Source organism: Pantoea sp. SGAir0418 (genome assembly GCF_043529865.1).
In genome coordinates this window covers 1-112,116 of sequence record NZ_CP027913.1, presented here as the reverse complement: position 1 = coordinate 112,116, position 112,116 = coordinate 1, and the positions used below count along the sequence as shown (strand labels likewise).

At 54.1% G+C, this 112,116-nt stretch carries 115 protein-coding genes and 9 pseudogenes (1 of these 124 only partly in view); 63 read left to right on the top strand and 61 right to left on the bottom strand.

All coding sequences use genetic code 11. The annotated features are described in order from the left end of the window. From C1N84_RS22930 to C1N84_RS22920, 3 genes are all read right to left on the bottom strand, one after another. Positions 1-366, bottom strand: partial view of a uracil-DNA glycosylase family protein gene (locus tag C1N84_RS22930; protein WP_145891995.1) — the 5' portion only. 234 nt of this gene lie to the left of the window's left edge; only the first 366 of its 600 coding nucleotides appear in the window; the start codon lies at positions 364-366; its stop codon lies off the left edge, out of view. Continuing rightward, complete coding sequence (locus C1N84_RS22925) at positions 363-1,523, bottom strand: TDT family transporter (protein WP_145891997.1); 1,161 nt, start codon at positions 1,521-1,523, stop codon at positions 363-365. The genes C1N84_RS22930 and C1N84_RS22925 overlap by 4 nt, the downstream gene beginning before the upstream one ends. Positions 1,524-1,675: 152 nt before the next feature. After that, a complete protein-coding gene (locus tag C1N84_RS22920; RefSeq protein WP_141497004.1) occupies positions 1,676-2,674 on the bottom strand; it encodes a YncE family protein in 999 nt (332 codons plus the stop codon). 289 nt (positions 2,675-2,963) lie between these two features. Here C1N84_RS22920 and C1N84_RS22915 point away from each other — a divergent pair, with 289 nt between their 5' ends. After that, entirely contained in the window at positions 2,964-4,508 is a 1,545-nt protein-coding gene (locus tag C1N84_RS22915) for a methyl-accepting chemotaxis protein (RefSeq protein WP_394541946.1), read from the top strand. A gap of 358 nt (positions 4,509-4,866) precedes the next feature. On the opposite strand, the pseudogene C1N84_RS22910 reads toward C1N84_RS22915, so the two are convergent. The 3 genes and pseudogenes from C1N84_RS22910 to C1N84_RS22900 all read right to left on the bottom strand — a co-directional run. Then, a pseudogene (locus C1N84_RS22910) lies at positions 4,867-5,118 on the bottom strand (DNA polymerase V subunit UmuC); the annotation flags it as partial. Positions 5,119-5,126: 8 nt separating this feature from the next. After that, positions 5,127-5,576: a translesion error-prone DNA polymerase V autoproteolytic subunit gene (umuD, locus tag C1N84_RS22905; RefSeq protein ID WP_021507970.1), complete on the bottom strand. Its 450-nt coding sequence runs from the start codon at positions 5,574-5,576 to the stop codon at positions 5,127-5,129. 397 nt (positions 5,577-5,973) lie between these two features. Then, positions 5,974-6,648: an SOS response-associated peptidase family protein gene (locus C1N84_RS22900; RefSeq protein WP_394541945.1), complete on the bottom strand. Its 675-nt coding sequence runs from the start codon at positions 6,646-6,648 to the stop codon at positions 5,974-5,976. Positions 6,649-6,702: 54 nt separating this feature from the next. On the opposite strand from C1N84_RS22900, the gene C1N84_RS22895 reads away from it, so the two are divergent. Further along, a complete protein-coding gene (locus C1N84_RS22895; RefSeq protein WP_394541944.1) occupies positions 6,703-6,942 on the top strand; it encodes a DNA polymerase III subunit theta in 240 nt (79 codons plus the stop codon). Between the two features lie 130 nt (positions 6,943-7,072). Here C1N84_RS22895 and C1N84_RS22890 read toward each other — a convergent pair whose 3' ends face one another. After that, positions 7,073-7,831: a hypothetical protein gene (locus C1N84_RS22890; protein ID WP_394541943.1), complete on the bottom strand. Its 759-nt coding sequence runs from the start codon at positions 7,829-7,831 to the stop codon at positions 7,073-7,075. Positions 7,832-8,290: 459 nt separating this feature from the next. Between C1N84_RS22890 and C1N84_RS22885 the strand changes: the two genes are divergently transcribed. The 7 genes and pseudogenes from C1N84_RS22885 to C1N84_RS22855 all read left to right on the top strand — a co-directional run bounded on the left by C1N84_RS22885 (position 8,291) and on the right by C1N84_RS22855 (position 13,909). After that, positions 8,291-8,914 (top strand): DNA methyltransferase, encoded by a 624-nt coding sequence (locus tag C1N84_RS22885; RefSeq protein WP_394542043.1) that lies wholly within the window; start codon positions 8,291-8,293, stop codon positions 8,912-8,914. Positions 8,915-10,377: 1,463 nt separating this feature from the next. Further along, positions 10,378-10,908: a JAB domain-containing protein gene (locus C1N84_RS22880; protein WP_394542041.1), complete on the top strand. Its 531-nt coding sequence runs from the start codon at positions 10,378-10,380 to the stop codon at positions 10,906-10,908. 128 nt (positions 10,909-11,036) lie between these two features. Then, positions 11,037-11,135, top strand: a pseudogene (locus tag C1N84_RS22875) (conjugation system SOS inhibitor PsiB family protein); the annotation flags it as partial. Positions 11,136-11,802: 667 nt separating this feature from the next. Further along, complete coding sequence (locus tag C1N84_RS22870) at positions 11,803-11,973, top strand: hypothetical protein (protein WP_394541942.1); 171 nt, start codon at positions 11,803-11,805, stop codon at positions 11,971-11,973. Beyond that, positions 11,973-12,338 (top strand): type II toxin-antitoxin system PemK/MazF family toxin, encoded by a 366-nt coding sequence (locus C1N84_RS22865; protein WP_278708925.1) that lies wholly within the window; start codon positions 11,973-11,975, stop codon positions 12,336-12,338. The genes C1N84_RS22870 and C1N84_RS22865 overlap by 1 nt, the downstream gene beginning before the upstream one ends. Before the next feature lie 978 nt (positions 12,339-13,316). After that, positions 13,317-13,567, top strand: a pseudogene (locus tag C1N84_RS22860) (DUF905 family protein); the annotation flags it as partial. Beyond that, positions 13,562-13,909 carry a hypothetical protein gene (locus C1N84_RS22855; protein ID WP_394542047.1) on the top strand — a complete coding sequence of 116 codons (348 nt, stop codon included), beginning with the start codon at positions 13,562-13,564 and terminating at the stop codon, positions 13,907-13,909. The pseudogene C1N84_RS22860 and the gene C1N84_RS22855, both read left to right, overlap by 6 nt. Positions 13,910-14,303: 394 nt before the next feature. Here the strand turns inward: C1N84_RS22855 and C1N84_RS22850 are convergent, their stop codons facing one another. Beyond that, positions 14,304-14,789, bottom strand: coding sequence for a GNAT family N-acetyltransferase (locus C1N84_RS22850; RefSeq protein ID WP_394541941.1), 486 nt, complete (start codon positions 14,787-14,789; stop codon positions 14,304-14,306). A gap of 144 nt (positions 14,790-14,933) precedes the next feature. On the opposite strand from C1N84_RS22850, the gene C1N84_RS22845 reads away from it, so the two are divergent. Beyond that, on the top strand, positions 14,934-15,536 hold the full coding sequence (locus tag C1N84_RS22845; RefSeq protein ID WP_394541940.1) for a site-specific integrase: 603 nt from the start codon (positions 14,934-14,936) through the stop codon (positions 15,534-15,536). Positions 15,537-15,653: 117 nt separating this feature from the next. Here the strand turns inward: C1N84_RS22845 and C1N84_RS22840 are convergent, their stop codons facing one another. From C1N84_RS22840 to C1N84_RS22830, 3 genes are all read right to left on the bottom strand, one after another. Then, complete coding sequence (locus tag C1N84_RS22840) at positions 15,654-16,403, bottom strand: alpha/beta fold hydrolase (protein WP_394541939.1); 750 nt, start codon at positions 16,401-16,403, stop codon at positions 15,654-15,656. Between the two features lie 288 nt (positions 16,404-16,691). Further along, positions 16,692-17,429 carry a metallophosphoesterase gene (locus C1N84_RS22835; RefSeq protein ID WP_394541938.1) on the bottom strand — a complete coding sequence of 246 codons (738 nt, stop codon included), beginning with the start codon at positions 17,427-17,429 and terminating at the stop codon, positions 16,692-16,694. 7 nt (positions 17,430-17,436) lie between these two features. Then, a complete protein-coding gene (locus C1N84_RS22830; protein WP_280173492.1) occupies positions 17,437-18,438 on the bottom strand; it encodes a transposase in 1,002 nt (333 codons plus the stop codon). Positions 18,439-18,978: 540 nt separating this feature from the next. Here C1N84_RS22830 and C1N84_RS22825 point away from each other — a divergent pair. Continuing rightward, positions 18,979-19,935 (top strand): hypothetical protein, encoded by a 957-nt coding sequence (locus tag C1N84_RS22825; RefSeq protein WP_394541937.1) that lies wholly within the window; start codon positions 18,979-18,981, stop codon positions 19,933-19,935. Positions 19,936-20,056: 121 nt separating this feature from the next. Here C1N84_RS22825 and C1N84_RS22820 read toward each other — a convergent pair whose 3' ends face one another. Then, on the bottom strand, positions 20,057-20,215 hold the full coding sequence (locus C1N84_RS22820) for a hypothetical protein (protein WP_394541936.1): 159 nt from the start codon (positions 20,213-20,215) through the stop codon (positions 20,057-20,059). Between the two features lie 20 nt (positions 20,216-20,235). Further along, positions 20,236-20,607: pseudogene (locus tag C1N84_RS22815) on the bottom strand (Rpn family recombination-promoting nuclease/putative transposase); the annotation flags it as partial. Positions 20,608-20,631: 24 nt separating this feature from the next. On the opposite strand from C1N84_RS22815, the gene C1N84_RS22810 reads away from it, so the two are divergent. The 8 genes from C1N84_RS22810 to C1N84_RS22775 all read left to right on the top strand — a co-directional run bounded on the left by C1N84_RS22810 (position 20,632) and on the right by C1N84_RS22775 (position 26,614). Next, positions 20,632-20,853, top strand: a complete 222-nt coding sequence (locus C1N84_RS22810; protein WP_394541935.1) for a hypothetical protein — start codon at positions 20,632-20,634, stop codon at positions 20,851-20,853. Positions 20,854-21,288: 435 nt separating this feature from the next. Further along, on the top strand, positions 21,289-21,777 hold the full coding sequence (locus tag C1N84_RS22805) for an antirestriction protein (protein ID WP_394541934.1): 489 nt from the start codon (positions 21,289-21,291) through the stop codon (positions 21,775-21,777). 195 nt (positions 21,778-21,972) lie between these two features. Then, positions 21,973-22,173, top strand: coding sequence for a hypothetical protein (locus C1N84_RS22800; RefSeq protein ID WP_394541933.1), 201 nt, complete (start codon positions 21,973-21,975; stop codon positions 22,171-22,173). 653 nt (positions 22,174-22,826) lie between these two features. After that, on the top strand, positions 22,827-24,662 hold the full coding sequence (locus C1N84_RS22795) for a DUF4942 domain-containing protein (RefSeq protein WP_394541932.1): 1,836 nt from the start codon (positions 22,827-22,829) through the stop codon (positions 24,660-24,662). Between the two features lie 89 nt (positions 24,663-24,751). Next, on the top strand, positions 24,752-25,198 hold the full coding sequence (locus C1N84_RS22790; RefSeq protein ID WP_394541931.1) for a conjugation system SOS inhibitor PsiB family protein: 447 nt from the start codon (positions 24,752-24,754) through the stop codon (positions 25,196-25,198). Then, entirely contained in the window at positions 25,195-26,019 is an 825-nt protein-coding gene (locus C1N84_RS22785; RefSeq protein ID WP_394541930.1) for a plasmid SOS inhibition protein A, read from the top strand. Before C1N84_RS22790 ends, C1N84_RS22785 begins: the two co-directional genes overlap by 4 nt. Further along, on the top strand, positions 26,016-26,297 hold the full coding sequence (locus C1N84_RS22780; RefSeq protein WP_021507956.1) for a type II toxin-antitoxin system RelE/ParE family toxin: 282 nt from the start codon (positions 26,016-26,018) through the stop codon (positions 26,295-26,297). The genes C1N84_RS22785 and C1N84_RS22780 overlap by 4 nt, the downstream gene beginning before the upstream one ends. Then, complete coding sequence (locus C1N84_RS22775) at positions 26,297-26,614, top strand: HigA family addiction module antitoxin (RefSeq protein WP_394541929.1); 318 nt, start codon at positions 26,297-26,299, stop codon at positions 26,612-26,614. Before C1N84_RS22780 ends, C1N84_RS22775 begins: the two co-directional genes overlap by 1 nt. A gap of 184 nt (positions 26,615-26,798) precedes the next feature. Here C1N84_RS22775 and C1N84_RS22770 read toward each other — a convergent pair whose 3' ends face one another. Further along, complete coding sequence (locus C1N84_RS22770) at positions 26,799-27,848, bottom strand: SDR family oxidoreductase (RefSeq protein WP_394541928.1); 1,050 nt, start codon at positions 27,846-27,848, stop codon at positions 26,799-26,801. Positions 27,849-27,944: 96 nt separating this feature from the next. Here C1N84_RS22770 and C1N84_RS22765 point away from each other — a divergent pair, with 96 nt between their 5' ends. The 8 genes and pseudogenes from C1N84_RS22765 to C1N84_RS22730 all read left to right on the top strand — a co-directional run bounded on the left by C1N84_RS22765 (position 27,945) and on the right by C1N84_RS22730 (position 32,432). Next, on the top strand, positions 27,945-28,826 hold the full coding sequence (locus tag C1N84_RS22765; protein WP_394541927.1) for a LysR family transcriptional regulator: 882 nt from the start codon (positions 27,945-27,947) through the stop codon (positions 28,824-28,826). 875 nt (positions 28,827-29,701) lie between these two features. Then, on the top strand, positions 29,702-30,343 hold the full coding sequence (locus tag C1N84_RS22760; RefSeq protein WP_394541926.1) for a JAB domain-containing protein: 642 nt from the start codon (positions 29,702-29,704) through the stop codon (positions 30,341-30,343). A gap of 128 nt (positions 30,344-30,471) precedes the next feature. Further along, positions 30,472-30,612: pseudogene (locus C1N84_RS22755) on the top strand (conjugation system SOS inhibitor PsiB family protein); the annotation flags it as partial. Next, positions 30,596-31,003: a conjugation system SOS inhibitor PsiB family protein gene (locus tag C1N84_RS22750; RefSeq protein WP_394541925.1), complete on the top strand. Its 408-nt coding sequence runs from the start codon at positions 30,596-30,598 to the stop codon at positions 31,001-31,003. The pseudogene C1N84_RS22755 and the gene C1N84_RS22750, both read left to right, overlap by 17 nt. A gap of 128 nt (positions 31,004-31,131) precedes the next feature. Further along, positions 31,132-31,404, top strand: a complete 273-nt coding sequence (locus C1N84_RS22745; protein WP_282955472.1) for an AbrB/MazE/SpoVT family DNA-binding domain-containing protein — start codon at positions 31,132-31,134, stop codon at positions 31,402-31,404. Continuing rightward, positions 31,404-31,769 carry a type II toxin-antitoxin system PemK/MazF family toxin gene (locus C1N84_RS22740; RefSeq protein WP_278708925.1) on the top strand — a complete coding sequence of 122 codons (366 nt, stop codon included), beginning with the start codon at positions 31,404-31,406 and terminating at the stop codon, positions 31,767-31,769. Before C1N84_RS22745 ends, C1N84_RS22740 begins: the two co-directional genes overlap by 1 nt. A gap of 43 nt (positions 31,770-31,812) precedes the next feature. Then, a pseudogene (locus C1N84_RS22735) lies at positions 31,813-31,917 on the top strand (IS3 family transposase); the annotation flags it as partial. A gap of 197 nt (positions 31,918-32,114) precedes the next feature. Continuing rightward, complete coding sequence (locus tag C1N84_RS22730) at positions 32,115-32,432, top strand: putative quinol monooxygenase (protein WP_282955473.1); 318 nt, start codon at positions 32,115-32,117, stop codon at positions 32,430-32,432. Positions 32,433-32,508: 76 nt separating this feature from the next. Here the strand turns inward: C1N84_RS22730 and C1N84_RS22725 are convergent. Both C1N84_RS22725 and C1N84_RS22720 read right to left on the bottom strand, forming a co-directional pair. Further along, a pseudogene (locus C1N84_RS22725) lies at positions 32,509-33,206 on the bottom strand (IS3 family transposase); the annotation flags it as partial. A gap of 193 nt (positions 33,207-33,399) precedes the next feature. Then, complete coding sequence (locus C1N84_RS22720; protein ID WP_394541924.1) at positions 33,400-33,939, bottom strand: VOC family protein; 540 nt, start codon at positions 33,937-33,939, stop codon at positions 33,400-33,402. 190 nt (positions 33,940-34,129) lie between these two features. Here C1N84_RS22720 and C1N84_RS22715 point away from each other — a divergent pair, with 190 nt between their 5' ends. From C1N84_RS22715 to C1N84_RS22695, 5 genes are all read left to right on the top strand, one after another. Further along, positions 34,130-34,435 (top strand): hypothetical protein, encoded by a 306-nt coding sequence (locus tag C1N84_RS22715; protein WP_394541923.1) that lies wholly within the window; start codon positions 34,130-34,132, stop codon positions 34,433-34,435. 835 nt (positions 34,436-35,270) lie between these two features. Then, on the top strand, positions 35,271-35,591 hold the full coding sequence (locus C1N84_RS22710) for a hypothetical protein (RefSeq protein WP_394541922.1): 321 nt from the start codon (positions 35,271-35,273) through the stop codon (positions 35,589-35,591). 80 nt (positions 35,592-35,671) lie between these two features. Further along, a complete protein-coding gene (locus C1N84_RS22705) occupies positions 35,672-36,205 on the top strand; it encodes a phospholipase D family nuclease (protein ID WP_394541921.1) in 534 nt (177 codons plus the stop codon). A gap of 80 nt (positions 36,206-36,285) precedes the next feature. Beyond that, a complete protein-coding gene (gene repA, locus C1N84_RS22700; protein ID WP_394541920.1) occupies positions 36,286-37,152 on the top strand; it encodes a plasmid replication initiator RepA in 867 nt (288 codons plus the stop codon). A 1,042-nt stretch (positions 37,153-38,194) separates the two neighbouring features. Further along, positions 38,195-38,488 carry a hypothetical protein gene (locus C1N84_RS22695; RefSeq protein ID WP_394542033.1) on the top strand — a complete coding sequence of 98 codons (294 nt, stop codon included), beginning with the start codon at positions 38,195-38,197 and terminating at the stop codon, positions 38,486-38,488. Between the two features lie 42 nt (positions 38,489-38,530). Here the strand turns inward: C1N84_RS22695 and C1N84_RS22690 are convergent, their stop codons facing one another. Next, positions 38,531-38,767 carry a DUF2171 domain-containing protein gene (locus C1N84_RS22690; RefSeq protein WP_282955182.1) on the bottom strand — a complete coding sequence of 79 codons (237 nt, stop codon included), beginning with the start codon at positions 38,765-38,767 and terminating at the stop codon, positions 38,531-38,533. A gap of 743 nt (positions 38,768-39,510) precedes the next feature. On the opposite strand from C1N84_RS22690, the gene C1N84_RS22685 reads away from it, so the two are divergent. Then, positions 39,511-39,774, top strand: coding sequence for a hypothetical protein (locus tag C1N84_RS22685; RefSeq protein ID WP_394542032.1), 264 nt, complete (start codon positions 39,511-39,513; stop codon positions 39,772-39,774). A 35-nt stretch (positions 39,775-39,809) separates the two neighbouring features. Here the strand turns inward: C1N84_RS22685 and C1N84_RS22680 are convergent, their stop codons facing one another. After that, the gene (locus tag C1N84_RS22680) at positions 39,810-40,049 is read right to left on the bottom strand and encodes a biofilm development regulator YmgB/AriR family protein (RefSeq protein WP_222952497.1); all 240 of its coding nucleotides are present in this window, start codon (positions 40,047-40,049) and stop codon (positions 39,810-39,812) included. 161 nt (positions 40,050-40,210) lie between these two features. On the opposite strand from C1N84_RS22680, the gene C1N84_RS22675 reads away from it, so the two are divergent. From C1N84_RS22675 to C1N84_RS22650, 6 genes are all read left to right on the top strand, one after another. Then, entirely contained in the window at positions 40,211-40,858 is a 648-nt protein-coding gene (locus C1N84_RS22675; RefSeq protein ID WP_346303671.1) for a hypothetical protein, read from the top strand. A 265-nt stretch (positions 40,859-41,123) separates the two neighbouring features. Beyond that, a complete protein-coding gene (locus C1N84_RS22670) occupies positions 41,124-41,306 on the top strand; it encodes a con-10 family general stress protein (protein WP_039337529.1) in 183 nt (60 codons plus the stop codon). Positions 41,307-41,782: 476 nt separating this feature from the next. Continuing rightward, positions 41,783-42,037, top strand: a complete 255-nt coding sequence (locus C1N84_RS22665) for a hypothetical protein (RefSeq protein WP_394542030.1) — start codon at positions 41,783-41,785, stop codon at positions 42,035-42,037. A gap of 280 nt (positions 42,038-42,317) precedes the next feature. Continuing rightward, positions 42,318-42,560, top strand: a complete 243-nt coding sequence (gene ycgZ / locus C1N84_RS22660) for a regulatory protein YcgZ (RefSeq protein ID WP_039337534.1) — start codon at positions 42,318-42,320, stop codon at positions 42,558-42,560. A gap of 105 nt (positions 42,561-42,665) precedes the next feature. Further along, a complete protein-coding gene (locus C1N84_RS22655; RefSeq protein ID WP_282955175.1) occupies positions 42,666-42,944 on the top strand; it encodes a hypothetical protein in 279 nt (92 codons plus the stop codon). A gap of 145 nt (positions 42,945-43,089) precedes the next feature. Continuing rightward, a complete protein-coding gene (locus C1N84_RS22650) occupies positions 43,090-43,356 on the top strand; it encodes a biofilm development regulator YmgB/AriR family protein (RefSeq protein ID WP_222952492.1) in 267 nt (88 codons plus the stop codon). A 218-nt stretch (positions 43,357-43,574) separates the two neighbouring features. On the opposite strand, the gene C1N84_RS22645 is transcribed toward C1N84_RS22650, so the two are convergent. From C1N84_RS22645 to C1N84_RS22635, 3 genes are all read right to left on the bottom strand, one after another. Further along, positions 43,575-43,772 carry a hypothetical protein gene (locus C1N84_RS22645; RefSeq protein ID WP_039337089.1) on the bottom strand — a complete coding sequence of 66 codons (198 nt, stop codon included), beginning with the start codon at positions 43,770-43,772 and terminating at the stop codon, positions 43,575-43,577. 80 nt (positions 43,773-43,852) lie between these two features. After that, on the bottom strand, positions 43,853-44,113 hold the full coding sequence (locus tag C1N84_RS22640) for a hypothetical protein (RefSeq protein WP_222952491.1): 261 nt from the start codon (positions 44,111-44,113) through the stop codon (positions 43,853-43,855). A 140-nt stretch (positions 44,114-44,253) separates the two neighbouring features. Continuing rightward, positions 44,254-44,559, bottom strand: coding sequence for a hypothetical protein (locus C1N84_RS22635; protein WP_222952490.1), 306 nt, complete (start codon positions 44,557-44,559; stop codon positions 44,254-44,256). 243 nt (positions 44,560-44,802) lie between these two features. On the opposite strand from C1N84_RS22635, the gene C1N84_RS22630 reads away from it, so the two are divergent. After that, the gene (locus C1N84_RS22630) at positions 44,803-45,087 is read left to right on the top strand and encodes a hypothetical protein (protein WP_058973853.1); all 285 of its coding nucleotides are present in this window, start codon (positions 44,803-44,805) and stop codon (positions 45,085-45,087) included. A 39-nt stretch (positions 45,088-45,126) separates the two neighbouring features. Here the strand turns inward: C1N84_RS22630 and C1N84_RS22625 are convergent, their stop codons facing one another. After that, positions 45,127-46,287 carry a diguanylate phosphodiesterase gene (locus C1N84_RS22625; protein ID WP_394542027.1) on the bottom strand — a complete coding sequence of 387 codons (1,161 nt, stop codon included), beginning with the start codon at positions 46,285-46,287 and terminating at the stop codon, positions 45,127-45,129. A gap of 273 nt (positions 46,288-46,560) precedes the next feature. Between C1N84_RS22625 and C1N84_RS22620 the strand changes: the two genes are divergently transcribed. Next, positions 46,561-46,821 carry a hypothetical protein gene (locus C1N84_RS22620; RefSeq protein WP_045816976.1) on the top strand — a complete coding sequence of 87 codons (261 nt, stop codon included), beginning with the start codon at positions 46,561-46,563 and terminating at the stop codon, positions 46,819-46,821. A 155-nt stretch (positions 46,822-46,976) separates the two neighbouring features. On the opposite strand, the gene C1N84_RS22615 is transcribed toward C1N84_RS22620, so the two are convergent. Continuing rightward, positions 46,977-47,267 (bottom strand): biofilm development regulator YmgB/AriR family protein, encoded by a 291-nt coding sequence (locus tag C1N84_RS22615; protein WP_394542039.1) that lies wholly within the window; start codon positions 47,265-47,267, stop codon positions 46,977-46,979. Between the two features lie 671 nt (positions 47,268-47,938). Here C1N84_RS22615 and C1N84_RS22610 point away from each other — a divergent pair. Together C1N84_RS22610 and C1N84_RS22605 are read left to right on the top strand one after the other, a co-directional pair. Then, positions 47,939-48,061, top strand: a complete 123-nt coding sequence (locus tag C1N84_RS22610; protein WP_254919502.1) for a hypothetical protein — start codon at positions 47,939-47,941, stop codon at positions 48,059-48,061. Positions 48,062-48,327: 266 nt separating this feature from the next. Further along, the gene (locus C1N84_RS22605) at positions 48,328-48,498 is read left to right on the top strand and encodes a hypothetical protein (protein ID WP_394542026.1); all 171 of its coding nucleotides are present in this window, start codon (positions 48,328-48,330) and stop codon (positions 48,496-48,498) included. A gap of 26 nt (positions 48,499-48,524) precedes the next feature. On the opposite strand, the gene C1N84_RS22600 is transcribed toward C1N84_RS22605, so the two are convergent. Both C1N84_RS22600 and C1N84_RS22595 read right to left on the bottom strand, forming a co-directional pair. Then, positions 48,525-48,848: a biofilm development regulator YmgB/AriR family protein gene (locus C1N84_RS22600; protein ID WP_394542025.1), complete on the bottom strand. Its 324-nt coding sequence runs from the start codon at positions 48,846-48,848 to the stop codon at positions 48,525-48,527. Between the two features lie 178 nt (positions 48,849-49,026). Beyond that, complete coding sequence (locus tag C1N84_RS22595) at positions 49,027-49,335, bottom strand: hypothetical protein (protein ID WP_394542024.1); 309 nt, start codon at positions 49,333-49,335, stop codon at positions 49,027-49,029. A gap of 1,184 nt (positions 49,336-50,519) precedes the next feature. Between C1N84_RS22595 and C1N84_RS22590 the strand changes: the two are divergent. Then, positions 50,520-50,810 (top strand): annotated as a pseudogene (locus tag C1N84_RS22590) (transposase domain-containing protein); the annotation flags it as partial. A 480-nt stretch (positions 50,811-51,290) separates the two neighbouring features. Here the strand turns inward: C1N84_RS22590 and C1N84_RS22585 are convergent. After that, positions 51,291-51,662, bottom strand: coding sequence for a winged helix-turn-helix transcriptional regulator (locus tag C1N84_RS22585; RefSeq protein ID WP_282955166.1), 372 nt, complete (start codon positions 51,660-51,662; stop codon positions 51,291-51,293). Between the two features lie 111 nt (positions 51,663-51,773). Here C1N84_RS22585 and C1N84_RS22580 point away from each other — a divergent pair, with 111 nt between their 5' ends. Continuing rightward, positions 51,774-52,361 carry a glutathione binding-like protein gene (locus C1N84_RS22580; RefSeq protein ID WP_282955165.1) on the top strand — a complete coding sequence of 196 codons (588 nt, stop codon included), beginning with the start codon at positions 51,774-51,776 and terminating at the stop codon, positions 52,359-52,361. Between the two features lie 644 nt (positions 52,362-53,005). On the opposite strand, the gene bla is transcribed toward C1N84_RS22580, so the two are convergent. Then, entirely contained in the window at positions 53,006-53,884 is an 879-nt protein-coding gene (gene bla / locus C1N84_RS22575) for a class A beta-lactamase (protein WP_394542023.1), read from the bottom strand. A gap of 165 nt (positions 53,885-54,049) precedes the next feature. Here bla and C1N84_RS22570 point away from each other — a divergent pair, with 165 nt between their 5' ends. Both C1N84_RS22570 and C1N84_RS22565 read left to right on the top strand, forming a co-directional pair. After that, complete coding sequence (locus C1N84_RS22570; RefSeq protein ID WP_282955163.1) at positions 54,050-54,919, top strand: LysR substrate-binding domain-containing protein; 870 nt, start codon at positions 54,050-54,052, stop codon at positions 54,917-54,919. A 586-nt stretch (positions 54,920-55,505) separates the two neighbouring features. Continuing rightward, complete coding sequence (locus C1N84_RS22565) at positions 55,506-55,646, top strand: hypothetical protein (protein WP_394542022.1); 141 nt, start codon at positions 55,506-55,508, stop codon at positions 55,644-55,646. 172 nt (positions 55,647-55,818) lie between these two features. Here the strand turns inward: C1N84_RS22565 and C1N84_RS22560 are convergent, their stop codons facing one another. From C1N84_RS22560 to C1N84_RS22550, 3 genes are all read right to left on the bottom strand, one after another. After that, positions 55,819-56,841, bottom strand: coding sequence for a tyrosine-type recombinase/integrase (locus C1N84_RS22560; protein WP_394542021.1), 1,023 nt, complete (start codon positions 56,839-56,841; stop codon positions 55,819-55,821). A 339-nt stretch (positions 56,842-57,180) separates the two neighbouring features. Then, entirely contained in the window at positions 57,181-58,056 is an 876-nt protein-coding gene (locus C1N84_RS22555) for a RelA/SpoT protein (protein WP_394542020.1), read from the bottom strand. A gap of 1 nt (position 58,057) precedes the next feature. Then, a complete protein-coding gene (locus tag C1N84_RS22550) occupies positions 58,058-60,187 on the bottom strand; it encodes an NACHT domain-containing protein (RefSeq protein WP_394542019.1) in 2,130 nt (709 codons plus the stop codon). Between the two features lie 434 nt (positions 60,188-60,621). Between C1N84_RS22550 and C1N84_RS22545 the strand changes: the two genes are divergently transcribed. The 4 genes from C1N84_RS22545 (at position 60,622) to C1N84_RS22530 (ending at position 66,778) form a co-directional block, all read left to right on the top strand. After that, positions 60,622-62,022 carry an ISNCY family transposase gene (locus C1N84_RS22545; RefSeq protein WP_394542018.1) on the top strand — a complete coding sequence of 467 codons (1,401 nt, stop codon included), beginning with the start codon at positions 60,622-60,624 and terminating at the stop codon, positions 62,020-62,022. A gap of 323 nt (positions 62,023-62,345) precedes the next feature. After that, positions 62,346-64,775, top strand: a complete 2,430-nt coding sequence (gene bamA, locus C1N84_RS22540) for an outer membrane protein assembly factor BamA (protein WP_394542017.1) — start codon at positions 62,346-62,348, stop codon at positions 64,773-64,775. A 296-nt stretch (positions 64,776-65,071) separates the two neighbouring features. Beyond that, the gene (locus C1N84_RS22535; RefSeq protein WP_394542015.1) at positions 65,072-65,311 is read left to right on the top strand and encodes a hypothetical protein; all 240 of its coding nucleotides are present in this window, start codon (positions 65,072-65,074) and stop codon (positions 65,309-65,311) included. 126 nt (positions 65,312-65,437) lie between these two features. After that, positions 65,438-66,778 (top strand): ISNCY family transposase, encoded by a 1,341-nt coding sequence (locus C1N84_RS22530; protein ID WP_394542038.1) that lies wholly within the window; start codon positions 65,438-65,440, stop codon positions 66,776-66,778. Between the two features lie 390 nt (positions 66,779-67,168). On the opposite strand, the gene C1N84_RS22525 is transcribed toward C1N84_RS22530, so the two are convergent. The 6 genes from C1N84_RS22525 to galB all read right to left on the bottom strand — a co-directional run bounded on the left by C1N84_RS22525 (position 67,169) and on the right by galB (position 73,407). Next, a complete protein-coding gene (locus C1N84_RS22525; protein WP_394542014.1) occupies positions 67,169-68,401 on the bottom strand; it encodes an MFS transporter in 1,233 nt (410 codons plus the stop codon). A gap of 126 nt (positions 68,402-68,527) precedes the next feature. Continuing rightward, a complete protein-coding gene (locus C1N84_RS22520) occupies positions 68,528-69,508 on the bottom strand; it encodes a VOC family protein (protein ID WP_394542013.1) in 981 nt (326 codons plus the stop codon). Positions 69,509-69,973: 465 nt separating this feature from the next. Then, positions 69,974-70,858, bottom strand: a complete 885-nt coding sequence (locus C1N84_RS22515; RefSeq protein WP_394542012.1) for an NAD(P)-dependent oxidoreductase — start codon at positions 70,856-70,858, stop codon at positions 69,974-69,976. A gap of 13 nt (positions 70,859-70,871) precedes the next feature. Continuing rightward, positions 70,872-71,954: a 4-oxalomesaconate tautomerase gene (locus tag C1N84_RS22510; protein WP_394542011.1), complete on the bottom strand. Its 1,083-nt coding sequence runs from the start codon at positions 71,952-71,954 to the stop codon at positions 70,872-70,874. A gap of 2 nt (positions 71,955-71,956) precedes the next feature. Next, complete coding sequence (locus C1N84_RS22505; protein ID WP_394542009.1) at positions 71,957-72,673, bottom strand: 4-carboxy-4-hydroxy-2-oxoadipate aldolase/oxaloacetate decarboxylase; 717 nt, start codon at positions 72,671-72,673, stop codon at positions 71,957-71,959. Beyond that, positions 72,670-73,407, bottom strand: coding sequence for a 4-oxalmesaconate hydratase (gene galB, locus C1N84_RS22500; protein WP_394542008.1), 738 nt, complete (start codon positions 73,405-73,407; stop codon positions 72,670-72,672). The genes C1N84_RS22505 and galB overlap by 4 nt, the downstream gene beginning before the upstream one ends. A 129-nt stretch (positions 73,408-73,536) precedes the next feature. Here galB and C1N84_RS22495 point away from each other — a divergent pair, with 129 nt between their 5' ends. From C1N84_RS22495 to C1N84_RS22485, 3 genes are all read left to right on the top strand, one after another. Further along, a complete protein-coding gene (locus C1N84_RS22495; protein WP_394542036.1) occupies positions 73,537-74,763 on the top strand; it encodes a LysR substrate-binding domain-containing protein in 1,227 nt (408 codons plus the stop codon). 240 nt (positions 74,764-75,003) lie between these two features. After that, a complete protein-coding gene (locus C1N84_RS22490; protein ID WP_394542006.1) occupies positions 75,004-76,383 on the top strand; it encodes an MFS transporter in 1,380 nt (459 codons plus the stop codon). A gap of 661 nt (positions 76,384-77,044) precedes the next feature. Then, positions 77,045-77,938 (top strand): GntR family transcriptional regulator, encoded by an 894-nt coding sequence (locus C1N84_RS22485; protein WP_394542004.1) that lies wholly within the window; start codon positions 77,045-77,047, stop codon positions 77,936-77,938. A gap of 34 nt (positions 77,939-77,972) precedes the next feature. On the opposite strand, the gene C1N84_RS22480 is transcribed toward C1N84_RS22485, so the two are convergent. Both C1N84_RS22480 and phbB read right to left on the bottom strand, forming a co-directional pair. Next, complete coding sequence (locus tag C1N84_RS22480; protein WP_394542003.1) at positions 77,973-79,310, bottom strand: CitMHS family transporter; 1,338 nt, start codon at positions 79,308-79,310, stop codon at positions 77,973-77,975. 76 nt (positions 79,311-79,386) lie between these two features. Then, positions 79,387-80,130: an acetoacetyl-CoA reductase gene (gene phbB / locus C1N84_RS22475; RefSeq protein ID WP_394542002.1), complete on the bottom strand. Its 744-nt coding sequence runs from the start codon at positions 80,128-80,130 to the stop codon at positions 79,387-79,389. 313 nt (positions 80,131-80,443) lie between these two features. On the opposite strand from phbB, the gene C1N84_RS22470 reads away from it, so the two are divergent. After that, a complete protein-coding gene (locus C1N84_RS22470; protein ID WP_394542001.1) occupies positions 80,444-81,550 on the top strand; it encodes a lactonase family protein in 1,107 nt (368 codons plus the stop codon). Here C1N84_RS22470 and C1N84_RS22465 read toward each other — a convergent pair. The 7 genes from C1N84_RS22465 to C1N84_RS22435 all read right to left on the bottom strand — a co-directional run bounded on the left by C1N84_RS22465 (position 81,537) and on the right by C1N84_RS22435 (position 90,013). Continuing rightward, the gene (locus C1N84_RS22465; RefSeq protein WP_394541999.1) at positions 81,537-82,472 is read right to left on the bottom strand and encodes a LysR family transcriptional regulator; all 936 of its coding nucleotides are present in this window, start codon (positions 82,470-82,472) and stop codon (positions 81,537-81,539) included. The genes C1N84_RS22470 and C1N84_RS22465 overlap by 14 nt on opposite strands. A 2-nt stretch (positions 82,473-82,474) precedes the next feature. Then, on the bottom strand, positions 82,475-85,123 hold the full coding sequence (locus tag C1N84_RS22460; protein ID WP_394541997.1) for an aconitate hydratase: 2,649 nt from the start codon (positions 85,121-85,123) through the stop codon (positions 82,475-82,477). 125 nt (positions 85,124-85,248) lie between these two features. Continuing rightward, positions 85,249-85,932 (bottom strand): transporter substrate-binding domain-containing protein, encoded by a 684-nt coding sequence (locus C1N84_RS22455; RefSeq protein WP_394541996.1) that lies wholly within the window; start codon positions 85,930-85,932, stop codon positions 85,249-85,251. Beyond that, positions 85,916-87,322 (bottom strand): MFS transporter, encoded by a 1,407-nt coding sequence (locus C1N84_RS22450; RefSeq protein WP_394541995.1) that lies wholly within the window; start codon positions 87,320-87,322, stop codon positions 85,916-85,918. The genes C1N84_RS22455 and C1N84_RS22450 overlap by 17 nt, the downstream gene beginning before the upstream one ends. A 4-nt stretch (positions 87,323-87,326) precedes the next feature. Beyond that, a complete protein-coding gene (locus tag C1N84_RS22445) occupies positions 87,327-88,175 on the bottom strand; it encodes an amidohydrolase family protein (protein ID WP_394541994.1) in 849 nt (282 codons plus the stop codon). A 60-nt stretch (positions 88,176-88,235) separates the two neighbouring features. Continuing rightward, complete coding sequence (locus C1N84_RS22440) at positions 88,236-88,889, bottom strand: arylsulfatase (RefSeq protein ID WP_394541993.1); 654 nt, start codon at positions 88,887-88,889, stop codon at positions 88,236-88,238. Between the two features lie 53 nt (positions 88,890-88,942). Continuing rightward, positions 88,943-90,013, bottom strand: coding sequence for an isocitrate/isopropylmalate dehydrogenase family protein (locus C1N84_RS22435; RefSeq protein ID WP_394541992.1), 1,071 nt, complete (start codon positions 90,011-90,013; stop codon positions 88,943-88,945). Positions 90,014-90,335: 322 nt separating this feature from the next. Between C1N84_RS22435 and otnK the strand changes: the two genes are divergently transcribed. From otnK to C1N84_RS22405, 6 genes are all read left to right on the top strand, one after another. Continuing rightward, positions 90,336-91,595 carry a 3-oxo-tetronate kinase gene (otnK, locus tag C1N84_RS22430; protein ID WP_394541991.1) on the top strand — a complete coding sequence of 420 codons (1,260 nt, stop codon included), beginning with the start codon at positions 90,336-90,338 and terminating at the stop codon, positions 91,593-91,595. Next, a complete protein-coding gene (locus C1N84_RS22425) occupies positions 91,588-92,226 on the top strand; it encodes a 3-oxo-tetronate 4-phosphate decarboxylase (protein WP_394541990.1) in 639 nt (212 codons plus the stop codon). Before otnK ends, C1N84_RS22425 begins: the two co-directional genes overlap by 8 nt. Positions 92,227-92,304: 78 nt before the next feature. Beyond that, entirely contained in the window at positions 92,305-93,606 is a 1,302-nt protein-coding gene (locus C1N84_RS22420) for an SLC13 family permease (protein WP_394541989.1), read from the top strand. Positions 93,607-93,610: 4 nt separating this feature from the next. Beyond that, positions 93,611-94,351, top strand: coding sequence for a DeoR/GlpR family DNA-binding transcription regulator (locus C1N84_RS22415; protein WP_394541988.1), 741 nt, complete (start codon positions 93,611-93,613; stop codon positions 94,349-94,351). Between the two features lie 29 nt (positions 94,352-94,380). After that, positions 94,381-94,776: a cupin domain-containing protein gene (locus C1N84_RS22410; protein ID WP_394541987.1), complete on the top strand. Its 396-nt coding sequence runs from the start codon at positions 94,381-94,383 to the stop codon at positions 94,774-94,776. Continuing rightward, a complete protein-coding gene (locus C1N84_RS22405; protein WP_394541986.1) occupies positions 94,769-94,960 on the top strand; it encodes a tautomerase family protein in 192 nt (63 codons plus the stop codon). Before C1N84_RS22410 ends, C1N84_RS22405 begins: the two co-directional genes overlap by 8 nt. Before the next feature lie 297 nt (positions 94,961-95,257). On the opposite strand, the pseudogene C1N84_RS22400 reads toward C1N84_RS22405, so the two are convergent. The 11 genes and pseudogenes from C1N84_RS22400 to C1N84_RS22350 all read right to left on the bottom strand — a co-directional run. Continuing rightward, positions 95,258-96,093: pseudogene (locus C1N84_RS22400) on the bottom strand (substrate-binding domain-containing protein); the annotation flags it as partial. An 840-nt stretch (positions 96,094-96,933) separates the two neighbouring features. Beyond that, positions 96,934-97,671: an amino acid ABC transporter ATP-binding protein gene (locus C1N84_RS22395; protein ID WP_394541985.1), complete on the bottom strand. Its 738-nt coding sequence runs from the start codon at positions 97,669-97,671 to the stop codon at positions 96,934-96,936. A 9-nt stretch (positions 97,672-97,680) separates the two neighbouring features. Then, positions 97,681-98,436: an amino acid ABC transporter permease gene (locus tag C1N84_RS22390; RefSeq protein ID WP_394541984.1), complete on the bottom strand. Its 756-nt coding sequence runs from the start codon at positions 98,434-98,436 to the stop codon at positions 97,681-97,683. 5 nt (positions 98,437-98,441) lie between these two features. Further along, positions 98,442-99,137 carry an amino acid ABC transporter permease gene (locus C1N84_RS22385; protein WP_394541983.1) on the bottom strand — a complete coding sequence of 232 codons (696 nt, stop codon included), beginning with the start codon at positions 99,135-99,137 and terminating at the stop codon, positions 98,442-98,444. A 15-nt stretch (positions 99,138-99,152) separates the two neighbouring features. Next, positions 99,153-99,905 carry an SDR family oxidoreductase gene (locus tag C1N84_RS22380; RefSeq protein ID WP_394541982.1) on the bottom strand — a complete coding sequence of 251 codons (753 nt, stop codon included), beginning with the start codon at positions 99,903-99,905 and terminating at the stop codon, positions 99,153-99,155. A gap of 120 nt (positions 99,906-100,025) precedes the next feature. Continuing rightward, complete coding sequence (locus C1N84_RS22375; protein WP_394541981.1) at positions 100,026-100,454, bottom strand: acetyl-CoA carboxylase biotin carboxyl carrier protein; 429 nt, start codon at positions 100,452-100,454, stop codon at positions 100,026-100,028. A 125-nt stretch (positions 100,455-100,579) separates the two neighbouring features. Next, positions 100,580-101,503: a nitrogen assimilation transcriptional regulator NAC gene (gene nac, locus C1N84_RS22370; RefSeq protein WP_394541980.1), complete on the bottom strand. Its 924-nt coding sequence runs from the start codon at positions 101,501-101,503 to the stop codon at positions 100,580-100,582. A gap of 178 nt (positions 101,504-101,681) precedes the next feature. After that, positions 101,682-102,779 carry an ABC transporter ATP-binding protein gene (locus C1N84_RS22365; RefSeq protein ID WP_394541978.1) on the bottom strand — a complete coding sequence of 366 codons (1,098 nt, stop codon included), beginning with the start codon at positions 102,777-102,779 and terminating at the stop codon, positions 101,682-101,684. A gap of 7 nt (positions 102,780-102,786) precedes the next feature. Further along, entirely contained in the window at positions 102,787-103,851 is a 1,065-nt protein-coding gene (locus C1N84_RS22360; protein ID WP_394541977.1) for an extracellular solute-binding protein, read from the bottom strand. A gap of 22 nt (positions 103,852-103,873) precedes the next feature. Continuing rightward, positions 103,874-104,677, bottom strand: a complete 804-nt coding sequence (locus C1N84_RS22355; protein ID WP_394541976.1) for an ABC transporter permease — start codon at positions 104,675-104,677, stop codon at positions 103,874-103,876. Then, complete coding sequence (locus C1N84_RS22350; protein ID WP_394541975.1) at positions 104,674-105,576, bottom strand: ABC transporter permease; 903 nt, start codon at positions 105,574-105,576, stop codon at positions 104,674-104,676. The genes C1N84_RS22355 and C1N84_RS22350 overlap by 4 nt, the downstream gene beginning before the upstream one ends. Positions 105,577-105,945: 369 nt before the next feature. Here C1N84_RS22350 and C1N84_RS22345 point away from each other — a divergent pair, with 369 nt between their 5' ends. Together C1N84_RS22345 and C1N84_RS22340 are read left to right on the top strand one after the other, a co-directional pair. Continuing rightward, complete coding sequence (locus tag C1N84_RS22345; protein ID WP_394541974.1) at positions 105,946-107,148, top strand: pyridoxal phosphate-dependent aminotransferase; 1,203 nt, start codon at positions 105,946-105,948, stop codon at positions 107,146-107,148. 9 nt (positions 107,149-107,157) lie between these two features. After that, the gene (locus C1N84_RS22340) at positions 107,158-107,850 is read left to right on the top strand and encodes an SDR family NAD(P)-dependent oxidoreductase (RefSeq protein ID WP_394541973.1); all 693 of its coding nucleotides are present in this window, start codon (positions 107,158-107,160) and stop codon (positions 107,848-107,850) included. 23 nt (positions 107,851-107,873) lie between these two features. Here C1N84_RS22340 and nac (C1N84_RS22335) read toward each other — a convergent pair whose 3' ends face one another. The 5 genes from nac (C1N84_RS22335) to C1N84_RS22315 form a co-directional block, all read right to left on the bottom strand. Further along, the gene (nac, locus tag C1N84_RS22335; protein ID WP_394541972.1) at positions 107,874-108,776 is read right to left on the bottom strand and encodes a nitrogen assimilation transcriptional regulator NAC; all 903 of its coding nucleotides are present in this window, start codon (positions 108,774-108,776) and stop codon (positions 107,874-107,876) included. Between the two features lie 16 nt (positions 108,777-108,792). Next, the gene (locus C1N84_RS22330) at positions 108,793-109,563 is read right to left on the bottom strand and encodes a 5-oxoprolinase subunit PxpA (protein ID WP_394541971.1); all 771 of its coding nucleotides are present in this window, start codon (positions 109,561-109,563) and stop codon (positions 108,793-108,795) included. Between the two features lie 14 nt (positions 109,564-109,577). Continuing rightward, positions 109,578-110,567, bottom strand: coding sequence for a 5-oxoprolinase subunit C family protein (locus C1N84_RS22325; RefSeq protein ID WP_394541969.1), 990 nt, complete (start codon positions 110,565-110,567; stop codon positions 109,578-109,580). Then, complete coding sequence (pxpB, locus tag C1N84_RS22320) at positions 110,564-111,193, bottom strand: 5-oxoprolinase subunit PxpB (RefSeq protein ID WP_394542034.1); 630 nt, start codon at positions 111,191-111,193, stop codon at positions 110,564-110,566. The genes C1N84_RS22325 and pxpB overlap by 4 nt, the downstream gene beginning before the upstream one ends. 83 nt (positions 111,194-111,276) lie before the next feature. Further along, a complete protein-coding gene (locus tag C1N84_RS22315) occupies positions 111,277-112,116 on the bottom strand; it encodes a transporter substrate-binding domain-containing protein (RefSeq protein ID WP_394541968.1) in 840 nt (279 codons plus the stop codon).

Here is a 112,116-nt window from a genome sequence, read left to right as displayed (position 1 = left end):
GATATCCACCGCTGAGGGCCGTTTCTGCGGCCCGTCGCTGACCCAGGGCACCGTATTCCACAGCACGCTGTCCTGACGCGCAATGCCCGCTTCCGCCAGAAACCGCCCCAGATTCTGCTGGGCCGGCCCCGGGTTATCACGCGACACGAACCGGGGTGACGGGCTGCTGCGCGCCGGTGACTGCAGCAGCACGAGCAGCCCGGCCCCGGCCCCACCGTCGGCCGGATCAAACCACGGCACCTCCACACCGGCCTGATTCTGCCCGCTGACCCAGCGATTCAGCGCGGCCACGTGCGGCGCGGTGACCGCCGCGAGGCGTTCCTCGCGTAAAAACGGGTCCAGCAGCGACGTGCAGGTTTCACTCACGGCTTCCGGTCCAGGCCTGCCAGGCAGGGGGAAACAAAGAGTTTACCGCTCCATGCACCGCGCACCGTCTTCACTGCGACCAGCAGCCACATGGCGGCCAACATGACAACAAGAAGCGCCCCGAAGCCTTTAAAGAACGCCAGTTCAACGAGTGTAGACAGCTTCAGCGTGGCCACGGTGTACACGCCCAGCGGGAAGGTAAATCCCCACCATCCCAGGTTGAACGGAATGCCTTCACGGAAGTATCGCACGGTTATCAGCGTGGCCAGCAGCATCCACCACAGGCCGCAGCCCCAGAAGAGAATGCCGGCAACGAACCCCACGCCCTGCGCGATGTGACCGATTTCCGGCATACCCGCCGCGGCAAACACCCCGGGCGCATCGCCACCGATGACCAGCATGCCGAGCGAGCCGGTGCCAATCGGCCCCAGCGCCAGCCAGCTTGAGGCCGCCATACTCTCGTGTGGCAGCTTGTGCAGCGCCATACGCAGCAGAAGGATGGCAAGGATGCTCAGCGCCACCGGCACAGAGTACGCCCACAACACGTAGCTGGTAATAATGATGCCGAGCTGCGCGTGGGTGTCGGCAATGTGCGGCGCCAGCAGGCCGCCGCTGACCGCCGCGACCTCGGCAGCCACAACCGGCAGTAACCAGACGGCCGTCATCTGGTCAATGCTGTGCTGCTGCCGGGTAAACATCATGTAGGGAATACACACGCCGCACAGCAGCGACATCGCCACGTCCAGCCACCACAGGGCGTGTGCCACCGGAATAACGTCTGCGCCCCAGCGGGGAAGACCGAACGCCAGCAGCCCGTTGATGATGGTCGCCATGCCCATCGGGATGGTGCCAAAGAACATGGACACCGTTGAATGGCCAAAGATGCGCTTTGCCTCACCGAAGTACATCACCCAGCGCGCCAGATACATCACGGCAAAGACGCTGAACAGCAGGATGTTAAACATCCAGAGCCCCTCGGCGACGAGGCGTAATCCCGGAACCGGCCAGGGGAACTGCGCCAGAGACAGCGACAGGATACCGGTCCCCATGGTCGCGGCGAACCAGTTAGGCGTGAACTGACGTATAGCCTCTTTCGGGCTGCTCAGCGCGCTCAGCGGGCGCGCTCCGTTATGCAGGGTAAATATTTTATCGTTCATGCCGGGATCTCCTGTGTAAACAGAGACAGTATAGGCATGCAGACGTAAATCTTTAAAACAGGTTATTCAGCTAAAATAAATCTGTAAAAGTGGTTTACCATCCCCCACTCTGCAAAGGACTATTACAGCACCGGAGTGAGGGAGGGACTGAATCAGGCCTTCGGCGGGCTTTTAATCGTGGCCGTGACGCGGTTCTGTTTCAGGTCAACCACCGAAATACTGAGGTCTTTATTCAGCACCCACGCGCGGGCACCGTCTTTACTGAAAACGATGGCCTGACGGGGCGCATCCAGTCCGGTAACGGTGGCGACCACCTTACCGGCCGCGGTATCAATAACGGAGAGGCTGTTGTCACCCAGGTTGCCGCTGTAAACATAGCGGTTATCCGGTGTCAGCGCGGCACCGTAAGGGTCCTGCCCCACGGGAATGGTTGACGTAATGGCGCGCTTCTGCGTGTCAACCACGGCGATGGTGTTGCTCCCGCTGTTAGCCGCGTAAAGCGTGCGGCCGTCGGCGCTGACAGAAATGGCGCGCAGCTTGCTGAAGCCGGTTATCTCGCCGCGAATCTCGCCCGTTACGGCGTCAACGAGGGTGATTTTATCGCCCTTAAAGTTGGTGACGTAGACGGTTTTGCCGTCCGGGCTGATTTTGATGCCCTGACGGGGCTGAGCAAAACCCGTCACGACCGAAACGGGCCGGTTGTGGGTCAGGTCATACACCGAAAGTGTGCTGGCGGCTTCGTTATTCACATACAGGCGCTGACCGTCACGGCTGATAGCTGTGCCGAATGCCCCGGGACCCAGCGGCAGCGAGGTCTCCACGTCAAGCGTCCCGGTACTGATTTTTCTGACCACGCCCAGACTGCTGTCAGAAAGAAATATGGCCTTACCGTCCGGAGTAAAAAGCGCATTACGGGGGGTGACGTATCCCTTCAGCACCTTCCTGACCTTACCGGTGGCAAGGTCGTAGACCACCACGTCAGGGCGCTCACTGTAGGACGCCACCGCCGTTTTTTCATCGGGACTGACAGCAAGAGAATTGTTGTGGATATCGCCATCAAACGTCCAGCGCGCCTCTGCGGCACCGGCGAGGGTGCTGATGAGAAGAAGCGCCACCGCGGTCAGTCCCGGGATCCTGTATTTTTTTATCATCATTTTTCCTGCATAGGGGTGGTAAGGGATAAGACTCATTGCCCGCTTAAGGGCTTCAGAAGAAGCGTGGCAGATAAACCCCGCTCAGGGAAATCGATTTTCCGGCTATGCCTTACCAGCCACCATAACCGTAAGAACGGCATAGTTTTTAATGAACATAAAAAGCCTGATGATTCAGAAGTATGGTGCATAACTATCTGCTCCCTCCCCCCGACCCGCTTCATCAGACCTGTCCTGACGCCCACTTCTGCCGATACTTCCCCTGTCACTTAACACTCAGGGCTACCCAATGAAAATATCAACCCGTCTGGCCGCAGGTTTTGGCCTGCTTATTCTGCTGTTCATCTTCTGCACCGGACTTTCGTTAAAGGCGCTTTCCGGCGCCCGCGAAGGAATGGATGACGTGATTAATGTCAAAATGAAAAAATATCAGATCGTTCTGGACATGCGGGGCGCATTACGCGACATGGCCATTGCGGCCCGAAATCTGGCCCTGCTGTCCGATCCGAAAGCCATGCAGCCCGAGTGGGAGCGCCTTGAGGCACAGAAAACCTTATATATACGCAGCCGGGAAGCACTGGAGTCCATGCTGGCAGATGACGCCTCATCCGCAGGACGCGCTGCCTTCACCATAGTCCGTGAAAATGAAGCCGCCGTTCTGTCAGGTCTGGAACAGGCCGGTCAGTTCGGACTGCAGAACCGTCCACAGGAAGCCACAGCGTATCTGATGAATACGGTCAGGCCGGTGCAACGTACTCTTCTGGATAATCTGAATGAAATGACGAATATCCAGATGCACAGCAGCCAGGACGCCGTTCGTGATAACAGTCGTAACGTGAGCCGGGCCTCTCTTACGCTGATCATTCTGGCCGTAATCTCGGTTATCGTTTCCATTTTTACGGGTGTCATTATCGTCCGCGTGCTGATGCGGCAGCTGGGTGGTGAACCTCAGCAGGCACAGGTACTGGCGGCCGCCATTGCAGCAGGTGACCTGACATCACCGGTGCCACTTCGCCGCAATGATAAAACAAGTCTGCTGGCATCGCTCGCCCGCATGCAGAGTCAGCTGCGCGGTTTGGTATCAAAGATCAAAGAAACCGCATCCGGTGTGGCGCTGGCGGCAGACGAGATCGCTCAGGGAAATACAGAGCTTTCATCACGCACTGAGCAACAGGCGGCTGCATTGCAGGAAACGGCCGCCAGCATGGAACAACTCACGGCAACAGTGAAAAGTAATACGGCCGGCGCACAGCAGACGGCAGCTTCAGCGCGAGAAACGGCGGTGCTCGCGCGATCAGGAGAGACAGATGTCCGCCGCATGTCAGAAACCATGAATGACATATCCCTGAGTGCTAAAAAGATCCGCGACATTACCGGTGTCATCGAGGGCATTGCCTTTCAGACCAACATTCTTGCACTGAATGCAGCTGTTGAAGCCGCCCGGGCAGGCGAGGATGGCAGAGGATTTGCTGTTGTTGCCGGTGAGGTTCGTACACTTGCACAGCGAAGTGCAACTGCAGCAAAAGAAATAAAGTCGCTTATTGAGCAGGCTGTAGAACAGGTTGAAAGTGGTGTGAGCGTGGCATCAGGTACCGGACAGAGCATACTCAATATTGTGGGTATGGTCGGGGAACTGGCGGAATCAATGGACATTATTTCGCTGGCATCCTCTGAGCAGATGCAGGGTATCTCGCAGGTCAGCATTGCGGTCAGTCAGATGGACGGTGTCACGCAGAATAACGCTGCTCTCGTCGAGGAGTCGTCATCGGCCTCCCGATCGCTTTCTGAACAGGCGCACTCCCTTCGTGGCATGGTCGAGACGTTTCGGGTCTGACGTAAGAATCAACTGAACTGACTCTCCACTTACAAGCCCTTCAACTACAAAATGAAGGGCTTGCTCCGGTCACGAGGACTATAGTGCAATGATGAAATTCCAGGTTCTCTTCAGAGCGCCTGACGGGCGCGCTCAAAGTGGTCTTCCCACTTCCAGATGTATGCTGGACGGAAAACACAGTCTGTCATTCATTTAATCCATGAGCACATTTCCATACCTTTCGACACTCCCCATCAGAAAAAACGCGAAACTCCAACGATAAGCGCCCCGCCATTAAACAGCCTTTCGTGCCACTTATCCGATTGATTGTCTCGTCCCGATATCAACTTTCGAGAATAATTTGCTAATTATTTGTACAAATTGCATTCCACATAATATGGTACAGCGCATAGTTTGAGCTGAACACATGCACGCGCTCGGCAAAATCCTGCCCCTTTATCTGAAACCACGGGACGCCCATTTTTATGCCGAGTTTTTTGGCGCCGGCGCTGCGTGCGATGACGCAGCCGTCGTTGTTACTCAGCACGACCACCGGCCTGCCGCGCAGGTCAGGGCGGAACAGCGCCTCACAGCTGGCGTAAAAGGAGTTGACGTCGGCCAGACCAAACATGGGCATGATCACCTCCGGCGGGCACGGGTGCTGTTAAAGAACCAGGTCACGACGCCGAGCAGTTGCAGCTCCTCCGGGTAGATCACCGGGTAGGCCGGATTCATGGGCAGCAGCGCGAGCCTGGGCTGCAGCTGCAGGCGCTTGACCGTAAACTCGCCGTTGACCTCGGCAATCACGATATCGCCGTGAGCGGCTTCCTCGGCCCGGTCAACCACCATGACATCGCCGTCACAAAGGCCCAGATCACGCATGCTGTTGCCGCTGGCGCGCACGAAGAAAGTCGAGGCGCGCCGGCGGATGCAGAGCTCGTTCAGATCGAGTTCTTTCTCGACGTAATCCTGCGCGGGGGAGGGGAAGCCGGCGGCACACGGATCGGCATAAAGGGGTACCCTGACCCTCGGCGTAAAAATGGGTGGCCAGAGCAGCGTCAGGCCGGCGGTATAGCTGCCCGGGTTCATGATCTGATGCCCCGGCCATGCTGCAGTGTGACTGCGAAAGTGCTGAGTAAATCGCGCATATAATTCCTCCTGTTATTTTACTGTTTATATATACAGTATTATTGAGGAGGAATTATCTGGCAAGAGGGAGCGAAACGGGTTGGCGCCGAAGCAAAGCCATCTGACTGACCCGCCGGGAAATTTTTATAAGGGTCAGCCTGGCTGATGCTGAGCGACGCCACTATGCTCAGGTCAGGGCCGGCAGACGTGGAGAGGCGTTTCCGGTTATACCTTTGCAGCCCGTCACTCAGTGGACGGGCTGCTTTTATGGCACTGCAGTATCTGTTTCTGATCAGGTTCCGTCAGTTCTCAGCATATGCCGGCAGCGGCGAAGCTGAATCTTCGCGATGACCGGCGATCAGCCTGCATCAGATTCACGAATAAGCTCCGCCCCCTGGTTATGAATGTTGCCCACCTTTGTGGCCACCGGATGCCAGGCAAAGGCGGACTCAGGTAGCGCGCTGTCCCGCGCAATATCCGCGGCGCGCTCCGGCGAGGTATCTTGACTCAGCCACTCCCGTACCGCGTCTGCAGTCAGCACCAGTGGACGGCGGTCGTGTATATCAACCATGCCCTGATTGCTGGCTGCGGTGACGATAACGAAGCCTTCGCGCCCGTGCTCACGGTCGAAGGGCGGCTTCCCGATAGCTGCAAAAAACAGCGGCTGCCTGTCACGGTGGTAAATGAAATAGGGCTGTTTTCCGGCACCGCTTTTTTGCCACTCAAACCAGCCATCTGCCGGCACGACGGCCCGTCCGTGTTCCCATAGCGGTTTAAACATGCGCCCTGACGCAGCGGTTTCACCGCGGGCGTTAATGAGCGGCGCCTTATCCCACCACTCCGGACCATAGCCCCAGTAGACAGGCTCGAACGCCAGACCCCCGTCGCGTTCACTGAGCAACAGGACCTTTGTGCCCGGCGCCACGTTGTACCGCCCGATAGGCTCCGGGTCGCGGGTTAATTCTTCCGGGCCAATGCCAAGCACTTCAAAATAATCATCCCTGCTGCTGTATTGCGCAAATCGGCCACACATAATCACCTCCTGCTAATGAGCATAGGCGGTATACTGCTGTCCGGAAGGAACAACATGTCTTATAACCTTGCAGCACGGTCGCGGGAAGAACGCGACAGAGTTAACGTGGATTTAGCCGCGTCTGGCGTGGCCTGGAAAGAACGAATGAACCTGCCGGTGATCCCCGGCGAAGAGGAGCGGCAGCAGCCTGAAGAAATGCGTGGATACTTCCGGAAGCGCCTGGCGTTTTACCGGAATGAAGCGCTGAAATTGTCGTGCGGCACTGACCCTACCTATCAGAAGGCAACAGAGTGATAGTGTATCATTTAAGCGATCTGTGTGCTTGCAATCAGCGCTCTGTGAAAATCAAAGGGGAGCAGGTCTGTAGCTGGTCTCATCAACCTTTGCAGTATCATTCTTGATGATTAGCGAACCGGTAAAGTGGCTAGGTACAATCATCTTTTTTCGGAGTCGGGACTTTCAAATTTGGGCCCAGCCACTTAGCGATTAGCCAGTCATGCTGAAGGTGCCCATCTTTGGAAAAAAAATCTTCACCCTTTGACAGTTCGAATTTGAAGGAATGTTTATCACTGTCTTGGCCAGTAAAAAAGTTGGCAACAACTTCAGTATGGGCACCATAATAGTTTTCAAAAATCGTATTTAGATAGTCAACATAAAATGTTTCATGGATTCCAACGAGATCGCCTGGGAATACATGTATCTGATCTGCAGGAAGGAGATCCATGAGGTTGTGCAAATTTTCAAGTCGGATTGCACCGCCTATTTCGATTTCTACGGTGTCGCCGGCTCTAATAGTCAGTGGAGTGTTTGCGTTAGGATCTGCACCAAATACGCATTTTCCTTGTGAGCCAGCTTGGCCTTTCCCTGAATACCTACCGCCCACTATGTCTGCATCGGCGCTAACTAACATAAGCGGCTCTTTGCCATAGTTCCTGACAGTGAGAATAAGAAAAACATCATCGACGGAATATCTCACTAATGGAGATATTCTGAATGGTTGAAGGCGAGCATTGATTACTCTGAGCGGTTCAGGATGGAAGAGATTAGCTATCGTGCCCCAGCTATCATGGATGGCGTTAATGCCAGTTGCTATCGCAACGGTAACTACTGCGCTTGGAACAACATATTTGATCCACTTTGTCTTAAAAAAAGAAAGTAGCTTAGTAGCAAAAGTATTACACAAAGATATTTTCCTTAACGCTCATGCATAAATATCATCTCTACATTGTCTCATACCCGCTAAAAAACCAAAAATTGTAATCACCCTGATTTCTGACGAACCAAAATCAGGAATCAGAACCTTTAAGGCAAACCTGATAACAGCCTCTGATTTACTCCCCGTTGATCCACTCAGATTGATGACGTCGCTTCGCTCCATGCTTATGCCGTCTCCCGTTTCCCGTCCTGCGGCTGGCAAACGGCGGGCGCAAAGCGCCGTGCCCTCACGGTAGCAGGGCGGCCTGGCAAACAAGAGAAGCTGTCGCCGGCCCGCTTACCCGTTCCCCGCCGTGGGCGGGACATTCAGTACGCTCTGGCGGCGCGTGCCGCTTGCGTGTCTGCCCCTGTTTGCTCAGCTGGTCGCCCGGCTTTGTGGAGGGCACGGCACCAGAGGGGAGCCCCTTTCATCTACAGGAGCACAGCAATTTCACGATTCATGCACGGCGACAGCGTACAGGTTATGGGCGGCTTTCCGAACCTAAGCATTGATTTCATTCTCACCGATCCGCCGTACCTGGTCGGCTTTAAAGACCGGCCCGGGCGCACCATTGCTAATGAAGTAAACAGCTACTGGGTGCTATCGGCGAGACGGGAAATGTACCGGGTGCTGAAAGATAACAGCCTGGCGGTCAGTTTCTACGGCTGGAACCGCGTGGACATGTTCATGCAGGCCTGGAAGGAAGCGGGTTTCCTCGTTGTCGGTCACCTGGTTTTCACGAAGCCCCAAGCCTCAAAGTCGGCGTTTGTCGGCTATCAGTATGAAAGTCCCCACCTGCTGGCGAAGGCGCGCCCGCTGCTGCCGGCAAAACCGCTGCCGGACGTGATGCCATGGGAATACACCGGCAACCGCCACCACCTGACCGAGAAGCCGCTCAGCATCCTGCAGCCGCTGATTGAAACCTTTACCCAGCCGGACGCCATTGTGCTGGATCCGTTCACCGGCAGCGGTTCGACCTGTGTGGCCGCCCAGGAATGCGGGCGCCGCTGTCGCAGTACCACGCCGCCGCCCTGCGCCGCCTTTACGCCCAGCGCAGCGCGCGCCGGCTGATCACTACTGAGAAGAAAAACGTGAATACGCATACCCCTGATAACGAGTTAGCCGACGAGGTGGCAGGCTCTAAGAATCGCTGTATGAGTTTCATTTGCGGCTGCGCGACATGACAGCGCGCCACCTCTGGCACCGTGCCAGTCTGGAGCAGAGAATGACCGGCTTACTTATTGAGTGAATCGACAACGACTTAGTGGAACTTTACCGGCGCGCGGCGCAAATCCGGAAACACTATCGCCAGGTTGGTTAATAAATAACCACACAGCAAAAGCCCTGCCGGCACGTGACGGGGCTTCATTTATCCACAGGGTTACGGCGCTAATATGCACGCTGGCTGTGGATAGGTCTGAGAGGAAAAGGACGTTGCTGCGCGCCGCTTTCATGCCGCCTGCGGCGGGGGGAGGAAACCGTGCGGTCTGCGGCCGGTGCCGTGACTTCGCTTTAGCACGGACGCTGCGTGTTCAAGAGATCGCCTCGCTCACCGTCCTCGCCCGTTCACACTCGCCTCTGCGGACTTACTTCCCGTCGCGCCTCCGCTCATGCTTCGCGTCATCGCCGTCTGTTACCCTGCGTCCCGCTCGCTCGCTTGCGCTGCGAACTGCGGCGTCGCTCCTGAAAACTCTGCTTTTCGCCGGGCTGTAATTCAGTCACGGCACAGGTCGGGACGGCTATACATTCTGACTGTGGTGGTTTCTGATAAACACAGCACTGCACGCGCCCCGGGCGGCGCAAATTCTTGACGGTTAGGTGAAAAGCGCTTTCTGCCGATGCTTTTTGCCGGCGATTTCATGCGCGCCGAACTTCGAAAGTGGTTAGTAAAGATATAAGACTAACAAAAATTAAATTAATTACTCATGGGCCTCCTTCGGCGCCCCGGCAAGCCGGGTCGTCGAGCCCTATGTCGCTAAGCGGCAAAGCCGCCAAGCGCCACCGAACCCCTGCGGGTTTCGGCCGCGAGCGGTTTCGGGCTGATGTCCAGGGTCAACGGCTGCAGACGGCTGCGCCGTCGCGTTCACCGTCCCGGCCTGTCGCCGGGACTTTAAGGTCAGTCCGCGGTGCGGCCTGAAACTTCCCTTCTGACGCTTCCCTGCATTCCGGCCAGCCCTTGCGCGGAGGGCTGGTCGTAGCACCGCCGGTTCAGGCAGAAAGGGGTGAAATGTACGCCGCCAAAAACTTTTTGCCGGGGCGTCAAAAACTTTTTGTCGTCGCCCCTTTATGCCTTCACTTCGTCGTTGCTCCTTTGCCCCTGCCGCGAAAGGCCAGACCGGAAAGAGAAAACCCGCGTCAGAGAAGGCCTTTGCCGGTCCCGCAGCACGCGCTGCACTACTCAGGCGGATTTAAGGAGCTATGCCATGCAGAACACCACCGTAAACCTCACCCCGGATACGATTACCGATTGCGCGCTGACCGAAATAATGACTAGCCATGATGATCAAAACATCATCGATACCGCCTCTGAATCTATGGCTACTCGTATAGAAACCCTGAGTGATAACGTTAGTTTTTTCACTCGTCTGCAGATTCGTGATGCGCAGGGGAATTACGTTATGGCCACTGAGAGTCAGATCCTGGAAGAAGCCGTGCGAGCAATCGATTATCGTTACCCCACCGGGACCTTTTTTGCCTCAGCGGCGGTTTCTGAAGAATTTTTCAGAGCAAAACTTGCCGGCCGCGACCGGGAAATTTTTGCAGTTGCCTTTCTGAATAACCAGCATCAGTTGCTTGCTTACGAGGAGATGTTTCAGGGGTCTGTTTCAAGCGTCGAAGTGCACCCCCGGGTTTTGGTATACAGGTCGCTGCAGCTGAACGCGGCGGCTATAATCGTGAGCCATAATCACCCCTCATTTTTGAAAGAGCCTTCACGGGCTGACATTGCTATCACAGGACGTTTGAAAAAGGCACTTGAGCTGGTCGCTGTGAGGCTGATTGACCATATCATTGTTGCAGGCAACGAAACTGTTTCACTGGCACAAATGGGGCATATCGACGGTTAAACCGTTGCAATGACCTGGCTGGCAGGGCTGCCCCTGCAGAATGCCGCACCGGCCCGATAGACGGGCCGGATCTGTGACCAGAGACAGAGCTGAACACTATGACCTGAGAAGAAAAATTTACACTCAGTACCCTGCACGCGTTAACCGGCTGCGATTTTGAAGCCTACCGTGACCGTGGCGAAATATACCGTCAGCGTAATAGCGCAGCCGTACTTAATGCGCTGTAATTGCCTGACAGCTGGCGCATGGACTGTGAAATACGGGCTGAGTGAGGCGGGGCATATGCGGTATAACTGCGGCAGCCCCGCGCGAAGGCGGGCTGGCTAGCCCGTCATGCTGCTCGCTTATATGGTGTGCAATCGTCGCAGACACACGCATCCGCTGCCTCTTGCGCCTGTACGTCAGCGATCGCCTCGAACTAGCGGCGCTGAAGGTGATACTTGCAAAAATCGCAGAGTACACGCGGGCGGGCTTTACAGGCGCCGGTGAGCTTGCCGCCGCGATTCGGACGGGGAGCACACGGTATGATCCGGACCTCACAGGCACTGGTGCTACTGCTGCCGGAGTGACAAAACTCTCTATGGGGATAAGAACTGACGCAGCATTAGAGATACATCGCATGCATGGCTTCTTAAACCGGAAGATCGTATGCAGCAGACCGTCAGCTATGAACGTTCCATGGGAATTATTCGTTGATAAAACAAACAATGTAGTGTGACTTAGTGTTACCCTGTGATAGTCTATGTGTTACTAAGTCACACACTGGAGGGCATATGGCATCAACAAGACTTCGTCAGCAGGGCGGGGCCGTCGTGCTGACCATCCCGAGCGACATTGCAGCAAGAGCGGGCTGGACGGTAGGCATCGAGCTGGACGGTAGGCATCGAGCTGGACGTGACCGCTGAGGGCGAGACCGTAAATATTGTGCCGGTAGCGCGTGTACCGCGTGGTCGCCGCACACTGGCACAGCTGCTGGCCGGTATTGATCAGCAGGAAATTCATGGCTATAACGAAGAAACATCTGACGGCCTGAATGACGCGCCGCAGGGCAGGGAGCATATCTGATGGTTTCAAGGAGGGTGCCACAGAAGGGTGAAATCTGGCACGTCAACGGCGATCCGGTGGAAGGGCGTGAATTTAAGGGACCGCACTACTACCTGGTAATCTCGCAGCGAGAGCTGGTGGCGGCACTGGGAACAGCGGTTTGCGTGCCTGTAACAAGCGGCGGCGGCGCGTCACGCTCGCAGGGTGTGACCGTATATCTGGATGGCAACAGCACGGACACCGGTAAAGTGACCGGCGTAGCGCTGTGCTATCAGCTGCGCTCGCTTGACCTTACGGCGCGCAGAGCAAGCTATGCCGCTACGGTTGAGCCATACGTTATGGATGAGATATTGTCGCTGGTGGTTGATCTTATCGATCCGCGCTAAACAACGTAGAACTTACACGTGGCCTGCTGTTGAAGAATAAGATTATCGATTCTGGATATATCCTGAAGGGCGACAGGAAAAACATTTTTCCATCACGGTCAGGGCTAACTTGCGCATCACCTTCGAATTCACGGACGGTGATGTTTATATTCTCAACCTGGAAGATTATCACTGATTGGCATGTTTAATCCCCCGCATCCGGGCGGCCTGATTACCGAGTATATTGAAGACAATAAAATTGGCCTGCGAGTGCTAGCTATAGAGCTGGGCGTGTCCGCTTCGGCGCTGAGCAAGGACGCCAGCGGTGCGGCTGGAGGCGGGGCTGGGTATTGCGGCGCGTCTCTGGTTATCCATGCAGGCCGCCTGCGATCTGCACAAGGCGCGTGCCAATACAGACGTTTCAGGCGTACACCTGCACCCGGGCGTGCTTGCTGCTCCTCCAGAGGAACGGCCGGGCAAATAATCCCGGCAACTGATGCCCGCAGACCGCGCCACCTGGCGCGGTTTTTTTATGGGATTTTCTGCCAGCATCTGAACAGCAACACCGACGCCCTGCGGGCGGGGATCCCCTTCACGCGTTCAATGGATTCAGCGTAGTCAGTTCTCTGATCAGCTGTTTCAGCCTGCCGCCGGTAAAGTCGTATTAACAGCAAAAGCAAAAGCCACCTTCGGCTCCCCGGCAAGCCGGATCGTCGAGCCCAATGTCGCTAAGCGGCAAAGACGCCAAGCGCCACCGAACCCCTGCGGGTTTCGGCCGCGAGCGGTTTCGGGCTGATGTCCAGGGTCAACGGCTGCAGGCGGCTGCGCCGTCGCGTTCACCGTCCCGGCCTGCAGCCGGGACTCTGAGGTCAGTCCGCGGGGCGGCCTGAAACTTCCCTTCTGACGCTTCCCTGCATTCCGGCCAGCCCTTGCGCGGATGGCTGGTCGTAGCACCGCGCGGCGGTAAGCAGGATCACTCATTTCTGACAGGAGCACAACATGCCCTCAATCCCGGGCAGCACCCTACCTGAACTGCACAGCGTGGCCGCGCTGGGCGACGGACCGTTTACGCGCGCGCAGGCGATATCCTTAACGGCCGCTTTCAGCAACGTTTTTATTGAAGACGATCAGGGCAGTCATTTTCGCCTGGTTGTCCGGGAGCTGGCGGGTGGGCTGATCTGGCCCGCGTTTAATTTTGACACGATGCGGGCTACTCGCTGCGTCGTTACATCAACAGCCGGGGCGTGCGTCAGGCTTCGCTGGATACGTACTTTTCAGCGCTGACCGCGCTGAACACCATCACCATGACCCTTGCAGAGCGTCAGGAGTCAATGGCGATCATTCTGCGCGATGCCGCCCGGACGGCTGTGGCAGCGGTGCCGGACAACTCTGTGCTGATGCCAGCGGCGGTGTTCGGGGCCTGGCAGCGGGCAGGGCAAATCGCGCTGGCGCACTTCGGGCTTCCGGGGGAAAGGGCCTGGTTTAAGGCGGGCCAGTGGCTGACCAGTGGGCTGGAACAGCGCGGCAACGTAAGGCCGCTGCTTAAATGGTGTCTAACAGCTACCGTGTTAAGTTCCGTGCTTATCGCTTAAAGTCGCGTTTAACACCCCCCTAAGCGTCAGCAGCAAGCTGCCGCCGCCAAGGCCCCGGAAATCACGCCCTTTACGTCGCAAGCGCCGTAAAGCCCGCTCACCGGGGTTGAAAGGGGTTACATAAACTTCTTCATTGCTGAAAGCGGGGTTAGGCTAATCAGGGAAGGGGATGGACTTGCAGTCTTTATGGGTCATCAACCGGCTACGCCGGGCGTACGGCGCCGTTTACCATCGGAGTTATATCTCACATCATCTGGCGCCTCCATGACGCCAGGGCGTCATTCAGAAGGCCGGCTGCGCACTGCTCGCCCGCCGTAATTGCTTTAAATCGGATTACGATGAAACATTGCGTCCGCTGTGTGCCAGGAGCGGATGTTAGAGTCGATTAATACAATCAGCGCAATGCCTTTGAAAAACAGACAGCTTCGGTCCTACCAATATATGGACCATAATTTTCAATACGGACATAGCCATTTTTTTTGTAGAAATTTACGGCCCGATAGTTGATGTGCCGTGTTTCCAGCCTAAGCTCGATATATCCCATCTCTTTTGCAGATTCTTCAAGGAAAATAAGTAAAGCACCACCAACCCCTGGCACACTTCGGTCTGAAAACATTCTTTTTAGCTCGGCTATATTTTGCGTTAATGGCCGTATAGCTCCGCATCCTATCGCTTTGCCTTGAGGGTTCTTTGCTAATGCCCATAAGGCTTTGTCATCACTCATTGCTTCAGCGGTGAAATGGCTTTTGCCGTTATCACCAGTAATAGCGGCAAGTTCTGCTGACAGCAATTCGATTAGGTGATGGGATTCTGAAGAAAATGGATCTGATTTCTCTACTGTTATCATGGTTATACCCTGCAGGATGAGTGTGACCAACATAAAGCATCCTGCTAAGGAAAGCATCAGACCAAAACGGGTGATGGTACAATACTGTGTTTCCAAGCTATTTCGAGGGTGTAATGTCTGTTCCTCGCTCATGAGGGACAATCATACTTAAATCTCCTACATTGCAGGAGATTGAGTATGAACACGTCACCGTGGAACAAAAATCGTATAATCGGACAAAAAAGACCGCTTCAGATATCTCATCTCTGGGGGATACGAATCAGACTTGAACTGGAAGGCAAAACGCGCGATCTAGCCATGTTCAACATGGCTTTGGACAGTAAACTTCGTGGCTGTGATTTGGTAAAACTCAAAGTATCTGATGTTGCATATGGTAGCTCAGTTTCAAGCAGAGCAACGGTGTTGCAACAGAAAACCGGTAGCCCTGTACAATTTGAGATAACCAAAGGTACAAGAGAAGCTGTTGCTGCATTAATAAAGCTTGCCAATCTACACAGTAAAGACTACTTGTTCCAATCTCGGGTCGGTTCTTGCCAACACATTTCAACCCGCCAATACAACCGTATTTTTCATGGATGGGTAGAAAAGCTTGGTCTCGAAAATTCGCTGTACAGCACACATTCCATGAGAAGAACAAAACCTTACCTGATCTACAAGAAAACCAAGAATCTCCGGGTGATCCAGCTTCTGTTGGGTCATAAGAAACTGGAAAGCACAGTCCGTTATCTGGGCATTGAAGTCGATGATGCGTTAGAGATCTCTGAATCGATTGAAGTATAAGGTTGCCAGGGCTGCAACAGCAGCCCTGTGCCACGAACAGCCCTCCGTTATCGCCCGGCTCTGAGTATGGTGCTGGGCACCAAGCTGCGAAACTCAATTGAGTGCTGAATTTTACTGCTACTCACCGACAAAATTTGACAGTGCAAGAGAAAGATAACCCGGTTGTTCCCATGACATGCAATGCCCACAATTATCAAGGATTACCGTTGAAATTCCTGACTTGACTAAATAATCGACATCGTCGTCTGGTAACGACCATTCACCAAAGATCAGCTGTTTACGCACTGGCAATTTAATAAATCGCTCAAGCCAGTCACCGCCTGCTATCAGACTTGAAGCACCTCGCCAGACCGCCCAAGGAGCATCAACAGCGAGGCTTCCCGCCCAGGGGCCTGATTCGTTTTCAATCATTTGTTTCCAGTGTTTGTTTATGAACTCTTCTTCACTGTGACTGCATATCTGCCGACTGAAAAAACCGCCCCCGGGCCTAAAATTAGGTTCAGATACCACAAGTCCCTCCATGCGATTTGTGATTAAGCCTGCCGCTTCAATACTGATACTCCCCCCCATACTGTGCCCGTAAATAAAACATTTATTCAGCCCTAAATACCTTACTAACTCTGCCACCACACTGGCCTGGTCAGTGATTGAATAGCTGTAATCACGAGGTTTTTCACTGTAGCCACACCCTGGCAAATCTATAAGAATCGCACGTCTTTTATTTAAACGAGGGTCTGTGGCGATAAGTGGATATTCGTACGAAGAAGCACACCCTAGTCCGTGCACAAATATCAGGGGTGTTCCGCTGCCGGGCAGATCCTGCCAGCGGACGAGACAATTTGCAGTGGATGAAAAGAAAGATTCCATAGAGTCGTCAATACTGGCTGAGTTTAAAGACGTCAGTATCTTTGCATTGAAGCCCGCAGACAAGGCTCAGATGTATAGGTTTCTGTTATTTACTGACCATTGATGGTCGTGTTTAGACCTGATCCCTTTTAATGAATACACGACTAAGCAAGCAAATTCTTTACGAGTAATGACAGCTACGGATGTCCGCTTTTCGCTCATAGCGGACATTAATGTCAACCCGGACAGCTTTAAGATGGTGGTTATGGCAAATGCCGCAGATCCCATTTTACGGATAACTATAAATTCTCAGACACAGACATGATGGCTGCTAAGTTTCCCCCGCTCATAACGGTGAATCATCAGCATGGGGCTTTCACGCACGGGCGGAACACTTACCGACCCAAACCATAATGGATTGGCAGGGCAGACCGAACCACAGATGTTTACCGGGATTCCCGCAAAGGTGCCACCAACAGGGCGGTGAACGTGTCCTGAAGAAACAGCCAGCAGCCTGTCCGGGTATCTTCTTATCAGCTCTTCAAACTCACTCAGTCCCCTGCATATCGTTTCATCCAGAGTAGGTATCCCGGAAGGAAAAATGTGATGGTGAAGAAACAGCAGAATTGGAGCATCATCAGTCTCGCCAAGTTGATTTTCCAGCCATCCCATGCGTCCCGAAAGTGACCCATAATTCTGTTCGCTCACGGTTGAGTCCATGCCCGCCAGGCAAATTCCGCCTGCATTGTGACTGAAGTGCAGAAACTCTCCCGTAGAGTCAGGTAACCAGCGTTCGTTACCCCACGTCTTTCGCATACAGCCTCTATCGTCTGAATTACCGGGTAGTATCAGGGTGGGGTAAGCCTGTTCTTCCAGTTGCGCAGCTATCCGGACGTATCCCTCATCCCAGCCCCCGTCCGTCAGGTCACCACTCAGAACCATTATGTCCGGCCCCACCTGTTCAAGCCACGACAGGACCTGCTCCAGGCGCTGAAGGTGATCATTATCGGGAGCGGCGTGAATATCTGTTATCTGCGCTATCAGCATGAATACCTCACGATGAGCTGATACCGGCAGTGAATTCAGCATCAGAACCGAAAATTTTTCCGGAGTTAAGTACGCCATAGCACCAGTGAATCAGCTTTCGCATCACTGCCCCGATTGCCACCATTCTGGGCTTACCCCTCAGTAAAAGCTCTTCATAGAAGCTGCGCATCCTCTTATTACAGCGTCTGGCACAGAGTGCCGCCATATACAATTTTGCCCGCAGCTGAGGTGGTCCGATTTTAGACATCCTGGCTTTACCACGCACGGACGTCCCCGATCGTTTTTCAATTGGCGCTACGCCCATAAAGGCGGCAACCTGGCTTGCTGACTCGAAATCATGGCTCCGCAATACTATCAGCATGTTCATGCCCAGCTGAGGACCCACTGCCGGTATAGAAGTCAGAAGGTCATAGTCTTGTTGCAGCGATTCGTGTGCTTTAATGTGAGTTTTAATCAGCTGCTCAGTGGCTTTCACCTCTTCCCGGAGGATTCTGACCATGCGCAGGCACGAGCTGATAACGTCAGGTGGCGTATGCGTACTCTGGTATTTTTCCAGCCGGTTTTCTTCACGCACGGCGTCGCTCAGCAACGCATCACGCCGGCGGATAAGCGCGCTGAGGTATCGGACTTCATCCGAGGGCGGCAACCACCGCTGGGGCTTTTTCAGTAATGCATAGCAGGCCAGCATGTAAGCATCCACTTTGTCCGTTTTAGTCAGAATGCCCATGCCCCGGGCAAAATCCCGGCTGCGGTGAGGGTTGGCCAGCGAAACGTATCCTCCTGCCTCATGCAGTGAGAATGCAAGGCGTTCGTGGTAAACGCCCGTCGCTTCCATAATCAGATGAACGTCACCGGGGCCGCAGTGCTGCAGACGCAGCCAGCGAAAAATATTAGCCGCGGCGGTGCCGTCATTTTTTATCTTTTTTGTTCGAATTCGCCCCTTTATCCCGTCATAAAGCATGCAGAGATCAAGGGTGTCTTTACTTACGTCTATGCCTACAGGAAACATCATCATTCTCCTCTCACAGTGACAGTCACGCCTGTTCGCCTTGTACATACGGAGTCGTGCTCCCGGTAATCGTTCAACAAAATGTGCTGGCGTGAAAGGTGAAACAGAGGGCCATAAGCTGCCAGACAGGATCAGAAATCGTCCTCAGGGAGGGGACTGGCTCACTCTGTTCCGTGTGATGGTAGCTAATCACCACATTATGTTAGATACAAGGGAGGGGTTGGGCTTTCGCCACCATAAGCCCTGTAACCGGCTACGCCGGGCTAACGGCGCCAGCTGGCATCTGAGCCGTCCTTAGCGTTTTATGGCGCCTCCATGCCGCTGACGCGGCATTCAGGGGCAAACTGCGCACTGCTCGTCTGCCTATCCATCTTAAGATGGATAGGCAGAAGCCAGCTTTAATCAAATCACCATTAAATATTCGTTAATCCATCTACTTACTAAAACCTAAAATTTGATATAATTATATTGATTTTTATTCATCCTGTTTATATGTCATTAATAACTTAATGTAGTGATAAAATTTAAACGGAGTTTGTTATGTCTATTAGTGAAGATTTTAATTCCATTATAAAGAAGCAGTCTTTCAGAGCAGCGCTACATAAGGGGTTGAACTTTATCCTTTCCGGAAAAATAAAGGCGCTGGATGGATTTTCTGTGGTACAACTATTTAGAATAAATGATATTGCCCCATTAATATATTCAAAGGATGATAATATTGGATTAAAATCATCTTTTCCATCATATGAAGCATTAAACAATTGGGCTCAATCCAATGGTTTTTTTAAGGAAAAATACATTGAAAGGGATGTTCCTAACAGCTCACCTGTAAAAGTAGGCTGTAAATATCGTGCTTTTTATGGCAATAATGAGGGGTTGACCCTTCTATTTTGTCGTCAGGATGCAAAGCAAAAGGAGTATTCTTCCATAGGAATGGAATATTTCCATGGCATTCTTGCTCAAATTTATCAGACACAAGAACAGTTAGAATCATTCTACGACTCCTGGGGTATAATCATTTCAGAAGTATTGTCTTTGTGTGAAGATCGTACTTTTGATAATGATAAAAAACAATACTCGTCTCATAGCACATTGCAAGATCTCACTACAATAAAGAATTATTTTGATAATAAGAATAATGTTTCGCGTGAAGGTTTAAAGATTTTAGATTCTGTAGTGGAAATAGACCACCTTAAATATAAAAAATCATGCGCTAGTGATGAATGGATTTTGATGATTCCATGTTATGCATGGGTTAATAGAAAGGTTGGTCATCAGTTAGAGCTGAAATTAAAGAATAAATCAATTTCCATGGGGAATATAGGACCTTTTAATGCAATAGAGCTGATTAAATTATTTTCAAGCTTTTATCCGGAAGACAAATTCCATGTGAATATCCTTGCTAATGATATAACTCGCATATGTATGTCTTTTAACCTGGATTATCAAATCAGCTCTTTATTAAAAAGCGAAATTGAGAGGGTTTTAAATGGTTAGATACCTTTTCATCAGTTTGCAGAGTTAGAGAAAACCCTTTAGGGGGCAATTTGGATATAGAGAACAGCACTTGAGTACCGGGCGCGACGTTATAGCACCCCGATTGAAACCCAAACTGCCGCTACAAGGAGCCTCCTAACGGCTCTGCCATCTGGTTTTTATCTATCAGGGGGGTGTACAGCTGAGCACCGCCATTCAGCAGCGTGCGTAATTCTGCCGGCAGCCGGGACGACAGCATCTGAGCGCCATCGTCGAGTGGTTTATACAGTTCAGTGGACATAATTTTCCTTTATCTGCGAATCAGTGGCGAATTTTTTTGAAATCGTCGTCTGACAGCCCGGTAAGCTCCCTTACGGATTCAAGCGGAATACCTTTTGCCAGCAGATTACGGGCGACCTCCATTTTGCCTTCCATGCGCCCTTTCTCCCGCCCCTTCTGCTCCAGCTGCTGTGCAATCGTCATCAGTTCGTCCTCATGCTGCGGCACTCTCTGCGCCAGGTTGCGTACAAAGGCTTCGGCGTCGTCAGTTTCGCCCGCCTGTACGAGGTAGTTTATCAGAGAAACCAGCTGCTGTCCCGTCAGGTGACCAGCCAGCAGGGTGGCGGCAAGACGGTCCAGCAGATCGGCCAGGTCGCGCCGGTGTATGTGCTTCTGCAGCAGCGTCAGCGCCGCCTTATCATTACGGAGAAGAAAAACATGAATACGCAAATCCCTGAAAACGCGCTGGCCGACGACGTGGCAGACCTGGAAGAATCGCTGTATGAGTTACATCTGCGGCTGCGCGACATGACAGCACGCCACCTCTGGCACGGTGCCAGCCTTGAGCAGCGAATGACCGGCTTACTCATTGAGGGAATCGACAACGACTTAGTGGAACTCTACCGGCGCGCGGCGCAAATCCGGAAGCACTATCGCTAGGTGGGTTAAAAAATAACCATATTGCATAAGCCCTGCCGGCACGTGGCGGGGCTTCGTTTATCCACAGGGTTCCGGCGCCGATATGCACGCCGGCTGTGGACAGGACTGAGAGGAAAAGGACGTTGCTGCGCGCCGCTTTCATGCCGCCTGCGGCGGGGGAGGAAAAACGTGCGGTCTGCGGCCGGTGCCGTGACTTCACTTTAGCCCGGCCGCTGCGTGTTCAAGAGATCGCTTCGCTCGCCGTCCTCGCCCGTTCGCACTCGCTCCGGCGGGCTCACTCCCGTCGCGCCTCCGCTCATGCTTCGCGTCGCCGCCTCCCGCTCGCTTGCGCTGCGGCCTGCGGCGTCGCTCCTGAACACTCCGCTTTTCGCCAGGCTGTCATTCAGTCACGGCACAGGCCGGAACAGTTATCCACTCTGACTGCGGAGGTTTCTGATGAACACAGCACTGCACGCGCCCCAGCCGGTGCAAATCCTGGACGGTTACGTGAAAATGCGCTTTCTGCCGATGCTTTTTGCCGGCGATTTCATGCGCGCCGAACTCAACATATACCAGTATGCCTATCGCTTTCTCAGCGACTATGACGGCGGCTTATGGGAGTTCGCGCAGCTGCCCGGCGGCGGTGGCTTTATGAAGCCGGAAGGGGAGGCGCGCTGGCACTTTTCAAATCCGGGCAATAACAGCGAGCTGGACGTAAGCACGGAGGCGGCGGGGATCATCATCACCGCGCTGGTTCTCAATCACCGGAGCTGGATGTATGAACGACACGATGAAGAAGAACTCTGTGCACACTACTGCGAACGCCACCGGCAGCTGATGAAGTACGCCGGTGAACATCACGAAGCAGACGCGAGTTTTCCGCGCGCTGGACTGATTGACTGCGCGGGCGGTGTTGCCGCCGCCCGACCATGCAATGCGGGCTGACGATGGAGGGATTCCACATCCGGCAGCGGACCCGTCTGAGCGCGCGTAAACCCCATGGCCACCCCTGGCTGACGCCAGCGGTGGCCGCGCCGGTATCAGGACAGACAATACCGGTTAAGCAAATATTAAAACCAGCTTGAATTTATACATGTAATCAGTCAGGATGCGCGCTTGAAATTAATTAAAGGATATCTGATGCAAACCAATAAATATGCCATGGATGAAATGCGCCCGCCTTTCGCAGAATTTAATGGCGTCACTTTTTATATTGATGATTTTATGAAAATGTACGAGGAAGGCGCAAGAATCACACAAAAACTGCTGTCCGGTGAAATGCTGACTACGTGGATGCAAGGGGACGAGATGATTTGCGAGGTGACACATCAGGACGCCTGAGATTAGCGGGTGTTGATTTATATTGTTGATATTTAGAGTATTTATCTTGCTCTCCGGGATCTCGAATAAGTGTGATTTTCTGTCGTGAAAATTACAGAAAGCCTAAACCTACTGAAATAATAAAACTCTGATTCCCTGAACTCAGAGTCTTTTGAGCTTTTCGCTAAAAACCATAAGGTCTTTTGTGAAGATGTCTGATATTCACGAGACATTAAAGTTTTTATTTCTTCGCAGCAAGAGTCTTTATATTTAAGAGTCCTTAAGGTCACGGCTAATTAACAGCAACAGCAACAGCAACAGCAACAGCCGGGGCCCCCTTCGGCGCCCCGGCAAGCCGGGTCGTCGAGCCCTATGTCGCTAAGCGGCAAAGCCGCCAAGCGCCACCGAACCCCTGCGGGTTTCGGCCGCGAGCGGTTTCGGGCTGATGTCCAGGGTCAACGGCTGCAGGCGGCTGCGCCGTCGCGTTCACCGTCCCGGCCTGCAGCCGGGACTCTGAGGTCAGTCCGCGGGGCGGCCTGAAACTTCCCTTCTGACGCTTCCCTGCATTCCGGCCAGCCCTTGCGCGGAGGGCTGGTCGTAGCACCGCCGGTTCAGGCAGAAAGGGGTGAAATGCACGCCGCCAAAAACTTTTTGCCAGGGGCGTCAAAAACTTTTTGTCGTCGCCCCTTTATGCCTTCACTTCGTCGTTGCTCCTTTGCCCTTGGCGCGAAAGGCCAGACCGGAAAGAGAAAACCCGCGTCAGAGAAGGCCTTTGCCGGTCCCGCAGCACGCGCTGCACTACTCAGGCGGATTTAAGGAGCTATGCCATGCAAAACACCCTCGTAAACGTCACCCCTGATGCAACCACCGATCGCGCACCGATCACCGCCGCCGGCGATGTCATCATGGATACATTTTTTGCGCCTGCAGACACCGATCTGATTGACGGGCTGCTGGGCAGTTACCGCCTTATGCGCACGAAGTTAGCGGATATTTCTGCCACTATTCGCAGCGGTGTGAACAGCGAAGCTGTCGCATATTTTCTGAGCGGCAACCTGCACCGGGAACGGGGTTATCACGTGCCCCCGGTAGGAAAGCTGTTCGACCTGCCCGGAGCGGTTGCGTCGCTGAATGCTGACTTCTGGCAGAAGGCGCTGAGCCTCACCGACGTTTACGAGTACATGCCCAACGAGCGCCGCAACGAGTGGAACGAGCAGATCCGCGAGATGAAAGCGCCAGATTTTGAAGAAAATGCGGTACGTGCGACGCTTTCCGAGCTGCTTTTCTCTCGTCAGAAATTTTTCTCCGAGCGCGTGGACGGTATTTTTCGCAGCCTGTCACGCAGCCACGTGACCAACCGCCCGGAAGGCTTCAGCAAACGCATGATTATCGAGTGCATGTTTGATCAGTGGGGCATGTGCAATTACGAGCGCACCGGCTATGTAGATGACCTGCGCAAAGTGATTGCGAAGTTCATGGGCCGCGATGCGACCGGCCTGAACACGACCAATAAAATTCTGAACATCGCGCGCGCCCGTTCGGGTGAGTGGGTTGCCATCGACGGCGGTGCACTGCGCGTAAAAGCCTTTATGAAAGGCACTATCCATCTGGAGATCCATCCGGACATGGCCTGGCGTCTTAATGACATTCTGGCTTTCCTGCATCCGGCGGCTATCCCTGCGGAGCACCGTCAGAAGCCGCGCACAAAGGTAAAAAGTTTTGATCTGCATTCGAATCTGCTGCCTTTTTCTGTCCTGAGCGTACTCGGTGATCTGGAGACAGAACGCACCGAACCTTTAAAGCGCAGCCGCTGGGAAGAACCGCGCCCGCCGTTCACTACAAACCCTTTTAACCGCCGCATTAAGGGTTATTCGGATGAAGATAAGGCCGCACGCGCGGAAGCGGAAAAAGTGCTGCTGAGCCTGGGCGGCGTGAAAATGAATATTAACGCTTTTACCTGGTTTGAATTCGATTACGACCCGACCACGGCGCTTGAAGATATTCAGCTTACCGGCGCGCTGCCTGAGCAGAAAACACATCAGTTTTACCCGACCACGGGGAAACTCGCCGCGCAGCTGCTTGACGAGGCGGACATACGGGAGGGGGAAACCTGCCTGGAGCCGAGCGCGGGCATGGGCGGTTTAGCCGACCTGATGCCGAAGGCGCAGACGACCTGCATCGAGGTTTCGCCGCTGCACTGCCGCGTGCTGGAGGCCAAAGGCCACAACGTAATCGAAGCTGATTTTCTGGCGTGGGCGCAAACGACGCCGCAGCGCTTTGACGTGGTGGTGATGAATCCGCCTTTCAGCGAAGGCCGCGCCGTGGCGCACCTGAATGCGGCGGCGGCGCTGGTGAAGGCCGGCGGACGTCTGGCAGCCATTCTGCCCGCAGGCAGCGACCGCAAAAACCTGCTGCCGGGATGGGACTGCAGCTGGTCCGAACCGATGGAGGGCATGTTTGCGGGAACCGGGGTTCGTGTAGTGCGCCTGATGGCGTACAAGCCGGAGTAAACCCGGCACGGCTGGCAGGGGTGACCCTGCCGGATACCGCACCGGCCCGATAAAAGGGCCGGATCCGACCCGAGACAGAGCTGAATACTATGAACCGTGAAGAAAAATTTACACTTAGCACGCTGCAGGCCTTCTCAGGCTGCGACCTGGAAGAACTTAGCGGGCAGGGCGAAGGCGCACGGCTGCGTATGTGTGGCGTGGTGCATAGCGCGCTGCAGTTGCCAGACAGCTGGCGCATGGACTGTGAAATGCGGGGCGAGTGGGGCGGGGTGTATCCGGTACACCTGCGGCTGACCCGAGCGGATGTCGCCGGGCTGGCCGTCGAGCTGGTCAGCCCGTCAGGCTGCTCGCCGGTATGGTGTGCAGTCGTCGCAGACACCCGCACCCGCTGCCGCCTGCGCCTGTACGTCAGCGATCGACTCGAACCAGCGGCGCTGCAGGTGATACTTGCAAAAATCGCTGAGTACACGCGGGCGGGCTTCACCGGTGCCGTTGAGCTTGTCGCCGCGATGCGGATGGGAGGGCACGCCGCATGATCCCGACTTCACAGGCACTGGTGCCTCTGCTGCCGGAACGGCAGGCCGCGCTGCAGGCGATTGCAGCCGTGGAGCGGGCACAGAAGCGGGGAGCCCGGCTGTCGCGTCACCCTTACGCGGCGGCGTTTATGAAGCAGCTGAGCGGCGGAAGCCGCATCAGCGTCCAGGCTCTGAACCGCATCCGGGGTATTTATCTGCGCCCGCGCGTAAAACGCGCGCCGCTGCCGGAATGGGAAAGCGCCCTGGATATCTTTCTCAGCACGGCGGGCGAAGTCTGTCCGCTGCCGCTGCCGGGAGAGCTTGCCGCAACCCTGTTTCCGGAAGCTGTATTCAGGCGATCTGAGCGCGCCGCGCATGCGGCACAGAAGCGGGCAGGCCACGCGCAGCGGCGCGAAAGGCAGGCGGAGGATTACCGTGCACGCCAGCTGGAGAACCGCATCCGGCAGGCAGAAACAGAGCTGGCGTTTCGCACGCCGGAGACGCTGCGCGAATGGTTTAAGGCCTGGTGCGACTGCGTTCCGGAATATGACCTCAGGAACATGATCGCGACCTGGTCGCGCCGGTTTCCGTCGCTGACCGGGCTTGAAACACTGCTGCCATACGCTCCGGATGCGGCCTGCGACGTGGCCGGAGAAATTTACCGACGCGCGCAGTATATGAACCCCGATCAGCATGTGATGAATCGCTGGGTGGTGCCAAACAAACTGACGGCCCGGCACGTCCTTTCTGCGGACACTGAAAAAATGACAACAGGATGTGTTTCTCGACAGGAAACATATGATATACTGTTTCTCAACGGGAAACGCGGAGCCGAAAAGTGATTAAAAGCTGGAAGCACAAGGGATTACAGAAGCTGTTTGAAAAAGGCGATATCAGCGGCGTGCAGGCTAAGGACGCTGAACGCATCCGGCTTCGCCTGCTGGTCATTGATGAGGCTATTTCTACCGATGAATTCAAAAACTACCCGGGCTTTCGTTTTCATCCCCTGAAAGGCGACAGGAAAAACCTTTTTTCCATCACGGTCAGGGCTAACTGGCGCATCACTTTCGAATTCACGGACGGTGATGCTTATATTCTTAATCTGGAGGATTACCACTGATGGGCATGTTTAATCCCCCGCATCCGGGCGGCCTGATCACCGAGTATATTGAAGACAATAATATTGGCCTGCGCGTGCTGGCGAAAGAGCTGGGCGTGTCCGCTTCGGCGCTGAGCAAAGTCGCCAGCGGTAAGGCTTCTGTCAGTCCGGAAATGGCGGTGCGACTGGAGGCGGGGCTGGGTATTGCGGCGCGTCTCTGGTTATCCATGCAGGCCGCCTGCGATCTGCACAAGGCGCGTGCCAATACGGACGTTTCAGGCGTACACCTGCACCCGGGCGTGCTGGCTACTCCTGCAGAAGAACGGCCGGGCAAATAATCCCGGCAACTGATACCCGCAGACCGCGCCATCTGGCGTAATGCCAGTCAGTTAAGCATCTGGCTGGCGTGACAGGCGAGTGCTTGTCAGCTAAGTATGCTGTTGCTGGTATAAACAACGATCGTTTAAAAATAATCAGGCTTTGAAAGGCGCATTCAGGTGCGCCCGAAAATTATCACCCTCGCTAAGGAATGATCCGCGCAGCGCGAAGTTGGGCAAACAGCGCAAAGAACATTTCGTCGGTGGCCTGATGGCCATTGAAACCCGACCGGCGTAATTTGCTGCCATCACCAAACATGTCGTAGTCCCAGCCAAAAACAAAATCCGCAAACTGACCATCATTAAGCTGCAAAATATCGGATTCAATGAGCGTATGTTGTTTGGCCAGTGCACGCCAGACGCTGCGGTAATCCTGGAACAATTGCTGAAATGTCAGCTTCACTGCGGGTGCCGTTTCCAGTTCAAACCAATGTGCAATGGCGGGCCACAGTTCGCTCCAGCGCCAAACATCGCCGTTATTCACATTAAACGCCTGGTTTTGAGCGCCGGGCGCCTCGGCGGCCCATAACGTTGCCCGTGCCAGTAGCGTCGCATCTGTATGGTCAACAATACTGTTCCACGTCCGCCATGAACCGGGAAAGCGCAACGGCAAGCCTTGTGCTTTGCATAATGAAGCATAAAGCGCGATGGTCAGCGCCAGATTCATGGCATTGCCGGGCACTGCGCTGCCCACCACGCCGGGGCGCAATGCGTGCCAATTCCAGCGTTTCCCGCGCTGATATTCACTTAGCCAGCGTAACTGCTCAGCATTGAATTCAGCACCGGGCACGCCTGGATCGCTTTCTCGCGCCGGCGTTTTAAACGGTCCTAAATGCGCGCCATACACTTTGTATCCTTGCATCAAACTGACAGTGCGTAACGGCGCGACTTTTTCAATATGAGTGACCAGGTTGCGCAGCATCGTCACATTGGGTTCCACCATCTCCTGCCAGTTAGCCGCATTAAGCCATGCGCTGTAGAAAATATGTGTGACCTGATGGAGCGGTGCTAACGCCTGTGCGCTGTGTTGCGCATCCAGTAAATCCACACTGATCATTGGAAACTCATTCCGTGAAGTGGTCTGGCGTGAAAGTCCAATCACCTGCCATTGATGTTGCTGCAAAGTGTTTACCAGCTGGCTGCCGACGATGCCGGTTGCGCCGGCCACTAAAGCAACGCGTTGTTGTTGAGACATAGTTTTCTCCTGAGAACAAGACATGCTCAGTGTTATCTATTAACTTTATTGCTGATATCCCTCTAACCAGATGTCACTTATCAGAAAAATCATTAAATGAATAATAAACTCAACGCCATCAACACGTTTATCCGCGTGGCAGAAGCCGGATCTTTTTCTGCCGCCGCACGACAAGTCGGAATGAAACAATCTGCGGTTAGCCAACAGATTGCCGCGCTGGAGGAAGATCTGGGCGTGGTGTTGCTGCATCGCACCACGCGAGCCATGGCATTAACCGAGCAGGGCGAGCGTTATTTGCAGCAAATGCGGCCAATGCTTGCCGCGATGGTGGAATTTGAAAGCCAACTGCGTCCCACGCAGCAAGCGTTGCAGGGCAACGTGCATATCCAGTTGCCGAGCGGTTTAGGCCAACTATTCCTGCCGCATTTGTTGAGATTGCAGCAGCACAATCCGGAAATGCATCTGAATATCTCGCTCGACGATCGCATTGCGGAGCTCGTGAGTGAAAGGGTGGATATCGCCTTGCGCCTGAGTGAAACGCCGCCAGAACTTTTTCCGGCGCGTTTACTGGCGCGTATTCAAACACCGCTGTTTGCGGCACCTGAGCGGGTGCACCAGCAGCCAATTACCTCACCAGAAGAGTTGGCTTTTACTCCGCATGTGCGCTTCAGCGCCATAGCCCACGATGCGCCGCTAAAGCTGATTAGCGAGGATGCAACGCTAGCGATTAAGGTGAACACGGTTTTTCGCGCTAATAACAGCGAAGGATTATTACAGGCTCTGCAAGCTAATATCGGTATAGGCGGCATGCAACTACCGTTGGTTACAGAAGCCATAAAAGCGGGGACGCTGGTGCGGATCCTGCCTGAATATCGCCTGCCTGACCGATTTCTTTATGCCGTTTTCCCTGATGCTCGCTTTATACCCTTGCGAGTCAGACGCATCGTTGAACTGATTGAACAGGTTTTGGCAGATTGAGTGAGATGTGAGGTTACGATCACAATAAATGATGTAATGCCGTTCAGTTAAATACCAAATTCAATTACCGCACATTTCGTAGCGGCGCGATTAATCGCGCATACTACTAGCAGCACCATGCCCATCCATGCTTCGCGCAATAAATTGCACCGCTACAAAATTGTGCGTGCTGTTTACTCTTAACTGACAAGCATTTCGCCATCTGGCGCGGTTTTTTTATTGAACATTCTGCCAGCATCGGAACAGCAACACCGACGCCCTGCTGGCCGGGATGCCCTTCACGCGTTTAACGGATTCAGCTTAGTCAGTTCTCTGTTTAGCTGTTTCAGCCTGCCGCCGGTAAAGTCGCATTAACAGCAACAGCAACAGCAAAAGCCGGGGCCCCCTTCGGCTCCCCGGCAAGCCGGGTCGTCGAGCCCTATGTCGCTAAGCGGCAAAGCCGCCAAGCGCCACCGAACCCCTGCGGGTTTCGTCCGCGAGCGGTTTCGGGCTGATGTCCAGGGTCAACGGCTGCAGACGGCTGCGCCGTCGCGTTCACCGTCCCGGCCTGTCGCCGGGACTTTAAGGTCAGTCCGCGGGGCGGCCTGAAACTTCCCTTCTGACGCTTCCCTGCATTCCGGCCAGCCCTTGCGCGGAGGGCTGGTCGTAGCACCGCCGGTTCAGGCAGAAAGGGGTGAAATGCACGCCGCCAAAAACTTTTTGCCAGGGGCGTCAAAAACTTTTTGTCGTCGCCCCTTTATGCCTTCACTTCGTCGTTGCTCCTTTGCCCCTGCCGCGAAAGGCCAGACCGGAAAGAGAAAACCCGCGTCAGAGAAGGCCTTTGTTGGTTCCGCAGCACGCGCTGCACTACTCAGCCGGATTTAAGGAGCTATGTCATGCAAAACACCCTCGTAAACGTCACCCCTGATGCGATTACCGATTGCGCGCTGACCGAAATAATGACCAGACATGATGCTCAAAACATCATCAATACCGCCTCTGAATCTATGGCTACTCGTATAGAAACCCTCAGTGATAACGTTAGTTTTTTCACTTGTCTGCAGATTCGTGATGCGCAGGGGAATTACGTTATGGCCACTGAGAGTCAGATCCTGGAAGAAGCCATGCGAGCAATCGATCATCGTTACCCCACCGGGACCTTTTTTGCCTCAGCGGCGGTTTCAGAAAAATTTTTCAGAGCAAAACTTGCCGGCCGCGATCGGGAAATTTTTGCAGTTGCATTTCTGAATAATCAGCATCAGTTGCTTGCTTACGAGGAGATGTTTCAGGGGTCTGTTTCAAGCGTCGAAGTGCATCCCCGGGTTCTGGTATACAGGGCGCTGCAGCTGAACGCGGCGGCTATGATCGTGAGCCATAATCACCCCTCATTTTTGAAAGAGCCTTCCCGGGCTGACATTGCGATCACAGGACGTTTGCAAAAGGCGCTTGAGCTGGTCGCAGTGAGGCTGATTGACCATATCATTGTTGCAGGCAACGAGACTGTTTCACTGGCACAACTGGGGCATATCGACGGTTAAACCGTTGCAATGACCTGGCTGGCAGGGCTGCCCCCGCAGAATGCCGCACCGGCCCGATGGACGGGCCGGATCCGTGACCAGAGACAGAGCTGAATACTATGGCCTGAGAAGAACAATTTACACTCAGTACCCTGCATGCGTTAACCGGCTGCTATTTTGAAGCCTACCCTGACCGCGACGAAATCTTCCGTCAGCGCATGAGCGCAGCCGTACTTAACGCGCTGCAGTTGCCTGAAAGCAGACGCATGAACTGTGAAATGCGGGCCTAGGGGGGGCGGGGCGTATCCGGTACACCTGCGGCTGACTCGTGCGGATGCTGCTCCGCTGGCCCTCGGGCTGGTCAGCCCGTCATGCTGTTCGGCGGTATGGTGCGCAATCGTCGCAGATACCCGCACTCGTTGCTACCTGCGCCTGTACGTCAGCGATCGTCTTGAACCAGCGGCGCAGCAGGTGATACTTGCAAAAATCGCAGAGTACACGCGGGCGGGCTTCACAGGCGCCGGTGAGCTTGCCGCCGCGATTCGGATGGGGAGCACACGGTATGATCCGGACCTCACAGGCACTGGTGCTACTTCTGCCGGAGTGACAAAACTCTCTATGGGGCTAAGAACTGACGCAGCATTAGAGATACATCGCCTGCATGGCTTCTTAAACCGGTAGATCGTGTGCAGCAGACCGTCAGCTATGAATGTTCCGTGGGAATCTTCGTTGATAAAATAAAAATGTAGTGTGACTTAGTGTTACCCTATGGTAGTCTATGTGTTACTAAGTCACACACCGGAGGGCATATGGCATCAACAAGACTTCGTCAGCAGGGCGGGGCCGTCGTGCTGACCATCCCGAGCGACATTGCAGCACGAGCGGGCTGGACAGTAGGCATCGAGCTGGACGTGACCGCTGAGGGCGAGACCGTAAATATCGTGCCGGTAGCGCGCGTACCGCGTGGTCGCCGCACACTGGCACAACTGCTGGCCGGTATTGATCAGCTGGAAATTCATGGCTATAACGAAGAAACATCTGATGGCCTGAGTGACGCGCCGCAGGGCAGGGAGCATATCTGATGGTTTCAAGGAGGGTGCCGCAGAAGGGCGAAATCTGGCACGTAAACGGCGATCCGGTGGAAGGCCGTGAATTTAAGGGACCGCACTACTACCTGGTAATCTCGCAGCGAGAGCTGGTGGCGGCACTTGGAACAGCGGTTTGCGTGCCTGTAACAAGCGGCGGCGGCGCGTCGCGCTCGCAGGGTGTGACCGTATATCTGGATGGCAACAGCACGGACACCGGTAAAGTGACCGGCGTAGCGCTGTGCTATCAGCTGCGCTCGCTTGACCTGACTGCGCGCAGAGCAAGTTATGCCGCTACGGTTGAGCCATACGTTATGGATGAAATTTTGTCGCTGGTGGTTGATCTTATCGATCCGCGCTAAAGACCTGGAAGCAGGGCGGGGAAAAATCTAACTCTGAGGTTATAAAAGCGGGCGGGTTAAGAGAAAGGTCTACGAAACACGGGAAGAAGCCCGCAGCGATATTTTTGATTACATCGAAATGTTTCAAAACTGTCGGCGTCGGCATGGTTAGAGCAATCAGATAACATCGGCTGAATAAGAAAACCAATATTATCAACGGCCCATAAGGGTCTAGATTATCCGTGGTAATTCATGCAAAAGTAAATGCTCACATCTATGAACCTACAACATACCGAAGGAAAGACAAGCTTGAATTTAAGGTCAAGCATTATTTATAACCCCCTTCACATTTAGAGAGGAAACATTATGTCACTTCAGGATCAACCAGCTTATATCATCAAGATGCGTGCAAAGCCCGGCCTGGGCAATAAGTTATTCGAATTGTGCACAATCGGAATGGAGAAATCAGGGGCTTCAGACCGGTTCCTCTTGGTTCGAGAAGATGATAATCCGGATATTCTCTGGAATGTCGAAGTCTTCAAATCAGAAGAAGCAAAAGCTAATTATGAAAACAGCCCTTTAGCTGACGAGCTTCGCGATGAGATAATTAGTCTGCTGGCTGAGCCTCCCATGCGCATTCCGGTTCATCCATATTCAGCACTTCCTTTAGCAGAAGATTCCTAACAAATCATTAATTACTAGCACTCTTAAATTCTTAATGGCGGGCTGCACCGCGAGCTCGCTGAGAAAAAGCCTATTTGAAGAGCGAACGACAGGATGCGAGATAAAGCAAGCTTTCTTGGGTTCGAATGCAGTTTATGTCCGCCACCCAACGCTCATCCGTTGAGACCGGATTGAACTGGCGCTGGAGCCTGTTGGGTACCACAACACTGGCTTCGCCTTTACGTACTCTTGGGGTACGGTACCCAGCCTGAGCTTTTATTACGGCACGCCTCATCAGCCGGCAGACCTTGTTCACTCCATACTGCTGCCCGTTATTACGCAGATCGAGATAGATCTTGTGATAACCATACACGCACCCAGACTCAAACCAGAACTGTTTGATCTGCCCGGTCAGAATCTGGTCTGCCTGTCGACGCTGTGAATGTGGTTGCTGAAGCCAGAAATAAAATTCACTTCGATGGACGTCCAGAACCCGACAGAGCAAACGAACAGGCCAGCAACGGCTGTTGTCGCGTATAAAGGCGTACCTCAGGCGGTCAACTTTACGAAGTGCGCCTCGGCTTTTTTTAATATGTCCCGTTCGTCGGTAACCCGCTTCAGCTCTTTCTGAAGATGGCGGATCTCGACCTTAGCACCTGTCTGCTCATAATTAATGGAAGGATCAGTACCGTACTTTTTTATCCGGACATAGAAACTAGGTCTGTTGATATCAAGCCAGGTGGCGACGCTTGCGATGGAATTACCACGTTCAACGACCTGTTTAACCGCTTCAATTTTGAACTACTAGGGATAAAGTTTACCGCTCATGGGCACCTCTCTTTCAAGTCATCTTAAATGACTCTCAGATGTCTGTTAAACCCGTGGTGATCCACTTATGTTAAATCAAGCAGCTACATGCGCAAAAAAGGCCGCCTCGTGAGCGACCTTTTTAGAGATTTTTTCAAGTGCCCCTACCCTGCGATGTCGTTTACGGTTCAGGTATCCACGTGTCTGCTTCGCTATCGTCGGGATAATAATAACCATTCGGTATCGATTGCAGCTCTATCAGGCTCCCCCATGGAGCGTGGAAGTATACGCTGGCATTATCTTTAGTATCTTCATGACGCGAATTTCCGTGTATTTCTGAAAGAAATCTGCCTCCTGCTGCCTTTACTCTTTCTACCGCGTAATCTATATCGTCCACGTAAAATGAAATGTGGTTCCAGCCAATATCCTGCAGACCTACCGGTTGTTTCTGCTCCCGGCTTACTATCTCAAAAAGCTCCAGATTTGGACCATTACCAATCCTGAGTAACCTTTGTTTGATAATCATTGAGCCCGAACTTAAACCCAGCTGTCTCTCAGTATCAGTCCCTTTTCTTGGGGGATCATTGTCTGTGAGACCGTTATAAACAATCTTGGCGTCCAGCGCCTTATGCAAGAATTCAGTTGCCTGCTGCAGGTCCGGAACGGTTAGACCTACATGGTTTATGCCCCTGGTAAGGGGACGTTCTCTTTTATTTGCCATGCTTACCCTCTTTTAACGATTCGAATGACTCTACAGAGGGTAGCTTCTTTTTAGCTTGGAAGTCGCATCAGTAGTTCATTACAGAGGGATTATTTAAATCAACTGGGCTACGTCAGTATGAAACTGATTACCTGCCACAGTAGCCAGGCGCTCAGCAGGGATTGTATCGTCCTGACGCCCCATGTTGGGTATGAATCGTCGTAGACACCCGCACCCGCTGCGCCTGCGCCTTTATGTCAGCGATCGACTCGAACCAGCGGCGCTGAAGGCGATACTTGCAAAAATCGCTGAGTACACGCGGGTGGGCTTCACCGGCGCCGGTGAGCTTGTCGCCGCGTTGCGGATGGAGGCGGGGCTGGGTATTGCGGCGCGTCTCTGGTTATCCATGCAGGCCGCCTGCGATCTGCACAAGGCGCGTGCCAATACAGACGTATCAGGCGTACACCTGCACCCGGGCGTGCTGGCCGCTCCTGCAGAGGAACGACCGGGCAAATAATCCCGGCAACTGATACCCGCAGACCGCGCCACCTGGCGCGTTTTTTTTGGATTTTCAGCCAGCATCTGAACAGTAACACCGACACCCTGCGGGCCGGGAAAAGCCGGTGCTGGCGCACCGGCCATCCCCGCCAGGCCGCTGATACCCTTCACGCGTTTAATGGATTCAGAGTCGTCAGTTCTCTGTTCAGCTGTTTCAGCCTGCCGCCGGTAAAGCCGCATTAACAGCAAAAGCAAAATCAAAAGCCGGGGCCCCCTTCGGCTCCCCGGCAAGCCGGGTCGTCGAGCCCTATGTCGCTAAGCGGCAAAGCCGCCAAGCGCCACCGAACCCCTGCGGGTTTCGTCCGCGAGCGGTTTCGGGCTGATGTCCAGGGTCAACGGCTGCAGACGGCTGCGCCGTCGCGTTCACCGTCCCGGCCTGTCGCCGGGACTTTAAGGTCAGTCCGCGGGGCGGCCTGAAACTTCCCTTCTGACGCTTCCCTGCATTCCGGCCAGCCCTTGCGCGGAGGGCTGGTCGTAGCACCGCCGGTTCAGGCAGAAAGGGGTGAAATGCACGCCGCCAAAAACTTTTTGCCGGGGCGTCAAAAACTTTTTGTCGTCGCCCCTTTATGCCTTCACTTCGTCGTTGCTCCTTTGCCCCTGCCGCGAAAGGCCAGACCGGAAAGAAGAAACCCGCGTCAGAGAAGGGCTTTTCGGGCACCGCGCGGCGGTCAGCCGGATCACTCATTTCTGACAGGAGCACAACATGACCTCAATCCCGGGCAGCACCCTACCTGAACTGCACAGCGTGGCCGCGCTGGGCGACGGACCATTTACGCGCGCGCAGGCGGGACCGGGTGCAGCACATTCTGCAGGTGCTCGATGCGCCGCCGGGCGCGCAGGATACCAGCCTGCTGGTGCTGACCGACCCGGCGCTGGCTGCAGTCTGTGAATTCGATCTTGAATGTGCGTTCAGCTGGAAGCGATCGCCTGCAGCTGCAGTGCGTTCAGCCATCCTCTGGCGCATGGTAGGCGCCAGCCTGCCGGCACGCGGCAGGGGATACAGGGTACGCCTGCGCAGCCCGCGCCTCATGGGGGCTTCACGGGAGGCCATTGACGAAGCCGCGCTGAATTACGTGCAGCTCAGGTCTGCGCCGGCAGCGGGAGAGCGGGCCTGACCACGTCCGGTTACGTCTCCTGCTTTATTCCCTTTCATACACACTGCCGGCATCGCGCCGGCACTGAAAAGAGAACAACGATGAAACTTACTTCAGCGGCGATCGCGGTTGCGATGTGCCTGACTTTTTCAGCCGCAGCGTCAGCGGACGCGCCGGCCATTGACGTCGGATTTTCACCGGAAGGCAGCGCGCAGCAGCTGGTCCTGCGCACGCTGGACAGCGCCCGGGAAAGTATCCGCCTGATGGGCTACAGCTTCACCTCGCCGGAGGTGGTCAGGGCGCTGGTTGCCGCCAGGCGGCGCGGCGTTGACGTCAGGGTGGTGGTTGACGACAAAGGAAACCGCAGCAAAGCCAGCCAGGCGGCACTGAACGTGCTGGCCAACGCCGGCATTCCGCTGCGCACCAACGGGCAGTACAAAATTATGCACGACAAGGTGATCGTGACCGACGGGCAGAATGTGGAAACGGGCTCGTTCAATTACACCCGCAGCGCGGCGGAATCGAACTCCGAGAACGCGCTGGTTGTGCGCGGCGTACCGGCACTGGCGCAGACTTACCTGGCGCACTGGCAGTCACTCTGGGATGGTGGCGCCGACTGGCATTCTGCTTACTGAAAACATCTTCCGCTCTATTTTCCTCTGTAGTGTGACGGGCGCGCCAGCGTCTGTCGCCCCCTTCATAAAGTCAGGATGGCATGGCTGAACAACTCACTCAAAACACGTCATTATACCGGCAGGTAAAAAACCCGGATCCGAAGTTCATTCCGGAAGAGGGCAAGAAGACGCTGCCGTTCTGCGAGAAAATCCGTGCAAAAGCGGCAGGTTTTACCCGTCGCATGGAGTTCCAGACGCTCGTTGCGATGTCTATCGCCCGGGGGGAACGCAAGCGCCGTCCGCCGGAGCTGCGCATGCGGGCCCTGGAAGCCTCACTGCAGGCGCTTTGCCACTACTTCAATCCGCTGGCCAACCGCGTCGGCGCCTCGCTTACAACCATGAGCATCCGCTGCGGGTTGGCCACCGAGAAGAAACGCCTCTCGATCACCCGATTTACCGGCGCCGTGCAGTTCATGGCCCAGCTGAAACTCGTTACTTACAACACCGAATACGATAAAGAGATCGGCTGCAATATTCCGACCGACATCACCTTTACGCCGCTGATGTGGCAGGTACTGGACGTCTCTGAGGAAGCAGTCACCGCTGCCCGCCGCAGCCGCATCGAGTGGGAAAACCGGCAGCGCGAGAAGAGGGGACTGCCGCGCGCCGGCGCCGAAGAACTTATCAGTGCCGCTTGGGCATTTGTGCGTGAACGTTTTCGCGAATACCAGAAGTCACGCCGTGAACACGGCATGAAGCGTCATCGCGCCCGCAAGGATGCTCCGCGCACCCGGAAAGATATTCAACAGCTGGTGCGCCTGCAGATTCAGAAAGAAATCCGTAACGGCCGTTTCTTTGGCGGACTCGATGCGGTGCGAGCGGAGATAGAGCGCCGCATTACGGAACGCATGAAGCTTTCGCGTGGCAATTATGCGCGACTGGCTGATGATCTAATGGTTACAACCTGAAGTTCGCTGATATACGACTGCATCATCAATCGTAACACGCTGGATTTATCCTTCCTGATATCCTGCTAACATGACCATCCTGACTCCCCACCTAATCCTTTTCAACTATCCGGTTCGCGCCGGAGGCCTTCGCACGTCCGCTGAAAACTTTCTGAACAAATATTCTGCAAAATTGCTCCTGACCCTCCATGTTTGCTGCGGATGGGCGCACAGAAAATCACCCGTTCCGTTGAGGGCTATCGCACGCCGGTGCAACTCTGAGTTATCCACATTAACCACGAGAGGGTTAGTTGATTAGCTACTGACCGCACTGGCATTAAACTACCGGGGGAGACTTTTACAAACCGCGATGATCCGTTTAAAAACCCATTTATCTCTCTTTTAAAATACTGTGATTAATTACTTTTAAAAATATGCGCTATTCATCCACCATCCCTGTGGAAAGATTCACTTCCCAGACACGGTCGCAATCCTGAAGAGACGCTTCGAGTATGAGGTGGAGAGAAAATCCAGATATTAGTTACAACAAACATAAACTGACTTCTTAAACACCTTCAGAGCAGGCCTGAAACCTCACGCCCCTCTCAACCCAGACCTGCGCCGTACCTGAAGCAGGGTTGCCCCCACTGACCAGCCGCCGCCGCCCGGCCCGGAGGGCCGGAACTGCAGTGGCTAATAAATGGGTGTTGTAACTATAAGACTAAAGCCGCTGTAAGTAGTGCTGCGGGTTCTTTCTTTCGTCTCCGACCATCTGACTTCCGTGCGCCTGACAGGCCGCTGCCTAAACGACGTCGGTCAGGAAGGGGGGGGTTCGCCAACATAAGCCCTGTAACCGGCTACGCCGGGCTTACGGCGCCAGCTGGCATCTTTTCCGTCCTTAGCGTTTTATGGCGCCTCCATGCCGCTTACGCGACATTCAGGGGCAGGCTGCGCATTGCTCGCCTGCCTTCAAATTCTGATGGGATTTTTGATCTGGATGCATATTATCCTCTGCCGCTTTCGGGGAAAATTTCCTCCCCCAATATGAAGATATATGATCCGCATGGAAGAAAAAGAAAAGATAGTGAGCCTAGCGAGTGATTTGCTCGGCCGTGCAGTCTTGATGGCCGCCGGTAAAGGCTTGCGTATTACTAAAAAGACTATCGTCTCAGAATTATCACTAATAAATTTTGCAGATGAAGATAAAGCGCTAAGAGACCTGGCGATAGGTATGCTGAATGCGGCTGAAAAACTCGGGGCTTCGTTTTTTGCAGACAACTCATCTGGCTGTGTCAGCATGGGCAAAGTCAAAGACGAAAGTGAGTCACTTTCTGATACAACCATCCAATTGCTATAGCTCTAACAAAATTTGCCGCGGTATGACAGCCGCGGCGTTTAATCACACAGCCTGCCACTCACTTTCAATTTCATCTTTAGATTTGGAAAGAATGACTTTATTGTCATCCACTTCCTTAACCCAGCTGAAGGGGATGATGTGATGCTGACCGCCGGCTTCCGGGTCACTTTTCGCCAGCTTAATTTTGTCATCACCCTCAAAGTGGTCAACAATACCCACGTGCTCGCCGTCAACGTCCACTACCTGCGCATGGTCCAGAATTTCTGCTTTATCAACCATAATTAATCCTTAATAACGTCTGTTGAATGATGGGTTAACCCAGTCATCATGCCGGGTATGCTTTTTAAGCGTGGGTTATTAATCTGTATGGCGTCAAGAAATTAACAGAATGAAACATCTGCCTCATCGTAGTGTCTGGCGCATACATCTTTCCCGCCTTTCAGCCCCGAGGCTGCAGAGGCCGGTCTGACAACTGTTTACTCGGTACCATGATGAAAGCGCCGGCTGGATGAAATCCAGACTCAGTTAAGGCAAATCACTGAATTATTCCCGGGCACGTCCGGGGCTTTTTCGGGATACGGCAACCTGATTTCCGGCACTCTGACGGCTGCAGAAATAATTGCAGGCGCTCCACTGAATTTGCGGCATGGATAGCCAGGTGAATGCAAATACCCAGACGTCAGAGTAAAGCAGCCGCACAATTTAAACGGCCACTCCTGCCCGGTTCATATGATCCGAAAATTTCATGACTCTGTTCAGAAAAACGGGCCAAAAAATGGTTCTGACTGGACATCTGCAGCAGTAACCATGGGCCTGTCTGGCTATTTTTTTAGAAGTCAGAAAATAAAATCCAACGGGCTGCTATGCTCTGAACACGGTGAATCCCTCTGTGCGACGGGGCCAGGCTACACAGGTACAGCAGGAACAAAAGCGCGATTCAGGTGGTAGCCTTTCTGAATCACCGGGAGGCACCCGGCACCGTAACTTTTTCTGAAGAATGAAGATGCGCTACGGAGGTGGCCATGCTCTGGATGGAACAGGGGCTGTATCTCAGGGTGGAAGAGCTGACCGGCGGGCCGCGGCCGCTGCTGAGCGGGTTCAGCCTCACGACGGCCTACCGGGCGCTGGGATGCTTTAACCCTTCGGAAACGTCGGACGCATACTTCATTCTTTCCAATGACCGAGACGAGGTCTGGTTTATCTGTAACCGGCATCTGCGAACCGTTGTTATGCGCAATGACTGCACGGCATTCCGTTTGCCGCTCTCTTTTTTTTGGCGGACATAACTTAACCGGCACCCTGCCGGCAGTACATCCCGGACTCAGCGATTAAACAGCATCCGGAGCAGAGCCGTCAGGTGTTCCGCCTCAGCCTCATCGCCGGAATCATCGAGGCGCGCTATCAACTTGAGGCATAAAGCGGTTCGCGTCAGCCGCCGCTCCTGTCGCAGGATCTCAACGGTGATGCGGCCCAGCAGCTCAATCTGGCAGGGGTGAGTGACCTGGCTGAAATAACCGGTCAATCCGGCTTCTTTTTCCGGCGGTAGTCCGTCCTGTCGCATCAAATACCCGTGCGTAGTGAATGAGGTCGTGCGCAAAGTAACCGATGTGAAGGCGCGTGTACAGCAGTAATCCTGCGGTGCTCTGTCTTTTAAACAGCACCATTCGTTTTTGCAGACAATTCAGCGACATAAATTAACGCTCCGGTTATCAGGGAGGCTCAGTGAACAGAAAAGTAACGGCGGACGACAGCATGCCCATTACCTTGCCCGATACCAGCTTCAGTCAGGTACTGAATCCGGAAGACACCAACCGGGCCGACACCCGCGCGTTTCTTGCCCGTGACGTGGAGCCGTTTACGCTGCCCGGGTTTGTGACGCCGTTCGGCTACGCCCTCTGGCAGAACAGAGCAGAGCGACAGTTCAGGCTGGTCACGCAAGAGCCCGAGCCGGAGACCGTGTATGCGGTGAGGCTGGAAGAAACTGAAGACTTCACCTCGCCGGAGCGCGCCTGCATACAGGTCATGGTCTGGCGCACCCGCCAGCCGCAGCACGAGGGGGCGGTGCACGGCCTTGCGCGCCGGTTCTTCTGCCATTTTCTGCATCGCTGGTCGATTATTATTACCGACAGCGCGCAGACGAACGCGGCAAAGGTGATGTGGGAGGGGATGGTGGCCTGGGCGCTGCGCGACCCGGAGCACTACGTGTACGTATGGGACGGCACGGGCGAGTCGGGCTGCCTCCACCCGGTGCGCAGCTGGCTGGCGTTCTGCGGCCACTGGGCCGCCTTCTGCTGGGGCGCGGAGCCTGAAAGCCACCTGCGGCGACGGGTTGTCATCAGCACGCACCCCCTGAACGCTGCGCAGAAGTAATACGAATGCGGCACGGCGCGCCTGCAGAACAACTCTCCATCCGGAGGGGTGTCACGCGCCGTTCCGCGCACACAGCCTGGCACATATCGCTGAAGTCGCAAGCGCGAGGGTCCGGCGTGCCCGCATTTCAGATTCAGCCACCCGGTAATGCGTGTCCGCCGTCATACCCCTGAAAAAAAGTGTCCTGAAGACAGGCAGTCCTGTACAGACGTGCCACACTATAACCGTCTGATATACAGGACAACTCTTATCTGAGGAACACATCATGACAGCAGTAAGACGCGGTGGAGCCGGAAACTTCGCGGCCGACCCGGCACGCGCCTCTGAGGCGGGCAGCAAGGGCGGCGCCGCCAGCGGCGGCAACTTCAAAAACTGCCCCGATCGCGCGCGCGAGGCCGGCCGTAAAGGCGGGCTTATCAGCCGGCGTGGCCCAAAGCCTGAAGTTTAAATAAAACCACAAGCACGCGCGCCGGAAGTAAATTTTTATCCCGGCGCGCTTAATTAGGAAATCTGTATTTCCTAATCATCTTTGATGCTGAAGGAGAATAACCACCCGGACTTACCCCCTGATTTTTCTTATATGCGGCGCATATTAACGGTCAGTACCTTGCAGGCTTATCCTCCCTTTTTTTCAGGCCCTGTTAAATCCTCTTCTGAGATTAAATCCCGAAACAAAGACATGCTCAGACTGCACCTCAGGATGAAAACGATTTCAGACCACACATAAGGTTTATTCAGTATTTTCCGACAGTTACCTCTGATAACCTGTCAGGCATCTGAATTCAGTATGTTTTTTATTGCTGTGCGGCTGAGCGTAATTCTGACTGGCGGGATAATGCGCGGAAAGTATTTAAACGGAACCGGTTTTCAGTCCGTCAGGCGACTATACTGAAATACCGTAATAAGGCGTAGGGAGAGCAGAGCATGCCTGATAATAACCATGACCAGAACCAGATGATTATTGGCGAAGCGGCGGTTCATCTGGCGATGAATAATGTGGACATTACCGTTGGCTCGCTTATCCGCGAGCTGGCTGAGATGGCCGCCGCCGAGAAAAATCCTGCGCGCTGCGTGCAGATAAGAGGGGCGAAACGCTGGCTCCGCGGGTTTGAGTCATTACCGGGCAACCGGGACGAGCTGAGATGGATCACTGCAGCGGGCCGCGGCTTCAGGCACTGAAGACACCCCTCCGCCTGTCCGGGTGACACCGGGCAGGCTTCTTTCCTGTGCCCCGGCCCCTGAGCTGACCATGCTGTTCTGACCGCTGTACAACCCCTTCGTTAACCCGCTCATCATTCGCGCGCTGATACTCACCTAAGTTACTGTTAAGTAACATCTAGCACTTTTTGCACAAAAAGATAAGCTGTACAACAACACAATTGCTGTACAAGTTTGATTTGGTTGTATAACTTTACGGTCAGACAGGGCCGACTACATTTTAACCACCGAGAGGTTCACCATGCGTCAGAGCAATACGAGATTCCCGGATTCCGCCAGCGACATTGCGCACTACTTCAGCAAGGCATCGGCGCCGACCCAGCAGGAAACGCTGGGGCAGATTGTCGTTGAAATCCTGCGCGCAGGCAAGAACCTTAACCGTAAGGCCATCTGCACCAAGCTGCTGCGCCGCCTCGAAGTCGCATCCAGCCTGGAAGAAGAGCGTCATTACCAGACGCTTATTGGCATGCTCTTTGAGCGCTGAGTTACCCCGCCGTAATGAAGCGCCGACCGCTGCGTGCCTTCAGGACCGCCCGGAATGGCCGTCCTGCCATCCTGCCCGGAGGGGCATGAGCCGGAAAATGCGGGTATGAAGAATACAGATTTAACCTTAACGCGCCTCGCCGACGTTGTGCTGGGCGAAGCCGTCGTCGCACTGCTGAGCAGTGAAGATCACATCAGCGCAGACGGCGTGGCGAGACAGCTCCGCGCCATGAGCGGCGGCGAGACGAATCCGGTAAGGCGTGAAGCCATCGCCCTGGCGCTGGGCAAGGTGCAGAGTGAATTTGCACAGTCGCGCGAGAGCCGCGACGCAGACGTGCTGGCACTGAGTGCTCCGAGCGGCCCGGTCAGCAACGTTAAGAAATGACAGTGACAGATATTCAGAAGCACTGATATCCGCACCGCGCGGAGAGCGGCAGGATGCCCGCAGGACGCGGCCACCGGAGGGTGGCCGTTTTTATTTCAGGCATCAGCCTGGCCACCTTTGCCCGCAGGGCCTGACGGATAACACCATGCAGCTTAACGAACATCACACCACCACCGAAGCCGACATCATCCAGCACTTCCGCAGCGGCGGCGACGCGCTGGCCGCCGAGACCGCCGTACTGGACGCCGTCATCCGCGACATCGTTATTCACGGCAAAAAGGTCACCAGCAAAGCGATCATTCTTTATCTTATCGCCGAGCTCGAGAGCACTTCAGACGTGGTCGAGCTTGACGTGCTGCGCAGCGCGCTGGAAATAGTGGTGGGTAAAACGCCCGAAGACGAGGGCTTCTGAGGCTACTTCTGCTGCACAGCGTGCGCGGCGGCCAGCGCTGCCGGGGAGTCGAATCCCCCTTTTGAGGCCCACACGGAGCAGCTGACGGCGGCGGCGAGGGTAACGGCAATCCAGACTTTCACAGGCATCTCCCGGTTTAAACGATTTCACACTTCTCAGTGTGGCACGTCACCGTCATTACGCGCGCGGTGCACGTCAGAACGGGAGTAATCCGAAGGTCAGTGCATCTGCTGAGCCAGCAGCCTGACGGCGCGTTCGCAGCTTTCGCGCACGCCCGCCGCGCCGGCCGCTTCGCCCATGCCGTGCAGGGCGCTGGTAATTTCGTGAAGGGTAAGGTGCTGGTCCGGCTTAAGAAGGCGCGCCACGACCGTTCCGATAACGGCGTAGATATCTTCGGCGGTGGTGTCATCGTTCATATGACCTCCGTCCGTAAGGTGGATAAGTGTACAGTATATCAGAAAGGCGACCCGGGGATACCGCAGCGCCCCGGGTGACCTTAGTGAAGCTTCTGCGCTGACAGACCGTCAGCGCCGGTCACCCCGGTCTTTTCACCGGTGCGAATCTGCATTTCCCGCCGGACTTCTTCAATAGCGCGCAGCCCCGCGCGAACGCGGTCTTCATCCGTTTCATGCTCAATAGCCGCGCGCAGGCGCTCCGTCAGCACGGCCCAGCTGATGGCGACGTCCTCGTCCAGCAGCGCCGTAACGGCCTCGCCAATCATGATGTCGGCCATTTTTTCTTCAAAGTCATTTTTCATGGGGTTATCCGGCAGCAGGTTTCGGGCGCAGAGCTTACCACAGCGCAGCGGGCCCGAACATGAACGGGGACTCTGTCATGCAGAAAACTTTTCCGACGCAGCGTCAGGACGCGGCACGGTCGCGCTGTTATGAGGGGAACTTACTCCTGCGCCGGCATTTTCTTTCTCCGGCCGCGCTGCTTTGCCGCGGGCGGCGCGGCTTCCGCCACCGGAGAGGGCTTCTCCAGGCGGTACAGGCAGACGTCGCCGTGCTCCGCCAGGCTCGCCGGCCAGATCATGGCCGCGTTCCCGTCCTCCACATACAGCGCGCCCAGCGGCTGTACCACGGCCCAGGGCGCGCCCAGCGTGCGGCGCAGCTGCAGGATCTCCTGCGCCATCGCCACGGCCTCTGCGTCATGGCTGTCCGGATGACCGGCGATGTGGCTTAGCCTGTCTTCGCTGAGCATGGCTGCTTCTCCTGTGTGTTATTGCCTGTTGCACTGATAGCCCACCGGCAGATTGCCGGAGATCTCCCGCTGGCGCATGCTGCAGTTATCTCCGGTGCTGAGACAGGGGGCTTACGAATCCTTTACGCTTGATATCCCGCTGACGGCTTGCAGAGTCTGCAACCCGTTCTACACTGGGCGGACCAGTGAAAGAGTATCGTTTTTAAAACAATAAAAGGAAAAAAAATGATTTTAAGTGAGTTTATGCTGAAGGTGAACCGCTGGCCTCAGATGCATTTTACAGCAATTGAAAGCGAGCAGCGCGACGCCGGCATCGAGATTTACGCCATCGACTGCACAAACCAGACCAAAAGCCGGCTGCTGATTTACCGTACGCCGGACGCGCAGCACGCGGCGGCGATGATGACGCATTTCCGCACCTGGCTTGAAAAGGCCAACCGCGGCAGAACCCTGCGGCAGGAAAAGGCCGACGTGCCGGCGGCCGTCATGGCCGCGCAGCATCCGCCTCAGCAGGCCGCCGCCTGTTAATCATCCGGGGCCAGCAGGCCCCCTGTTCTGCACCTTGCCTCATACGGCCTCGCGGGTCTCCGGCCAGGCGACGGCCGCGCCCTCTGCGGTGAACAGCGCGCCCTGGAAATCAGTGACCCCGGCCGCCTCCAGCCACATCCACTCCTCCGGCTGCTCGATGCCTGCCGCGATGACGTTGATCTCCAGCGCTGAACAGCAGCGCAGCACCGCGTGCACCACCGCCTGACGGGGGCCGCTGCGGTGAATGTTGCGCACGATCCCGGCGCCGATGCGTACGCGGTCCGGCTGCACGTGCGCCAGCAGCGACAGCCCGGCTGAGCCGTCACCAAAGTTATCAATTGAGAGACTGATACCGGCCTGCTTCAGCTGCCGCACCGCTGCGGAAAATGCTTCCAGCCGGGAGATAACCTCCGTCTCGCTGACGCCCAGTATAATTTGCTGCGGCACCAGTCCGGCGCTGTCGATGGTGCTCACGAGCCGGCCCACGGCGTCCGGCAGGGCGACCAGCGTCATGGGCAGAATGCTGACGTACAGCATGATGTTGTCCGGGCACGACCTGCCGGCCCTGTTCAGCGCTCCGGTGACCGCCGCGAGATTGTGCTCGTACAGCGCCTCGCCGGAGAGCCCCGCCGGCGCGTCACCGGGCAGGGCCTCAAGGGCCGTGACCTCACGGCCGAGCGGGTCGACCACCGGGCGGAAGGTGACGCCCGCTGCCGGGGCCGGTGACCCGTTCTCGTCCGGCACAAAGTCCCAGTAGTCGGCGGGCAGGACCTCAAAGTAGTTCTCTTTCTCCCGGGCTTCCACGAAGGTTCGCAGGAACTGCAGGCCGCGATCGTCATAGGTCAGGCGGTATTTAGACGTGCCGCGGTCAAGCACCGCCTGCAGCACGCTGCCGCTGTCGTGGTGGCGCAGGTCGAAGAGCTCCATGCCGTGATTGCCGAAGCGACGCGACGGTGAGTAGTCGCGCATCAGTTCAACCACGTTGTGGTGGCGCCGGTCGGCGCAGATGCGAGCGTAGATGTCCAGCACGCCCTCCTCCGGGCCCTCCAGGATCTGGAAGAAGTGCGTACCGTTAAACAGCAGGATGCCCGTTACCTGATGCCGGGCGTTCAGCAGGCTGGCCTTCTCCACCATGCCCGGCAGGATGCGGACGGGCACCTCATCGGCGAGGTGGCTCCGGTAAATTATGGTTGTAAGCATTTGAGGCTCCGTATTGCCGCAGATTGTCATGGGCACCTTAGCAGCCCGGCGCGCTTTCTCAAACCGCACCGGTAATGGGCAGGGTGACAGGCTGAATGAACGTCAGGGAGCGTCAGAAACGATAAATTCTTACGCGCGGAGCTCTCTCATCATAATTATTGAAATAAATTATTACGGAATAAGGTTTTTTCAGAATATCCTCCGGGCGCTTTCGTCAGCGGGGTCTACAGTGTGACGTGAGGCTGTCATCAACGTAAAACGGAGGTAGTAAATTTGTCTATTCAACACGACGGGAAAGGGCACGTCATTATTGGCGAAGCGGCACTGAGCCTGGCGCTGGGCGAAAAGGAAATAAGCGTGCAATCGCTTATTGCCGAGCTCGGACACATGGCGGAGGCCGGCGGCAGCGATAACCGGCTCACTGAAATATCCGAAGCCAGAAGCTGGCTGAAGAGCTTTCACGAGCCGGAGCAGGCCGTCCGGCACGTGCCGTACCTGCAGACCCTTGCGGGCCTGAACGACGAGAAGAACTGACGCCAAAGGACGTAGTCCGGCTCTGGCCGGAAGACGACGATGAAGATGACCTCAGCGGTCGCGCTCAGGCGTGTACCGGCCGGAGAACCTGTCAGGGACGACACCCTCCGATAGTTCTGTTCTTAAACCGACACAGACATTTCCCCGCGATGTATTCAGGCATACAGTGGCTGTTTTGAATGAAAGGAAGCTGCTTCTGCCGACCGTGCGTGACCGACAGCAAGTCCCCCTTCAGATGCCGGGTCGTCTGGCATATATCCCACGACCAGCTGAAGAAGTATGCGCAACGTTTCCTGCCTGCTCCCGTCCGTTTCATCCGTAATTTGTCTCATGATCTGCATGATTACGGTTTTGTTACTGATCGGTACTCCCTCTGCAAGGATGGTGCGGATGATGTCGTCCAGTGTCTCTTTTTCTGACTTAAACCGGTTACCGCTACCGGACAGGTAGGCCTGAATGTGTGCTGCAACAGGCGATGGAAAAGAGGGTGACCGGCGTGCCCCGGCTGTGAAATACCCGCCTGATTAGTCAAGTATATGGCAGTAAACGAGGCGCGGAGCGGACAGCGTAAGAATCGGAAAAAAGCGGGGGAGGGTGGGCAATGCATGCGGAAAATCATTTATGTGGGTACAACAGCGGACTGAAGGCAGTCAACGTCCGTTGTGGGGAACTGGCTTTATTGTCACCCCTGCGTGCTGCTTAAATCGCGACAGAAATTAATTCCGTCCGTTATATAACCAGGCATACAGTGGCTGCTTTAACAGGGAAGGAAGTGAGATATGTGGCAGTTTTATGATCTGCTCAGGATAGGGCAGCAGGACCCGCTTCACGTGAAAGGGTGCGTATGCCTCGAAGACCACCCGGAGCGACGGTTTCTGGGCTCGGCCATCAGTTACCGGCACGCGTATCAGATTGCGTCACAGCGCCTGAGCGTACGGGCCTCCATCTGCCGGCTGTGCGTAGACGACAGCAGGACTGAGACGGGGGATTCCACGCTTTTGCCGGCCCCGTAACGGGTCGTTTTTACGCTTAAGTCACAGAACGGAAAATTCTTCACGTCAGATACCGTCACGGACCTAAACTTAACGTTACCCGATACCGGGTGACGGAGGTAACCATGGCTGACCGTAACGATAAAAATGTGAAGGATGGCAAAGACGCCGACCACAGCAAGCTGCCCGCGGGCAACAAAAAAGACACCAGGGACAGCGACACCATGAAGCAGAAGGGCGGGAAGTAGCCCCGCGGGAGCGCTGCATGTCTGAACACCCGATGCCTGATGACGCCACGCCCCTGCCGGACGGGGTACCCGAGCCCGGTCACGAGGACGAGGTGCCGGGCGGCGACAGAGATATCCCGCCCGACCGGGGTGCCATCCCCCTTATTTAACCGCCTCCGGGCGGTTTTTTTTCGTACGTATTTATGCGCACCGCTTAAAGCGATACACTGTATATATCCCCAATAAGCGGAGCGCATCTGAAAAACGAACGTGAGATACAGGACCTGATGCACGAAGCCATCGGGCTGGCCATCAGGCAGATACTGCGCAGGGGCGAAACAGTGAACCCGCACGAGCTCATCGGTACGCTCTGGCGCCTGAAGGAGTCCAGCGCCGATGTTACCCTGCGCGAGGCCTGCAACCGGGCCATCCGGCTGTTTGCGGGGAAAATGAACTGAAGGGTAGCCCTGACCCGGCTCCAGCCTCACACAGCCTGGCCGCCGGCGTCGTCCGGCGTGTGGGTCACGACCAGCTCCAGCACGTTGAGCAGCACCGCCTGCCGCTGCGTGTCCTGCTCGCGTTCAAGCTCGCGAATGACGTGCATGATGAGCGTTTTGTTGGTCAGCTTGCCGCCCGGGGCCAGAATCGCCTTAATGGCCGCCTCAAGCTCTCCACGCTCTGCCGCCAGCGCCTCGCCACAGTTCTGCAGGCGGTCGCGAATGACGGTTACGGAATTTGTGTTTTCATGCTGTGAAGGTCCCTGCCGGAGCAACCTGAGCGGATTACGGCGCTGGAAAGAATGACGCAATTTTTGTTGTGTTGCCGGGTGAACTGCATCCGCAGCGCAGGCCTGGCGTCAGTATCATTATAGGAGGGGAGGCAGAAAAGCGCTTCGTTAACCGCGCTACTCTGTCTGAGTCAGCATCCAGCTGAGCTTTTAATGCACAAAGCAGAGCGGGCGCCCGTCGCCCGCCATAGTGGAGTAGTTATCTCATCTCATCGTCTTCATCAGCCTGCAGGCGAATGGTCGCCTCGCCGCCGCCACTGAGGTCTCCAGCATCGGAGAGCATCCAGCTCTGAGCCGCGCCGCCGCGGGCGCCCACGGTAAGGAAATCACGCAGCCAGGTTATTGCCGCACTGATGCGGGCAATACGACTGCTGAGCTCCTCAGCTCTCAGCATAACGTTAAGCTCCGTCAGGAGAGAGTCGATGGTTATTTCCTGTTCACGCACGGCAAGATTGACAGCTGCTTCACCAATAACTGCGTGACCGGTCATGTCTTCGCTGTACAACACGTTTACACCTCGCTTAAATAATGAGAATGATGTTAACCATATCTTAATTATATCAAATGGGATGGGATTAATTAAATTACATCTGTCGTCATGATCTATAGATAAATAAGGTAAAATATAATGAACCTTTGTGGTTTGATATAAGTGACTAATGTGCGGCTGTTTATAGAAGTAATCTGATTATGTTTTCATGTTATACGGATTTCGGGTGCGTTAGCTTCAGGTGTTCTTGTATCAGACCATGCACGTAAAAATACTTTCACAAGGCTGGCAGAACCCATCTGCCCGTATCAGGTTCACCATAGCAACGTATCATGCTTATACAACTCTTCGGGCGCCTTAAGCTGGCAGGAGTGTATTCACCGCGCGGGGTATCCAGCAAATGATAATGAGCGATATCTTTAAGGGTTTCTTTTTAATTAAAAGTGAGTCCTGACTGAAGGAAAGATGCCCGTCACTGCCTCTGATTCATACCGAAATATTATTCATAATTTAAACGAATATGTGTCCCTGGTGTGTGCCAGATATACCAGCACGATAGCGTGCCAGTCGCCCACACAGTAAAACATTTCCGTTCTGACTGCTGTGAACGTCATTATATTGCCGGTGTCCATTCTGCTGGAGTTACTTTAAGTTTTAACATGGCCCTCAGTTAATCACTTATACGGCGCCGGACTTTTCGATATTAACCATTATATAAAATTAAACGCCATCCAGGAACAGGCGTGGAGTCTGCCTGCCTCTTCCAGTTGGCTTTGCCCCCGGATGTTCAACTGGTGCTCAGACGAACGGCGGGACTGAACGGAGCGGGCCAGTCAATGGAGTGAATGTTGCTCACGGGCTTCAACGCGCGGTTTTTTTGCTCTGCACGCCAGCCGGAACAGACCGGGGTACCCCTCTGCATTCAAGCTATCCGTCATCTCCCCGAGAAGCCGGATAACCTCCTGTACTACGCAGCAGGCCCTATGACGCCGACTTCGATACGCCCAGGTCGCCGCCCTCGCCCTAGGTGCTGTGTGCGCTGACGGGACGTTACGGCGTCATCGTTAAACACTGGTATGTCGCCGCGGGCTGCGACTACTGCCGACGGGCAACCTAGTCTGGCGGCGTCCAGCAGGAGAAGCGCTGTGACTCGCTGGAGAGGGGCGAAGAGGAAGATTAAGACGAGGCGTTCGCTTATACCATTGAACCAGTGGGATGCGCTGTGTTACTTCAGCGATGATGGTCTGGCAGAAGCGGATAATAACGCTGCTGAGCGCGCGCTACGAGCGGTCTGCCTTGGTAAGAAAAACTACATCTTCTTCGGCAGCGATCACGGTGGCGAGCGTGGAGCTCGACTGTATGGTCTTATCGGAACGTGCAGGCTCAATGGCATCGATTCGGGAGCCTACCTCCGATACATTCTGAGCGTACTGCCGGAGTGGCCCAGTAACAAAGTGGCAGAACTTCTGCCATGGAACGTAGACCTCACCAATTATAGCCGTCAATACGGTGCTCACTTAACACTTACGATGTGTCTAGATAATCCGTGGCAATTCAAGCTGACATTACCTTACAGCCCGGAGCAGACGAGATGCTATCTTACTAACAGTAATTCCTACTTGCGTAATACCATAGTGGACGCGTCGCCTCATAAAATATCTCCGTTTCTGGACACGCTCTGCTCAACCTGTCTTCTCGCCTCAAGCGCAATGATGACCTATTTATAAAAAATGATGCCCTGTTCCGTAAGCGCCAGACTCCGGGCTGTCCACCAGGCAGATGTGTGCCCAGCGTTTTTCGAGCTGAACAATAGCCGGCACAGGGGGGCACCGTAAATGCCAAATCAGCGCGGCACGTTAAATCGGTTTCGCTTTGATTTTTTTAACGGCAATGACGTGGCCAATCATTTCTTCTTTATCGAAAAGAGTAAGATTAAATGCCACGGAAAGTATTAAGAACATGAGTTTTGAGAATCATTCCGCATTTTTATCATTGTATAATGACCGACTCAAAAGGATGGTTTTTGAGTTCATTTGTGCCCAGTCAGTAAGGCCCTTTAGTACTTGAGATAAGGATTGACCTAACTCGCTGAGCCTGTATTCAACTTGTGGAGGTACAGTATCAAACACTGTTCGATCAACCATACCATCCCGTAATAAATTTTTAAGCGTGCGAGTAAGCATCTGATGAGATATCCCTTTTAAGTAACGCTTAATTTCATTAAACCTTCTTGGCTTGTCTTTCAGGGCAACAACGACCAGAACTGTCCATTTGTCACCTATATGACTTAATACTTCACTTGCTTCCTCACAACTTGAGATATCTGAATGGGTAGGCATATTCATGTGACTTACTCCAATAATTGTGCGCTCTAGGCAGCTTGCTGAATGTCAAATATACTGCCCCTGTGTAATTACAATATATCATTATATTAAGCTAATTCAGAAGGAGGTACTATGATTTTATATGGCACACCTGGAGGCTGTAGTCAGGCTGCACACATTGCATTAAATGAAGCCAACATAGCACATCAATACGTCAAGGTTGGACGTGACAAACTCACTGAAGATGGGCGTAACTTTAATGCGATAAACGCAAAGGGCTACACCCCAGCTCTTGAACTTGAGGATGGTACGCTGCTGACAGAAAGCCTGGCGATACTGGTTTACATATCTGAACGAGCAGGCAGCCTGCTTGCCGAGAAAGGCTTAATGCGATGGAAAACCCTGGAAGCGACTGAATTTATGACAACCGAGTTGCATGCTAACTTCAGGCCGCTTTTTTATCAGGATGCTACTGATGCTGAAAGACAACGGGCCAGAAATAATCTTGCTAAACGCTTCGGAAACATCTCAGAGCAATTGAGCGATAATTCTTTTTTGACTGGCGACGAAATGACTATCGCGGATACCTACCTGTTTGTAATGCTCTCTTGGGCTAATATTATGAATATTGCTATAAGCCCTCAACTTGAAGCATTTAAGATACGCCTCCTTGAAAGACCATCTGTTATTAAAACATTAAAATCTGAAGGGGTATTTTAGTAAAAATATTATTTAGTAAGTTAGGTTATATTAGGGCACGACTTCGTGCCCATTGAATTATTGGTAAATGCATTCCTTTTTTCTAACCCCCTGGGGAAAATAATGAGTTAAAGCAGGAGAGTTGTTGTCATATACATGGGTGCTTCTGGCACTTGAGACATCGTAGCGTCTGGAGTTAGAAGATTTTTTTAACGAAAAACTTCTTACCTCTTCCCTCTTCCCTGGCGCTGAAAAAATCCTTTTTTTTCCGGCTGATGTCTGCCACATAAAACGATATGCTGACAGTCCTGCCAGAAACAGCATCATAAATATATCACAAACCTAATTAGTGTAATATTTTAAACGCATCATAACGAATGACAATCGAAATAGTGCCACTATAAATAAATAAGAAAAATATTCACACTTTAAATCTTATGTTGTTATTAAACCTTTGTATAATATTGCGGACCCATGTGGATTTCATCAAAAACTTCATCCTATAAACTACTTTATAATTAGAGTACTAATCAACTCAAATTTGCAATGATAAAACCTGCCCTAGAGTTTAATTAACCATAATTGCAAATGCTTATCACAGGAAGTCGGCTCATAATGAGCCGACTTTAGAAGTGAGAAAAAATACAAAATCTTATCATACAATGTTAATTATTGATTGCCTCTGCAATCAGTTTTGCCGCACTGGCAAGCACATCCTTACGTGCTGATGCATTTTTTTTAGGCTGCGTAAAATAGGTGGTCAGGATGACAGGAGCATGGTTTTTTGGCCAGATAACCGCAATATCGTTAGTCGTGCCATAGTCCCCGCTGCCGGTTTTATCTGCCACTGCCCACTCATCTGGAAGGCCCGCTTTTATACTATTTAATCCTGTTGTGTTCCCTTTCATCCATTCCGTTAGTTTTGCTTTTTGTTCTTTTTTAAGCGCAGTACCAAAAATAAGTTTGTTGAGAGTTTCAGCCATTGCTGAAGGGGTGGTTGTGTCACGGCTATCACCAGGGACAGCTGTATTAAGACTTGGCTCGTTTCTGTCTAGACGATAGGCTTTATCTCCAATGGTTCGGGCAAATTGCGTGGCCTGCCGTGGCCCACCAAGAAAAGACAGTAATTTGTTCATAGCAGCGTTATCACTGTATTGTAAAGCCGCCTTACTAAGCTCGGTGATAGTCATTGACGAACCAATATACTTGCTGGTGACAGGATTGTAATTGACCATGTCACCGTCATTGATAGTTATTTTTTTGGTGAGAAGATTATTATTACTTTCACTCTTCTTTAATATCGCCGCAACAACCATTACTTTACTCGTGCTGCACATCGGGAATCTTTCATCGCCTCGCCACGAATACGTCATACCATCAGACGTATCCACGGCTGTAAGACCAAGCTTCCCACCTGATTTATTCTCAAGCATCTCAATCTGTTTTTGTAACGTTTGCTGGTCAAAGGACGCATGTGCAGAGAGTGAATATCCTGTTGCGGCAAGCAGTACTATACCGGATATCCTTCTTTTGTTTGTGATCATTATGTAGCACCTTTTTTTTTGAAACGACGAAAAGTATGGGGGCATTAAAATAAACGTTGGCATAATCCCCCCCCTTCAATGGACGCCAAGTGAAAATAAAATAATTCTCTTAAAAGAAAAAGTAGTATAATTTGATGACAGTCATAAGATTTTCCGAGGGTAAGGTTGAAACGCGATATCCCGCTTAATGCTCTGCGCGCATTTGAAGCTTCTGCACGGCACCTCAATTTTACAAGGGCAGGTATGGAGCTTTTCGTTTCTCAGGCTGCGGTCAGTCAGCAGGTCAGGCTGCTTGAAGAAAAATTAGGGGTAACTCTATTTAAAAGGCTTTCACGTAGTCTTGAGTTAACCGATGAGGGCCGGTTGCTTTACTCGAAGATTGCAGACGGATTTAACAGTATTGAGAAAGCCTATCGTCAGTTTGAAGGGGGTGCAATCAGGGAGGCACTGTCCATATCTTGTGTGGGTACTTTCGCGCTGGGCTGGCTTTTACCTAAAATTGAAGATTTCCAGCAAAAGTATCCCACAATCGAACTCAGTATCCAAACGAATAATAATGTCGTAAGCATTGCTGGAGAAGGTGTCGACTTTGCTATAAGATACGGTTCTGGTAACTGGGCCTCATCTCATAACCAACTACTCCTTGATGCTCCCCTGACGCTATTATGTCGACCTGAAACGGCCATGAGACTGCTAACGCCTGGCGATATAATCGGTAAGAAATTATTACGCTCTTATCGACATGAGGAGTGGGATAGCTGGTTTGCAGCAGCAGGTATAGCACCCACCAGAATCACTGGACCAGTTTTCGATTCCTCGCGCCTCATTATTGATGCTGTAATGATTATGGATGGCGTAGCGTTGGCACCTGACATCATGTTTGATCGTGAAATAAAACAGGGGTTAATTGTCAGGCCTTTTGATATTTATTCAGGTGATGATGGATACTGGTTAACATGGCAAAAAACCAATAAAATAACACTTTCAATGCAAATATTCCGGGAATGGATAACACAGAAAATAATTACACAGTGAGTATTTCTGCACCCACGCCTAGTGATTGATATCCTTAGATAGGCATTCAAACAGTTTGAGATCACGAGGATATTTTCAACATATTTTGTTGCTCATGGTAACCAATTTGTTGTATGCCTAACAAAACTGACCAGATCCCCGTTTAATCTAACGGAATGTTGTTAGATATGTCAGATCTTCGCTCACTTCGAACCTGACGGCTAACGGCATATCCACTTTTTATGGAAAGTGGAGTTCACTCCCGTCACAGACTTATCGGGATATTGTCGTTTTAAGCTTTAGCCAGAGGCTTCATTCGATAACATATACTCATACGATTTATGGACTTGGTTGGACATCAGAGGGTGGGGCGCCTTGAGTTAATATAAGATTTAAATGCGTTAAGACTCGAACCGGAAGACGGTCAGCGTCTTCTCCTCGGTTAAAGCTGCCTGTCAATGTGGTTAAGCTTTGCCATAGCTCAGAGGTACAAAAATCGCCTAAACGTACAATAATTTTCGACATCCAAACTGACCCCAACCTGCTGGATATCAGCGATCGCCGGACGTGCCAGCTGACGGCACGCAGCCTCATCCGGGAGATCAGGATGCATATCGGGGCAAAAACGTGCGATTTATTTCTTAACAATGGCATGAGGATATACAACTTTGCGCTGGCCCTGCAGGCTAGCTGGTCATCCATTCTTGAAGCGATGACTCATCTTGAAGGAAAAGAGGCTCAAATGTAATAGCGGCGCGGGCGCTGATAACCAGCCACACTATTGCTGCAGAAACCACGGGTTTCACGCATAAAGGTTTAAACGCTCCTCTGTTGGGGTTTTACGTTATACAGTGCCGCTTTGTACCTTGTCTAGATTTCGAGACTCAGCAATGGTCACTTACTGCATCTGGTGCCGGAAATCAGTCGAACTGCTTCATCATATCGATCATTGCCCCCGCATGCGCGTCAACGTGTCGGATATAACGCATCACCGTTTCCGGCTTCTTCCAGGTTCCTTCCTGCATGATCTGCGCGGTACTGTATTTTTTCGTGGCCATATCAATGGCGGCGCCGACACGCGCACTGTGACCGGACCAGGCGCGGTAGCGGTCCTTGTTTGGCCGCACACTGCCGGTATCGCCTACTTCCAGCCAGGCGCGGGCAAAAATATCTTCCAGCGCCCGGGCGGAAAGGGGCTTTTCAGTCGCAGCGACTGCCCGGTTCGAGCGGTGAACCGGACCGAATATGAAGGCATCGGGTTCGCCGGCCAGCCCTGAAAGCGTCAGCCATTCCGTAAGGCGCTGCGAGGAGAGGTCGCCCAGGGCCTTGATAAGCCCCCCGGTCATCACAATGGTTTTGGTCCACGCCACGTCCAGGATAACCCGGCCGTCCGCCGCGCGCGAGATGTCACGCACGCGCAGGCGGCCCAGCTCGCTGATACGCAGCAGGGTGGAGTAGGCCACGTGCAGAAATGCAAGGTCGCGCCGCTGCTGCAGGCGATCGGAAACTGACCAGCACGCGTCGAGCGAGAGCAGGTTCTGCAGGCGGAAGGGAATGGCCTGACCGGCACGCTCGCCGGCAATAACGGCGGTGCGGTTGATCTTCTTCACCGCCCGGAATACCTGCGGCGATACGTTAGGCGGTATCAGTCCGGCGTTACGGTGTAACATGGAAATGAGCGCGGCGTGCGTGCTGATGGTGGAGGAGGCGCGTCCGGACGCCTGCAGCCACAGCAGGTAATCGCGCAGATCGGCCGGCGCCATCGGCAGCAGCGCCCGGCCGTGCTCTGCCGCCCAGCGGCCGGCAATGCGCATCACGCTGAGCAGCTGCTGCCACGTGTTGTCCGAGAAAGCTTCCCGATCGCTGACGAATTCGCGCAGCCGCCCGGTGATGTCGCCGTTCTCCGGGCCGGTCAGGCCCGGCAGGAGTGCCGTATGTATCATGTTTCCGCCGATTTTCCGTCTGGCGTCGCTACGTGAATTCTGAGTAAATAGCAGGGCCTTACCCCTGCAGAATTCACGCAGCGCTGCCGCATTTTTGTTCGCCTTGAGCCCGTGCAGGCCGGATCCCCATCATACCCGGATCCTCGGGAGGATCCCAGCTTCATATAAACCCTATTATATGAAGCTATCTTGATAAGCTTGGTGATTGATTAGCGAATAATAATTTTAGACAATAAATTATTAAGGTGAGTAAATTAGAAATTACATTCAGAATTAGTATCTAATCACTAGGGTAAGAGAGAGCAATTTGCTCTCTCCAATTAAATATTATTTAGCAAATCAATTTGCAGTAAACTCCTCACTAAAAACATTTGGAGTTAATGAGTTTAGACCTTCATTATTTATAAAAAATAAATTACTAAAATAAACAAGATTGTTAACATTTAAGGGTAGCGTGTAATCTCTTTCAGACATTTTATTGAGCAAAGTCTTTCTTGGGATTCTGAAAATTTCTTTTGCAACATGCACGTGTGCATTTAAGTAGTTTACTATATCAGGATGTAGTTCTTGCGGAGTGAGTCTTAGTCTAAACTTCTGCCTAAGCATGCTGTTCCAATTGTGATTTTTATAATGCTTATAAGCTAGTTCATCGAAAATTTTTATCATAGTCCATTCAGATGTCTCTAATGTTGCATAAATACCATTTAACTTTCTGCTTTCAACATCATTTCCAATCCAATCCTGCTTCGCTTTATATCTAAGATCATGTTCTACCTCATGCCACCCCTCAGATAAGATAGAACGTATTTGCAATTCAAATGTAGAGTCAATTAGATGTGACGCGCCAGGAAAGTTTCGCTCCCCATTTAATAATTCTGGTGGAAGCTCATATATGATATTATAACGAACCGCAGAGAATTCAGCGGCTGTCATTATGTCAATGCTATGATCTTTTTCTCTTTCAATGAAAACTTCATTCAAAATATTATGAACTAATTCTATATCATCATTGAAATATAAAGCAATTCTCACCCCAAGCGCGTCTTGGATTTTATGAGTTATTCCATATTTGGGGTTTTCTAACTTCTTATTTAATGACTGGGTGTCTTTATTTCTTGCAAACAGTCTGAACATAATACCCAAATTGTTAAGCTTTGAAGATATTAGATCTTCAACATCAATCCGTAATGTATCACTAAAACAAAAATTATTCATTTTATCGCCCCAAAATCTTCTTAACTTCACCCACGCTAAATCTATTTATGGCTGTAAAGGAACTTTTATTAGCGTTTTCTAAAACACCCTTTTCCTTAAGATTTTTAATGGCTCGGGTTATTTGTTTTCTTGAGTAACCATCAATTTTATACAGCACACCAGTGTATATATGTAGCCGTGATATTGAATTTGAACCCAACTGCATAAATTTCGACAAAATTTCTTTTTCCAGCTGAAGTTCTAGGTCTTCATCATTCTGGGATGCTTCAAAATATTCAATTTGATTTATAATACCATTATTGTCAGAACAATTTAAGAAACTTATGTCGTACGGGTGATTGTTATTATCGTATTCACAACCATAGAATTGACAAGATATAAATGTCACATCTTTGAAGTGATTGAAGTTAAATACAACATTGGAGAACACACACTCATTGAATACTGAGTTCTTGATTGTTTTGTTAGGGAAAAATATTGCACTATCAAAGTCAAGTCCAGTTATCGTTGTTTCTACATAAACAGCTTGATCGACTTCTTGGCAAAGCATGTATTCATATTTCATATGATCTGTGGCACTTAAAAATTCTCTCATACCACTTAATCTTTCCCACAGTAAGATTCGGTCCTCAGCATTTCTTGGTAAGTAAGATTGAACTGCTGGCTCAACGAAACGCTCATCATTTGCTAACCATTCATTCGAATGATTAGCTATAACTCCATTTGCAATAAAATTTCCAAAAACAAATTCATTAACAAACTCAATTTTATTTTCTCCTTGATTACTTCTATCAAAGAAAGCATGTGTTGCAATTTTGCTTGCCAGAGCATCAATTGTCGGACGATCTTTGCCAGGATACAAATGTCTTGTTTCTTCGAGCAAATCCAAACTTTTATTTTTAATAAGTGAAATGATTTTTTCTCTATTATCACTAGTGTAATCATTTTCACACATGTCTAATGCAATCATGGAAAGGATTGATGTTTGTTTATGAGGGACCATTAATAAATCTTGGCGCTCTCTTTCTCTTTCAAGCATTGCTTGGAAATAGTGATCTACTATCTTAGAACTCTGACCACATAATTTACTGAACTCTTCATCCTCGACAGAGCGGAGAAAAGCTAGAAGGACAGGGTTAGACAGTTTTTTTATATCCAAGCCAGACTCTTCTAGTTTATTTATTCGGTCGATACTAAGCCAGTCTCTAACCTCAGGAGAGTTAAGCTTATATCTTACTACGTTGAAATTGTCCTGATATTTATCTTTCCATTCCTGAAAAATCTCGCCATCAAATATTGCAGCTCTTCTGGATGTTAAGATTACTTTTGCGGAATTAGTAAGCAACTCTCCAATGGTTTCAAGCATTGGCTGAGCTTTCTCAAAATCAATTTCATTTGATTTATTAGTAGATGTTTCATTTAAAAGCTCATCAAACCCATCAAGAACTAAAACAATTCTTCCATTTTTTGTTTCATCAATTACTAAATCACTCTTTACATTCCTAAAACTTCTATCCACTTCGCGTACAAAAACATGGCTAAATACTTTTGCTTGTCGGTCTCTTGAAAACTCAGTGAAGAATGGAAGTGGCGCATCGTCATCTGAAATCAATGAGTTCAATATTTCGTAAGAAGTGCAAGTCTTGCCAAAACCAGCGGGTGCCTCGATGATAATAAGTTGAGATGTCGATTTATTAATTTCTGATAAAATATCTTCAATTAGTCCACTATTTGATTTATTATTGTCTTTTTCAAATGGGACCTGTACATAACTATAATTTTTGGCACCATCCGGAAGTAGGGATATCATTTTATTACAGTAATGACCATACTCGTAAGAAATTCTATCCTTCCACTCATCTACATTAAAAAAACCTTTAAAGAGTTGTTCGGCGACTTCCTCTAAACTTTTGAATAAAGATTTTTTTGTAGAGTAGCCAATGTTTTTTAGATCATTTAAACATCTCTCTACGTCTTCGGAATTTGATTCCTCAGTATAAACAACCTCAGCATTGTGAAAGAAACCGGTTTTAAAAGTAAATGCATAAAATCCATTTCCTGAAGAGCTTTTTTTATATTCAAAACCATATTTTCTAAACAAAGAAATAAGTTGATGTGAGTCAATTGTCATTTCAATTCCTTGAGTGGCCACTGGATCCCATAACTGAGCAATTAGGAATATTCTTAATTCAAGATTACATCAAATTTTACATGAGGACGCAATGATTTCATAAAGTCAAAAGAGACAAGAATATTTACCAATTAATTCAGTGCGTTATGTACGACAACTGCTATTTTTCATATGATAAATATGCTTCTATGGCTTTGAGGCCTTAAAACTCAGCAAGGGGGCGAATAATACTCATGATCCGTGAGACAACCAACTTGAAGAATATCACCTGTTATTAGCTAGCTTATAGTAAATATGTTAATGAGCAATTTAACATAAATAGCATTATACGCATTTTTCATGTAATGGCTAAATTCAGATGTCCGCCTCTGGCTATATTGAGATGTCCGCTTTATCGTCCTTTTTCCAGGGTTTCCCGGCTGAGGACGCAACTGATGACGGCTTACGGTTCGGAGTGCTTTACGATGAATGAAGTTAACCGCCTCAAGATCCTGCAGGACGTCATTGATGGCAGGCTCACCACTTCGCTTGCATCACAACGACTTGGCCTTACGGATCGCCACTGCCGGCGTCTGCTTGCACGTTATCGCGAATCCGGGCCGCTGGCACTGGCGAACCGACGCCGTGGATTGCGCGGTAATCGCCAGCTTGTGCCTGGCCTTGCTGAACATGCTCTGGGCATCATCCGCGATAACTACGCCGACTTTGGTCCGACGCTCGCCTGCGAGAAGCTGGCCGAACTCCATGACGTTGTGCTGTCTAAAGAGACCGTGCGTCAGCTGATGGTTCGAGCCGGACTCTGGATCCCCCGGAAAATGCGTGCGCCGAGGATCCAGCAGCCGCGGTATCGTCGCGCCTGCGTTGGCGAGCTGATACAGATCGACGGCTGCGATCACCACTGGTTTGAGGAACGCGGTCCTGCCTGCACGCTGCTGGTCTACGTTGATGACGCGACCAGCCGCCTGATGCAGCTCCACTTCGTAAAATCTGAGTCCACGTTCACCTATTTTGACGCCACGCGCGGCTATCTGGAGCAGCACGGTAAGCCGCTGGCATTCTACAGCGACAAAGCCAGCATTTTTTGTATTAACAACAAAAATGCGGCTGGCGGTGACGGTCAGACGCAGTTCGGGCGCGCGATGAACGAGCTGAACATCACCGGCATTTGTGCTAATACCAGTTCTGCCAAGGGCCGTGTTGAACGCGCACATCTGACGCTTCAGGACAGGCTGGTCAAGGAGATGCGGCTGCGCAAAATCAGCACGCCGGAAGCAGCCAACGCCTTTGCCGCTGAGTTCATGGCGGACTACAACCGGCGTTTTGCGAAAGAACCGCGACATGATTTAAACGTTAACCGGGCACTTGATGCAGACGATAATCCGGATCTGATATTCACGTGGCGCGAGCCAGGGCGCGTCTCAAAATCGCTTACAGTCCAGTATGATAAAACGCTTTATCTGCTTGAAGACAATGATAAAAGTCGTCAGGTAATGGGGAAATATATCGAGATTTATCATTATCCGGATGGAAAAATTGAGCTGCGGGCAAATGGTACTGCACTTCCCTGCTCTGCTTATGACCGCCTGACGGAAGTCGACCAGGGCGCCATCGTTGAGAATAAGAGGCTGGGACACGCGCTGGCTGTGGCTAAACTGGTTCAGGAAAAGCGCGACAGCACGCGTTCACTCTCGGTACCGTCAGGCAGCGGCCCCAGTCGCAGAGGACAGAAAAAAGACCCGGCGAAGAAGTCACAGCGCTCTTTAGATGAAAATGATTTGCTCGAAGCCCTTACTGACTTACAGACCCGCAGCCAGGAGATATTTGGCAAGACCTGACGGACATTTCAATTTAGCTGAAACCCGGACATTTAAAACCAGCCTCAACATTTCATGCATAGATTTTTCAGTCTTTCTCGACCTTTAAAAATTATACGGTTTAACTGATGGTTTTGCCACCGTTGTCATTTATACAGTAAAAAGCCTGTCTTCCGTAAAGCAAATGAAAACACGCGAAACCAGCTGAATTTCCTTCAAAGCAAGTTGTCTTCTTCCCCATCATATTGCTGCATATTGCGAGTATAACAGGGCGTTTTACTCAACAGCATGCGGTGCGGGAAAGCCATTGAAGCAGGCACAGAAAAACGGCAGGCAACAAGCAGATGAAAAAAACGTTAACGGGTTTATTTTTTATTTTATTCACCGCGGCTTCAGGAGCGGACGATTTTACGCTGAGAGAAATCCATTTTGACGGTCTGCAGCGCGTAGCGCCCGGCGCGGCACTGCTCAATATGCCCGTACGCGTTGGTGAGCATGTCAGCGATGAGGATGTGCGCCATACTATCCGTTCGCTGTTCGCGACCGGAAATTTCGATGACGTCCAGGTGCTGCGCGACGGCGATGCGCTGCTGATCAAGGTTAAAGAGCGTCCGGCAATCGCCAGCCTCTCTTTCACTGGCAACAAAGCAATCAAAGATGAACAGTTGCAGCAGAATCTGGCGGCATCGGGCGTGCGCGTGGGCGATGCGCTGGATCGCACTGCGCTCTCCGATATTGAAAAAGCACTGGCGGATTTTTACTACAGCCAGGGAAAATATACCGCCAGCGTTAAAGCCGTGGTGACTCCCCTGCCGCGCAACCGCGTCGATTTGCGCTTTGTCTTTACCGAGGGCGTCTCCGCGAAAATCAGGCAGATCAACATTGTAGGCAATCAGGCCTTTACCTCTGCCGATCTGATTTCCCACTTTCAGCTGCGCGACGACGTGCCCTGGTGGAACCTCGCCGCCAACCAGAAATACCAAAAGCAAAAGCTCACAGGCGATCTGGAAACGCTGCGCAGCTACTACTTCGATCGCGGCTATGCCAAGTTTGCCATTGATTCTACCCAAGTGAGCCTGACGCCGGATAAAAAGGGTATTTACCTCACCATTAATATCCGCGAAGGGGCGCGCTACCATGTGTCGGGCGTTATCGTGCGCGGCGATATGGCGGGACACGCCAGCGAAATTGAAAAAATTGCGTCCCTTGCGCCCGGCAGCCTCTACAGCGGCGCCAGGATCGCCGAGAACGAAGCGGCAATCAAAACTCTGCTGGGTCGCTACGGCTACGCCTACCCGCAGGTCAGGACGCAGCCGGAAATCAGCGATGCCGATAACAGCGTTAGACTGCAGCTTAACGTCGAGGCGGGACGGCGCTATTCAGTACGTCAGGTGCGTTTTTCCGGCAACGATACCTCGAAAGATGCGGTGCTGCGGCGCGAAATGCGGCAGATGGAAGGCGCGTGGCTCGCCAGCGATCGGGTGGAGCAAGGCAAGACGCGCCTTAACCGCACCGGCTTTTTCGAGAGCGTGGAGGTGGAGACGCAGCCGGTGCCCGGCAGCGCGGATCAGGTGGACGTGCTCTACAAGGTCAAAGAGCGCAATACAGGCACCTTCAACGTTGGCCTGGGCTTCGGTACCGACAGCGGCATCAGCTATCAGCTGGGCGTCACCCAAGATAACTGGATGGGCACAGGCAACACCCTGAGCTTCAGCGGCACGAAAAACAGCTACCAGACCTATGTCGAAATCGGCGCCACCGATCCCTACTTCACCGTGGACGGCGTCAGCCTCGGCGGAAAGCTGTTTTACAACGACTACAGTGCAGAGGATAACGATCTCTCTGAATATACGCTGAAAAGCTTGGGCGCCGGAAGTACGCTGAGCTTTCCCGTCAGCGAAAACAGCAGCGTCAGCAGCGGGCTGGATTACGTCTACAATCGCGTCAGCAATATGGCGCCTCAGGTGTCGATGTGGCGCTACCTCGGTTCGCAGGGCGTTACGCCAGCGGTGGTAACGCGCACGGTCGACGACGACGGTGCCAGCGACGAAACCTTCACTGCCAACGATTTCTTCTGGAATATTGGCTGGAACTATAACTCGCTCGACCGCGGATTCTTCCCCACCTCGGGCGTCAGCGCTGGCTTTAATACCAAAGTCACTATCCCGGGTTCGACCAACAGCTATTACAAAAGCACCCTCAGCGCCAACGCCTATTTCCCGCTAAGCAGCGATCGCCACTGGGTCGTGATGGGTCGTGCCAAAGCGGGCTACGCCGACGGACTGGGCGGCAAAGAGGTGCCCTTTTACGATAATTTCTACGCAGGTGGTTCAAGTTCGGTGCGAGGTTTTTCCTCCAATACCATTGGGCCGAAGGCCGCCTACTACCGCTGTAACGGCACGGAGAGCAGCTATGGCAGCTGTCCGATAGAAAAATCGAGCGACGCGGTGGGCGGCAACGCCATGGCTGTCGCGAGCGCCGAGCTGATTGTGCCAACGCCCTTTGTCGGCGATAGGTACGCCGATGCGCTGCGCACCTCGCTGTTTGTCGATGCCGGCAGCGTCTGGGATACGGGCTGGCAAAATACCGCCGAGACGCGTGCAGCGGGCATTCCCGACTATAGCGATCCCAGCCAGATCCGCGTATCGAGCGGCGTTGCGCTTCAGTGGCAATCCCCTCTTGGCCCGCTGGTATTCTCCTATGCGCTGCCGCTGAAAAAATATAGCGGGGATAAAGCGGAGCAATTCCAGTTTAATATCGGAAAGACATGGTAAATAAAACCTTCCTTAAAAGGAGCGGTTTTTACTATTTCTTTAAAAAGAAAATACAGAATAAAATATGCAGAAGCGTAAAATAAGCAAAGTACGGTCCTCAAGGAAAGAGAGCCTGCCCATCGTTATTATGCATAGTTAAAATCATCTTTATAGCCACCAGACTAGGTGGCTTTTTTAAGTTTACAGCTTTGAAAAGCTAAATGACAAAGCGTACCCTGTTCAAGTTATCCGGCCTTACCCACGTGGTTACCTGACTAAAAAGAAATTTAGAGATCCGTTTTCTGTAGGAGCCGGAAATGTACCGCGACAACTTTTATCTTTCCGACCGGGGACTGATGCTTCGGGAGCAGCTGGACGTAGAGGCTGAATATCGGGTGCTCTACAATTTTGACGGCAGCCCAACAGATATACTGCTTTTTATCAGCATGAAGCAGGACTTTAGCAAAGCGCTTTATCGATATAACATATTGAAGTCACAATCAATGCCCGGTCTGCCGCGCTTTTTAATAAGGCATACCACCCTCCATTTAACATAACGCAAAAAAATAGAAGTTAAGTGAGATTCCAATTTGATAATGTCACTTTTTAGCTAGTTTATAATGTCACCCAGATGCGGCGCGTTTGCCACCTTTTCTGAGAGATCTCTGCTGATGCTGGTGACCATGTCGAACAAAGAGCTTCACCGCCTTTCCGTCATTCAGGCGGTCATTGAAAAACGTCTTCGCCGCCGTGATGCGGCCTCCCAGCTTAATCTTACCGAATGTCAGGTTCAGCGGCTGATGAACCGCTACCGCGAGTCTGGTGCAGCCGGTCTTACCGAGGCACGACGCGGCAAGCCCGGCACGCATCGCATTGATGAAGCTCTGCGCCACCGCATACTGACGCTGCTACGTGAAAATTACGTGGGTTTCGGCCCCACACTTGCCGCAGAAAAACTCCAAGAGCGTCACGGGATTACGATTTCCGTTGAGACGCTGAGATGCTGGATGACCGCGGACGGACTCTGGATCCCACACGCTCGCCGTCAGCCCCGGATTTATCGGCCGCGCCAGCGCCGGGATTGCCTTGGCGAGCTTATCCAGATCGACGGCTCACACCATGACTGGTTCGAAGGCCGCGCACCAAAATGCTGCCTGCTGGTTTATGTTGATGACGCGACCGATCGTCTGATGCACCTGCGTTTCTGTCAGAGTGAGTCGGCCTTTGATTACATGATGGCCACCCGCGACTACATAGATAAACACGGCAAGCCGGTGGCGTTTTACAGTGACAAGCATGCGGTGTTCCGCGTCAGCCAGGCCGAGACACGACGTACCGGCATGACGCAGTTCGGACGCGCGCTACACGACCTGAACATCGATCTTATCTGTGCCAACAGCTCGCAGGCTAAAGGCCGCGTCGAGCGCGCCAATCTGACGCTGCAGGATCGACTGGTTAAAGAAATGCGGCTGGAGAACATTACCGGGATTGATAACGCTAACGCCTGGCTGGAAACTTTCATCAGCGACTTCAACCGTCGTTTTGCCAGACCGGCCAAATACCCGAAAAACCTGCACCGCACAGTCTCAGAGAGCAGCCCGGAGCTGGATGACATCTTCGCCTGGCAGACGCTGCGTACGCTCTCAAAATCACTGACGTGTCAGTACGATAAAATATTGTATCTGGTTGAACCCACTGAGGAAAACTCACGCATAGCCGGAGAAAAAATCCTGGCGTTTGACTACCCGGACGGTACGCTCACATTCCGTCACGGCAGCAGAATCCTGGAATACCAGATGTTCGACAAGCTTGAGTGCATCAGTCAGGGGCGCATCGTTGACAATAAAAGGCTCGGTGCGGTACTGAAACTGGCGCAGGAAAAGCAGGATGAGCTGGAAGCCGCAGGTAAAAGAAAGCGCAGCCAGAGTATGCCCAAAAGGCGGGCGCAGATTCAGGCACAGCTCAGGGCAATCAATCCGGTTCTGGCTGAACCATCACTGATTAAATCCAGCCAGAAAAAATGAGCTCACTGCCCTTTTCTCTTCATCAGAAAACAGCAGAAGGTGACATTTAAAAATGGGAAATCAGGGTTACATTATTAATATGGATAGACATTAAGTTTACCTAGCCGCTTAGGGCTGTCTGCTGAGATCCCTGAAATGGCGGCTTATAGTGCGAATTTTTTCACTATAAATCCAGTGAACCGGCAAAAAGTGATTCAGGACGTTGTTGACCTGTGGCTGACAACTCATCTCGCTGCGGTGCGTCCCGGAATTTCCAACAGATACTGTTACCCTGCTTCTGCGCTATCGCAGCGAAGGCGCAGGGCATTACTGTCACTTTTTGCTTATAGCCGGCTACCCGTCGCTGTTTATCCAGGACGAACCCCTGATCTTAAATATTTCCGATCCCCGTTACCTTACCTGTGTTAAATCCACGCCGGTCGAGTTCGGCAAACAGAGCGCGGCGATAATGCCTGTGCAGTAGGAGATTATAGCCAGCACGCCCATGGCGTAGCCCAGCGTGATATGGCTTGAGGCGACCCCCACCAGCGCTGGCATCAGGGAACCAAATCCGCGCCCGAAACTGGCGCAAAATCCGGCGCCGCTGCCGCGTATCTGGGTAGGGTAAAGCTCAGAGAAGGCGGGCGTCAGGCCAGATGCCAGGCCCCCCTGCAGCGCCCCCAGCAGGAAGCCCAGCCCCAGCGTAATATCCAGGCTGATAGAGGCAAACATATAGACACTGACCACGCCTGTCTGACATAGCAAAAAGAAAATAATGGTTTTCCAGCGGCCGAACCTGTCGCTCAGACGGCCATAAATAAAGGGACCGATCAGTGACCCCAGAATATTAATCGCCAGATAGCCCGACATCGACACCACCGGCAGCCCAAGCTCCATGCGCAAATAGGTTGGCAGCCAGGTGATCATAATATAAGCGCCGCCAAAAATGCCGCTGGCCAGCAAGGTCGCCGTCACGGTGATGCGGCGATGCCTGCGCTTAAAGATATCGGTAATGTCACGCTTCTGCTGACGCGGCGCGCTTTGCGAAAAAACGGGCGACTCCGGCACCAGACGGCGAATAAACCAGACCAGAATCGCCGGCACAATGCCGATCAGGAAAAAAAGCTTCCAAGCGATCTCCTGCGGGAAAAAGCTAAGCAGCACCGGCAGGACGCTGAGCGAGATGGCGTAGCCCAGCGCATAGCCGCTTTGGATAGAGGCGCCGACCCGACCGCGATAGCTGGCGCGGATTACCTCGCTGATCAGCACGCCACCTACCACCACTTCGCCGCCATAGCCTAGCCCCTGCAGAAAACGCACGATAAGAAACTGCCAGAACTCGCCACACAGCGCGGTCAACGCGGTAAAACAGGCGACCCACAGCACCGTCAGTTGCATCACGCGTATACGGCCCCAGCGGTCGGAAAGCATGCCCGCGCTCCAGCCACCCAGCGCGCTGCCGATCAGCGAGGCCGAACCTAAAATGCCCGCCTCCGCTTTAGTAAGGATCGCCAGGCTCAGCAGTATCGGCATCACCAGCGAATAGATGGTGCTATCCATGGAGTCAAGGATGTATCCCCCTAGACAGGCCCACCATGTTTTTTTCTCGTCCTGATTCAGTTCACCGTACCATCCTGTTTTCATTGTTCACCTGCCGCCTGGAGATAAAAAAGCTGGAGAGAGGACAATGAGGCACCTACGTCTCTGTCCCATGCGGTTCTTGTCGTCAGATAAAAAAAGAGGAGTTGTGCGTCCCGGCTTGCAGCTGAATTACTCTTTCGGCGCTCTGGACACCGGCGGCGTGCCGTGGGTATGGAAGGTCTCAATCGTTTTCAGCCCCCACGCCTGTCCTTTTTTACGCTCCGCCTCGGTCCAGACGATCATCTGCCAGTCTGGCGCCAGAATCAGGCGCGCACCGGAGTTGGCCAGTTCGACGCGGTTGCCCGCCGGCTCCCAGACATAGAGGAAGAATGTGCCCTGAATGGCGTGTTTGTGTGGCCCGGTCTCGATGTGGACGCCGTTTTCGAGAAATATGTCTGCCGCGCGCAGAATATCTTCGCGGGTGTCGGTGGCGTATGTCACATGGTGCAGACGGCCGTTGCCGCCGCCGTGTTCTTCGGTGCAGGCCAGGTCGTAGGTTTTATTGTTGATGGTGAACCAGCAGCCGCCGATGCGGCCGTTATCGAGCTGGATCATCTCAGTCACCCGCGAGCCGAGGCAGGTCTCCATAAACTGCTTGAATTCAGCAACGTCCGCCGCCAGCAGGTTGAGGTGATCGAGGCGGCGCGGCGAGGCGCCGCGGCCGTGGTAGCGCTGCGCCAGGTTTTTCAGCGACGGGCGCTCGGCGGCGTCAGCCTGATAGCGCACTGTATCGTAGTAAATCTCGAAAACATGCCCGAAAGGATCCATAAAGCGAAAGGCGCGGCCGTGCCCCTGGTCGTTGTCCTGCCAGCCGATCACCTCATATTCGCTGGCCTCAATGGCAGCCACGCGGCGCATCAGCGCCGCTTCCGAGCTGGCGCGATAGGCGATGTGCCCGACGCCGGTGGTGTGATGGCGCGTCAGCTTCAGCGTATGAAATTCATAATCATCCCAGGCGCGCAGCCATGCATGATCTTCATCCTGCGCCGAGACTGTGAGGCCATAAACGTTAACAAAGAAATGGAGACTTTCTTCAAATCTGTCGCTAAAAATTTCGACGTGCGCCAGGTGAGCAATATCGTAACAGGGCTCATTAAGTTGATTTGCCATGAAAATCTCCCGTGTCGTTATAGGTACTGTTGTTTCATCGTTATTAAGGGATAAGGTACCTGGCTTTCACGCAGACGTTCAGTGGCTTTTACAACAAAAGGTATGAGTTTCATTTATATTGTGACATCGGTAACAGGTCCTGAGCTGCGATAAAGCGTTATCCAAAATTTTTTGGCTAAAGGTTATTCTGTGACGTGAGAACCAGAGGCGCTCCGTGCGTGCTATTTTGCCGCGTTGAGCGGACGGGTTAAAACAGGCCACCGTTAATATTGGTCACCAGCCTTGAGAAATTTATAACGGGGAAGAGAAGGGATCGGGTGTGCTGACCGGTAAGGTAGGCCGCGTTGTCAGCCTGGACTTTAAACGCAACAGAGGCGTAATTCACAAACGACTCGCTCACGTTGTATCTGAAAAAAATCGCGCCGCTGAGAAGATTGCGTTTATTTGTTCCAACGGCGTTGCTGCTCAGTGCTCTGTTCCAGGCTGCAGTTTGTCCAGCGCATCTTGCCAAATGAAAGGTGTTAAATCGCTGTAGCAAAGCTCACACGCTGCCATCAGCGCCGGCAGCGCCGCCTGCACCTGCTGCGTGGCGCGACTCATGGCCGCGGGCACCTCCACGTCCTGCAGGGTTTTCACCACTTCGCCCATCTCTTCGGCGCGCCTGACGCCGTGCTCCGCCACGCGGCTGATAAGATAGTGTGGCAGTTGCGCATCCCATCCCAGCGACGGAAAGCTGGCATGGAGAGAGCGCAGCACCGCCTCTTCCACCCCGTAGCGCCTCGCCGCGCTGAGGCATTCGGTGGTTAACGCCTCCAGCCCTTTGATCATCACGCTGCGACACATCTTGATTGCAGAGACATCGCCGATGCGCTCGCTGGCGGCGCGCGCATGACAGCCCAGCGCGTTCAGCGCTTCCGCCGAGGCATGTGCCTCCGGCCCGCCGATCAGCAGAGGCGTCGCCAATCGGGCCGGCGGTAACGGTGCCATCACCGCTACGTCGAGATAGTCCCCTGCACCAGCAGTGACAGCCTGCGCAGCGGCACGCTTCGTCTCAGGAGCGACAGAGTTTAAGTCGAGAAAAAGCTGCTCCGTACTCAGTAGCGGCGCCGCCTGCTTTGCGACGTCGAGCGCGTTGCCTGCCGTCACCAGCGACAGCACCAGACGGGCACCATCCAGCGCGTCAGCCAGCGAACGGGCAGGCTCTACTGCGCATTGCGCTGCAACGCCGTGCAGATGTTTCGCATGCGGACCGGAAAACTTATTGTCCCAGACGCGCACCTCGGCCGTCTTCGCCAGGTCCTGGGCGAAAATCTGCCCTGCCTCTCCAAAGCCTATAATTGCAATGCGCATTAACCTTCTCTCCTCAATTTCCGGACCATAAAGACCCAGGGACTGCGACCCGGCCGTCAAACAACAGACGCGCAGTGCGGATCAGGCCGCTGTTGGTAATATTACCCGCGTTGTCACGCGTCAGCATGACACTGAACTGCCCACCGGGATGTTCTACCGCCAGCCGCTGTTCCCGGACATGACTGACACTGGCCACGTTATCGGTGACGGAGCCAGGGATAAGACAAGCGGTAGCCACGCTTACCGCGCCTAAGACGCCAATTGAAGCATGACAACGATGGGGAATAAACGTACGGGTAGTCAACGTGCCGCCCTGGGTGGGCGCGGCAACGATTGTCATTTTCGGCACGGTGCGATGTGTCACATCGCCGAGATTCATCCGCGGTCCCGCCTGTAATCGTATGGATTCCAGGCGTGATTTTAGCTCTTCGTCCTGATCCAGCTGTTCCCGTGTTTCTAGTCCGCTGCGTTGCAAATCCGCCGCCCTTATAAGCACAACGGGCATGCCATTATCGATGCAGGTAACGTCGATATCGTCGAAGCGATCGCAGGCATTGCCTGTCGGTAACAAGGCGCCGCAGCTGGAGCCGGCGATATCCTGAAAGCTGAGCACCTGCTCAGCGGCATAGCCGGGCACACCGTCAATCTGTGTGTCGCCCTCATACTCAACCGCACCGCCAGGCGTGGGGACCTCGGCCTCGGCGACCTGGCCGGTGTTCACCATAAAAATGCGCACCCGCGTGGTGGTGCCCTGCACCGCCACCAGTCCTTTTTCAATCGCGAAAGGACCTACCGCTGCCAGCACATTGCCACAGTTTTGCCCGTAATCCACCACGGCCTTGTCGACGTTCACCTGTGCAAACAAGTAATCGACATCCGCATCCGTATGCGTTGAAGCAGAAATAATGGCGACCTTACTGGTGAGCGGATCGCCGCCGCCGATGCCGTCAATCTGGCGCGAGTCGGGCGAGCCCATCACCGCCAGCAACACGCGATCGCGTAGCGCCTCTTCGGCGGGCAGATCAGCTGCCAGAAAACAGGCGGCCTTCGAAGTGCCGCCGCGCATCAGAAGGCAAGGAACAAAGGTCTGTTTCATCGTCAGGCCTTCCCGAGTTCGTCAAGGCTGTCCACGTAGCGAAGTCCTTTTTCCGCCAGCGCTGGACGCATCTGGTAAATATCCAGCCCCAGCTCGCCGGCGGCGAGGCGCTGACGCTTACCTTCCTCCGCATCCATGCGCTTTTGCGCAGCGGCATGTACCGTCACCGCCTGCTCGCGAGGGACGATAACCACGCCGTCATCATCGGCCACTACGATATCGCCCGGATTGACCAGTTGCCCGGCACAGATCACCGGCACATTCACCGATCCCAATGTCTCTTTGACCGTGCCCTGCGCCCAGACCGCCCGTGACCACACCGGGAAGTTCATCTCGCGCAGCGTCTGGCTGTCGCGGATACCGATGTCGCCAACCAGCGCAACCACCCCACGCGCCTGCAGCGAGGTCGCCAGCAGGTCGCCGAAAAAGCCGTCATGGCAGTGGGAGGTCGGCGCCACCAGCACTACGTCGCCGGGATGACACTGCTCGACCGCTACATGAAACATCCAATTATCGCCGGGTGACACCAGCACGGTGACGGCGCTGCCCGCGATGGCGCAGTTCTGCTGCACCGGCCGCACCCGCATGTCAAGCAGGCCGCTGCGCCCCTGCGCCTCATGAGTAGTGGCAACCCCATAGCGCGCAAAGTCCGCCACCAGATCGGCCGCAGCGCGCGAAATGTTTCTCACCACCACGCCCTTTTTATTCACCAGGCTCATGACAGATCCTCCGTCACGCGCGGGAACAGGCTCTGGTAGCCTTCGCCGTGGCTGATCACCTTCGGCGAGGCGATGCCAACGTTGCGTTTTGCCTGTACGCCCCGCTGCAGAGCCACGCGGGTGTAGTACTCCCACAGGTGCTCCTGGCCCGCCATGCACTGAATAGCGGCATACTTCTTGTCCCAGACTGAAGTAATGTCCAGCAGCACGTCAGGCTTCCAGTTACACTGCTCGGGCTGATGCGGCTCGAAACAGTAGACCGGCGGCGCGCCGATAATAGGTTCACCCGGCCGGTAGCCTTCCGCCTGAGCAATAATGCGCGCCTCCTGGGTGAGGTTGGCAGCCAGCGGATGGTCGTAATTGTAAGGATCGTTGACCGAATGGGTCAGCACGAAGTGTGGCTGGATGGCGCGGAACACGTCCGCCAGACGGAAAAGAGTCTCTTTGTCTGCCCGTAGCGGATAGTCGCTGAGATCAAAGAACTCAATACTGGTGCCCAGAATCTCTGCTGCGGCTTCCGCTTCTTCCTGCCGCTTCTGCTTCACCAGCGCTTCCGTCATATTGCCCTTACGCCACAGCTTCGCCGATTCACCGCGCTCGCCGTAGGAGAGGCAGACCACGTGCATCTCATAGCCCTGTGATGCATGCAGCGCAATCGCGCCACCCGCTCGCCAGACAAAATCTGCGGAATGTGCACTGACCACTAAGCCGGTATTTTTCGCCATCTTTTCCATCGTTACACCCTGCATTTGCTGTTTTTTTCATCCTGGCATGACAGGAAAAGCGCGGATAATGCCTTTCATTGCACGAGCTATGATTTTTATTTATGTTGTGATGAAGCCTCCAAACTCCTTGTCGCGACAATGCAAAATAAAAATCAGGATTATCTTATTAAAATCATGCAAATACGTGCCTTTTGCATGATTGCGGAGCGCGGTACCGTCTCTGACGCCGCCGACAAATTATTTCGCACGCAGTCAGCCATTACCCGTTCGATCCGCGATCTTGAACACAGTTTAGCGACGCCGCTGTTTGAGCGGCACGCGACAGGAATGCTGCTGACCGAGATGGGAAAATGCGTGCTGCCGCGCGCGCGCCGCGCGATTCAGGAGCTGCACCAGATTCCGCTTCTGCTCAGCAAGCTGAAGCAGCGTGATAGCCACCGTGAAGAGGCGGAACCCGTATGGCTGTTCAACCTGCGGCGCCTGCAAATCTTTCTCGCACTGTGCCGGTTTCATCATACCCAGAGTGTGGCGGTTTCACTCGACATCAGCCAGCCGGCGGTGAGCGCGGCACTGAAGGTGCTGGAAAAAGGAGCAGGGCTGGCGCTGTTTCAGCGCACACCAAAAGGCATGATGCCGACACCCGCCGGACGGGAGATCGCTCCCTTTATCAGCCGGGCGCTAAACGAGATCCGCCATATCCCGGAAGACCTGGCGGCACAGCAGGGCATTCTGACCGGCACCGTGCACGTAGGCGCTCTGCCACTATGCCGCAGCAGCCTGCTGCCGCAGGCGATTACCCAGCTGGTAACACGCTATCCAGGCGTCAAGGTGGTTACCAACGAAAGCGTATTCAGCTCGCTGGTTTCTGAGCTGCGCGCCGGAGATATCGATTTTATTCTTGGCGCGCTGCGCCAGCACGAAGCAGTGCCGGATATTCTGAATCAGATGCTGTTTAATGAAGAACTCGTTCTGCTCGCGCGGCCGGGGCATCCACTGGCCGGGCGCCCACTGACCCCTCAAGATCTGTCGCAGACACAGTGGATCCTGCCTCGGGAAAACAGCCCTGCCCGTCACCTGCTGGATCGCGCCTTTGGAACGTTAGGCATGCCGAAGCCGCAGCCGGTGGTAGAGAGTGGCGATCTGGCTATTGTACGGGGCGTGCTGTTGTATTCAGATATGGTTGCAGCGGTCTCATCCCATCAGCTGGAATATGAATTGCGCTCTGGCATACTGACGCCGTTAACCCTGAATTTGCCCGATACGCGACGAGAAATTGGCCTAACGTTTCGTCAGGGCGCGCTGCATTCGCCCGCAGCCAGAGCGCTGCTGGATTGTATCGACGCGGTAATGGCGCAAAGAGCCTAAACGAAATTCATACAATAACCTTTAAGGGCCCGCGTCAGAGTGTTCAACAGCTGTACTCTGACGAGCTTTTCTGCCACTTCTCCCAGTGTTAAACCCATCACAATATAAACGCAACTCATATCGCTAAAAGCCTTTTTTGACAGACAGAGGCTGGCGCCGCGCATAACGTGTTTGCTGATTGTTAATTTCCTCTCACCACAACAATAGCTGCCGTATGTAACACAGTAGAGAGCGTATCCTATGACACCTAATAACCTGGTCAATGTTAAAGCGTGGATTGACGCGCGCCCTGTTTCAGCTTTTCAATGGCGCGTGCTGGCGCTGTGCCTGATTATCATTATGTTCGACGGCTATGACGCCGCCGTGATGGGCTTCATCGCACCAGCGCTGATTGAACAGTGGGGCATCAGCCGCTCCGCTATGGGGCCAATTCTGGGCGCAGCGATGTTTGGCGTAGCCCTGGGCGCGCTTATAGCCGGGCCCCTGTCCGACAAATATGGCCGCAAGCGCGTGATTCTACTTTCTGTGCTGATTTTCTCCGCTTTCAGCCTGGCCTGCGCTTTTGCCGCCTCGCCCATGCAGATGGCGCTGCTGCGCTTTATCGCCGGATTAGGGCTGGGTGCCGTGATGCCGAACTGCGTGACGCTGTTATCTGAATATATGCCTGAACGCCGCAAAGGCATCATGATCACGCTGATGTTCAGCGGTTTTAACATTGGATCAGGACTGGGCGGATTTATCGCTGCCGGGTTATTGTCTCATTACAACTGGCCCGCGGTGCTGATTTTCGGGGGCGCGCTGCCGTTACTGATGCTGCCAGTGATAGGCTGGCTGTTGCCGGAATCAGCGCTTAATTTGGTAGTACGCAAGGCGCCGCGCTCACAGATTGCCGCGCTGCTGAATCGCATGGGTGGGAACTTTACATCCAATCACGCCTTTATCCTCAATTCTCCCGGCGTGAAGCGCAAAAGCACCATAGCGGAGCTGTTTCGTCATGGTTTTGCGCGCGGCACCATCATCCTTTGGCTGACCTACTTTATGGGCCTGTTCGTTATCTATCTGCTGAACGGCTGGTTGCCCACCATTATGCGTTCAGGCGGCATCTCGATGGAACAAGCTGCCATTATCGCCGGGTTATTCCAACTTGGCGGCCCGGTAGGCGGTATCATTGTCGGCGCGCTAATGGATAAGCTGCGCGCAAAATGGGTTATCGGTATGGTCTATTTCCTTGGCTGCGCCTGCCTGATGATCCAGGGGCTGATGGGCCTGAGTGGTGTGGCGCTCGGCATGGTAGTTTTTGTTACTGGCATGTGCATTAACGGCGCGCAGAACGGGCTGCAGGTCTACTCTCCGGCCTACTACCCGACCGAAATTCGCGCCACCGGCGTAAGCTGGATGCACGGCATCGGCCGCACGGGCGCTATCCTTAGCTCCTCGCTGGGCGGGTTGCTATTGGGAGCGTTTCCCGGCCAGTCAGCCATCTTCTTTGTTCTGGCGCTGCCAGCGATGTTTGCCGCTGTGAGTATATTGCTACATCGCAATGTTGAACTGGAAATGAAAGTCAAAGGTGCCGGGCTGTGTGAGATCCCCGCTCTGTCGCAGACCTTAAACAACCAATAAGTTTGTCCGGGATATAGCGGAGATAACAGGTGGATTTCCTTTGCACTGCCAGAAATCGTTTACGTTTGACAAGCTACATCATCTCACCGGAATCATCAGATTCGTACACTCACGAGGCAAGATTAGCCAGGGAAGAATTGAAGCAATACTTATTACTGGTTTCTTGATCAGCCCCAGTCGGCTGGCAGACATTACCCTTAGGGATTCTATTCCGCCTCCTTTCTTTAAAGGAGAGTACAGGCAAATGTACCAGCCAGCCGACTAAACCACACTAAACTGATGAATGTGCCTGGCATGCTTTGATGAAAAAATATGAATAGGATCGGAGTAGTAATAATATGGAATAGACAGGCTATATTTTATCCCTATTCAAAGGAATCGTTGAAGTCGACTCATCGCCGTATTAATAAGAAAACGTACATCTAATGCGTCGTTGATTACTGTTACATGACTATCGAATCAACTATTTTTTTATCACCATTTCCTTTTCAATAAAGATTTGTCCTGCTCAATCAGTAAGAAACACCCGGCCGAATAGAGTATAGGTACTCCAAATGCGTCAGCGATCACGTATACACTAGTAAATATTGCTTTTGAAAATTTCAAAATGCAATAATCAGGAATAATTTTGCATTTATCCCCCGATTACTGAGTGTTAAACATGAAAATTAGCGCCCTGACTGAACGACTTGCGCAAAAAATCGTTGGTCTGATCGATACCGGCAAGCTGGCCCCTGGCGCGCATCTTAGCGTACCAAAGCTGGCCGAAACGTTTGACGTTTCGCGCTCTCCAGTGCGCGAAGCGCTGGTCTATCTGGAGCAGAAAGCCATTCTGCAGCAGAAGCTTAACCGCGGTTTTTTCGTCAGAGAAGATTACGCTCCACAACATCAAGACAAGCCTGCGCCTGCCGACGTCAGCGATCTGCCGGAGTATTACCAGCTGGCGGAAGACTGGTTACAGGACAATATAGAAGCAGAAGTCACAGAACTTTATCTGATGAAGCGCTATAACCTGACTAAAAGCCAACTCTCGACGATCCTGGCGCGCGGCATCAGCGAGGGTTGGGTGGAGCGCAAGCAGGGTTACGGCTGGCGCTTTTTGCCGGTGGCGAAAACCAAAGCGGCGTTGGAAAACATCTTCAGCTTTCGTATGGTAATTGAGCCGATGGCGATTCTGGAACCCACCTTCAACGCGCCACAGGAGAAGATCGACGAGATCCGCCGCGAGCTGGAGATGCTGCTGGACAATGGCATAGAACGCCTCTCGCCAAAACAGCTGCAGCTGGCCGGTTATCGCTTTCACGAGACTGTGATCGGCTTCTCAAACAACCCATTCTTTGAAATCTCACTGCGCAATGTCAACCGCATGCGTATGCTAATGGACTACCGCATCATGGACGATCGCAGCCGTTACTACGCTGAGGTCAAAGATCATTTGCGTCTGCTGGCTCTTATTGAGTCGGGGCAGCGTATCGAGGCCTCTTACATGATGAAGCAGCATCTGGCAGTGGCGCTGGCAAATAAAAAAATGCGCCGTATCAGTGCGGAAGTCTGAAAGGTAAACGGCTCATTCCCTGAGCCGTTTTTTTTTATGCCGCAGTGGAGTAGATGGGATAGAGCCCCAGCAGCAAGCCTGAAGCCAGAAAGATCATGCAGAGTAAAAATGCCCACTTAAAAGTGTGTTTCTGATGGTCGCTAAATTCCACGCCCGCAAGCCCCACCAGCAGATAAGTTGACGCCACCAGCGGACTGAGCAGATGCACCGGCTGTCCGACCAGCGAGGCGCGGCCGATTTCAATCGGTTCGATGCCGTAAGCCTTCGCCGCTTCCGCCAGCACTGGCAATACGCCATAATAGAAGGCGTCATTCGACATAAAGAATGTGCCCGGCAGACTGATCAGCGCGGTTAATGGGGCCAGATAAGGCCCCCAGGACTCTGGCAGAATAGCAAGCAGCGAGCCGGACATCGCCGTCACCATGCCGGTGCCAGAGAGAATCCCTGCGAAGATACCTGCGGCGAGAAAGATTGAGGTCTGATTGAGTGCTGCCGGCGCATGGGCGGCTATACGCTGACGCTGCGCATCCAGATGGGGATAGTTGATAAGCAGCGCCAGCGCAAAGGCCACCATAAACAGCACCGATAGCGGCAGCAGCTCCATCACCAGCGACGCCATTAAAAGCAACGTCAGACTGGCGTTCAGCCAGAAGAGTTTTGGCCTACGCAGCTCTTCATTCACTTCATTTATCGCGGGCAGATAGCTCTCCGCGTCCTCTTCCACTACCGAACCATCAGTACGGGTCTGAATGCTCAGTTTGCCCAAGCGACGACGCTCGCGAATGCCGATATACCACGCCAGCACCAGCACGCCAACAAAGCCGCACACCATTGAGGGGATAAGCGGAATAAAGAGATCGCTGGATTCTACTTTCAGCGAGGCAGCCACGCGCGCCAGCGGCCCGCCCCATGGCAACAGGTTGGTGATACTGCCGGCCAGAAACACCACGCACGTGAGCGAAAGCGGATCGAGACGAATGCGCTTGAACAGCGGCAGCATGGCAGTGACACAAATCATATAGGTAGTGGATCCGTCACCATCCAGCGAAACCATCGCCGCCAGCACCGCGCTGCATATTACCGCTTTAACCGGATCGCCATCAATAATTCGCAGGAAGAAGCGAATGATGGGATCGAATAAACCGGTATCAAACATGGTACTGAAATAAAGAATGGCGAAGATTACCATAATAGCGGTCGGGGCGACTTTCTTCAGACCTTCTATCATCATCTCGCCCATTTCACCGCCAAAACCGGCAATAATTGCAAAGATAATGGGGATAATTGTCAATGCAACAAGAGCAGAAAGTTTTTTGGTCATAATCAGGATCATAAAGACCACGATCATGCCGTAACCCAGTAAAGAGAGCATAAGAGCCTCCGGCGCCTTATTACTAAAGGCGCGAGTGAAATTGTCGTCGTTATATTTTTTTTACCGCAGGAGAGAATTAACTCATGTGCATACCACCGTTTACCGAGAAGTTCGCGCCGGTGGCGTAGCCTGATTCATCCGACGCCAGCCAGGCGCAGATTGAGGCGATTTCTGACGGAGATCCAAGTCGACGCACCGGAATTTCCTGCACGATTTTGTCGATCACCTGCACCGGCGTGACGGTTTTGAGCTTGCTGGTAGCAAGATAGCCAGGTGAAACGGTATTAACGGTGACGCCGCGCGCGGAAACTTCGCGCGCCAGCGCGCGGGTAAAGCCGCGTACCGCGTATTTTGCCGTCGAATAGTTAACCTGACCGACCGTGCCTATCTGCGCGTTGAGCGAGGATATATTGATAATGCGCCCCCAGCCGCGCGACATCATGCCGTCAATAACCTGCCGGGTGACGTTAAAAAGGGAATTCATATTGGTATCGATCACCGCCTGCCACTCCTGCGGCTGCATATCGCGAAACAGCGCATTGCGAGCGGTGCCGGCGTTATTAATCAGCACGTCCACTTCGCCGATTTCCCGGCGGATTTTCTCAAAGGTTTTAACCGTCGAATCCCAGTCGGCGACGTTGCCTTCCGAGGCGATAAAGTCAAAGCCCAGTTTTTTATTGTCATCCAGCCAGGCCTGCTTTCTTTTTGAATCAGGCCCGCAACCGGCAATAACTTTGAAGCCGTCTTTTGCCAGCCGACGGCAGATTGCCGTGCCGAGACTGCCCATTCCAGAGGTGACATACGCGATACGTTGGCTCATACCCTTACTCCCAGATGCATTTTTTTAACAGCTTTTTACTTCGTATTAACAGTAAGCGGCGTGCCCGTTTTTTCTGCAATCTGCCCGCGTCGAAAATGTGAACAGGATCGGCTAATTTGTGCTTTTAATAATATTTAAATGCAATAATGCAATATGACACTTTAAAGTTACCCTCAAAAAAAACAGTCGAAGCCAGCGGAATTGAAGCGTTTATAGGCGAATTTCTGATTATATTCAGGCCATAACGTGAGGCGCATCACATGTTGAATAATGCACTTATAATAATATAAATGCATTAAGCTTGGAGATTGACATGACATTTGCCTATGTGGGTTGCCGTACGTCCGCCTGGCGCGGCGCGCGTGGAAAAGGGATTGAGGTGTATCGGATGCTGCCAGATGGCGAATGGCGGCTCATTCAGCGCGTCGAGTCGGTGCAGGAGAATCCGTCATGGCTAACGCTGGATCCGATTCATCAGCGTCTTTACGCGCTGCATGGCGACGGTGACGCGGTTGCCGTATGGCAGCGCGATCCAAATAGCGGCCTGCTGAGCCTGCTAACGCAACAGACTACCGGTCCGCGTCATTCCCATCCCGATCTCGACCCACAGCGGCGCAACAACCCGGTCGGAGCGGCGTTGACGCCTGATGGCCAGCATCTACTGATCGCCAACCATGAGGCGGGTAATCTTGCGGCGCTCGCCATTGACCAGCAAGGGTTGCGGCCGCCACATTCGCTGGCACGCATTCCCGGTCATCCCTCCACGCTGGAGGCACCGGAAAGCCTCTCCCGTCCGCATGAGATTGTCTTCGCGCCCGGTAGCGACCTGTTCGCCGTGCCGATACAGGGACGCGCAGCGGGCAACGGCATTGATATGATACGTCTCTACCGCTGGCAAGACGGAGAAACGCAGATGCTGGATGAAGTCCGGCTCGCGGCCGGCAGCTGGCCCCGCCACGTAGACTTTCACCCCAGCGGAAAATGGCTTTACTGCCTAAGTGAGCTAAGCAGCACGCTGACAGTACTGGAGGTCAATGCCCGGCGCGGCGAGCTGATGCTCATGCAGACGCTGAGCGCACTGCCGGAAGGGTATTCAACACGCAGCGACGCCAGCGAAATTGAAGTGCATCCCAGCGGCCGTTTTGTTTACGCGGCGAATCGCGGTCATGACAGCATCGGTGTGTTTGCGGTGGATGTGCAGGAGGGCACGCTCAGCGTGATTGACTGGGTGGACTGCGGCGGCAAAACGCCTCGCTTCACCACGCTCTCGCCTGATGGCCGCCGCTTCTATAGCGCGAATGAGGAGTCCGACACCATTCAGGTATTTGACGTTGATGCGCAAACCGGCCTGCTGCACAGGTGTGACCAGAGAATCGTCACGGCCAGCCCGACCTGTATTTGCTTAGCTAGCGCAGAGTAACCACGCTGCCAGCCCCCTCGTCCTCATGACCGCGTCTGATCGCGGCGGTCAGGCTTTCAATCAGGGTCTTCACCGAGGGCGACGCGAGCGCATGCGCCTTGACTCCCACCAGCAGCTCCCGCTTCGCCCAGGGCTCCGCCAGTGGAATCGCCCGCACGCCGCGGTGCAGCGAGGCGGGGGCGATCTCATTCACCGGCAGGATGGCGATGCCGAGCTGTTGGCTGACCAGCTCCGCCATCGAGACAAAGCTGCTGACGCGCAGCCCGATGCTGAGTGTGCTGCCCAGCCTGCGCGCCTCGCGTTCCAGAATATGGCTGACGGCGCTGTCGCGGTGTGGCCCCACTATCTTTTCATCAAGCAAGTCGGCCAGCTGCAGAGAGGCGCACGACGCTAGCGCATGGTCGTGCCACACCAGCACGGAGAGTTGATCCTGCTGCCACGGCCAGACGTCGATGCCGGAGGCGGGAGTCCAGCTGGAGAAAACGCCAACATCGGCGTTGCCTTCCAGCAGTCCCTGCACCACGCCGACGCCGGTCTGTTCCTCAATATCGATATCGGTTTGCGGATAGTGTGTCAGAAACTGGCTGATGGCGCGCGGCAGGCAGTGCATTAGTGCCGCGGAAATGGTGAATATGCGAATATGTCCGCGGATCCCGGCGGCATAATCGTTCAGCTCCTCTTCCATCTGCTCCAGATTGCGGAAAATCTGGCGCGCGTGATAGAGCAGCGAATGGCCCGCCGGCGTCAGCTCAATGCCGCGTGGCAGACGCAGCATCAGCTGAGTGCCGACCTGCTGCTCCAGTTCGGCGATGCGCTTGCTGACCGCCGAGACCGCGGTATGTTTACGTCGCGCAGCGTGGGTCAGGTTTTGCGTTTCGGCCACGGCGACAAAGAGGGATAATGAGACCAGGTCGTAACGCATAGTCAGCCTTTCAACGTTTGCTGGATAACAAAGGGCAAGATGCCGCCGTGCAGCAGATAGCCAAGCTCCTGCTGCGAGTCTATCACCGCCGTCAGCGCGAATTCACCGAGCAAAGTATCGTGGCGATAAATGCGCAGCCGCAGCGGTGTGCTGCCGGGCAGCAGATCTTCCAGCCCAATCACGTCGAGGATTTCACTGCCGTCCATATCGGGCAGACGAGACGCTTCACCCGTACAGAAGTGCAGCGGCAGGATACCCATGCCAATCAGGTTGGTGCGATGGATACGCTCAAAGCTTTCGGCAACCACCGCCTTCACGCCCATGAGCGCCTGCGCTTTCGCCGCCCAGTCTCGGCTGGATCCGGCGCCGTAGCGTTCGCCGGCAAACACCACCAGAGGCACACCGCGAGCCAGCCAACTCTGCGCCGCTTCAAAAGCAGGCAGGATCTGCTGATGATCGGCATCCCAGGCGAAACCGCCGCCGCCGCGTTTTTCCGGCGGCAGCAGCCGGTTCGCCAGCGCCTTATTGGTGAAGGCGCCGCGCACCATCACCTCATGATTGCTGCGCCGCGTCGAGTAGAGATTAAGATCCCGCGGATCCTCATGGTGCTCAAGCAGCCATTGCCCCGCCAGGCTGTTGGGCGGAATGGCACCGGCCGGTGAGATATGGTCGGTGGTGACATCGTCGCCTAACCACAAAAAAGGGCGCGCGTTGTGCAGGGACAGAGGCGTAGCGGGATCGCGCGGCAGACGTTGCAGATAACCAGGGCGACGCAGATAGGTCGAATCCGCCTCCCACGGATAGTGCATGCTGCCCGGCGCGGCGATTTGCTGCCAGTGCGGGGTGCCCTGCCAGATAATCTCGCGACGTTTGACGTAAAATTCCCGCTTCATGGCGCGTTCGACCCACTCTTCCACCTCTTCTCGCGTCGGCATTAAATCCCGCATGCGGATCGGCTGCTGCTGTGCGTCGAAGCCCAGCGCATCGTTCAGCATATCGTGGGAGATATGGCCCGCAAGAGCCCAGGCGATAACCAGCGCCGGGGAGGTCAGGTAACCATGTCCCAGGCTGGGGTTGACGCGCCGGGGAAAGTTACGGTTGCCTGACAGCACGCAGACCGCCTGTAGTCCTTCGTTCACCAGTGACTCCATGGCCGGCTGCAGCGCGCCGGAGCTGCCGATGCAGGTCATACAGCCGTAACCGGTGACGTCGAAGCCGATCTTCTCCAGCTCGCCTAGCAGCCCGCAGGCGCTGAGATAGTCAGTCACGGCGCGCGATCCCGGCGAAAATGAGGTCTTCACCCAGGATTTAGGCTTCAGGCCGTGACGCGCGGCGTTGCGGGCGAACAAAGCCGCTTGGATCACCAGCCAGGGATTGGCGGTGGTGGTGCAGCTGGTAATGGCGGCAATGGCGATAGCGCCCTGCTCAATCGCCTGCGGATAAGCATCATGCCGCCAGCGCCGGCCCCGCGCTTCAGCCGTAAGGCTGTCGCGAAAGCTGTCAGCGGCCCGGCTAAGCGCAATCTGCTGATGCGGATTAAAGGGTCCCGCCATGCAGGATTCGATGTGGCTCAGGTCCAGCTCGATCAACTGGGTGAATTCAGGCGTCGGCGTCGCCGGCGAGCGCCACAGGTGCTGCTCTCGCATATAAGCGTGAACTATCGCCTGCTTCTCTTCGCTGCGTCCGGTCATCTGCACATAGTCAGCGCTGCGATCGTCCCAGGGAAAAAACACCACCGTGGCGCCATATTCCGGTGCCATATTAGCGATGGTGGCGCGAGACTCCAGCGGCAGAAGATGCAGTGATGGCCCGGTAAACTCGACGAATTTGCCCACCACGCCCTTTTCTCGCATCAGGCGAGTAATATGCAGCGCCAGATCGCTGTCGCTGACGTCAGCGGCCAGCTTGCCCGACAGCGAGATGCCGATCACCTCAGGAAAGCGCAGCGTGACCGGTTCACCGACCAGCGTCGCCTGTCCTTCAAGTCCGCCTACACCCCAGCCCAGAATACCCAGCGCGTTAATCATTGGCGTATGGCTGTCCGTTGCCACCATACAGTCAGCATGCAACAGCGGCACGCTTTCCCGCGCATCCACCGCAACGATCTCCGCAATCGCCTCCAGGTTCATCAGATGAATAATGCCGGTGCCCGGCGGGATCACGCGGAAGTTAGCAAGACTCTGTTCGGCCCAGCGAATAAAGCGATAGCGCTCGGCGTTGCGACGAAAGTCGAACTGCAGATTCTGCTCCAGCGCGTCGGCGGAGGCGTAGCTTTCGACAATCACCGAGTGATCGATGGTCAGTACCGCCGGAATATGCGGATTGATGCGCTGCGGGTCGCCGCCGAGTTCGGCGGTGAGATCGCGCATCGCGGCAAAATCTGCCAGGGCCGGAAGGCAGGTGGTATCGTGAAACATCAGGCGGTCGGGATAAAACGCGACTTCTCCAGCAGCCTCTTCACCCTGCAGCATGCGCAGAAAATGAGGCAGCGTCTGCGGCGAGCGCAGCGCGACGTTTTCCAGCAGGATGCGCAGGCTGAACGGCAGGCGCTGTAGCCGCTCGAGCGGAAGCAGCTGGGTCAGATCGAGAAACTTATAGGGGCGGCCATCAATGACCAGGGAAGAGCGTTCCAGAGATAAGGACAATGTCATACAAACCTTCCGCTATCACAGCATTGTTATGTTCTCAGTGGGATAACGTGTCACGCCGGGCAGGGATTGAAAATTGAATCTTGAATAAGAGAGCGTTCTCATAACAAGAACGCTCTGTGCGTGACTCAGGCATCAGCCAGATAGCGATCGATGATAGACTGCAAGCTGCCGTCCTGCTGCCACTGGGTCAGCAGATCAACAAGTTTTTCATAGTAAGACGGCTGCTGGCGCGGCACGCAAATCGCCTGATTGATGGCGCCGAAGTTGTCCGGCAGCACGCGATAACCCGCCTTTTCGCGCGCGGCGCGCGTAAGTGGCTGACGAATGCCGGCCGCCATATCCCCTTCTCCTCTCAGAAACGCATCAATGGCCGCCTGGGAGGAGTCGAGTCGGTTTAGCGTAGCGTGCTGCAGCTGCCGTGTCAGATGTAGATCGTAGGCGGCACCTTTGCCAACGTTGATTGCTATGCCCGGCTTATCCATCTGCTCAACGCTCTGCCAGCTGCTCTCCGCTTTCACCAACACGGTGCCCTGAATCTGAATATAGGGCTGCGTAAAGCGCAGCACCTCTTCACGTTTGGGATCGACGGCGAGAAACGCAATATCCCAGCGGCCTGTTTGCGCGTCGTCCACCACTTTTCCCGCGCTGGGGTAAGTGATAAACCGCGGCTGGCTGCCGAGCGAGGCCGCTATGTTATGGGCTATCTCAACGGTAATACCGCCTGGCGCGCCGTCTGGCAGGGTTTTGGCCAGCACGGCATTGCCTAGATTAATAGCAAAACGGACGGCTGAATTAGCGGTGGCTGACATGCGGTTCCTCCGGGAATCGGTCGTTAGGATCCTGCTGGCTGTTCTCGAAACTTAACCGCTGGATTTTACCGGCTACAAAGAGATAGCAGCAGAGGTTCAGGAAGGCGCAGACGCCAACGAATATTAATGCGCCGTTAAAGGAGCCGGTGTCCTTAATAATGTAGGCGATAATAATCGGCGTAAAGATCCCGGAAATATTGCCAATCATATTGAACAGGCCGCCGCTCAGCCCTACCGCTTCTTTTGGCGAGAAGTCAGAGACCACACACCAGCCCATGGCGCCAAATCCCTTGCCAAAGAAGGCGAGTGACATGATCGCCACCACAATCCAGGCGGAGTCGACGTAGTTGCAGATCACCATGCTGACGGCCAGCAGCATACCGATCACTATAGGCGTTTTGCGCGCCGCCGACAGGCTAAAGCCGCGCTGCAGCATAAAGTCCGAGAGCACACCGCCCAGAAGCGCGCCCGCACAGCCGCACAGCGCCGGAAGCGAGGCGACGAAGCCCGCCTTAAGAATGGTCATACCGCGATCGTGCACCAGGTAGACCGGGAACCAGGTCAGGAAGAAGTAGGAAAGCACAGTGAAAAAGAACTGCCCCATATAAACTCCCAGCGCCAGGCGGCTGGTTAATAGTTTTTTGGTGTACCCTTTGCCGCGTGTGTCCCCTTTTTTAGTGGCCTTTAGGTTGGTCAGCCCGCCGCCGGACTGGATGTATTCAAGCTCGGCATCATTGACCAGCGGATGGACTTTCGGCGTATCGGCCAGCACGCGGCTCATCAGCAGCGATATCAGGATGCCGATACCGCCCATAAACCAGAACACTGACTCCCAGCCAAAGGTAAAGGAGAACCAGCCCATCAGCGGCAGGAAAACCACCAGCGCGAAATATTGCGCAGCGGTAGTAAAACCAGAGGCTTTGCCGCGTTCACGCGCCGGGAACCAGGCGGCGAGGAAGCGCGAGTTGGCCGGCAGCGTCGGCGCCTCAATCAGCCCCATCATAAAGATAAAGCCGAACATCATAACGCGCGTCACCCAGACGCTGTCGAATGCGGTACTGAACCCCACCAGGAAAACAAAAAACGACCAGGTAAAAACACCGGTAACCAGCACTTTTTTTGAGCCAAAACGGTCCAGTAGCCAGCCGCCAGGGTATTGCCCCAGCACGTAAGCCCAGGTAAAGGTCGAGATAAGATAGCCCAGCGCGACAATATCGAGGCCGGCGGCTTTCACCATATCTGTTCCGGCTATGGAGAAAGTGGCGCGATCGCCGTGGTTAAGCGCAATACTGAGAAACACCATCAGCAAAATCATATAGCGATAGTGCGTCGGCTTATTTTTTCGTGGAGCGGAGTGTAAGGTATCCATTGATTCGGCCTTTTCTGCCATTCGATTAGTTAAATCGGTAAAGTTCAGCCGGGTTTGCCACAAATAATTTGTGCCGAACCTGTTCGTTACTTGCCCAGTGGAAGATTTTTGAAAGAATTAACGCATCGTCTGGCATTTTTTTATTTGCGCTTGTCAGGCTGGGGTGCGGCCAGTCGCTGCCCCACAACACGCGTTCTGTCGCTTCATGTAAAAAGCTTTTTACCACGGCGGACATATCTGAGACGTCGTCGTGCCGCGACTGATGGTAAAGCCCCGAGATTTTGACCCAGCAGCGCCCACGGTTAATCAACTCCCATGCCAGTCGCCAGGCCGGATGCGCCATCGGCTCGGGCTGCGGCAAACGGAAAACGTGGTCGATCACCAAATTACCCGGCAGCTGAAGCAGAAGCGGACGCAGCGACCAGAGCTGGTCGGCGGAGGCGTGGATCTGCAGGTGCCAGCCGCGCTCCGCCAGCCGATACGCCAGCGGCAGCATCATCTCCGGCGTGGTGGCGCTGCCTGCGCCGAAGTTAAAGCGCACCCCGGTGACCCCCGCGTGATCGAGTACGTCCAGTTCAGCATCGCTGACCCGATCCGTCACCACTGCTTCGCCGCGCGCGCAGTTGCCTGCCTGCGCCAGCGCCGCTAGGAGACAGCGGTTATCAAGCCCATAAGACGAGGGCTGAACCAGAACGTGCCGCTGAAAACCCAGCCACTGTTTCAAGCGCGAATAGTCGTCGAGCGTCGCGTCCGGTAAATTGCGCGTATCGTCTGGCGCACAGGGAAAACGCCGATCGTAAATATGGTGATGACAGTCGCAGCTGTTTTCCGGCAACAGACTGTCCGGCGAAGATGAAATATCGCTATATTTCACCTCCTCCTTAATAGATTGGCTGTTCACGGCTGGCCTTTATTATTGACGGTTAGAAATAGATTAAGCCATCAGACGCTTTAATTTCGCGACGGCAGACTGTGCGCTGCTTAATACCGGACAGGGGACAGCCGCTTTTATTTCCTCAAAGGCGACTTCCATCGAAAAATGGGCCAGAACGATGGCGTCGACGTGCGGGTTCTGGCGCGCGGCTTCAACCACCAGCTGGTTATGATATGCCACGTCGCCCGCGCTTAGCGCGTCGCGCGCGCCAGCCACCACCTGCGTTTTCAGCGTCGCCGTAGAGCCATGCGCAGCGGCGAGCTGGTGAAATTCCGCCTCCATACTCGGCACGGCGGGCGCGAACGTCGCCAGCATCAGAATATTGTCGCCCTGCGCCAGAGCCGCTTCAAACATCGCTTCGTTGGGCTTCAGCACCGGCAGCGCGTGTCGCTGCGCGCTGGCGTCGATCGCCTTCCCCAATGCCGAGCAGGTAAAGAGGATCGCGGCGGCACGCATCGACAGCGCGTATTCCACCAGTGCGTCGATACGCTGATAGAATTCCGGCGTCAGCGCCGCAATCTTGCCGCGATCGCTGCTCAGTGCATCATCCAGCAGATTGGCAATCTCCGCCTCGGGCCACTGCCGTGCGAAGGTATCGTTGACCGGTGCCACCGCCAGCGGCGTCGCGTGGATCAACACAATGCGTTGGCTCATGATGTTCTCCATGAAAACAGGCTGCTGCCAGCGCAGCAGCCTGACGTCAGCCATTACGCGCGGATGGCCGCAGCCACGCGCTCCGCGAACGCTTTGGTGCCGCAGCTTCCGCCCAGGTCCGGCGTGCGCGTTTCGGGATTTTCCAGCACTTCGTCAATGGCGCGGTTAATCTCCTGCGCCGCTTTAAGGAACGTCGGCTGGTTATGCTTTTCCGCATACCACGCCAGCATCATCGCCGCCGACAGGATCATTGATACCGGGTTTGCCTTGTCCTGATTTTGAATATCCGGCGCGGAACCGTGCTGTGCCTGCGCGCAGCAGTGGGTGTCGCTGGCCATAATTGAACCGGCCAGACCCAGGCTGCCAGACAGCTCGCTCGCCAGATCGCTGATGATGTCGCCATAAAAGTTAGTGGCAACCAGCACGTCGAAACGCTCCGGGTTACGCACCAGATGTGCGGTAGAGGCGTCGACCAGCAGATCGTCCAGCTCGACTTCCGGGAATTCTTTAGCCACGTCGCGTACCGCTTCCAGGAAGAGGCCGTCAGTCATATGGAAGCTGTTGGCTTTATGGATCGCGGTGACCTTTTTACGGCGCTGCATCGCAAGCTCAAAGGCTTTGCGCGCGATACGCTCAGAACAGTGGCGGGTAATCTTACGCGTTGAGAGCGCCATATCCGGGCTCGGCATCACTTCGCCCCAGCCGCGCGTCATGTTGCGATCAGGATAAAAGCCTTCTGTCGCCTCACGCATGATCACCAGGTCCATGGTCTTGCCCTCTTTCATATTCGAGGTCAGAAACGGACGGGTGCGCGCCGGGCGTACGTTGGCGTAGAGGTCAAGGCCGATACGGAAACCGGCGGAAACGTTGCGTCCGCCCTTTTCAGGCGCCGGATAGTCGGCGTGCGACTGTGTGCCGAGAATAATGCCGTCGTAGGTTTTCGCTTTTTCCAGCGACTCCTGACGCAGCGTGGTGCCGTGCAGCTCCAGGCTTTTAAAGCCAACATCTTCATAGTCAAACTCAAAACCTAGGCCATAGGCTTTATCCAGTGAGTTCAGCACGGTTACCGCAGCTGAGGTGATTTCAGGACCTATGCCGTCGCAAGGCAAAACCAGAATACGCATATACACTCCAATAGTGGGTCAGTTTTGATTGCATTTTTATACCAACAAATGCACTGAAAGCAAGGTGACAAAGATCACATTTGTCACACAAAAAAATCACATTTTTGCAAGGATGTTAAATTTCAGTCAGTTAGCGCCGTGAGACTCACCAGACTGACTATATCCTTCTTTCCATCCTGCTCAGCCAGCTTCATGCAATGCGTAACAACAAGCTCTCAGAGTTAAATTTGTGATCTTAGCCACAAATTAACACGGATGGACTTTGCATTTATAAATACATAAAAGCAGTATGTGCCAATAAATTGAGCACCAGGGGAATAGTATGATCAGGTTAGGCGTTATCGCCGATGACTTTACCGGCGCCACGGATATCGCCAGCTTTATGGTGGATGCCGGCTGGAAAGTGGTGATGTTTAACGGCGTGCCCGAGGAGGCGTTCGCCTCTGAAGAGGTAAACGCAATTGTCATCGCGCTCAAGAGCCGCTCGATTGCGGTAGAGGACGCGGTGAGTCAGTCGCTGGCCGCATCCAACTGGCTTAAGGCGCATGGCTGCAAGCGCCAGCTGTTCAAATACTGCTCAACGTTTGACTCTATCCCTCAGGGAAATATTGGGCCAGTTACCGACGCGCTGATGGAAAACCTGCAGGCTGAGATGACGCTGGTGTGCCCGGCAGTGCCGGATAACGGCCGCACCATCGTACACGGCCACCTGTTCGTTAAAGGCGAGCTTCTCAACGAAAGCGGCATGCAGCACCATCCGGTGACTCCGATGAAAGCGTCGTCGCTGAAAAAGCTGATGGAGGCGCAGTCAAACGGCCTGTGCGGCAATATCTCCCTCGATACGGTAAAAAACCATCCGGATCACATTCAGGCTCAGTTGGCAGCGCTGCATCAGAGCCAGGTTCGCTATGTGATTTTCGACGTGCTCGATAACGCCGATCTGCTGACCGTAGCGCGCGCCACCGCCGCGTTTCCACTGGTGACGGGAGCCGCTGGGCTGGGCTACGCCATTGCGGCGGTCGAGACGCAGCAGCAGCGCAGCGTGGGCAGTGCTATGACCATTGAGGGGGCGGGCTACAGCGTGGTGCTGTCGGGCAGTTGCTCCTCCATGACGCGCCAGCAGGTCGATTTCTACCAGCAGCGCGCCGCTTCGCTAGCGCTGGACATCGAAAAAATCCTACACGATGCGGCGTATTTGCCATTCGTGGCGGAATGGGTGTATCAGCACGCCGAGGATGCCCTCGCCCCGCTTGTATACGCCACGCAGCCGCCGCAGATCATCGCGCTCATTCAGGAAAAGTACGGCGCCGCACAAGTGAGCGAAAAAATTGAAGGCTTCTTTGCTGCGCTGGCGCAGAAGCTGAGCCAGCAGGGTTTTAATAAATTCATTGTGGCGGGCGGCGAAACCTCCGGCGCCGTCACGCAGGGGCTGAATATTCGCGGCATGGTAATAGGCGACGCCGTCGCACCTGGCGTGCCATGGACGCAGGTTCTTGATGAACGGAAATGGGTGATCCTCAAATCCGGCAACTTTGGCAACAGCGATTTCTTCCTGAAAGCACAGGAGCCTTTCCATGAATGAATCTCAACTGCGCCAGGATCTGGTGCGCTACGCCCTCTCAATGTATCAACGCGGCTACAGCAGCGGTGGCGCGGGTAACATCAGCCTGAAGCTGCCTGATGGCAACGTACTGGCGACGCCGACTAACTCAAGCTTCGGTGATCTTGATCCTGACACGCTAAGCAAAGTGACCCTGGCTGGCGAGCTGCTGGGGGGAGAGAAAGCGTCGAAAGAGATCCTGATGCATCTGGCGATCTACCGTCAGCGTCCACAGTGCGGCGGCATCGTGCATCTGCATTCGCCGTGGCTGACCGCGCTCTCCTGCCTGCCTGGCCTGAATGAGGAGAATGCCCTGCCACCGATCACGCCTTATTACGTGATGCGCGTCGGCAAGCTGCCAGTGGTGCGCTATATCCGTCCCGGATCGCCCTTAATTGCCGAAGAGGTCGAAAAGCTTGCCGTTGAGCATAATGCGATGCTGCTGGCGAATCACGGCCCAATTATTTCCGGGAAAAATATTCGCGAAGCGGTATTTAACGCTGAAGAGCTTGAAGAAACCGCCAAACTTTATTTCATGCTGAAGCCCTTTGGCATGAATACGCTGACGCCGGAAAATGTCGCTGAGTTAGACGCCCTTTTTAGTATGAAATAACAAATACCCTCGTGCCCGGGCAGTTAACTGCTCGGGCTTTCTGTACCTGTAAAAAATAAAAAACAGAGTTAACTGACCATGTCATTGATGCTGATTACTGGGATCGTCATGTTTATCGTGCTGACCTGGTGTTTACTGAAAAATAGTTTTCCGCCAGGTATTCTGTTTATTATCCTGCCAACGCTCGCCGCGCTGGTGTGCGGATTTGGCTTCATAGAGCTGGGCGACTATGTCGCGCTGGGCCTGAAGTCGGTGGTGGGCACCGCCACGCTGGTAGCTTTCAGCGCCATGTTCTTTACGCTGATGAAAGAGGCAGGCGTATTTGACGTGATTGTGCGTTTTATTCTGCGCTTCGTTACCCCGTCAACCTTTTCCGTGCTGCTGGCAACGCTGGTTATCGCCTCCGTCTGTAGCCTAGACGGCAACGCCTACGCCACTCTACTGGTAACGGTGCCCGCGCTGCTGCCCATTTATGAGAAAATGAACATCAGCCGAAAAACGCTGCTGTTATTGGTAACGGTGGGTGTTGGTGTTACCGGCATCACGCCCTGGGGTGGCTCCCTGAACCGCGCCGTCGCGGTCACCCATCTCGATATCCTTGCCGTTTATTATCAGCTGCTGCCACTGCAAGGGGTGCTGTTTGTTCTTGGCGTTCTGCTTTGCGCCTGGATGGCACGCGTTGAGAACCGCAAGGGATCGAGGATCTCGCCCGAAGCCTTCCATCAGATGCGCCATGAGATGCTAAACCCGCAGGCAAATCCGCGTCCCTGGCTGCTTAAACTCAATTTTGTCCTAGTGATTGCCACGATCGTGACGCTGGTAGCGGGCTGGGTAGCAGGCAATTACCTGTTTATGCTCGCCTTTGCGCTGGCGGTAATAATCAATTATCCCGACGCTAAAAAGGCGCAGCAAAAGATTAAAGAGTACGCGATAACTATATTCCCGGTTATTGTCATTTTTCTCACAATTGGCGTTTTTGTCGGCATACTGCAAAACACCGGGATCATTAAAGTGCTGGTTAATGAGCTGGCGGCGATATTTCCTGACAGTCTCGGCCCTTACCTCTATCTTATTCTGGCGGCGTTTAGCGTGCCGGTAGTTATCCTCATTGGATCTGACGCATTTTATTTCGCTTTGCTGCCGCTGGCAGTAGGACTTGGCCAGAGTTTCAACGTGTCACCACTGCACGTCACCATCGCCATGCTGATCACTGAGCAGATCGGTTTGCTGCTGAGCCCGGTAATTCCTGCGACCCATCTCGGCCTGAGTCTGCTCAATTTACGTGTGGACGAGCATATTCGCCATTCCATGATTAAAGTCTGGATCCTGAGCGTCAGCGCGCTGCTAGCGGCGATGCTGCTGGGTATCGTACCGGTGTAACGCCATGACCCCGGCAGAACGACATCAACACATTCTCGACGTGCTGGCCGATGAATCCTGCCTCAGCCTTACGGCGCTGGCGCATCGGCTGCGCGTCTCGGTGATGACCATTCGCCGCGACGTCGCCGAGCTTTCCGCCTCCGGCGCACTAATCGCCGTGCGCGGCGGGATAAAATCAATAGATTCCGTTGCGCGTAGCAGCGAGATCGTAGCGGAGAACCGTTCGCTGCTGCGCGCGGCGCTGGGATATCTCAGAGAAAGTCGTGTTATTTTCCTCGACAGCGGCACGTTGTGTCGTCAGCTTGCGCAGCAGATCCCCTGGACGGCGGAGATGACGGCAGTGACTAATGATTTCCTAATCGCAGGCGATATTTTACGTAACACATCCGCGCAGCTCTTTTTTATCGGCGGCGAACTCAATCGCAGCGATCATAGCTGTCATAAGCCGCTGGCGCTGGAGTCGCTCGGCTCATTGAGCTTCGAGCTGCTTTATCTGTCGCCGATGAGCTGGAGCGAACGCGGCGTCTGGCATCATGACGAGCATCGTCAGCGCTGGTATCGGGCACTGGCCGCGGCGTCGCGCCGTAAGGTATTGCTGGCGGATAGCTGCCACTACGATCAAAGCGGCCTGTACAATCTCTATAGCCTCGGCATTGCGGACGTGGTGCTCACTAATTTTCCCGCTGCGGAACAGCTACTTCAGGGTCGCGTCGATCCGCTGAAACTGCATCCGCTACGGGACTGACCCAGGATCAAACGACGAGGAGAGAACGCATGACGCATACTGCATCCGGTTCCTGGCTGCTTCATCCGGCCGATATTCAGCCACATCAACGTGGCGGCGGCGCGCGCACCACGCCGCTGGTAACAGCGGGCATGGGCGCCAGCATCCCTTTTCACTTTTATAACTGCGAAGAGAGCGTGCTACTGGTTGAGGGCCACGCCATTTTCGACATCGACAGCGAAGCATTCGCGCTTCAGCCGCAGTACGTAACCTTTATTCCCGCAGGCGTGCCGCATAGGTTCAGAAATGCTTCCGATACCGAGACGATGAAAATTATGTGGATTTATGGTTCGCCGGACGCCACTCGCACGCTGGTGGAAACCGGCGAAACGCGACCGATCGCGGCGGAGCACAATATTAAAGAAAGAGGAGAAGAGAGTGCCTGAGATTGTAGTGTATGCGGTAGAAGGCCGTTCTGCCGAGCAGAAGAAAACCCTGATGGTGAAGATTACCGAAGCTGTGGTTGAAAGTTTCGGCGTGGATCGCGATCGCGTGGTGGTGTCGATCGTCGAGACCAAAGCCAGCGATAAGACACGCGGCGGTGTGCTTTATAGCGAGCGAGGAAAATAGCGAATCAACCCCGCCCCAGCACAGCGAAAATAAGGCTGTGAGTATAGCATCATCTCTCTTTAGATTTGGCGATTCCTCAGCAGCGCTTTAACAGCCTACAAAGAGGAGGCCACCCACCCGTTAAGAAGCCAGGCTCTGTCTGGCTGAATCCACTGCCCGCCAGAGAAAAAACATGACGCCACTCGCTGTCGAACCAGTCACTACAGCCTGCTTCTATCGGCCCGCTGCCTGTTTCATCTTCACCGGTGGAGGTAAAGTGATCGTCTGCCCAGTCTTTGATAAAAACCGCTAGTGGTTTTTATCAAGCAATGCTCGAGCAACTCTTACAGAGCCGATTGCTTTACCACGTGCATCCTGAAAGATGGTTAACGCCATGTTACCATTTTGTACAAATTTCACACCATCCGGTGTGCCATCAATCCCAGCTACAAGAACTTTTTTGTTTTTAGCCTGGCTAAGTGCCATGACCGCCCCTATGGCCATTTCATCGTTGTTAGCCGCAATTGCGTCAATAGGCGTACCGTTCAAAGCCAGCTCGAAACAACATCTACAGCTTCATTTCGTTGCCATTTAGCTGTTTGTTTCTCCACAACTTTCATATTTTTATATTTAGCAATAACCGCTTCAGTAGCGCGAGTACGCTCTCTTGCTTCTTCGTTAGAAAGTGCTCCCATAAGAATTGCCACGTTCCATTTATAGTTCATCTTTTTGGCCAGAGCTTCCTTTTCCATCTCACCGCCAAGGGCTGAGTCTGAACCCACATATGCCATATTTTCTGGTAACTTGACCTCAGGCTTTCGATTGACAAAAACCAAAGGAATTCCGGCATTTTTAGCCGCATTCATCATTGGCAATACGCCCTGAGTATCTACTGGATTAAGTATGATCGCATCTACACCTTGATTAATGTAATCGTCTATTTGCTGGACCTGCAAAGCTACATCACCTTTAGCATCAACAAACTGCCCATCCAGATTTTGATTTTTAAGTTCTACCTCCATCTGGCTTTTTAGAATTGAGATGAAATTTAGGTCAAAGTTCGCTAATGCAACTCCCACTTTCATTTCTTTTGCATGTGCCGAGAATATAGCTACTGCGGTTAATCCGGCAATAGCAAGTCTGTTAATTTTCATATTGTCACCTGTAGGTTGAGGTCTCAATCTTTTAAAATGTTCTAAGCTAACACGCACCACTCAACAGCAAATGGTCAATTCATTGTCACAAATCACAAGAAACTAACAAGTCCCTAACTTGCTTGCATCTTAACTATAATCATATGAAAATAAAGACTATAATTAAAAAGCCCATAGCTAAGTACTAAAAGTTGCTCTTAAGTGAGCTCTGTCACAGCACACGAAAGCAATAAAAAGCACATAGTGACATGAGTAATTGTCACGATCAGAACAAAACTTTCCGATAACTAACATTTACTTCAAATAAAATCATGATGTGCAGCACCAGATCGTACACACTTCAGTCTATGCACGGTCAGCATTATTATTGAATTACATTTATTTAAAAAATAAAATTACCCACTAAGAATCTAAAAAAACTCTGCGCATCAAGTTATCATTTTTTAGATAACAAAATGGGAACAAGCCACGCCTGTTTAAAATGAATTTATAATTATTTATGGGAAAGGAAAAACTTAATATGAAAGATGTAAAAACCCGAACAAAGCAAATTGATTTGCAATGAGCAAGTTTTTATATTTGAAAATATTCCTCGAAGATAAACGCCAATAACGGCAGTCTATCCATGGAAATAGAATATGATTCATTATGATCTTAAATCCTGAGCCACACCCTTATATTATTTGCATTTTTTATATTGTTATAAATCCGGCAAGCTATAACTAGTCTACCGGACAGGAATAACTAATTCTCGAAGTTTTGCTTGAAAGTCATTTCACCTTAAACTGAATGCTCGTCAAAAGACTTTCTTGAAAAGAATTAATTTTAATCCACTTCTGTTTAATGCACGAGTAAATCATTCAGGAAACGACGAGCGCGTGGATGCTGAGGGGCGCTGAAGAAAATCTCAGGAGTTGTTTTTTCCAGAATTTTACCCTGATCCATAAACCAAATGGTGTCCGCGACATCGCGAGCAAAATTCATCTCATGTGTTACACACATCATTGTCATACCTTCCTGTGCGAGCCCCCGCATCACATTTAGCACCTCTCCAACCATTTCCGGATCTAATGCTGAAGTGGGCTCATCAAACAGCATTACCGGAGGCTTCATAGCCAATGCACGTGCAATTGCCACGCGTTGCTGCTGTCCTCCGGAAAGCTGAGCCGGATAGGCGTTAGCTTTATGCGACAACCCCACCCGCTCCAGCAGCTCGCCAGCATGTTGTCGCGCATCAGCACGCTTTTCTCCCAGCACTTTAACCGGTGACATCATGATATTTTCAATCACCGAAACATGTGGGAAGAGGTTGAAGTTCTGAAAGACAAAGCCGATGCGCGTGCGTAGCTGATTTAAACGCGTGCTGCTGCCGTGAATATTCATGCCGTCAAACAAAATTTCGCCCTGTTCAATCGGCTCAAGTCGGTTCACGGTGCGGATCAACGTGGATTTGCCGGAGCCGGACGGGCCGCAGACCACCACCACTTCGCCGGTTTTGATTTCTGCGCTGACATTGGTCAGCGCCTGGTAGTCGCCGTACCATTTATTGACCTGATTAAACAGAATGATCGGTCGCATGGCTGCTCCTTATTGGGATTGCGTTTTAGTAAGAACCAACGGCGCGGCGAATTTGCCAGCTTCCGGGCGTTCGTGGCTGCGTTTATTCGCGATATGCGTTTCCAGCCGGTTTGCTAGCCAGGTCAGGCTGTAGCAAATGATGTAGTAACTTAACGCCACAATAGCGAAGACCTGGAATGGTTTGGTCAACAGCTGATTGCTGACCTGATTGGCCGCATAGGTCAGTTCCGGCACGTTAATCACGTAGCCAAGCGTACTGTCTTTGATAATCGAAACCAGTTGGCTCACCAGGCTTGGCAAGGTGTTAAATAGCGCCTGCGGCAGAATTACCAGACGCAGGGTCTTGATGTGGCCCATGCCCAGCGCGCGCGACGCTTCGTACTGGCCTTGCGGCAAAGCCTGAATGCCACCGCGGACGATCTCGGCGATATACGCGCTCTCGTAAATCACCAGCGTGCACAGCATAGTAGCGAAGCCGCTGATGTTGTGGCCGATCAGCAGCGGCACACAGAAATAGGTCCAGAACACCACCATCATTAGCGGGATGCCGCGCAGCAGATAGACCCAGCAGGCGGCCGGCCAGCTCAGCCAGCGCCATGGCGCCAGACGCGCCAGCCCCAGCAACACGCCGACAGGAAACGCCATCAGCACCGCCAGGACGGAAATCAGTAAGGTACAGAGCACGCCGCCCAGCGGGCCGTTGGGATATTGCCCCATCAACAGCAGCAGGCCGTTGTCATGCAAAATGGTCAAAATCTCAAACATGGTAGTTACCTCGCGAACGCGCGCTGGAAGCGACGCGCCAGGAGCGCGCCTGCGCCCATCAACATCAGGGAGAAGAGCAAATAGCCGGCCGTCGCCACGATATAGGCTTCGAAAGTACGGAAAGTCTGGTTTTCGATATCGCGCGTGACATAGGTTAAATCGGCGACGCCGATGACCATTGCCAGGCTGGTGTTTTTAAACAGCAGCACGCTGTGGTTGATCACGGCGGGCAGCGCATTACGTACGCCCTGCGGCAGGATCACCAGGCGCATCGCTCGCACATATCCCATGCCGAGCGCACGCGCAGCTTCGCTTTGCCCGTCGGGAATCGCGCGCAATCCGCTGCGAATATCTTCGGAGAAATAAGCTGCCTGACACAGTCCGAGCGCCAGTAATGAGAAGAGAAACTCGGCGTTGAAATTGTTAATCCACATCTGCAGCGATTCCGGCAACAGGGTCGGGATCGCGAAATACCACATCATCAGCTGAATCAGCGTCGGCACGTTGCGATGATAGGAGACATACGCTGATACCAGCCATTGCGCGACACGATGGTTAGTCAGGCGGATCACGACCAGCATGAGCGCAATGAACATGGCTAACAGCCAGGCACCCAATGCCAGTTCCAGGGTAGTCACCGCGCCATCGACGATCATCTGGCCAAACTGGCCTGTCATCACGGTGCTGAAATCGAGTGCCATGGTTAATCCTCTTTATCAGGCGGCGTTGTCGCCGGGACGCATGGTGGAAAGCCCGCCCGGCACCTGCAGCGTTGGGGTAATTTCGATATTGCCGATATTGACCGCGATCGGCGCAGAGAGGGCGAAGGCAACGCAGTCCGCGATATCTTTCGCCACAGGCAGTTCGAAACCGTCGATAAAACGACGGCGAGCGTCTTCATGATCACCAGAGACATTGCCGAAAATATCCGTCGCAACGCGTCCCGGACAGATTTCGGTGATACGCACGCGCTTGCCGTAGCAATCAACGCGCAGCTGACGCGACAATGCGTGGACGCCCGCTTTGGTAGCGTGATAAACCGAGTTGCCATTAAAGTTATAGATGGCGGCAATGGAGGTAATGTTGATCACGTGGCCGCAGTCGCGCGCCATCATCCCCGGAACCAGTAAACGACAGAGGTGCAGCACCGCGCGCAGATTGACGTCGACCTGGGTTTCGATCACATTTTCATCCGCCTGCAGAATCGATCCCGGATGCGACACTCCGGCATTATTGACCAGAATATCTACCTGAAGGTCGCGACACAGTTCCGTTAGCGCGCCTAGATCGGCAACGTTAACAGCATGGGGGATGCAGCCGGTACGATCGGCCAGCGCCGCCAGCTGCTCTTTACGCCGCGCCACCGCATGCACGGTAATGCCTTCCTGGCAGAGACGCTCTACAATCGCCTCGCCCATTCCGGCTGACGCGCCGGTAACCAGCGCAACTTTATAATCTGAAAATGGCATGTTGCCTCTCCTGTCATGACCCACGATGATTCGCGCAGCGCTCTGTTTTTTGATTTTTGACTTTATTCAGTTATGCCGGGCAGGTATAAGACATAAACCGACTAGGGCAATAAGGGTGACTTATAACGTAACGGATAGCGCGTCGAGAGGCTCCAGCTGCACGATTGCACTGCCGAATTCCACGGCCTGATCCTGCTGCACGTCGATGCTGACGACCCGTCCGTCTGCCGGGCTTCTCAGCGGCAGGTAGAGCGGCCCGACTTTTAACAGCGCCAGCAGTTCGTCATGCCTGACCTGTTGTCCAGGCTGCACGTAAGCCGTGCGCTGGCAGGGATGGGCGAGCAGCACTTTTCCAGGCATCGGTGCGCGCAGCGCGAATGAGGTTTTTTCTACAGGCGCCGCGAGGGCATTTATCGGCCCGCAGGGTTCAGGGAAGCGCATTTTCAGCGACCAGCTTTCATTACGCAGTTCAAGCTCATGCAGCCCGGCAGCATACATTTTTTTCGCCAGCCGACGAATCTGCTCAAGAGTTAATGCCTGTTTTTCCATATTTCATCCGTCGCAAGCCGCCATTATCAGCACGCCAGAACTTTCCCGCGCGCCAGAAATTCCACTCTAGCGCGAAGGCTGGAACGGCTCATAAGAGGCTTTCGCTTTAAGGCGATAAGCGCCTCTTATCCCACCAGCGTCAGCGGGCGGTTATCGACGGTGCGGTTCGCCATCAGCTGCAGCAGAATGCTTTTTACCGCTTCGGCTGGCTGTGAGAGAGGAAGATGATCGGACATGCAGAAAGAGAGCGAGGTTTGCACATCGGGCTCGATGATTTTCGCCATCCACGCATCGGCGGCTTTCAGCATGCCGCGTGCCGCTGACTCGGGCATGATGGTGCAACCCATACCCGCCGCCAGCGCGGCATTAAGCGTCGTCTGCGACTCGATTTCACATTTTACCCGATAGGTCATTCCGGCCTGGACAAAGGCGTCATCCGCAACCTTACGCATAATGTTATAGATGCGCGGCATAAACAGATCGTAACGCGTCACGTCGCGTAAGGTTATTTCGCGCACCGGCTCGCTAAGGGTTTTGGGGCAGACGAAATAGAGATCCTCTTTCATCAGCGGAATGAAGCGCAGGCCATGAATATTTCGGTTGTCGTAAATCACCGCCATATCCATGCGGCCATTCATGATCAGCTCGCTTAACGTGGTGCCGAAGTTCTCGTTAAAATAGAGCACAATACCAGGATGCTGGCGCTGCACTTCCGCCATCAGCGGCAGGGCCAACTGCTGCGCGGCGGTGCCCGGCGCCAGCCCGACGGAGACATTGCCTGAAAGCGTCTGTCCGGCGCCGTCGATGGCGCTTTGCGCCTGATCGCACTGGCGTAGTATCGCCTGGGCATGGGCATAAAGAATTTTACCCGCGTCGGTGGGCGTGACGCCGCGCTTGGTGCGAATCAACAGTTGCTGATTAACCTCGCCCTCCAGCGTTGCCAGTTGCTGACTGAGCGCAGGCTGGGCAATATGCAAAATGTCGGCGGCTTGTGTCAGGCTGCCAACATCAACAATTTTTATAAAGTATTTCAGGCGACGAAGATTCATGGGCGATTTCTCACGGGCATAAGTCGTCTTTATTACAGGCAAGATCGGTGCCAGAAATTACTTATCACCCACATAAAGCGTAAAGGTTGCTATTCTGCCAACCCCGTCGCCTGCGCAGGGAAACGATTTGCACCAAGCGACAGGTCTTGCACCTGTTCAGTGCAGGATGTGAACCGGGTTAGCCGCTGATGACATGGTTGCTTTCCCGCGACCATTGCGCCAGCACGCGGTCGCCTGCGGCAAAGCTCAGCGGATCCGCGTCGCCTTGCGTCTGCTTCCATGCAATTAATGTTTCACCGCCCGGCAACCTTAATTCGTAGTGCAACATAAAACCGCGATAAATCACCCGCGACACCTGCGCGGCGGTGGCGTTGCAGAGGCCGACTGGGCTGAGTGATGAGTCAAGCGGCTCAAGACGAATCGCTTCTGGCCGAAGCGTAACGGTCAGCGACCTGTTGCCAGGCGGTGCGCTAGTGACCGCGAGCCGCAGGCCGCTGGCGGTTTGTAATTCGCTGCCCTGCGCATCGCGCTGCACAAGGCTGGCGGCAAGAAAATTCGAGGCACCGATAAATCCGGCAACAAACGGCGTGGCGGGTTTTTGGTAGATCTCTGTGGCGCTGGCCAGTTGCTCCAGCTTGCCGCCATGCATCACCGCAATCTTATCGGCCATGGTGAGCGCTTCATCCTGATCGTGCGTAACCATAATGGTGGTCAGGCCCAGGCGCTGTTGGAGCTGACGGATCTCCTGCTGCATGCTTTCACGTAAACTTTTATCCAGCGCCCCTAACGGCTCATCCAGCAGCAGCATATCGGGCTCGATGACCAGTGCGCGCGCCAGCGACACGCGCTGCTGCTGGCCGCCCGATAACTGAGCGGGCAGACGATCGTAATAGCGGTTCAGCTGCACCATCTCCAGCGCTTTGCTGACGCGATCGCTGTAATCACTGCGTGACATCCCGCGCATCTTAAGGCCGAACGCGACGTTCTCCGCTACCGTCATATGGGGAAACAGCGCGTAATTCTGAAACAGCAGGCCGATGTTGCGTCGGTGCACCGCCGTCTCCAGAACAGAACGGCCGCCGACCAGAATGTCGCCGGCGGTCGGCGTCACCAGCCCAGCCACCATGCGTAAACAGGTGGTTTTGCCACAGCCGCTTGGCCCCAGCAACGCCAGAATATCGCCTGCATCCACCTTTAGCGAAACCTGATCGACCGCCACTGTTTTACCGTAATGCTTGCTAAGATTATCGAGCCTGACTTCAAAAGAGCGTTGCATAGCGACCTCAGCTGTTAAATGTCTGGTTGTAGCGTTCAAGCAGTTCGGCGCGACGCGGGATGATATAGCTCCAGTCTGGCGTAAACAGGTTCAGCGCCTGCATTTTCGCTTCGGGATAAGCCAGGTATTTCAGCGTCGCTTCGTCGAATTCAATGCCGCGAACCGTGGGCGCGCTGAGTGTCGCTTCGGCCAGCATTTTCTGTACCGAAGGCTCCAGCAGGCGATTGATCCATGCCAGACCCAGTTCACGCTGTGGCGCATTCCTGACCAGTGTCAGGCCGTTAATGCCTGTGAAGGCGCCCTCTTTCGGATAGGTCATGTCTATCGGGATCCCTTTTTGGGTATGGGGGTAGATGGCTTTAGAGTATTCAATACCGCCCACCATCGCCTGCCCCTGCGCGACCATCATGACCTGCGCTTCGCCGTCATAAACGGTCATCACGTTATTTTTCAATTCAGTTAGCTTGTCCCAGGCCTTATCGATCTCATACTGCGCCTCCTGCAAGGGTTTTCCGGTCGCCAGCGCCGCCGCCACGATCAGCATCAGAATGCTTTGAGTATTTTTCGGCGTGTTAAGGATCATCTGGTGCGCATATTTCGACGTAAACAGGTCGTTATAGCTGGCTATCGGCTGGCTCATTTGCGGATTGATAAACAGCCCAGCCATCGAGACCGAAAAGCCGACGCCGTAGCGATCGCTCAGCAGATAACGATCGTAAACATGCTGCAGGTTGGGAATACCGTTAGCGGGCAGTTGCTCAATCAAGTTTTCTGCTCTGGCTTGCGGCACGCCGATATCATCCATCGACATCACGCTAAACACCGGTTTCGCTTTGGTAGCGCGCAGCGCTGCGATATTCGCCAGGGTGGCGCCTTCTGTGGTCAGCACTTTGCAGTTGTACTCTTTCTCAAATACGGGCAGCACTTTCTGCTTGATTAACGCGCCCTGCGCTGAGTTGTAGACGCCAACCTGCAATACGCGATCGGCAGTGTTGGCTTTGACCTGGATATAGGGCAGCAGTGCCGCTCCGGCCACCGCTTTAATAAAGGTCCGACGTTTTATGGATGTCATTGCGTTTCCTTTGATCTCAACGTTAAGCGGCCATTGCGCGGCGCAGGCCAACCAGCTTTTCGAGTAAAACCACCACGATGGTGGCCAGCAAAATGATTAATGTGGACATGGCGGCGACCGAGGGGTCGAACACCGTGCCGATCTGGCGATAGAGCACCACCGGTACCGGCGTGTTTTCCGAATCGGCCAGCCACATCGATACCGGATAGTTATCGAAAGAGACCATGAAGTAGAAGATGGCACCTGAGACGACGCCCGGCGCGATTTGCGGCAGTATCACCTGATGAAAAGTGGCCCAGCGCGTCGCCCCCAGGGTGCGTGCGGCCTCTTCCAGCGTGGGATTGACCAGCTCAAGGCTGGTCAACACCGTGCGTACCACATAAGGCGAGGTCACGACGGTATGCGCCAGCAGCAGGTTGAGTCTGGCATTGCTCCAGCCATAGCCGGTAAAGAGCTGCAGCAGCGCCAGACCGGTGATCAGCACCGGAAAGATCAGCGGGGAGAGCAGTAATCCTTTGCACAGGTCGGCGAACGGCAGATTGCCTCGCACCAGCGCGAACGCCGCCGGAATGCCAAGCAGCAACGACAGCAAAGTGGTACCCACCGACAGCAGAGTGCTGAACAGCAGCGCATCGATAAACTCCGGGTTGCCGAGCACCTTGCTGTACCAGTCGAGCGTAAAGCCAGCTGGCGGGAAACTGACGAAGTAGCCGCCTGAAAAAGAGATAACCATGACCAGCAGGATGGGCGTCAGGATAAAGATCATCATCGCTGCGGCAAAAGCATAGAGCAGCCAGCCGCTCCAGCCGGTAAGAGACATATTCATTTACCGGCTCCCGGCAGACGACGTCCGCCCAGCAACTTCATCGACAGGGTATTCACTGCAATAACGATTACAACCAGGATAGTGGCGATAGTGGCACCAAACGGCCAGTCATACACGGCGACGATCTGCTGTTCCACCAGGTTGCCGAGCATCTGGGCGCGCGGTCCGCCCGTTAATGCCGGGATCACATAGGAACCGGCCGCCAGAGAGAATACCAGCGTCATCCCCGCTGCCAGCCCAGGAAGCGTGAGCGGAAGCGTAATACGAAAAAACACCTGCCACGGCGGCGCGCCGAGCGTGCGGGCGGCAAAAGGCAAAGCGGGATCGATTTTCCCCAGCGCTGACGCCAGTGGCAGCACCATCATCGGAAAAAAAATATGCAGCGAACCGATCACCACCGCCCATTCGGTAAACATCAGCGCATTAGGCCGATCGACCAGGCCGAGATGCAGTAAGAGATAGTTGAGCAGGCCGGTGGGGCCGTTATTCAGAATCAGCTGCCAGCCATAGGCGCGTACCACCACGCTGACCGCCAGCGGCGCGATAATCACCAGCGTCAGAATGCGTGAGATCAGCGCATTGCCGCGCACCAGAACGGCGGCGACGGGATAAGCCAGTACGGCGGCTATCAGCGCGGTAATCAGGCTGATGCGCAGCGTATTCCACAAAATATCGCTGTAGAGCGCGACGCTGAAAAAATGCAGGTAGTGGCTAAAGGTCCAGGGCGCGCCAATATCGCCCTGCGGCGTCTGCGTCATCAGGCTGAATAACATCAGTCGGATCGCCGGTGCGAAAAAGAAAAAAAGCTGAAAGGCGAGCAGCGGAACAATCAATAATGCCGGAGACTGCCACCGTTTGGCCATGCGGCTATGCGGCAAAGGGGCGGATATTTCAGCCATCGTATTTCCTCCATACAGGTTCTTCTGTTCGCAGTAAGGTATTCACGGCGATGATAATCAGGATGTAGGTTCAGAAATAACGCGACCTGTTATAAGCAATTGATATGGATAGATTTGCTTTATGTTTTCGGCGTAACAGAACGGTAATATGAGTATTCGGGACGCCACCAATACATTTTCACAATGCGCATATCATTTCCCGTTATGGCCTTTTGTTTTGCCAGCTATCGCATTGTGTTATGTCGCCACAACAAAGCGCTATTAGCGGCTCGCCGCGTCCTCGTCCTATTCTCAGTTCAACATCTGCCGTCGCGCGCTGCGTTAATGGCCGCGACTTCTCGCTGACACGCAACCTGGAATAGCTGCACCATGCCTGATATTGCCGATCGCTTAAAAAACGTTGCCATCTCCGCCTCAGTCGCCATGACGCAAAAAGCGCGTGACCTCGCGGCGCAGGGCATTGACGTCGTCGGACTCTCCACCGGAGAACCCGACTTTCCAACGCCGGAACATGCTACCGAAGCGGCCTATGCCGCCGCCCGCGCGGGCGATACGCGCTATCCGCCGACTGACGGCACACCTGCGCTACGGGCGGCTATCCAGCGTAAATTCCTGCGTGATAATGAGCTGCATTATGACGTCAGCCAGATCCTGACGGCGGGCGGCGCCAAACAGATCATCTTCAACGCGATGATGGCCACGATTAACCCCGGCGATGAGGTGGTTATCCCGACGCCTTCATGGATCAGCTACGCCGATATCGTCAAATTCGCAGGCGGCACGCCGGTGCCGGTCGCCTGCCATGAAGCGTTCGGATTCAAGCCGCAGCCAGCCGATCTGGACGCGGCGATTACCAATAAAACCAAATGGCTGCTGATTAACTACCCCAGCAACCCGACCGGTTCAGTTGCCAGCTATGACGAGATGCGCGCCATTGCCGACGTTATGCTGCGTCACGAGCATGTCTGGATTCTGACCGATGATATTTATGAACATCTTATTTATGACGACGCCACCTTCTGGACCCTGGCGCAGGTCGAACCACAGCTCTATGAACGCGTGCTGACGGTGAACGGCGTGTCGAAAGCTTACTCGATGACCGGCTGGCGTCTCGGTTTTTGCGGCGGTCCGGCGCCGCTGATCAAAGCAATGAGCAACGTGAATACTCAGAACAGCGGCGGCGTCACCACGCTGACCCAGGCGGCCGCGGTGGCGGTGCTGGATGGCTCGCAGGATCTGCTGCGGGAACGAGCTGCCATTTATTGCCAGCGTCGCGATTACGTGCTGGAACGGCTGGCAGGCATTGCCGGGCTGCGCTGCCATAAGCCGCAGGGCGCATTTTACCTGTTCGTTAATATTGCCGACTTCATCGGCAAAACCAGTGCAGGCGGCCGCACCATCAACAACGATGCGGATTTTGTGATGGCGCTTATCGAGGAGCAGCATGTGGTAACGGTCCAGGGGGCGGCGTACGGCATGAGTCCTTACTTCCGTCTCTCCTATGCCACCAGCATGGAGCGACTGCAAACCGGCTGCGATCGCCTGGCGGCGTTTTGCGCGGGCTGCCGCTAAGGGGCCGTCATGCTGACAACTTCATCGCGGGTTATTATGCTATCAGGCGCCTCGCGCGGACTGGGCGCGGCGATCGCGGACCGTTTGCTCAAGGCCGGATTTACGCTTTCGGCAGGGGCGCGCGATCCAGCAGCCTTGCCGCAGCGTGCCGGATTAATGACGCACGCTTACGATGCGAAGACAACAGGTTCGGGTGAACGATGGGTTGAAGCGACCCTGGCGCGTTTCGGCAGGATTGATGCGCTGATCAATTGCGCGGGCATCAATCCTCACGTAGGCGTTTTAGACGAAGGTGAAGCTGACCTCGATGAGATGTGGCAGGTGAATGTGAAAGGCCCTCTGCGTCTCAGCCGCGCGGCGCTGCCCGCGTTGATCAACAGCGGCGAAGGCCGGGTGATTAACGTGGCCTCGCTCGCCGGGCGCCGCGTAGGCAGCAATGTCGGCTACGCCATGACCAAGTTTGCGGTGGTGGCGCTGACGCACGGTATCCGCCAGGAATGCTGGGATAAGGGCGTGCGCGCGACAGCGCTGTGCCCCGGCTATATCGCGACGGATATGACGGCAGGCGAAACGGAGATCGTCCGCGAAGCGATGACGCAGCCGGAAGATTTAGCTGAAATGGTGGAGATATTGCTGCGTTTGCCCAACACCCTGTCGGTCGCCGAACTGCTGATTAACTGTCGCAAGGAAGCCATGCTGTAACAGGCATGGCCGTGACGGCCTGCTCAGCTCATCCCCAGCGTCAGTTCAAGCAGCAGCTCCCGCACTGCCGCCGCCGGTTCCGAGAGCGGGGTACGATCTGAAATGCAGAGCGATAAGGTTTCGCTGATCTCCGGTCCCTCGATGGAGCGGATCACCACGTCGCGCGATTCGGACTGGATTCGCTCGGCTATCGCTTTCGGCATAATGGTACAGCCCAGCCCGGCATCCACAGCCCTGGCAATACTTTTTACCGCCTCCAGTTCGCCAACGATGTTGAGCGTTTGATGATTAAGGCTAAAAGCTTCCTCTATCGCCCGGCGAACAAAGTTATAAGCCGGCGGCAATAGCATGGGCAAGGTACTGAGCTGTTTTACCGGGATGGCGCCGCCTTCATCGTCGAAATCGAAATCGGCGTGAGCAACAAAAAAGAACTTCTCTTCTACCAGCGGTTCGTAGTGCAACCCTTTGATTCCGCCGCTGCCATGCAGCAGTGCCATCTCCAGCCGTCCGTTTGCCACCAGTTCGCTATAGGCTTGCCCGACGCTCTCCACCAGGTGCAGCAGGATGCCGGGATAGCGCTTACGCATTTCGGTCAGCAACGCCATCGAAAGCGTGGCAGCCACGCTAAAGGGTGCCAGACCCACGGAAACGCGGCCGGAAAGCGCTTGTCCGGCGTCCAGCACATCCACTTCCGCCTGCGCGAACTGGCGCAACATCGCGTTGGCATGGCCATAGAGCACTTTTCCCGCTTCGGTTGGCACTACGCCCTGCTGACTGCGGATTAGCAGTTTGCGCCTGAAGTGCTCCTCAAGCGCCACCAGCTGCTGACTGAGCGCGGGTTGGGCGATATGCAGCGCATCGGCAGCACGCGTAATGCTGCCCATGTCAACGATAGTAATGAAGGATTTTAAGCGACGAATATTCATTTTTTCACCGCCTTGATTATTGCGCCAGCACCTCGGCTGCCGGTGCGACGCTGGCGCCGCTGGCTTCAATTTCGCTGCGCACGATAGCGGCCAGCTCAAGAGAGCCGGGCGTATCGCTGTGGATCAAAACAGAGCGTGCGCGGATAGCCAGCGTTTTCCCTTCGAAGGTGGTCACAGTGCCCTGCTGCAGGAACTGTTTTACGCGAGCGCGCACCGCCTGCTCATCTTTGATTACCGAGCCCGGAATGCCGCGCGGCACCAGCTGCCCCCGTTCATCATAAGCGCGATCGGCAAGAAACAGCGTCAGGCTTTGCAGTCCGGCCGCTTTGGCCGCGCGCTCGGTGATGGTATCGGGCTGAGAAAAGATAATCAGCGCCGGGTCGAGACGCGCAATCGCCTGCATGACCATGAATGCCAGCGCCTCGTCGCGGTTAATCATATTGCCCATCGCCGCATGAAAACTGACGTGCGCCACACGGGTCCCTTCCGCGCGCGCGATCGCGCTCAGCGCGCCCACCTGATAGATCACCTGCTGGCAGAGTTCGTCAGCCGTGACGGGCAGCTCCTTACGCCCGAATCCCTGACGATCGGCCAGCCCCGGATGCGCGCCGATCCCTACGCCGCGCGCCTTCGCCAGACGGACCATGCGCGTCATAATGGCCGGATCGCCGGCGTGAAAGCCGCAGGCGATATTCGCTGATGAGACCACTTCCATAAGCGCGGCATCATCGCAAAGCTGATAAACGCCGAACCCTTCGCCCATATCGGAATTGACATCAATTTTCATGTTGCTGTTCCTGTTCAGAAGCCGACTGCAACGGCTTTCATTCGCGTGACGTTATAACGCAATTGCGTCAGCCAGCGATCGGTGGCGCGTTTCGCCGCAATCGCCTCCTGTGCGCTGCTCTGTACCAGCTGGATGGACTGACCGGGCTGAACCTGTCCCAGCCGCCACAAATCCTCTTCGATCACGCAGGCAATTTTCGGGTAGCCGCCTGCGGTATTGGCGTCGCTTAGCTGAATAATTGGCTCGCCTGCAGGCGGCACCTGCACGATGCCCGGGATTAATCCGTAAGAACGCATCTCAACGGTTTTGGCGGGCAAAATGGGTTCGCCCGCAAGGCGATAGCCGGTGCGATTGCTCTGCATTGAAACCTGCCACGGCTGCTGCCAGAAACGGTCTGCGTCGGCCGCGAACAGCGCATATTCGCCAGAAGGAATGGCGCGGATGCGTACTAAACCCTGTGAATTCCGCGTAAAGATATCCGGCATCGCCTGCTCCGGCGGTTCAATGCCGATGCCGGATGGCGGTAAAGACGGTGCATCGGTGCGGCCGCAGGCCAGACGGTCGCCGCGTTGCAGAGCCCGCCCGGCGAAGCCGCCAAACCCGCCGCGCAGCGCGGTGCTGCGCGAACCCATCACTGGTGGCACGTCAATACCGCCCGCAATGCAGAGGTATCCGCGCGCGCCGCTGCGCGGATAGCGCAATTCCAGGAGCTGGCCGCGCTTCACGGAACATCCCCACCATGCCGGAAGCTCAACGCCATCCAGCAGCGCGCGGCAGTCCGCGCCGGTAATCGCAATCGCGCTATCGGCGTGAAAGCGCACCCGAAAAGGAAACATCTGCACTTCAATTGCGGCGGCGTTTTCATCATTGCCTAGCAGGATATTGCCCGCGCGCAGCGCCAGCGGATCCATCACGCCGCTTACCGAGACGCCTAAATGCCGCCAGCCGGTACGCCCTGAATCCTGAACGGTATTTAATGCGGCGCTCTGTTCGATCTCAATCACAGCTCAATCCTCTCTGGCACAAAACGGATACTGTCACCAGGCGCCATCAGCGCCGGGCTTTCCGCGTGCGGATCAAACACCTCCAGCTCGGCGTAGCCAATGGCATTCCAGCCGTTCGGCCCGGTCAGCACCGATACGCCCGCCTGCGGCCCGCCAATGGTGACGGTGCCCTTCAGCATATTGAGGGAGGGCACCTTCTTACGCGGCGTAGCCAGAAGCGGATCGAGACCATGGAGATAACCGAATCCCGGGGCGCTGCCCAGCGAGAAGACCGTGTAGTGGCTTTGATGGTGGCGACGGATCACCTCTTGGGCGCTCAAACCGCTATGGCGACAGACCGCATCCAGATCGATGGCGTGCTCTCCCCCGTAGCAAACCGGGATCACAATCGTTTTGCCCTGCAGATTTACCGCCTGCGCCTGCTGCCACAGCTGCTGCAACCGCTGTTCAATTTTGTCCGGCTCTTCTGGCGTGGCGCGGAACAGCACCAGCAGGTTGGTAACGCCGGGGATCAGCGACTCTACATCCTCACACTGCGCCAGACTGCGCGCCAGCGACCAGATGCGCCGCTGCGCCGGCAGATCGAATGCGCCTGGAGCTTCAACCAGCCAGGCGCGACTGCCCATCGTCGAGAGCCGTATCTCTGTCTGGTCGTATGCGGCTGACAGGGTAATCGGGCGCGTTAGCTCGCGCGACAACAGCGTCATGGTTATTCCAGAGGCTCAAATTTCAGGCTGGTGAGGGGCTGAACGCGCTCCTCCCGCACCATTTTGTATTCGGTATTAGGTCCAATCCAGGTATCCCAGATTTTATCGATGGTGCCACTCTCATCCATCGCTTTCAGGCTGCTATTCACGCTGGCCAGTAAAGCGGGTTCATCACGTTTCATGCCGACCCCGATCGGTTCCAGCGCCATCGGCTCTTTAATCATTGCCAGGTCGATGCCATCTTTTTTCGCCTGGTTGATCATCTTGATACCGGTCATGGTGTTAGTGACAAAGCCCACCGCTTTGTTCTGCTCTAGCGCAAGAAAGGCAGAAGCTGCATCCTGGAAAGTGACCGCTTTGCCGCCCTTCATATGAATAGATTGTTCCGAGGTCGTGCCTTTCGTCGCGCTGATACGTTTGCCTTTAAAATCTGCCAGGGTTTTATCTGCGTTCGGCTGCTTCACCAGCAACATCTCTTTCGCTACGTAGTAAGGATCGCTGAACTGAATCTGCTTGCCGCGCGTTTTGGTGTAAGCAAGGTTGGCGATCAAGACATCGGCGCGGCCGGTTGCAATAACGGCGATGCGCGCTTCGACCGACGTCGGCATAAGAACGGTTTTAACACCCATCTGCTGGCCCAGCGCGTTGCAGAGATCTACGTCCATGCCCGCCAGCTGGCGTGTTTTGGGATCCGGCGAGGAAAAGGGCGGCACATCAGAATAGACCGCACACTTCAGTTCCCCGCGCGCTTTGACATCGGACAGCAGGTCGGCGTGCGCCGACGAGAACGCCAGCATGGCTGGCAACGCCAGCGCAAAACAGGAACATTTCTTCATTGTCAT

What these genes read in the sequence shown, in the direction of transcription:
- C1N84_RS22685 (WP_394542032.1), top strand. Translation starts at nt 39,511, where the DNA reads ATGCTCTGGATGGAACAGGGGCTGTATCTCAGGGTGGAAGAGCTGACC.
- C1N84_RS22650 (WP_222952492.1), top strand. Translation starts at nt 43,090, where the DNA reads ATGCAGCTTAACGAACATCACACCACCACCGAAGCCGACATCATCCAG.
- C1N84_RS22900 (WP_394541945.1), bottom strand. Translation starts at nt 6,648, where the DNA reads ATGTGTGGCCGATTTGCGCAATACAGCAGCAGGGATGATTATTTTGAA.
- C1N84_RS22565 (WP_394542022.1), top strand. Translation starts at nt 55,506, where the DNA reads ATGCATATCGGGGCAAAAACGTGCGATTTATTTCTTAACAATGGCATG.
- C1N84_RS22460 (WP_394541997.1), bottom strand. Translation starts at nt 85,123, where the DNA reads ATGACATTGTCCTTATCTCTGGAACGCTCTTCCCTGGTCATTGATGGC.
- C1N84_RS22315 (WP_394541968.1), bottom strand. Translation starts at nt 112,116, where the DNA reads ATGACAATGAAGAAATGTTCCTGTTTTGCGCTGGCGTTGCCAGCCATG.
- C1N84_RS22925 (WP_145891997.1), bottom strand. Translation starts at nt 1,523, where the DNA reads ATGAACGATAAAATATTTACCCTGCATAACGGAGCGCGCCCGCTGAGC.
- C1N84_RS22635 (WP_222952490.1), bottom strand. Translation starts at nt 44,559, where the DNA reads ATGCTCAGCGAAGACAGGCTAAGCCACATCGCCGGTCATCCGGACAGC.
- C1N84_RS22520 (WP_394542013.1), bottom strand. Translation starts at nt 69,508, where the DNA reads ATGGCAAATCAACTTAATGAGCCCTGTTACGATATTGCTCACCTGGCG.
- C1N84_RS22490 (WP_394542006.1), top strand. Translation starts at nt 75,004, where the DNA reads ATGACACCTAATAACCTGGTCAATGTTAAAGCGTGGATTGACGCGCGC.
- C1N84_RS22510 (WP_394542011.1), bottom strand. Translation starts at nt 71,954, where the DNA reads ATGAAACAGACCTTTGTTCCTTGCCTTCTGATGCGCGGCGGCACTTCG.
- C1N84_RS22730 (WP_282955473.1), top strand. Translation starts at nt 32,115, where the DNA reads ATGTCACTTCAGGATCAACCAGCTTATATCATCAAGATGCGTGCAAAG.
- C1N84_RS22845 (WP_394541940.1), top strand. Translation starts at nt 14,934, where the DNA reads ATGAACACGTCACCGTGGAACAAAAATCGTATAATCGGACAAAAAAGA.
- C1N84_RS22720 (WP_394541924.1), bottom strand. Translation starts at nt 33,939, where the DNA reads ATGGCAAATAAAAGAGAACGTCCCCTTACCAGGGGCATAAACCATGTA.
- C1N84_RS22585 (WP_282955166.1), bottom strand. Translation starts at nt 51,662, where the DNA reads ATGAATATGCCTACCCATTCAGATATCTCAAGTTGTGAGGAAGCAAGT.
- C1N84_RS22915 (WP_394541946.1), top strand. Translation starts at nt 2,964, where the DNA reads ATGAAAATATCAACCCGTCTGGCCGCAGGTTTTGGCCTGCTTATTCTG.
- C1N84_RS22535 (WP_394542015.1), top strand. Translation starts at nt 65,072, where the DNA reads ATGTACCGCGACAACTTTTATCTTTCCGACCGGGGACTGATGCTTCGG.
- C1N84_RS22895 (WP_394541944.1), top strand. Translation starts at nt 6,703, where the DNA reads ATGTCTTATAACCTTGCAGCACGGTCGCGGGAAGAACGCGACAGAGTT.
- C1N84_RS22425 (WP_394541990.1), top strand. Translation starts at nt 91,588, where the DNA reads ATGAATGAATCTCAACTGCGCCAGGATCTGGTGCGCTACGCCCTCTCA.
- C1N84_RS22800 (WP_394541933.1), top strand. Translation starts at nt 21,973, where the DNA reads ATGCAAACCAATAAATATGCCATGGATGAAATGCGCCCGCCTTTCGCA.
- C1N84_RS22610 (WP_254919502.1), top strand. Translation starts at nt 47,939, where the DNA reads ATGGCTGACCGTAACGATAAAAATGTGAAGGATGGCAAAGACGCCGAC.
- C1N84_RS22360 (WP_394541977.1), bottom strand. Translation starts at nt 103,851, where the DNA reads ATGACATCCATAAAACGTCGGACCTTTATTAAAGCGGTGGCCGGAGCG.
- C1N84_RS22760 (WP_394541926.1), top strand. Translation starts at nt 29,702, where the DNA reads ATGCAAAACACCCTCGTAAACGTCACCCCTGATGCGATTACCGATTGC.
- galB (WP_394542008.1), bottom strand. Translation starts at nt 73,407, where the DNA reads ATGGAAAAGATGGCGAAAAATACCGGCTTAGTGGTCAGTGCACATTCC.
- pxpB (WP_394542034.1), bottom strand. Translation starts at nt 111,193, where the DNA reads ATGGGCAGTCGCGCCTGGCTGGTTGAAGCTCCAGGCGCATTCGATCTG.
- bamA (WP_394542017.1), top strand. Translation starts at nt 62,346, where the DNA reads ATGAAAAAAACGTTAACGGGTTTATTTTTTATTTTATTCACCGCGGCT.
- C1N84_RS22505 (WP_394542009.1), bottom strand. Translation starts at nt 72,673, where the DNA reads ATGAGCCTGGTGAATAAAAAGGGCGTGGTGGTGAGAAACATTTCGCGC.
- C1N84_RS22820 (WP_394541936.1), bottom strand. Translation starts at nt 20,215, where the DNA reads ATGTCCACTGAACTGTATAAACCACTCGACGATGGCGCTCAGATGCTG.
- C1N84_RS22480 (WP_394542003.1), bottom strand. Translation starts at nt 79,310, where the DNA reads ATGCTCTCTTTACTGGGTTACGGCATGATCGTGGTCTTTATGATCCTG.
- C1N84_RS22515 (WP_394542012.1), bottom strand. Translation starts at nt 70,858, where the DNA reads ATGCGCATTGCAATTATAGGCTTTGGAGAGGCAGGGCAGATTTTCGCC.
- C1N84_RS22740 (WP_278708925.1), top strand. Translation starts at nt 31,404, where the DNA reads ATGGTTTCAAGGAGGGTGCCGCAGAAGGGCGAAATCTGGCACGTAAAC.
- C1N84_RS22840 (WP_394541939.1), bottom strand. Translation starts at nt 16,403, where the DNA reads ATGGAATCTTTCTTTTCATCCACTGCAAATTGTCTCGTCCGCTGGCAG.
- C1N84_RS22850 (WP_394541941.1), bottom strand. Translation starts at nt 14,789, where the DNA reads ATGTTGGTCACACTCATCCTGCAGGGTATAACCATGATAACAGTAGAG.
- C1N84_RS22765 (WP_394541927.1), top strand. Translation starts at nt 27,945, where the DNA reads ATGAATAATAAACTCAACGCCATCAACACGTTTATCCGCGTGGCAGAA.
- C1N84_RS22655 (WP_282955175.1), top strand. Translation starts at nt 42,666, where the DNA reads ATGAAGAATACAGATTTAACCTTAACGCGCCTCGCCGACGTTGTGCTG.
- C1N84_RS22495 (WP_394542036.1), top strand. Translation starts at nt 73,537, where the DNA reads ATGCAAAATAAAAATCAGGATTATCTTATTAAAATCATGCAAATACGT.
- C1N84_RS22790 (WP_394541931.1), top strand. Translation starts at nt 24,752, where the DNA reads ATGAACCGTGAAGAAAAATTTACACTTAGCACGCTGCAGGCCTTCTCA.
- C1N84_RS22330 (WP_394541971.1), bottom strand. Translation starts at nt 109,563, where the DNA reads ATGAAAATTGATGTCAATTCCGATATGGGCGAAGGGTTCGGCGTTTAT.
- C1N84_RS22865 (WP_278708925.1), top strand. Translation starts at nt 11,973, where the DNA reads ATGGTTTCAAGGAGGGTGCCACAGAAGGGTGAAATCTGGCACGTCAAC.
- C1N84_RS22785 (WP_394541930.1), top strand. Translation starts at nt 25,195, where the DNA reads ATGATCCCGACTTCACAGGCACTGGTGCCTCTGCTGCCGGAACGGCAG.
- C1N84_RS22640 (WP_222952491.1), bottom strand. Translation starts at nt 44,113, where the DNA reads ATGAAAAATGACTTTGAAGAAAAAATGGCCGACATCATGATTGGCGAG.
- C1N84_RS22530 (WP_394542038.1), top strand. Translation starts at nt 65,438, where the DNA reads ATGTCGAACAAAGAGCTTCACCGCCTTTCCGTCATTCAGGCGGTCATT.
- C1N84_RS22810 (WP_394541935.1), top strand. Translation starts at nt 20,632, where the DNA reads ATGAATACGCAAATCCCTGAAAACGCGCTGGCCGACGACGTGGCAGAC.
- C1N84_RS22450 (WP_394541995.1), bottom strand. Translation starts at nt 87,322, where the DNA reads ATGGCAGAAAAGGCCGAATCAATGGATACCTTACACTCCGCTCCACGA.
- C1N84_RS22375 (WP_394541981.1), bottom strand. Translation starts at nt 100,454, where the DNA reads ATGGAAAAACAGGCATTAACTCTTGAGCAGATTCGTCGGCTGGCGAAA.
- C1N84_RS22545 (WP_394542018.1), top strand. Translation starts at nt 60,622, where the DNA reads ATGACGGCTTACGGTTCGGAGTGCTTTACGATGAATGAAGTTAACCGC.
- C1N84_RS22690 (WP_282955182.1), bottom strand. Translation starts at nt 38,767, where the DNA reads ATGGTTGATAAAGCAGAAATTCTGGACCATGCGCAGGTAGTGGACGTT.
- C1N84_RS22560 (WP_394542021.1), bottom strand. Translation starts at nt 56,841, where the DNA reads ATGATACATACGGCACTCCTGCCGGGCCTGACCGGCCCGGAGAACGGC.
- C1N84_RS22415 (WP_394541988.1), top strand. Translation starts at nt 93,611, where the DNA reads ATGACCCCGGCAGAACGACATCAACACATTCTCGACGTGCTGGCCGAT.
- C1N84_RS22350 (WP_394541975.1), bottom strand. Translation starts at nt 105,576, where the DNA reads ATGGCTGAAATATCCGCCCCTTTGCCGCATAGCCGCATGGCCAAACGG.
- C1N84_RS22830 (WP_280173492.1), bottom strand. Translation starts at nt 18,438, where the DNA reads ATGTTTCCTGTAGGCATAGACGTAAGTAAAGACACCCTTGATCTCTGC.
- C1N84_RS22395 (WP_394541985.1), bottom strand. Translation starts at nt 97,671, where the DNA reads ATGCGACCGATCATTCTGTTTAATCAGGTCAATAAATGGTACGGCGAC.
- C1N84_RS22665 (WP_394542030.1), top strand. Translation starts at nt 41,783, where the DNA reads ATGCCTGATAATAACCATGACCAGAACCAGATGATTATTGGCGAAGCG.
- ycgZ (WP_039337534.1), top strand. Translation starts at nt 42,318, where the DNA reads ATGCGTCAGAGCAATACGAGATTCCCGGATTCCGCCAGCGACATTGCG.
- C1N84_RS22805 (WP_394541934.1), top strand. Translation starts at nt 21,289, where the DNA reads ATGAACACAGCACTGCACGCGCCCCAGCCGGTGCAAATCCTGGACGGT.
- C1N84_RS22410 (WP_394541987.1), top strand. Translation starts at nt 94,381, where the DNA reads ATGACGCATACTGCATCCGGTTCCTGGCTGCTTCATCCGGCCGATATT.
- C1N84_RS22470 (WP_394542001.1), top strand. Translation starts at nt 80,444, where the DNA reads ATGACATTTGCCTATGTGGGTTGCCGTACGTCCGCCTGGCGCGGCGCG.
- C1N84_RS22355 (WP_394541976.1), bottom strand. Translation starts at nt 104,677, where the DNA reads ATGAATATGTCTCTTACCGGCTGGAGCGGCTGGCTGCTCTATGCTTTT.
- C1N84_RS22715 (WP_394541923.1), top strand. Translation starts at nt 34,130, where the DNA reads ATGAATCGTCGTAGACACCCGCACCCGCTGCGCCTGCGCCTTTATGTC.
- C1N84_RS22920 (WP_141497004.1), bottom strand. Translation starts at nt 2,674, where the DNA reads ATGATAAAAAAATACAGGATCCCGGGACTGACCGCGGTGGCGCTTCTT.
- C1N84_RS22605 (WP_394542026.1), top strand. Translation starts at nt 48,328, where the DNA reads ATGCACGAAGCCATCGGGCTGGCCATCAGGCAGATACTGCGCAGGGGC.
- nac (WP_394541972.1), bottom strand. Translation starts at nt 108,776, where the DNA reads ATGAATATTCGTCGCTTAAAATCCTTCATTACTATCGTTGACATGGGC.
- C1N84_RS22340 (WP_394541973.1), top strand. Translation starts at nt 107,158, where the DNA reads ATGCTGACAACTTCATCGCGGGTTATTATGCTATCAGGCGCCTCGCGC.
- C1N84_RS22645 (WP_039337089.1), bottom strand. Translation starts at nt 43,772, where the DNA reads ATGAACGATGACACCACCGCCGAAGATATCTACGCCGTTATCGGAACG.
- C1N84_RS22825 (WP_394541937.1), top strand. Translation starts at nt 18,979, where the DNA reads ATGTCTATTAGTGAAGATTTTAATTCCATTATAAAGAAGCAGTCTTTC.
- C1N84_RS22380 (WP_394541982.1), bottom strand. Translation starts at nt 99,905, where the DNA reads ATGCCATTTTCAGATTATAAAGTTGCGCTGGTTACCGGCGCGTCAGCC.
- C1N84_RS22625 (WP_394542027.1), bottom strand. Translation starts at nt 46,287, where the DNA reads ATGCTTACAACCATAATTTACCGGAGCCACCTCGCCGATGAGGTGCCC.
- C1N84_RS22525 (WP_394542014.1), bottom strand. Translation starts at nt 68,401, where the DNA reads ATGAAAACAGGATGGTACGGTGAACTGAATCAGGACGAGAAAAAAACA.
- C1N84_RS22695 (WP_394542033.1), top strand. Translation starts at nt 38,195, where the DNA reads ATGGAAGAAAAAGAAAAGATAGTGAGCCTAGCGAGTGATTTGCTCGGC.
- C1N84_RS22440 (WP_394541993.1), bottom strand. Translation starts at nt 88,889, where the DNA reads ATGAGCCAACGCATTGTGTTGATCCACGCGACGCCGCTGGCGGTGGCA.
- C1N84_RS22775 (WP_394541929.1), top strand. Translation starts at nt 26,297, where the DNA reads ATGGGCATGTTTAATCCCCCGCATCCGGGCGGCCTGATCACCGAGTAT.
- C1N84_RS22465 (WP_394541999.1), bottom strand. Translation starts at nt 82,472, where the DNA reads ATGCGTTACGACCTGGTCTCATTATCCCTCTTTGTCGCCGTGGCCGAA.
- C1N84_RS22670 (WP_039337529.1), top strand. Translation starts at nt 41,124, where the DNA reads ATGACAGCAGTAAGACGCGGTGGAGCCGGAAACTTCGCGGCCGACCCG.
- C1N84_RS22455 (WP_394541996.1), bottom strand. Translation starts at nt 85,932, where the DNA reads ATGTCAGCCACCGCTAATTCAGCCGTCCGTTTTGCTATTAATCTAGGC.
- C1N84_RS22345 (WP_394541974.1), top strand. Translation starts at nt 105,946, where the DNA reads ATGCCTGATATTGCCGATCGCTTAAAAAACGTTGCCATCTCCGCCTCA.
- C1N84_RS22420 (WP_394541989.1), top strand. Translation starts at nt 92,305, where the DNA reads ATGTCATTGATGCTGATTACTGGGATCGTCATGTTTATCGTGCTGACC.
- C1N84_RS22705 (WP_394541921.1), top strand. Translation starts at nt 35,672, where the DNA reads ATGAAACTTACTTCAGCGGCGATCGCGGTTGCGATGTGCCTGACTTTT.
- C1N84_RS22365 (WP_394541978.1), bottom strand. Translation starts at nt 102,779, where the DNA reads ATGCAACGCTCTTTTGAAGTCAGGCTCGATAATCTTAGCAAGCATTAC.
- C1N84_RS22770 (WP_394541928.1), bottom strand. Translation starts at nt 27,848, where the DNA reads ATGTCTCAACAACAACGCGTTGCTTTAGTGGCCGGCGCAACCGGCATC.
- bla (WP_394542023.1), bottom strand. Translation starts at nt 53,884, where the DNA reads ATGATCACAAACAAAAGAAGGATATCCGGTATAGTACTGCTTGCCGCA.
- umuD (WP_021507970.1), bottom strand. Translation starts at nt 5,576, where the DNA reads ATGAACCCGGGCAGCTATACCGCCGGCCTGACGCTGCTCTGGCCACCC.
- C1N84_RS22550 (WP_394542019.1), bottom strand. Translation starts at nt 60,187, where the DNA reads ATGACAATTGACTCACATCAACTTATTTCTTTGTTTAGAAAATATGGT.
- nac (WP_394541980.1), bottom strand. Translation starts at nt 101,503, where the DNA reads ATGAATCTTCGTCGCCTGAAATACTTTATAAAAATTGTTGATGTTGGC.
- C1N84_RS22680 (WP_222952497.1), bottom strand. Translation starts at nt 40,049, where the DNA reads ATGCGACAGGACGGACTACCGCCGGAAAAAGAAGCCGGATTGACCGGT.
- C1N84_RS22580 (WP_282955165.1), top strand. Translation starts at nt 51,774, where the DNA reads ATGATTTTATATGGCACACCTGGAGGCTGTAGTCAGGCTGCACACATT.
- C1N84_RS22630 (WP_058973853.1), top strand. Translation starts at nt 44,803, where the DNA reads ATGCTGAAGGTGAACCGCTGGCCTCAGATGCATTTTACAGCAATTGAA.
- C1N84_RS22485 (WP_394542004.1), top strand. Translation starts at nt 77,045, where the DNA reads ATGAAAATTAGCGCCCTGACTGAACGACTTGCGCAAAAAATCGTTGGT.
- otnK (WP_394541991.1), top strand. Translation starts at nt 90,336, where the DNA reads ATGATCAGGTTAGGCGTTATCGCCGATGACTTTACCGGCGCCACGGAT.
- C1N84_RS22835 (WP_394541938.1), bottom strand. Translation starts at nt 17,429, where the DNA reads ATGCTGATAGCGCAGATAACAGATATTCACGCCGCTCCCGATAATGAT.
- C1N84_RS22390 (WP_394541984.1), bottom strand. Translation starts at nt 98,436, where the DNA reads ATGTTTGAGATTTTGACCATTTTGCATGACAACGGCCTGCTGCTGTTG.
- phbB (WP_394542002.1), bottom strand. Translation starts at nt 80,130, where the DNA reads ATGAGCCAACGTATCGCGTATGTCACCTCTGGAATGGGCAGTCTCGGC.
- C1N84_RS22880 (WP_394542041.1), top strand. Translation starts at nt 10,378, where the DNA reads ATGGCTACTCGTATAGAAACCCTGAGTGATAACGTTAGTTTTTTCACT.
- C1N84_RS22555 (WP_394542020.1), bottom strand. Translation starts at nt 58,056, where the DNA reads ATGAATAATTTTTGTTTTAGTGATACATTACGGATTGATGTTGAAGAT.
- C1N84_RS22745 (WP_282955472.1), top strand. Translation starts at nt 31,132, where the DNA reads ATGGCATCAACAAGACTTCGTCAGCAGGGCGGGGCCGTCGTGCTGACC.
- C1N84_RS22385 (WP_394541983.1), bottom strand. Translation starts at nt 99,137, where the DNA reads ATGGCACTCGATTTCAGCACCGTGATGACAGGCCAGTTTGGCCAGATG.
- C1N84_RS22435 (WP_394541992.1), bottom strand. Translation starts at nt 90,013, where the DNA reads ATGCGTATTCTGGTTTTGCCTTGCGACGGCATAGGTCCTGAAATCACC.
- repA (WP_394541920.1), top strand. Translation starts at nt 36,286, where the DNA reads ATGGCTGAACAACTCACTCAAAACACGTCATTATACCGGCAGGTAAAA.